Source organism: Amycolatopsis sp. NPDC043887, assembly GCF_056435665.1.
In genome coordinates, this window is sequence record NZ_JBWKEB010000025.1 from 1 (window position 1) to 103,056 (window position 103,056).

At 68.4% G+C, this 103,056-nt stretch carries 101 protein-coding genes; 50 read left to right on the forward strand and 51 right to left on the reverse strand.

What is annotated here, in order from left to right; translation table 11 throughout:
• A partial coding sequence (locus tag AC069H_RS39415; protein ID WP_478235715.1) for a UvrB/UvrC motif-containing protein occupies positions 1–195 on the forward strand: 195 nt, incomplete at its 5' end.
• Positions 196–267: 72 nt separating this feature from the next.
• Here the strand turns inward: AC069H_RS39415 and AC069H_RS39420 are convergent.
• From AC069H_RS39420 to AC069H_RS39440, 5 genes are all read right to left on the reverse strand, one after another.
• Positions 268–1,677 carry a S28 family serine protease gene (locus AC069H_RS39420; RefSeq protein ID WP_478235716.1) on the reverse strand — a complete coding sequence of 470 codons (1,410 nt, stop codon included), beginning with the start codon at positions 1,675–1,677 and terminating at the stop codon, positions 268–270.
• 90 nt (positions 1,678–1,767) lie between these two features.
• Entirely contained in the window at positions 1,768–2,538 is a 771-nt protein-coding gene (locus tag AC069H_RS39425) for an enoyl-CoA hydratase/isomerase family protein (protein WP_478235717.1), read from the reverse strand.
• Positions 2,539–2,720: 182 nt separating this feature from the next.
• Positions 2,721–3,143 (reverse strand): hypothetical protein, encoded by a 423-nt coding sequence (locus AC069H_RS39430; protein ID WP_340688297.1) that lies wholly within the window; start codon positions 3,141–3,143, stop codon positions 2,721–2,723.
• 257 nt (positions 3,144–3,400) lie between these two features.
• A complete protein-coding gene (locus AC069H_RS39435) occupies positions 3,401–4,360 on the reverse strand; it encodes an ABC transporter permease (protein WP_016335466.1) in 960 nt (319 codons plus the stop codon).
• Positions 4,353–7,262, reverse strand: a complete 2,910-nt coding sequence (locus AC069H_RS39440) for an alpha/beta fold hydrolase (protein ID WP_478235718.1) — start codon at positions 7,260–7,262, stop codon at positions 4,353–4,355. The genes AC069H_RS39435 and AC069H_RS39440 overlap by 8 nt, the downstream gene beginning before the upstream one ends.
• Positions 7,263–7,580: 318 nt before the next feature.
• On the opposite strand from AC069H_RS39440, the gene AC069H_RS39445 reads away from it, so the two are divergent.
• A complete protein-coding gene (locus AC069H_RS39445; protein ID WP_478229330.1) occupies positions 7,581–8,555 on the forward strand; it encodes a TerC family protein in 975 nt (324 codons plus the stop codon).
• A gap of 30 nt (positions 8,556–8,585) precedes the next feature.
• Positions 8,586–10,547 carry a S9 family peptidase gene (locus tag AC069H_RS39450; protein WP_478235719.1) on the forward strand — a complete coding sequence of 654 codons (1,962 nt, stop codon included), beginning with the start codon at positions 8,586–8,588 and terminating at the stop codon, positions 10,545–10,547.
• 78 nt (positions 10,548–10,625) lie between these two features.
• Here AC069H_RS39450 and AC069H_RS39455 read toward each other — a convergent pair whose 3' ends face one another.
• The 3 genes from AC069H_RS39455 to AC069H_RS39465 all read right to left on the reverse strand — a co-directional run bounded on the left by AC069H_RS39455 (position 10,626) and on the right by AC069H_RS39465 (position 13,276).
• The gene (locus AC069H_RS39455; protein WP_478235720.1) at positions 10,626–11,282 is read right to left on the reverse strand and encodes an RES family NAD+ phosphorylase; all 657 of its coding nucleotides are present in this window, start codon (positions 11,280–11,282) and stop codon (positions 10,626–10,628) included.
• A 97-nt stretch (positions 11,283–11,379) separates the two neighbouring features.
• Positions 11,380–11,961 (reverse strand): DNA-binding protein, encoded by a 582-nt coding sequence (locus tag AC069H_RS39460; RefSeq protein WP_340688302.1) that lies wholly within the window; start codon positions 11,959–11,961, stop codon positions 11,380–11,382.
• Positions 11,962–12,295: 334 nt separating this feature from the next.
• Entirely contained in the window at positions 12,296–13,276 is a 981-nt protein-coding gene (locus AC069H_RS39465) for a LacI family DNA-binding transcriptional regulator (protein WP_125682291.1), read from the reverse strand.
• 114 nt (positions 13,277–13,390) lie between these two features.
• On the opposite strand from AC069H_RS39465, the gene AC069H_RS39470 reads away from it, so the two are divergent.
• Positions 13,391–14,914 (forward strand): FGGY-family carbohydrate kinase, encoded by a 1,524-nt coding sequence (locus AC069H_RS39470; protein ID WP_478229333.1) that lies wholly within the window; start codon positions 13,391–13,393, stop codon positions 14,912–14,914.
• Here AC069H_RS39470 and AC069H_RS39475 read toward each other — a convergent pair.
• Complete coding sequence (locus AC069H_RS39475) at positions 14,845–15,531, reverse strand: helix-turn-helix domain-containing protein (protein WP_478235721.1); 687 nt, start codon at positions 15,529–15,531, stop codon at positions 14,845–14,847. The two genes, AC069H_RS39470 and AC069H_RS39475, sit on opposite strands and share 70 nt — an antisense overlap.
• Before the next feature lie 30 nt (positions 15,532–15,561).
• Here AC069H_RS39475 and AC069H_RS39480 point away from each other — a divergent pair, with 30 nt between their 5' ends.
• The 3 genes from AC069H_RS39480 (at position 15,562) to AC069H_RS39490 (ending at position 17,442) form a co-directional block, all read left to right on the forward strand.
• A complete protein-coding gene (locus AC069H_RS39480) occupies positions 15,562–15,966 on the forward strand; it encodes an NUDIX hydrolase (RefSeq protein WP_478229335.1) in 405 nt (134 codons plus the stop codon).
• A gap of 201 nt (positions 15,967–16,167) precedes the next feature.
• On the forward strand, positions 16,168–16,653 hold the full coding sequence (locus tag AC069H_RS39485; RefSeq protein WP_478229336.1) for an MmpS family transport accessory protein: 486 nt from the start codon (positions 16,168–16,170) through the stop codon (positions 16,651–16,653).
• Positions 16,654–16,674: 21 nt separating this feature from the next.
• Entirely contained in the window at positions 16,675–17,442 is a 768-nt protein-coding gene (locus AC069H_RS39490) for an ABC transporter permease (RefSeq protein ID WP_478229337.1), read from the forward strand.
• Here the strand turns inward: AC069H_RS39490 and AC069H_RS39495 are convergent.
• The 10 genes from AC069H_RS39495 to AC069H_RS39540 all read right to left on the reverse strand — a co-directional run bounded on the left by AC069H_RS39495 (position 17,405) and on the right by AC069H_RS39540 (position 27,353).
• Positions 17,405–18,091, reverse strand: a complete 687-nt coding sequence (locus AC069H_RS39495) for a histidine phosphatase family protein (RefSeq protein ID WP_478235722.1) — start codon at positions 18,089–18,091, stop codon at positions 17,405–17,407. The two genes, AC069H_RS39490 and AC069H_RS39495, sit on opposite strands and share 38 nt — an antisense overlap.
• A 181-nt stretch (positions 18,092–18,272) precedes the next feature.
• Positions 18,273–20,141: a Na+/H+ antiporter gene (locus AC069H_RS39500; protein ID WP_478235769.1), complete on the reverse strand. Its 1,869-nt coding sequence runs from the start codon at positions 20,139–20,141 to the stop codon at positions 18,273–18,275.
• A gap of 40 nt (positions 20,142–20,181) precedes the next feature.
• Complete coding sequence (locus tag AC069H_RS39505; RefSeq protein ID WP_478235723.1) at positions 20,182–20,577, reverse strand: VOC family protein; 396 nt, start codon at positions 20,575–20,577, stop codon at positions 20,182–20,184.
• Between the two features lie 5 nt (positions 20,578–20,582).
• Positions 20,583–20,987 (reverse strand): helix-turn-helix transcriptional regulator, encoded by a 405-nt coding sequence (locus AC069H_RS39510; RefSeq protein ID WP_198941864.1) that lies wholly within the window; start codon positions 20,985–20,987, stop codon positions 20,583–20,585.
• A 115-nt stretch (positions 20,988–21,102) separates the two neighbouring features.
• Complete coding sequence (locus AC069H_RS39515; protein ID WP_478235724.1) at positions 21,103–24,195, reverse strand: glycosyl hydrolase 2 galactose-binding domain-containing protein; 3,093 nt, start codon at positions 24,193–24,195, stop codon at positions 21,103–21,105.
• 120 nt (positions 24,196–24,315) lie between these two features.
• Complete coding sequence (locus AC069H_RS39520) at positions 24,316–25,554, reverse strand: hypothetical protein (RefSeq protein ID WP_478235725.1); 1,239 nt, start codon at positions 25,552–25,554, stop codon at positions 24,316–24,318.
• Positions 25,555–25,612: 58 nt separating this feature from the next.
• Complete coding sequence (locus AC069H_RS39525) at positions 25,613–25,999, reverse strand: YchJ family protein (RefSeq protein WP_478235726.1); 387 nt, start codon at positions 25,997–25,999, stop codon at positions 25,613–25,615.
• Between the two features lie 13 nt (positions 26,000–26,012).
• A complete protein-coding gene (locus tag AC069H_RS39530) occupies positions 26,013–26,390 on the reverse strand; it encodes a DUF1801 domain-containing protein (RefSeq protein ID WP_478235727.1) in 378 nt (125 codons plus the stop codon).
• Between the two features lie 70 nt (positions 26,391–26,460).
• The gene (locus AC069H_RS39535; protein WP_478235728.1) at positions 26,461–26,664 is read right to left on the reverse strand and encodes a helix-hairpin-helix domain-containing protein; all 204 of its coding nucleotides are present in this window, start codon (positions 26,662–26,664) and stop codon (positions 26,461–26,463) included.
• Between the two features lie 59 nt (positions 26,665–26,723).
• The gene (locus AC069H_RS39540) at positions 26,724–27,353 is read right to left on the reverse strand and encodes a hypothetical protein (RefSeq protein ID WP_478235729.1); all 630 of its coding nucleotides are present in this window, start codon (positions 27,351–27,353) and stop codon (positions 26,724–26,726) included.
• Between the two features lie 102 nt (positions 27,354–27,455).
• Here AC069H_RS39540 and AC069H_RS39545 point away from each other — a divergent pair, with 102 nt between their 5' ends.
• Together AC069H_RS39545 and AC069H_RS39550 are read left to right on the forward strand one after the other, a co-directional pair.
• Positions 27,456–27,764, forward strand: a complete 309-nt coding sequence (locus AC069H_RS39545) for a hypothetical protein (RefSeq protein WP_478235730.1) — start codon at positions 27,456–27,458, stop codon at positions 27,762–27,764.
• A 458-nt stretch (positions 27,765–28,222) separates the two neighbouring features.
• On the forward strand, positions 28,223–29,020 hold the full coding sequence (locus AC069H_RS39550) for a DUF1684 domain-containing protein (RefSeq protein ID WP_478235731.1): 798 nt from the start codon (positions 28,223–28,225) through the stop codon (positions 29,018–29,020).
• On the opposite strand, the gene AC069H_RS39555 is transcribed toward AC069H_RS39550, so the two are convergent.
• From AC069H_RS39555 to AC069H_RS39585, 7 genes are all read right to left on the reverse strand, one after another.
• Entirely contained in the window at positions 29,002–29,997 is a 996-nt protein-coding gene (locus tag AC069H_RS39555; protein ID WP_478235732.1) for a BtrH N-terminal domain-containing protein, read from the reverse strand. The genes AC069H_RS39550 and AC069H_RS39555 overlap by 19 nt on opposite strands.
• On the reverse strand, positions 29,994–30,797 hold the full coding sequence (locus AC069H_RS39560; protein ID WP_478235733.1) for a MerR family transcriptional regulator: 804 nt from the start codon (positions 30,795–30,797) through the stop codon (positions 29,994–29,996). Before AC069H_RS39560 ends, AC069H_RS39555 begins: the two co-directional genes overlap by 4 nt.
• 45 nt (positions 30,798–30,842) lie before the next feature.
• Positions 30,843–33,749, reverse strand: a complete 2,907-nt coding sequence (locus tag AC069H_RS39565; protein WP_478235734.1) for an alpha-L-fucosidase — start codon at positions 33,747–33,749, stop codon at positions 30,843–30,845.
• A gap of 159 nt (positions 33,750–33,908) precedes the next feature.
• On the reverse strand, positions 33,909–34,595 hold the full coding sequence (locus AC069H_RS39570) for a hypothetical protein (RefSeq protein ID WP_007028085.1): 687 nt from the start codon (positions 34,593–34,595) through the stop codon (positions 33,909–33,911).
• A gap of 36 nt (positions 34,596–34,631) precedes the next feature.
• Complete coding sequence (locus AC069H_RS39575) at positions 34,632–35,351, reverse strand: HEAT repeat domain-containing protein (RefSeq protein ID WP_478235735.1); 720 nt, start codon at positions 35,349–35,351, stop codon at positions 34,632–34,634.
• Positions 35,352–35,540: 189 nt separating this feature from the next.
• Positions 35,541–36,026, reverse strand: coding sequence for an AMIN-like domain-containing (lipo)protein (locus tag AC069H_RS39580; RefSeq protein ID WP_478235736.1), 486 nt, complete (start codon positions 36,024–36,026; stop codon positions 35,541–35,543).
• A gap of 77 nt (positions 36,027–36,103) precedes the next feature.
• Positions 36,104–37,168, reverse strand: a complete 1,065-nt coding sequence (locus AC069H_RS39585; RefSeq protein WP_478235737.1) for a DUF6734 family protein — start codon at positions 37,166–37,168, stop codon at positions 36,104–36,106.
• Positions 37,169–37,268: 100 nt separating this feature from the next.
• On the opposite strand from AC069H_RS39585, the gene AC069H_RS39590 reads away from it, so the two are divergent.
• Together AC069H_RS39590 and AC069H_RS39595 are read left to right on the forward strand one after the other, a co-directional pair.
• Positions 37,269–37,886 (forward strand): hypothetical protein, encoded by a 618-nt coding sequence (locus AC069H_RS39590; protein WP_478229354.1) that lies wholly within the window; start codon positions 37,269–37,271, stop codon positions 37,884–37,886.
• An 18-nt stretch (positions 37,887–37,904) separates the two neighbouring features.
• On the forward strand, positions 37,905–38,234 hold the full coding sequence (locus AC069H_RS39595) for a hypothetical protein (protein ID WP_478235738.1): 330 nt from the start codon (positions 37,905–37,907) through the stop codon (positions 38,232–38,234).
• A gap of 16 nt (positions 38,235–38,250) precedes the next feature.
• Here the strand turns inward: AC069H_RS39595 and AC069H_RS39600 are convergent, their stop codons facing one another.
• Complete coding sequence (locus tag AC069H_RS39600; protein WP_478235739.1) at positions 38,251–39,327, reverse strand: beta family protein; 1,077 nt, start codon at positions 39,325–39,327, stop codon at positions 38,251–38,253.
• 547 nt (positions 39,328–39,874) lie between these two features.
• Here AC069H_RS39600 and AC069H_RS39605 point away from each other — a divergent pair.
• Both AC069H_RS39605 and AC069H_RS39610 read left to right on the forward strand, forming a co-directional pair.
• Positions 39,875–40,093 (forward strand): hypothetical protein, encoded by a 219-nt coding sequence (locus AC069H_RS39605; protein ID WP_478235740.1) that lies wholly within the window; start codon positions 39,875–39,877, stop codon positions 40,091–40,093.
• A gap of 302 nt (positions 40,094–40,395) precedes the next feature.
• Positions 40,396–41,616: a hypothetical protein gene (locus AC069H_RS39610; protein WP_478235741.1), complete on the forward strand. Its 1,221-nt coding sequence runs from the start codon at positions 40,396–40,398 to the stop codon at positions 41,614–41,616.
• A gap of 59 nt (positions 41,617–41,675) precedes the next feature.
• Here the strand turns inward: AC069H_RS39610 and AC069H_RS39615 are convergent, their stop codons facing one another.
• Positions 41,676–42,353, reverse strand: a complete 678-nt coding sequence (locus tag AC069H_RS39615; RefSeq protein ID WP_478235742.1) for an MBL fold metallo-hydrolase — start codon at positions 42,351–42,353, stop codon at positions 41,676–41,678.
• Positions 42,354–42,460: 107 nt separating this feature from the next.
• Here AC069H_RS39615 and AC069H_RS39620 point away from each other — a divergent pair, with 107 nt between their 5' ends.
• Both AC069H_RS39620 and uvrA read left to right on the forward strand, forming a co-directional pair.
• Entirely contained in the window at positions 42,461–43,684 is a 1,224-nt protein-coding gene (locus AC069H_RS39620) for an acyltransferase family protein (protein ID WP_478235743.1), read from the forward strand.
• Positions 43,685–43,761: 77 nt separating this feature from the next.
• A complete protein-coding gene (gene uvrA / locus AC069H_RS39625; RefSeq protein ID WP_478229361.1) occupies positions 43,762–46,617 on the forward strand; it encodes an excinuclease ABC subunit UvrA in 2,856 nt (951 codons plus the stop codon).
• Positions 46,618–46,642: 25 nt separating this feature from the next.
• On the opposite strand, the gene AC069H_RS39630 is transcribed toward uvrA, so the two are convergent.
• Complete coding sequence (locus tag AC069H_RS39630; protein WP_478235744.1) at positions 46,643–47,284, reverse strand: fibronectin type III domain-containing protein; 642 nt, start codon at positions 47,282–47,284, stop codon at positions 46,643–46,645.
• Positions 47,285–47,544: 260 nt separating this feature from the next.
• On the opposite strand from AC069H_RS39630, the gene AC069H_RS39635 reads away from it, so the two are divergent.
• Genes AC069H_RS39635 through AC069H_RS39650 form a run of 4 tightly spaced genes read left to right on the forward strand, consistent with a single transcriptional unit; the run spans position 47,545 to position 49,987 of the window.
• Positions 47,545–48,096, forward strand: coding sequence for a sigma-70 family RNA polymerase sigma factor (locus tag AC069H_RS39635; protein WP_478235770.1), 552 nt, complete (start codon positions 47,545–47,547; stop codon positions 48,094–48,096).
• Positions 48,093–48,803, forward strand: coding sequence for an anti-sigma factor family protein (locus AC069H_RS39640; protein WP_478229363.1), 711 nt, complete (start codon positions 48,093–48,095; stop codon positions 48,801–48,803). The genes AC069H_RS39635 and AC069H_RS39640 overlap by 4 nt, the downstream gene beginning before the upstream one ends.
• Positions 48,800–49,273: an SRPBCC family protein gene (locus tag AC069H_RS39645; protein WP_478229364.1), complete on the forward strand. Its 474-nt coding sequence runs from the start codon at positions 48,800–48,802 to the stop codon at positions 49,271–49,273. Before AC069H_RS39640 ends, AC069H_RS39645 begins: the two co-directional genes overlap by 4 nt.
• Positions 49,274–49,282: 9 nt before the next feature.
• Entirely contained in the window at positions 49,283–49,987 is a 705-nt protein-coding gene (locus tag AC069H_RS39650) for a carbon-nitrogen hydrolase family protein (protein ID WP_478229365.1), read from the forward strand.
• On the opposite strand, the gene AC069H_RS39655 is transcribed toward AC069H_RS39650, so the two are convergent.
• Positions 49,966–51,375, reverse strand: coding sequence for an MFS transporter (locus tag AC069H_RS39655; protein WP_478229366.1), 1,410 nt, complete (start codon positions 51,373–51,375; stop codon positions 49,966–49,968). The genes AC069H_RS39650 and AC069H_RS39655 overlap by 22 nt on opposite strands.
• 104 nt (positions 51,376–51,479) lie before the next feature.
• On the opposite strand from AC069H_RS39655, the gene AC069H_RS39660 reads away from it, so the two are divergent.
• A complete protein-coding gene (locus AC069H_RS39660) occupies positions 51,480–51,881 on the forward strand; it encodes a winged helix-turn-helix transcriptional regulator (protein ID WP_478235745.1) in 402 nt (133 codons plus the stop codon).
• Here the strand turns inward: AC069H_RS39660 and AC069H_RS39665 are convergent.
• Both AC069H_RS39665 and AC069H_RS39670 read right to left on the reverse strand, forming a co-directional pair.
• Positions 51,871–52,452 carry a DUF6000 family protein gene (locus AC069H_RS39665; protein WP_478229367.1) on the reverse strand — a complete coding sequence of 194 codons (582 nt, stop codon included), beginning with the start codon at positions 52,450–52,452 and terminating at the stop codon, positions 51,871–51,873. The genes AC069H_RS39660 and AC069H_RS39665 overlap by 11 nt on opposite strands.
• Positions 52,453–52,533: 81 nt before the next feature.
• A complete protein-coding gene (locus AC069H_RS39670; RefSeq protein WP_478235771.1) occupies positions 52,534–53,856 on the reverse strand; it encodes a cation:dicarboxylate symporter family transporter in 1,323 nt (440 codons plus the stop codon).
• Between the two features lie 204 nt (positions 53,857–54,060).
• Between AC069H_RS39670 and AC069H_RS39675 the strand changes: the two genes are divergently transcribed.
• The 6 genes from AC069H_RS39675 (at position 54,061) to AC069H_RS39700 (ending at position 58,159) form a co-directional block, all read left to right on the forward strand.
• Positions 54,061–55,665: an ATP-binding protein gene (locus tag AC069H_RS39675; RefSeq protein ID WP_478235746.1), complete on the forward strand. Its 1,605-nt coding sequence runs from the start codon at positions 54,061–54,063 to the stop codon at positions 55,663–55,665.
• Positions 55,662–56,330, forward strand: a complete 669-nt coding sequence (locus tag AC069H_RS39680) for a response regulator (protein ID WP_478235747.1) — start codon at positions 55,662–55,664, stop codon at positions 56,328–56,330. Before AC069H_RS39675 ends, AC069H_RS39680 begins: the two co-directional genes overlap by 4 nt.
• A gap of 37 nt (positions 56,331–56,367) precedes the next feature.
• Positions 56,368–56,580 (forward strand): MerR family DNA-binding transcriptional regulator, encoded by a 213-nt coding sequence (locus AC069H_RS39685; RefSeq protein WP_478235748.1) that lies wholly within the window; start codon positions 56,368–56,370, stop codon positions 56,578–56,580.
• Positions 56,581–56,711: 131 nt separating this feature from the next.
• Positions 56,712–56,975, forward strand: a complete 264-nt coding sequence (locus AC069H_RS39690) for a hypothetical protein (RefSeq protein ID WP_478235749.1) — start codon at positions 56,712–56,714, stop codon at positions 56,973–56,975.
• A gap of 65 nt (positions 56,976–57,040) precedes the next feature.
• Positions 57,041–57,448, forward strand: coding sequence for a zinc-binding dehydrogenase (locus AC069H_RS39695; protein ID WP_478235750.1), 408 nt, complete (start codon positions 57,041–57,043; stop codon positions 57,446–57,448).
• 162 nt (positions 57,449–57,610) lie between these two features.
• Positions 57,611–58,159, forward strand: coding sequence for a snapalysin family zinc-dependent metalloprotease (locus AC069H_RS39700; RefSeq protein ID WP_340688345.1), 549 nt, complete (start codon positions 57,611–57,613; stop codon positions 58,157–58,159).
• A gap of 66 nt (positions 58,160–58,225) precedes the next feature.
• Here the strand turns inward: AC069H_RS39700 and AC069H_RS39705 are convergent, their stop codons facing one another.
• Positions 58,226–58,852: a hypothetical protein gene (locus tag AC069H_RS39705; protein ID WP_478235751.1), complete on the reverse strand. Its 627-nt coding sequence runs from the start codon at positions 58,850–58,852 to the stop codon at positions 58,226–58,228.
• A 67-nt stretch (positions 58,853–58,919) separates the two neighbouring features.
• On the opposite strand from AC069H_RS39705, the gene AC069H_RS39710 reads away from it, so the two are divergent.
• Together AC069H_RS39710 and AC069H_RS39715 are read left to right on the forward strand one after the other, a co-directional pair.
• Positions 58,920–59,996: a DUF5005 domain-containing protein gene (locus AC069H_RS39710; RefSeq protein ID WP_478235752.1), complete on the forward strand. Its 1,077-nt coding sequence runs from the start codon at positions 58,920–58,922 to the stop codon at positions 59,994–59,996.
• Entirely contained in the window at positions 59,993–60,535 is a 543-nt protein-coding gene (locus tag AC069H_RS39715; RefSeq protein WP_478229373.1) for a hypothetical protein, read from the forward strand. Before AC069H_RS39710 ends, AC069H_RS39715 begins: the two co-directional genes overlap by 4 nt.
• Here the strand turns inward: AC069H_RS39715 and AC069H_RS39720 are convergent, their stop codons facing one another.
• From AC069H_RS39720 to AC069H_RS39760, 9 genes are all read right to left on the reverse strand, one after another.
• Positions 60,536–61,117: a hypothetical protein gene (locus AC069H_RS39720; protein WP_478235753.1), complete on the reverse strand. Its 582-nt coding sequence runs from the start codon at positions 61,115–61,117 to the stop codon at positions 60,536–60,538. It lies immediately after the preceding gene.
• Between the two features lie 348 nt (positions 61,118–61,465).
• Positions 61,466–62,878 (reverse strand): beta-N-acetylhexosaminidase, encoded by a 1,413-nt coding sequence (locus AC069H_RS39725; protein ID WP_478235754.1) that lies wholly within the window; start codon positions 62,876–62,878, stop codon positions 61,466–61,468.
• Position 62,879: 1 nt separating this feature from the next.
• Complete coding sequence (locus AC069H_RS39730; RefSeq protein ID WP_016335410.1) at positions 62,880–63,746, reverse strand: carbohydrate ABC transporter permease; 867 nt, start codon at positions 63,744–63,746, stop codon at positions 62,880–62,882.
• Positions 63,737–64,696, reverse strand: coding sequence for a carbohydrate ABC transporter permease (locus AC069H_RS39735; protein WP_016335409.1), 960 nt, complete (start codon positions 64,694–64,696; stop codon positions 63,737–63,739). Before AC069H_RS39735 ends, AC069H_RS39730 begins: the two co-directional genes overlap by 10 nt.
• The gene (locus AC069H_RS39740; protein WP_478235755.1) at positions 64,697–65,980 is read right to left on the reverse strand and encodes an extracellular solute-binding protein; all 1,284 of its coding nucleotides are present in this window, start codon (positions 65,978–65,980) and stop codon (positions 64,697–64,699) included.
• Between the two features lie 12 nt (positions 65,981–65,992).
• Positions 65,993–67,123 (reverse strand): lactonase family protein, encoded by a 1,131-nt coding sequence (locus tag AC069H_RS39745; RefSeq protein WP_478235756.1) that lies wholly within the window; start codon positions 67,121–67,123, stop codon positions 65,993–65,995.
• Positions 67,124–67,150: 27 nt separating this feature from the next.
• Positions 67,151–68,539, reverse strand: a complete 1,389-nt coding sequence (locus AC069H_RS39750) for a GntP family permease (protein WP_478235757.1) — start codon at positions 68,537–68,539, stop codon at positions 67,151–67,153.
• Positions 68,536–70,131, reverse strand: a complete 1,596-nt coding sequence (locus tag AC069H_RS39755) for an N-acyl-D-amino-acid deacylase family protein (RefSeq protein ID WP_478235758.1) — start codon at positions 70,129–70,131, stop codon at positions 68,536–68,538. The genes AC069H_RS39750 and AC069H_RS39755 overlap by 4 nt, the downstream gene beginning before the upstream one ends.
• Positions 70,132–70,341: 210 nt before the next feature.
• Positions 70,342–71,646 (reverse strand): amino acid deaminase, encoded by a 1,305-nt coding sequence (locus AC069H_RS39760; RefSeq protein WP_478235759.1) that lies wholly within the window; start codon positions 71,644–71,646, stop codon positions 70,342–70,344.
• Between the two features lie 269 nt (positions 71,647–71,915).
• Between AC069H_RS39760 and AC069H_RS39765 the strand changes: the two genes are divergently transcribed.
• The 3 genes from AC069H_RS39765 to AC069H_RS39775 are packed head-to-tail and all read left to right on the forward strand — an operon-like array spanning position 71,916 to position 74,034.
• Positions 71,916–72,893, forward strand: a complete 978-nt coding sequence (locus AC069H_RS39765; protein WP_478235772.1) for a sugar kinase — start codon at positions 71,916–71,918, stop codon at positions 72,891–72,893.
• A complete protein-coding gene (locus tag AC069H_RS39770; protein WP_340688357.1) occupies positions 72,890–73,654 on the forward strand; it encodes an IclR family transcriptional regulator in 765 nt (254 codons plus the stop codon). The genes AC069H_RS39765 and AC069H_RS39770 overlap by 4 nt, the downstream gene beginning before the upstream one ends.
• A complete protein-coding gene (locus AC069H_RS39775) occupies positions 73,651–74,034 on the forward strand; it encodes a RidA family protein (protein WP_034321592.1) in 384 nt (127 codons plus the stop codon). Before AC069H_RS39770 ends, AC069H_RS39775 begins: the two co-directional genes overlap by 4 nt.
• A 228-nt stretch (positions 74,035–74,262) precedes the next feature.
• On the opposite strand, the gene AC069H_RS39780 is transcribed toward AC069H_RS39775, so the two are convergent.
• The 3 genes from AC069H_RS39780 to AC069H_RS39790 form a co-directional block, all read right to left on the reverse strand.
• Positions 74,263–75,258, reverse strand: coding sequence for a 1-aminocyclopropane-1-carboxylate deaminase (locus AC069H_RS39780; protein ID WP_478229382.1), 996 nt, complete (start codon positions 75,256–75,258; stop codon positions 74,263–74,265).
• Positions 75,255–75,893 carry a GntR family transcriptional regulator gene (locus AC069H_RS39785; protein WP_425342058.1) on the reverse strand — a complete coding sequence of 213 codons (639 nt, stop codon included), beginning with the start codon at positions 75,891–75,893 and terminating at the stop codon, positions 75,255–75,257. Before AC069H_RS39785 ends, AC069H_RS39780 begins: the two co-directional genes overlap by 4 nt.
• Positions 75,894–76,023: 130 nt before the next feature.
• Positions 76,024–76,383: a DUF1844 domain-containing protein gene (locus AC069H_RS39790; RefSeq protein WP_005163289.1), complete on the reverse strand. Its 360-nt coding sequence runs from the start codon at positions 76,381–76,383 to the stop codon at positions 76,024–76,026.
• A 268-nt stretch (positions 76,384–76,651) separates the two neighbouring features.
• Here AC069H_RS39790 and infC point away from each other — a divergent pair, with 268 nt between their 5' ends.
• The 7 genes from infC to AC069H_RS39825 all read left to right on the forward strand — a co-directional run bounded on the left by infC (position 76,652) and on the right by AC069H_RS39825 (position 86,092).
• Positions 76,652–77,227, forward strand: coding sequence for a translation initiation factor IF-3 (infC, locus tag AC069H_RS39795; protein WP_125789870.1), 576 nt, complete (start codon positions 76,652–76,654; stop codon positions 77,225–77,227).
• Between the two features lie 70 nt (positions 77,228–77,297).
• Positions 77,298–77,492, forward strand: a complete 195-nt coding sequence (gene rpmI, locus AC069H_RS39800; RefSeq protein WP_007028043.1) for a 50S ribosomal protein L35 — start codon at positions 77,298–77,300, stop codon at positions 77,490–77,492.
• Between the two features lie 63 nt (positions 77,493–77,555).
• Positions 77,556–77,933: a 50S ribosomal protein L20 gene (rplT, locus tag AC069H_RS39805; protein WP_005163284.1), complete on the forward strand. Its 378-nt coding sequence runs from the start codon at positions 77,556–77,558 to the stop codon at positions 77,931–77,933.
• The gene (locus tag AC069H_RS39810; RefSeq protein WP_478235773.1) at positions 77,930–78,763 is read left to right on the forward strand and encodes a TrmH family RNA methyltransferase; all 834 of its coding nucleotides are present in this window, start codon (positions 77,930–77,932) and stop codon (positions 78,761–78,763) included. Before rplT ends, AC069H_RS39810 begins: the two co-directional genes overlap by 4 nt.
• A 236-nt stretch (positions 78,764–78,999) precedes the next feature.
• Entirely contained in the window at positions 79,000–80,064 is a 1,065-nt protein-coding gene (gene pheS / locus AC069H_RS39815) for a phenylalanine--tRNA ligase subunit alpha (protein WP_034321604.1), read from the forward strand.
• The gene (pheT, locus tag AC069H_RS39820) at positions 80,065–82,632 is read left to right on the forward strand and encodes a phenylalanine--tRNA ligase subunit beta (RefSeq protein ID WP_478235760.1); all 2,568 of its coding nucleotides are present in this window, start codon (positions 80,065–80,067) and stop codon (positions 82,630–82,632) included.
• Between the two features lie 88 nt (positions 82,633–82,720).
• Complete coding sequence (locus tag AC069H_RS39825; protein WP_478235761.1) at positions 82,721–86,092, forward strand: tetratricopeptide repeat protein; 3,372 nt, start codon at positions 82,721–82,723, stop codon at positions 86,090–86,092.
• Here the strand turns inward: AC069H_RS39825 and AC069H_RS39830 are convergent.
• Positions 86,073–86,765 (reverse strand): DNA alkylation repair protein, encoded by a 693-nt coding sequence (locus tag AC069H_RS39830; protein ID WP_340688364.1) that lies wholly within the window; start codon positions 86,763–86,765, stop codon positions 86,073–86,075. The genes AC069H_RS39825 and AC069H_RS39830 overlap by 20 nt on opposite strands.
• 196 nt (positions 86,766–86,961) lie before the next feature.
• Between AC069H_RS39830 and AC069H_RS39835 the strand changes: the two genes are divergently transcribed.
• Positions 86,962–88,548, forward strand: coding sequence for an alpha/beta hydrolase (locus AC069H_RS39835; protein ID WP_478235762.1), 1,587 nt, complete (start codon positions 86,962–86,964; stop codon positions 88,546–88,548).
• 299 nt (positions 88,549–88,847) lie between these two features.
• Here the strand turns inward: AC069H_RS39835 and AC069H_RS39840 are convergent, their stop codons facing one another.
• Positions 88,848–89,396 (reverse strand): DUF6294 family protein, encoded by a 549-nt coding sequence (locus AC069H_RS39840; protein WP_478235763.1) that lies wholly within the window; start codon positions 89,394–89,396, stop codon positions 88,848–88,850.
• 138 nt (positions 89,397–89,534) lie between these two features.
• Here AC069H_RS39840 and AC069H_RS39845 point away from each other — a divergent pair, with 138 nt between their 5' ends.
• Positions 89,535–90,029 carry a helix-turn-helix domain containing protein gene (locus AC069H_RS39845; RefSeq protein ID WP_478229387.1) on the forward strand — a complete coding sequence of 165 codons (495 nt, stop codon included), beginning with the start codon at positions 89,535–89,537 and terminating at the stop codon, positions 90,027–90,029.
• Positions 90,030–90,071: 42 nt separating this feature from the next.
• On the opposite strand, the gene AC069H_RS39850 is transcribed toward AC069H_RS39845, so the two are convergent.
• Entirely contained in the window at positions 90,072–91,037 is a 966-nt protein-coding gene (locus tag AC069H_RS39850; protein ID WP_478235764.1) for a helix-turn-helix transcriptional regulator, read from the reverse strand.
• Positions 91,038–91,295: 258 nt separating this feature from the next.
• On the opposite strand from AC069H_RS39850, the gene argC reads away from it, so the two are divergent.
• The 8 genes from argC to argH are packed head-to-tail and all read left to right on the forward strand — an operon-like array spanning position 91,296 to position 98,847.
• Positions 91,296–92,324, forward strand: a complete 1,029-nt coding sequence (gene argC / locus AC069H_RS39855; protein ID WP_478235765.1) for an N-acetyl-gamma-glutamyl-phosphate reductase — start codon at positions 91,296–91,298, stop codon at positions 92,322–92,324.
• Entirely contained in the window at positions 92,321–93,481 is a 1,161-nt protein-coding gene (gene argJ, locus AC069H_RS39860; protein WP_478229390.1) for a bifunctional glutamate N-acetyltransferase/amino-acid acetyltransferase ArgJ, read from the forward strand. Before argC ends, argJ begins: the two co-directional genes overlap by 4 nt.
• Positions 93,478–94,398, forward strand: a complete 921-nt coding sequence (argB, locus tag AC069H_RS39865; RefSeq protein WP_340688371.1) for an acetylglutamate kinase — start codon at positions 93,478–93,480, stop codon at positions 94,396–94,398. Before argJ ends, argB begins: the two co-directional genes overlap by 4 nt.
• Positions 94,395–95,600, forward strand: coding sequence for an acetylornithine transaminase (locus AC069H_RS39870; protein WP_478235766.1), 1,206 nt, complete (start codon positions 94,395–94,397; stop codon positions 95,598–95,600). Before argB ends, AC069H_RS39870 begins: the two co-directional genes overlap by 4 nt.
• Positions 95,601–95,616: 16 nt before the next feature.
• Positions 95,617–96,543 carry an ornithine carbamoyltransferase gene (gene argF, locus AC069H_RS39875; protein WP_478229392.1) on the forward strand — a complete coding sequence of 309 codons (927 nt, stop codon included), beginning with the start codon at positions 95,617–95,619 and terminating at the stop codon, positions 96,541–96,543.
• Positions 96,540–97,061 (forward strand): arginine repressor, encoded by a 522-nt coding sequence (locus tag AC069H_RS39880; RefSeq protein WP_340688373.1) that lies wholly within the window; start codon positions 96,540–96,542, stop codon positions 97,059–97,061. Before argF ends, AC069H_RS39880 begins: the two co-directional genes overlap by 4 nt.
• A complete protein-coding gene (locus AC069H_RS39885; RefSeq protein WP_125682416.1) occupies positions 97,051–97,404 on the forward strand; it encodes an adenine nucleotide alpha hydrolase family protein in 354 nt (117 codons plus the stop codon). The genes AC069H_RS39880 and AC069H_RS39885 overlap by 11 nt, the downstream gene beginning before the upstream one ends.
• Before the next feature lie 27 nt (positions 97,405–97,431).
• Entirely contained in the window at positions 97,432–98,847 is a 1,416-nt protein-coding gene (gene argH / locus AC069H_RS39890; RefSeq protein ID WP_478229394.1) for an argininosuccinate lyase, read from the forward strand.
• Positions 98,848–98,906: 59 nt separating this feature from the next.
• Here argH and AC069H_RS39895 read toward each other — a convergent pair whose 3' ends face one another.
• Genes AC069H_RS39895 through AC069H_RS39905 form a run of 3 tightly spaced genes read right to left on the reverse strand, consistent with a single transcriptional unit; the run spans position 98,907 to position 100,788 of the window.
• Positions 98,907–99,545, reverse strand: coding sequence for a TetR/AcrR family transcriptional regulator (locus tag AC069H_RS39895; RefSeq protein ID WP_478235767.1), 639 nt, complete (start codon positions 99,543–99,545; stop codon positions 98,907–98,909).
• A complete protein-coding gene (locus AC069H_RS39900) occupies positions 99,545–100,216 on the reverse strand; it encodes a DUF4166 domain-containing protein (RefSeq protein WP_478235768.1) in 672 nt (223 codons plus the stop codon). The genes AC069H_RS39895 and AC069H_RS39900 overlap by 1 nt, the downstream gene beginning before the upstream one ends.
• Positions 100,213–100,788, reverse strand: a complete 576-nt coding sequence (locus AC069H_RS39905; RefSeq protein ID WP_478229397.1) for an SRPBCC family protein — start codon at positions 100,786–100,788, stop codon at positions 100,213–100,215. Before AC069H_RS39905 ends, AC069H_RS39900 begins: the two co-directional genes overlap by 4 nt.
• A 121-nt stretch (positions 100,789–100,909) precedes the next feature.
• Between AC069H_RS39905 and AC069H_RS39910 the strand changes: the two genes are divergently transcribed.
• Positions 100,910–101,545, forward strand: coding sequence for a DNA-3-methyladenine glycosylase (locus AC069H_RS39910; RefSeq protein ID WP_478229398.1), 636 nt, complete (start codon positions 100,910–100,912; stop codon positions 101,543–101,545).
• 32 nt (positions 101,546–101,577) lie between these two features.
• Positions 101,578–102,852: a tyrosine--tRNA ligase gene (gene tyrS / locus AC069H_RS39915; RefSeq protein WP_125682428.1), complete on the forward strand. Its 1,275-nt coding sequence runs from the start codon at positions 101,578–101,580 to the stop codon at positions 102,850–102,852.
• Positions 102,853–103,056: the final 204 nt, after the last annotated feature.

Genomic DNA, 103,056 nt, shown 5'->3' on the forward strand with positions numbered 1-103,056 from the left:
AGCTCCGGGATGCTCGCCGACAAGGACGTCGCCGGGATGCCGCGCGCCGAGCTGGCGGATCTCATCCAGCAGATGACGGACCAGATGATGCAGGCCGCGCGCGACCTGCAGTTCGAGCTGGCCGCCCGGCTGCGGGACGAGGTCGCGGACCTCAAGAAGGAGCTCCGGGGCATGGACGCGGCCGGCATCAAATAGCCGCATTTCGTCCTCTGGATGCGATCCTTGCGCCTGCAAGTACCGCAACCAGAGGACGAAACGCGTGAGGGGTCAGAGGCGACGGCGCTCCAGCATGGTCAGGTCGGCATCGAAGTCCGGGAACCCGGCGGGCACCGAACGCGTGCTGACGCCCGGCGAGACCGGAGGCAGACCGGCCCACCGCCGCACGGTGTTCGTCGCTTCGGCGGCCTGGGCCGCGGGAAGCTGCGAGATCCGGGCGCCGTGGTTCCCGCCCGGCACCGTGTAGCTGTAGGAGTCCTTCGTGCCGAAGCCGAGCTTGAACGGCTCCGCACTCCACGGGTCGTTCCCGCCGTAGACGAACATCAGCCGCTTCCCCTGAGACTTCACCCAGAAGTCGATGTCCGGCATCGCCAGGTGGTCGAACCGCGGGATGTCGACCGATTCCGGCACGAACGTCCGCGACACGTTGGAGCCCGGGTAGCGCAGCAGATCCCGCAGATATCCTTCGTAGGATTCGGGGGCGCCGAGCTGGTAGGCCGCCTGGAAGTAGTACGGGACGTAGACCTCGAGGTTCTGGTCGGAGTAGGTGTTCAGGCTTTCGACGCGTTCGAACCAGGCGTAGATCTCCGCCGCCGGAGCACCCGCCTTCGGGATCGTCGCGCAGTCGGACTGCCTCTGGTACTGCCAGAAGGCGAAGTACGAGTCGATCACGGAGATCTCCAGTGACACGTCCGCCGAGCCGACGGTCTTGAACGTGTAGCCGTTCTTGGCCGCGTCGGCGGCGGCGAGCGCCGCGAACTCGGGGCGCCGGGTCAGCACGTCACGCTGGATCGCCTTCAGCGCCGACCGGCAGGCCGGATCGTCGCCGACGTTCGCCAGGAACCGGTTGTAGCGGTCGTGCGCGTTGATGACGTCGTTGGGCGCGACGTACGGGATCGTCGCGTCGACGTCGTCCGGGAAAAACCTACGGAAGTAGGTCGCCGTCATGCCGCCCTTGCTGCCGCCGGTCGCGAGCCACTTGCCCGGATAGATCCGCTTGAACGCCTCGACCGCGCGGTGCTGATCGGCGGCCGCCTGCCAGATCGTCAGCTGCTTGCCCCAGTCCGGACGGTCCGGCCGGGAGGGAGTGAAGAACCGGTACTCCATGGACAGCTGGTTGCCGTCGACGATCTGTGTCGGCTCCGAGCGATTGGGCGCTTGCGAGACGTTGTACCCGCTCGTGTACACCACGGTCGGCGACCGGAATTCCTTGTGCAGCAACGTGAACCGCTGCTGGAAGGTGCCGCGGTCCGGCCTGCGGTGGTCGACCGGCTGGGTGTAGCTGAGTTTGAAGAACCGGTACCCGGTCGGCGCCGGATTCTCCGAGACGACGGTCAGCCCGGGTATCCGCCCGAGCGCGTCCTCGATGTCTCCGGGTGCCGCCTGCGCCGCCGGGGTCAGCCCGGCCAGTGCGAGAACGGTGATCGCCAGAACCGGCCACGCGGCCGTGAGCTTCCGCATCCATGCCCTCCCCATCGGGACCTGTTGAGCGGTCGGATACTCACAGAGTCCCCGCCGGTGGGCAATCGCCTATCCGGTCGAGCCCGAAGATCAGGCCCGGCCGCTGAGCACCCGGTCGACGTAGGCCTTGATGGCCGCGAGGGCTTCGGGGGAGCTCCACAGATCGAGGACGTGGGCGTCGTCGCCGGTGCGGTGTTCGGCGATGCGCTCGTGGAACGGCCGGTGCAGCTGCGCCTTCGTGTGCGCGTACGCGGCCGCCGGGATCTCGGCGAGCTTCCTGGCCACCTCCACCGCCCGCTCGACGACGTTCCCGGGCGCGGTCACCTCGTTCACCAGGCCGAGCCGGAGCGCGTCCGCGGGCAGGTGGGTCTCGCCGAGGAACGTGAGTTCGGCGAGGACGTCGGCGCCGAACCCGGACCGCAGGATCTCCAGCGCCGCCAACGGGAACGGCACGCCGACGAGCAGCTCGGTGATCCCGATCCGGCCGGGGCCGTCGGCGAGGACGCGGCGGTCGCAGGCGGCGGCGAGCACCGCCCCGCCGGCGATCGCGTGCCCGTTGACGGCCGCGATCACCGGGCCGGGGAAACCGAAGACCGAGAGGAACGCGTCCGACAGCGCCGGCAGGAAGTCCTCGAGATAGTCCGCGCCGCCGTCGTGAACACGCCGCAGGTCGACACCCGCCGAGAAGATGCCGCCGGTCCCGGTCAGCACGACACCGCGATGGCCGCCGAGCTGGACGTCTTCGAGCCGGACGACCAGTTCCTGGCAGAACTCGGTGTCGAGGGTGTTCGCCTTGCCGTGCTGAAGGGTGACGACGGCGATCCCGCCTTCGTCGTCCACGCGGATCGAGGAGGTGGCCATGGCCTCGACCGTACCCGAGCCCGCGAGGATCTACAGTGGACCGCTGATCGCGCTTTCGGGTTGCCGCAGCCGGGCCGCGGCGTGGAGTTGTCCACTCACCCAGCCAGATCAGCGGTCCGCCTCCGCGAACCCGAGCCTCCGGCCGAAACTTAGCCGGAGAACCTCAGCCGGGGAGCCACCGCTCAGTCCCGGAGGCGCACGGTGACCGTCGGGCTGAAGGACCGCTTGCGGTTCCAGCCGGTTTCGGCGCCGATGCTGAGCTGGATGGCGCGGTCGGCGGGCGCCCAGTAGCCGGTGCGCACGAAGTAGGCGTCCATCGAACACAGCCTTGCACAGGACTTGCGGTTGCAGATCGTTTCCCAGCCCCACTGCCTGCCGCTCTCCTCGACGCCGTTGCGCCGGACGAAAAGATGCGGATTGCCGATTTCGCGGCAGTAGGCGCTGCCCTCGGAGATGTAGAGGACCCCGTCGATCTTGTAGAACCGATTGTTGTCGAGAAGCGTTACCTGGCCCGAGACGGCGAATCCGACCCGGCCGCCCTTGCCTGCGGTCATGGTCCAATCAAGAGAGAATTCTTGGACCGGGGTCTCGACTGACTGGGTCATGGTGACATCCCCGCTTTCCGCTCGCGTCGGCACCTTTCCACTGAAGATAAGGATTTCCCGGAGGCCTCCGAAGATGAATGCGAGGTTTTCACCCAATGAGTCGATGATCCGAAAATCAATGTTCTCATGCGCATGAAACACCGATTACCGGCGCTAATGGGTGAAGGTCGCCACGGCCAGTGAAAACCGGGGCCCACCAGGGAAGAGGATTTCGTCTTCCCGGTGGACCCCGGTGATTTTCCGGTACGGAAACGCTCTCAGCTGGTGATGTCCTTCGTCGCGAACCGGCGGCCCGCCAGAAGGAAGAACACCGTGCCGTACAACGCCGCGGACAGCATGCCGTTGGCCATGTTCGTCCAGTCGATGTCGGTCGAGATCAGGTCCATCCACGAGAAGGCGAAATGCGTCGGAAGGTAGTCGCGCAGCCCTTCCAGCGCGGTGATCTGGTCGAGGATCTGCGAGACGATCGCGACGATCACCGCCCCGCCGACGGCGCCCAGCGGGGCATCGGTGGCGACCGAGAGCAGCATCGCCAGACCGGCCACCCACGCCAGCTGCAGGATGATGTAGATCGTCGCGAGCCCCATGGCGATGAGACTGTCGCCGAACGACACCGCGTCCCCGGTCGGGCTGATGGCGTCGCCCGCGCCGTACCAGATGACGCCGACCACCAGCGAAACCAGCGGTAACAGGATCAGCGCGACCGCGGACAGGATGCCCGAGACGATCGCCTTCTGCCGCAGCACCCGATGCCGGGGGACCGGCATCGCGAGCAGGTACTTCAGGCTCGACCAGGACGCCTCGCTCGCGATCGTGTCGCCGTAGAACAACGCCACGATCATCGGGAGCAGGAACGTCCCGGAGACGAACAGCGCGAGCACCACGAAGTTCGGCGCGCTCGCGGTGGCCAGGTCGACGAAGCCGCCGCTGCGGCGGTTCGGGTTGGCCTGCCCGATCTCGAACGCGATCACCAGGATGAACGGCAGCAGCGCGACGAACCCCAGCATCAGCTGGGTCCGCCGCCGTTTGAGCTGCCGCTTCAGTTCGACGCCGAGCCGCAGTGTCCGGTCGGCGCGGTACCCCGCCACCGCCCCGTCGGGGCCGACCTCGGTCGGTTCGTGCGACGCGACCTCGGTCAGCTCCAGCAGGGCCGCCGGATCGGTGTGCACGCCGTGATCCGCCCGGGTCGCCGGGCCGGAACCATTGGTCTTACTCACCCTTCGAGTCCTCTCCGACCAGCTGCAGGAACGCGTCTTCCAGACGGCGCCGCGGCCCGGCCTGCTCGACCGCGACCCCGGCCCGCACCAGGACGGCGACCGCCTCGGCGCGTGCGAGACCGTCGAGATCCGCGTGGACCAGTTCGCCGTCGACATCGACGCCGGAAACGCCGCCGACCTTCCGCAGCGCTTCGGCCGCTTCGGCGGGCTTGTCGACGCGGAACGTCGCCTCGCCGCTGGACGCGGCCAGTTCGCCGACCTCACCCGAGGCGACCAGCATGCCGCGGTGCATCACGACCACGTGCGTACAGGTCTGCTCGACCTCGGCCAGCAGGTGGCTCGAGACCACCACGGTGCGCCCGGTCGCCGCGTAGCGCTGGAGCACCTCACGCATCTGGTGGATCTGTGGCGGGTCGAGCCCGTTGGTCGGTTCGTCGAGCACCATCAGCTCCGGCAGGCCGAGCATCGCCTGCGCGATCGCGAGCCGTTGCCGCATGCCCTGGCTGTAGGTGCGGACCCGCCGGTTCACCGCGTCGCCGAGCCCCGCGATCTCCAGTGCCTCGGCGAAATGCGCCTTGTCCCTCGGGCGGCCCGTGCTCGCCCAGTACAGCTCCAGATTCTCCTTGCCGGACAGATGCGGCAGGAAGCCGGAACCCTCCACAAAGGACCCGATCCGGGACAGCACCGGCGCGCCGGGCGCGATCAGGTGGCCGAATACGCGGATGGTGCCCGCGGTCGGCGTGATGAGCCCCATCAGCATGCGCAGGGTCGTCGTCTTGCCCGCGCCGTTCGGCCCGAGCAGGCCGAGCACCTGGCCGGGTTCGACGCGGAACGACAGATCCTTCACCGCGACGAACCCGCCCGCGTAGGCCTTGCGCAGACCTTCGATCACGAGCGGCGTCCTCGCCAGGCTCTCGTCGACGTCGTGGGCACGGCGGCGGCGGAACGCGGCGATCACGGTGATCGCGATCCCCGCGAGCAGCGTTCCGGCGATCCCGAGCAACTGCGCGGTGGGCGCGCCCGCGCCGACCGAGTCGCCGGGAACGACCGGCACACCGAGCCGTCCGCCGTCCGCCAGCCCGATGCGGAACACGGCGGGCTCGACCGGCGTCGCGAACGCCTGGTCCGTCGTGCCGACGACCAGCCGAAGCGTGTGCCCGGCCTCCAAGGGACGCACGATGCCCGGCAGGGTCACCGTCACCTCGACCGGGCTGCCGTCGGCAGGAAGGCCCGAGACGCGGAAGGGCGCGACGGCGTTGGCCGGAAGTGTCCGGACACCTTCCGAGTTGACGTCGTAGAGCTTCGCGAACAGGACGGCTTCCTTCTGGGGAGCCGCGGCGGAAGGATCGGCCGAGACCTGCAGCCGGACCGTCGACGAACCGGCCGCGATCGTCTGCGCGTCGAGCGGCGGTGTCGCGAACTGCGCGGCCTGCCCCGGCGGGTCCAGGCTGAACAGGCCGGAAAGCCGGGACGAACCCGCCACCGCCCCGTTCAAGCCGGGGATCCCGCTCACCGCGGCGGGATTGCCGCCGGCGGGCCGCACGACCGGCTGGGCCGGGCCCGCCAGGGTGAACTGCCGCCGCTCGGTGGCGTCCCCGGTCGCTCCCGGGTACGCCGGTGCGGTGACCGTCCGGACCGAGGGGGCGCCGTTGGCCCGCAGCGTGCCCTGGATGTCGTAGCTGAACCCGGTACCGGGATCGGTGCCCTGCCCGGTGAGGGAGAACTTGAGGAAGTCGGCGATCTGCGCGCGCAGTTTCTGCCCGGGCTTCCCGCCGTCGTGGCCGCCGGTGTACCAGATCGTGCGGACCTTGCCACCCGCCGCGGTGATCTGCCGGGCGGTCGCGTCGGACTGGTCCAACCCGAACAGCGTGTCACTTTCGCCCTGTACCAGCAGGGTCGGCACGGTGATCTTGTCCGTCACGGACGCGGGGGACACCCGGCGGAGCAGGTCGACGGTCTTCTGGCTCGCCTTCCCCGTGGTGGCGAGCTCGGTGTAGGCCTGGCAGACCTCGGCGGTGAACCGTCCACAAGGGTCGGCCGGGCCGGACGGTGGCCGCTGCCCGTTCTGGCCGCCGAGCGGCAGCGACTGCGCCGCGGCCCCCGCCGCGCCCGTGCCCTGTGCCGCACCGGATTCGCTCGTCTCGTCACCGGCTTCGGGCGCGTCGTTGGCGGGGGAGCCGCTCTGCGCCGCGCCGGAACCGGCGGAGAAGAAGATGCCCGCCCACGACTTCTTGAAGACGCCGTCCGCGGTGAACGCGCCGGCGGCCGGGGTCGTGGCGTTCGGCGCGGCCGGAGCGGCGGCGTTCGGGAAGAGGCCTTGCGCGAGATCGTTGTAGGTGATCACCGGCGCGATCGCGTCGACCCGCTTGTCGGTCCCGGCGAGCAGCAGGGAAAGCGCGCCGCCGTACGAAGCGCCGGACACGGCCACCTTCGGGTCGCCGTTCTCGCTGAGGACCTCGGGCCGGGCGGCCAGACCGTCGATCAGCTTCTTGGCGTCGGCGACCTCCCGGTCGGGGTCGTTCAGCGCGATCTTCCCGGTGCTGCGGCCGAAACCGCGCGCGGACCAGGTAAGCACGACGAAACCCTTGTCGGCGAGTTCGCGGGCTTCGGTGGCGACACTGTTCTTGTCACCGCCGAAACCGTGGGCGAGCAGGACGGCCGGAGCCGGGGTCTGTTCGGGCAGATACGTGGTCGTGTCGATCTTCACGACCTCGGACGAGCCCGGGGTTTCGGGCAGGTCGAAGGTCGCGTCCTGGGTTCTGACCGCGGACGGGGCGGGTTCGCCGTTCGTCCACACGACGGCCGCGGCGGCCAGGACCACCACGACCGCGGCGAGCGCGGTGAGTTTCGCGCCTCGCGTGCGAGGGAGCGGGATTCGGGGCACGGAATGACCGTATTTCACCGAAGCTGAGAACCGCTTCCCCGGCACACACGGACCACACAAGCGTGCCGTTAAGCCGCCACCGGAACGGGTACTCAAGGAGCGAGAAGAGGTGGGTGTGACGGGAGTTACGCCATCATCTTGGTGACAAGGGCAACCTTAACTGGCGTCATGCGTACAGACAGGTCAGACTGGACCAGCTGTGAGGGGAGTATTCCTTCGCGGCGGTGTCGTCAGCACGGTGGTCTTCGCAGGCCCCCGGCACCGTCGGCCGGTTTCGCACCGGCGGAAGAGACCTCCGGTTAGTTGCTGCTGTGCACTTTCCGGAGGGTTGGTTACATGTCTGTTCCCCTGTGGCTATGGATCGCCACGGTCGGCGGTCTGCTCGCGCTGATCGCACTCGACCTGGTCATCGTCGATCGCAAGCCGCATGAGGTCACCACCGGCGAAGCCGCCAGGTGGGTCATCTTCTACATCGCCGTGGCCGTCGCGTTCGGCGTCGGCGTCTGGGTGTTCGCCGGACATGACCCGGGGGTCCAGTTCTTCACCGGGTACATCACCGAGTACTCGCTGAGCGTCGACAACCTGTTCATCTTCATGATCATCATGACGTCGTTCAAGGTGCCCGCGATCCACCAGCACCGGGTGCTGCTGATCGGCATCCTGCTCGCGCTCGCCATGCGAAGCGTGTTCATCGCCGTGGGCGCCGCGCTGATCGCGCAGTTCGTCTGGGTCTTCTTCCTCTTCGGCGCCGTCCTCATCTGGACCGCGATCAGCATGGTCCGCAACAAGGACGAAGAAGAGGAATACGAGGAGAACGCGCTCACCCGCTGGGTGCGCAAGCTCTTCCCCGTCACCGACGAGTGGCACGGCCACAAGTCCTTCGTGAAGAAGGACGGCAAGCGCTGGATCACCCCGATGTTCCTGGTGATCGTCGCGATCGGCAGCGCGGACCTGCTGTTCGCGGTCGACTCGATCCCCGCGATCTTCGGTATCACGCAGGAGGCCTTCCTGGTCTTCACCGCCAACGCGTTCGCGCTGATGGGCCTGCGCCAGCTGTACTTCCTGCTCGGTGGCCTGGTCACCAAGCTGGTGTACCTGTCCTACGGTCTCGCGGTGATCCTCGCCTTCATCGGCGCCAAGCTGTTCCTGCACGCGCTGCACGAGTACCACGTCGTCCCGGACTGGCTGGACATCAACAACTGGGTCTCCCTGGGCGTCATCGTCGTGGTCCTGACCGTGACGACGGTGGCCAGCCTCGCGAAGGCGAAGAAGCTGGAAGCCGCTGAGCAGGAGTCTTCAATCAGTAGTTAGAGCTGCTAAGGATCGGGTACCGTCGGGGCCGTGCGTCCCGTTGACATCGAAGCCCTGACGGTCCCCGGCATCCTCGCGCTGCACGGCGACCTGCTGCTCACCGCGGTGAGCAGGCCTGATCTGAAGACGAACAGCTACCGCGGAGCCCTGCGCAGAGTCGATCCGGGTGGCGGCGGAGAACGGGCCTGGACCCACGGGACCAAGGACTCCGCCCCCGCCATCTCGCCGGACGGCCGATGGGTCGCGTTCCTCCGGGCGGGAGAGGGCTCCGGGCGTGCGGCCAAGCCGCAGGTGCACGTGATGCCCGCGGCCGGTGGCGACGCGAAGCGGATCACCGGCCTGCCCCTCGGCGCGGGTGCCCCGGTCTGGGCACCCGATTCCCGCCGGATCGCCTTCGTCGCCCGTGTGCCCGAGCCGGGCCGCTACGGCAGCGAGAACGCGGACGGCGAAACGCCGGAGCCGGGCGAAGAAGCGCCGCGGCACATCACGAACCTCTTCTACCGCGTCGACGACGTGGGTTTCCTCAACGACCGTCCACAGCGTCTGTTCATCGTGGACGCCGTCGCCGCGTTGGACGAGGAGCCGCCTGCCGAGCTCACGCCGCTGACCGACGACCGGGCCGACGTCGACCATCCCTCGTGGACGGTCGACGGCGAGCAGGTCCTGTTCACCGGCCCGCGTGACTGGGCCGCCGAGGACACCGTCCGTACGGATGTCTACGCCGTGCCCGCGGGCGGTGGCGAACCCCGGCTTCTGGTCCGGACCATGGGCACAGCGGACCGGCCGGTCGTCGCCCCTGACGGCTCGATCCTGTTCTACGGCAACGAATTCCCCGGTCTGGAGGACGTCGCCCGCAACACCGGGCTCTGGCGGGCGCCGTGGCCCTCCGGTGACGAGCCCTCGTCCCCGCGCCGGCTGACCGACGTCGAAACGGTGGATTGCGACAACGCCGCGGGGCCTCCGGTCGTCGTCGGCGACGAGGTCCTCGTCGTGGTCAGCACCCGAGGTGCCGCCGAGCTACGTGCCGTTCCGCTCGACGCCGAACTGGCCGAGCTGAAGTCTCTGCGCCACCTGGCGGGTGAGCGCACCGCGGTGAAGTCGTTCGCCGTCGACGGCGAACGGATCGTCGCGGTGATCGGGACTCCCGAGAGCTCCGGCGACGTCGTCCTGCTTTCGGACGGTGAACCGCGCGTGCTCACCGACTACTCGAAGGCGTTGCGGGACAACGGGATCCTGCCGCTGGAGGAACTGAACGCGACCGCCCCGGACGGCTACCCGGTCCACGGCTGGGTCGTCCGGCCCGAAGGAGACGGGCCGCATCCCGTGGTCCTGATGGTCCACGGTGGACCGTTCGCGGCGTACGAATGGAAGGTCTTCGACGAGGCGCAGGTGCTCGCCGCCGCGGGCTACGCCGTCGTTCTCGGCAACCCGCGCGGTTCCGCCGGCTACGGCGAAAGCCACGGCCGGAGCATCGTCCACGGCCTCGGCACCGTGGACGCGGACGATCTGCTGGCACTGCTGGACGAAGCGCTCAAGCTGCCGAATCTGGACGGTGACCGGGTCGGCGTGATGGGCGGCTCGTACGGCGGTTTCATGACCAGCTGGCTCGCCGCGCACCACGGCGGCCGGTTCCGCGCCGCGTGGAGCGAGCGCGCGGTCAACGCCTGGGACTCGTTCGTCGGCAGTTCCGACATCGGCTGGTTCTTCGCCGGGGGCTACGCCGGCGACGACATCGAAGAGCAGCGCAAGCGCAGCCCGCTGACTTACGCGGGGAAGATCGACATCCCGTTCATGGTCGCGCACTCCGAGCAGGACTGGCGTTGCCCGCTGGAGCAGGCGCAGCGGATGTACGTGGCACTGCGGCAGAACGGCGTCGCGGCCGAATTCCTGCTGTTCCCCGGCGAGGGACACGAACTCACGCGTTCCGGGCTGCCGCGGCATCGGGTGCAGCGGTTCGACGCCGTGCTGGAGTGGTGGGGCCGTCACCTCTGATCTTCGGTCCCTGGACTGCAATGAAGGGGCCTTTCATAGCAAAATTTGCTATGAAAGGCCCCTTCATTGCACGAGAGGTCAGCTGAGAAGCGTGTAGTTCAGCTCTTCGCACACCCGGCCGAGCGGCACGTCGAGCCCCGGATGGTCCAGCGGGAGCAGCACGTCCGGCGCGACCGGCAGCGAATCCCCGGCGGGCGGGTCCCACAGCGCGAGCGCGGGGCCGCCGGAGTCCATGGACGACCGGTACCAGACGCCGTCAAGGTCACCGAAGGCGGCGCGGATGGCGCGGGCCCAAGCCTGGGTGATCTTCTTCGGGCCGCTGGAGATCTCCTGCGAGGCGCCGACCCTGGTCGGCCACAGGCCGGCGAGGTCCAGCAGCCGCAACGTGCGGGTCGGCCGGACGACGACCAGACGCGGGCCGCGGGACTTGCGGTCGACCGTCGACGTGGTCTGGAAGACCTCCGCGATGCTGGTGCGCACGGTGAGACCGAAGTACAGGACGCCGTTCCCGGGGTCGGTGACCGGACGGCCGCCGCGACCGGAGGTCTGCGGGTCGAACCGGCCGTGCGGGAGCGGGCCGGTGTAGCGGAACGAATTCCACTGCTGGGGGTGGTTGCCGTGCGCGGTGAAGATCCTGACCAGCCTGGTGCCGGGGTGCACCGTCACCACGTCGTTGGTGCGGTGCAGCTCCTTGACCAGGACAGAGCGTGCGGGCGGCAGGGGGAGCCGGGCCATACCTCGGGAGTCGTCCGTCCTTGTCGGGTGATCTTGCTCGGTGGGGTCAGCCTACGGCCTACCCCCGACTGAAATTTTCCGTCGTCGGGCAAGGATCTCAGAACGGCGAGCCGAGTGTGGCCACCAGTCTCGCGACGTGCTCGGGGTCGCCGCCGGAGAGGAGCCATTGGCGCGGGGTGGCGGGGTGCTCGTTGATCACCAGATCGGCCTGCGGAGTGCTCATGAACGCGGCGACGACGAGCGCGGGCTGATCTTCGGGGACGGCGCGCAGCACGACCTCCAGGCCGGGCAGCACCCCCGAACCGGCGAACTGCCAGGCGGGCAGTCGCCAGCCCTGGTCCTTCCAGCCGGTGAGCCTGCCCTCCTTCAGGCGGTGCCGGATCCTGCTGTCGTCCACGCCCAGTGCCTTCGCCGCTTCCAGCACGCTCAGCGCGGAATCGGCGAGTACGGCGTGCGCGGCGACCGTGCGGGCGCGGAAGTCCGGCTCGTCCTCGCCCCGGGGGGAGAGGTCCAGGCCGACGTCGGTGAGCGCGGCCCGCTGGTCCGCCGAGAAATAGTGCGACGGATCGGGGTTCGGTGGAGTCAGTCTCCGCGCCGCGTCCTCGACGAGGTTCAGGAACTCGTTGGCGTCGACCTTCAGGCCCGCCTTGGCGAGAACGTTCTCGAGCGCTATGGACATAGCGCCTAGGGTAACGCGTCTGTGCGGGTTCGTGCGGTCTCATCTCGGTTTCGTGGGGGAATTCACCAGAGATGAACACAGAGTGCACGGAATCAAACACGCGCAGTAGGCAATGTCGCCATAGTCTGCCCGGATCGGGCGAGCTTGTCCAGGAGTTCGGCTTGACAGGTGGTAAACGGGAACTTACCTTCCGAAAGGTAAACGATTTCTTCCCACCGCTTCGGAGAACCCGGCTGGTGTGGGCCGGCTTGGGGGAACAAGGGGGTGGGGCGTTCCTGGGCGGCCGGTGCGAACCGGTCGCCCAGGCACGTCGTGCACCTGGGATCTCCGGGCGTCAGTCGCGCCGTGAACTCCGGCGCACGATCAGTTTCGCCTGCAGCGTGGTCGTGGTGGCCTTGCGCGTGCTGTCGCCGATCCGGGCGAGCAGCAGCTCGGCGGCGACCCTGCCCACCTCGTTCGCGGGCTGGGCGACCACCGTCAGCGGCGGGTCGATCAGCGTCGTCCACGGCGCGTCGTCGAACGACACGATCCCCACGTCCTGTCCCGATCGCAGACCGCGTGCGGCCAGTGCTTCCAGGACGCCGATCGTCATCGTGCTGTTGCCGACCAGCAGCGCGTCCGGCGGCTCGGGCTCATCGAGCAGGCTGAGCGCGGCGAGCCTGCCGCCCTCGGCGCGGAACTCGGCCCGCCGGGTGAGCGCGTTCTCCTCTCCGACGGCATCGGTGTAACCGGCCAGCCGGTCTTCGGCCGTGCGCACCCCAGGCGGCCCGCTGACGCAGGCGACCCGCCGGTATCCACCATCGAGCAGGTGCCGGGTGGCGTCGCGGGCGGCGAGCCGGGTGTCGACCAGCACCTGGTCGCCGGTGTTCTTCAGCAGTGGCCGGTCGACGGCGACCACGGGAGTGCCGCGTTCGGTCAGCCGGTCGACGTTGGTGGCCCGGCCAGTGGGGGAGAGCACCACGCCGGCGACCCGCTCCTGGAGGGCGACGTCTATATAGCGCCGCTCCTTCTCCTCGTTGTCGTCGGCGTTGCACAGCACCACCGAATAGCCCGCCGTCTGCGCGATGTCCTCGACGCCGCGGGCGATCGCGGTGAAGAAGGGGTTCTCCACGTCGGAGATGATGAGCGCGAGTACCGCGGTCTCCTGACGGCGCAGATTCCTCGCGAGCCCGTTCGGGTGATATCCCAATTCGGCCGCGGCGGCCTGCACCCGTGCCGCGAGCACCGGGTCCACAGTGGACTTCCCGTTGAGCGTTCTCGACACGGTCGCCGTCGAAACCCCGGCCTTCGCCGCCACGTCGTTGATGGTGGCCACCGTGACCTCCCCTTCCGCAGGTGTGTTGACACCCTCGCACGGGAAGAATAGCTTGACCGACAATCGTTACCATCCGCTGATCGCGCTACTCGCGCGGAGGAGTTCGGAGGCGTCGTGCGGGAACCGGGCCTGGTGCTCGGCATCGACATCGGCACCTCCAGTTCCAAAGCCGTCCTCGTCGATTCCCGGGGCACCGTGGTGGCGCGGGCAGCTCGGCCGCACGAAACATCCCGCCCGCATCCCGGCTGGTTCGAGCACGACGCGGAAACCGTGTGGTGGCAGGACTTCGTGGCGTTGGTGAGGGAACTTTCGGCGGGCGCCGGGGATCATCCCATCATCGGAGTGTCGGTCAGCGGGATCGGGCCGGTGTTGTTGCCGGCCGACGCTTCCGGGAAGCCCTTGCGCCCGGCGATCCTTTACGGTGTCGACACCCGCGCCTATGACGAAATCCGGGAATTGAACCGCGAATTCGGCGAAGAATCCATTGTGGAACGCGGCGGGAGCGCACTCGGCTCACAGGCCGTCGGGCCGAAATGGCGCTGGCTGGCCAAAAACGAGCCGGACGTATTCGAGCGGGCGAAGCTCTTCTTGATGGCGAGTTCGTTCCTCGTGCTGCGCTTGACCGGTGAATACGTCCTCGACCATCATTCGGCGAGCCAATGCGATCCGATGTACGACCTGCGCGAGGCTCGTTGGGCGGCGGACCGGGCCGCCGCGATCGCCCCCGGCGTCGAGCTGCCGAGGCTCGCGTGGCCGACCGAGGTCGCCGGTTCGGTCACCGCCGAGGCAGCCGCGGAAACCGGCCTGCCGCAAGGGATCCCGGTCACAGCGGGGACGGTGGACGCCTGGGCCGAGGCGACCAGCGTCGGGGTCACCGCGCCCGGGGACACCATGCTCATGTACGGCACCACGATGTTCCTGATCCAGATGCTCGCCGATCCCCGCCCCGGGCAGGGGCTGTGGACGACGCGTGGTGCCTTCCCCGGCAGCTACTCGCTCGCCGCGGGGATGGCCACCTCCGGCGCGATCACCGATTGGCTGCGGGATCTCGTCGGCGGCGAGTTCGGGGAACTGGCCGCGGCGGCGGCCGGGGTCCCCGCCGGCAGCCGCGGTCTGCTGATGCTGCCGTACTTCGCGGGAGAACGGACACCTGTGCCGGACCCGGACGCGAGGGGGGTCATCGCCGGGCTCACCACGTCCCACGATCGTGCCGATCTGTACCGCGCGGCCCTGGAAGCCGCCGCGTACGGCGTTCGGCACAACCTCGAAGCCATGCGAGAGGCCGGTGGGGGCACCGGCCGGTTCGTCGCCGTCGGTGGCGGGACACAGGGCGGGGTGTGGACGCGGATCGTCAGCGACGTCGCGCGGATCGACCAGGAGATCCCCGCGGAAACCATCGGTGCCGCGTTCGGAGACGCCGTTCTCGCCTCGGTCGCGCTGGGCTGGGAACCGGATATCGAAGCCTGGAACCCCGTCGCCGAGATCGTCCGCCCCGGCGCGGACGCCGAGGTCTACGACGAGTTCTACCCGCGTTACCGTGACCTGTACCGGTCCACTGTGGACATCGCTCACTTCCTGGCACGGAAGAACTCACTCGCTTTCAGCCCGGAGAGCTCCCGGCAGTCCCGGCTCAGGTGAGCCTGATCGGCGTACCCTGCCGAAAACGCCAGCGAGGCGAGATCCGGCGCCGTTCCCGCGAGGCCGATGGCGCGCTGGAACCGGGTGACCCGCAGGTACGTGGCGGGGCCGTAGCCGACCGCGAGGGTGAACCGCCTCCGCAACTGCCGCTCGCCGGTGGTGAACCTCTCCAGCGCGGCCGAGACCCGGGGCGCACCGCTGTCCAGTCTGGCGATGAGCTCCGAAATCTCCCGGTCGGCTCGTCCGGTTCCGCGCCGCACGGCGACGGCGGTCAGCGAAGCGGCACCTGAGAGCACCCGTTCGGCCAGTAGTTCGCCTTCCCTGCCCCACATGTCGCCGAGGGGGACACGCTGATCGCGTAGCTCGTCGGCACCCAGGCCCAGGATGTCACCCGCTCTGCCGGGGGCGAACCGCACGCCCTTTGCCCGTTCGCCGGTCTCCCAGATCCAGGCCGCGGTGTCCGGCCCGGCGACGAAGACCTCGCCGCCGCTCTCCACCAGGTCCACGCAGCCGTCGGGCACGATCCGCTTCGGTGCCGTGCCCGTGTCCTCCCACAGGCAGCGCACCATGCCTGCCAGCTCGCCGGGCGCCGTCGTCTCCCGATACACGGTTGCCATGATGCCCCTGACCTACGACAGAATCAGGCCGTGTCCGAAGCAGAGATCGATTCACTGGCCTGGATCCACGTCCGCGACCGCCGTCTGCTGTCGGTGCGGACCAAGGGCAAGGCCAAGTTCTACCTTCCCGGGGGCAAACGTGAGCCGGGCGAGGGCGACGTCGCCGGACTGTGCCGGGAGATCAAGGAGGAGCTCGGCATCGAGCTCGACCCGCAGAGCTTTCGCTTCTTCGCGGTGCTGAACGAGCAGGCCGACGGTTTCGCGGACGGCCGACGCGTCCGCATGACCTGTTACACCGCCGGCCATCGCGGAGAGCCCGCGCCGGGCCGCGAGATCGCGGAGTCCGCCTGGCTGTCGTCTGCCGACGCGCATCTCTGCCCGCCGGCGGGGCGGCGGATGCTCGGGCTGCTCGCCGAGGCGGGTCTCGTCGATTAGGCTGAGATCACTCAAAGTGAGCTGTTCGGCTCACTGTGCTTACGCCGATCGCCTCATAACCAGGGATTCTCCACTCAGTGGGACACCCAAAAGGGTGAATATCGGGTTTCTTCCCGATAACGGCTAACGCGGAGTCACCTTCGTGCGAGAAGTAGACGACGCGCTCGACGGAAGCGCGCTCGGACGAGAGAAGACCTCTCCATGGGTGTTCCCACCGCGACCCCTCCGGCATCGGCGCCGGTGCAGGGTGCCCCCGGCAGGCTGAAGCCGCTGGGGACCGTCGTGGTCGTGCTGGGTGTGATGGCCGTCGCCGTCACCCTGACCAGCTACGTGCTTCCGAAGGCGTCGAGGCCTGTGCAGAGCCCGCCCGTGCCACAGGTCGAACAGGCCGTGGCTGCCGTGCGCACCGTGATCCACTCCGTCGTCTACGAGCTTTCCGGCGCGGAGGGCGCCCAGAACGTCACCTACGTTGCGCAGGGTTCGGAACTCATGCAGAAGACCGAAGTGACGGCGCCGTGGAGCACCACCTTCGAGCGCAGGAGCGAGGAAGGCCGCGACGAGTTCTACAGCCTGTCCGCGCAGGGGTCGGGCAGCGGCGCGCTGCGGTGCCGGATTGTCGTCGACGGCGTGGTCGTCAGCGACCGCACCGCCCCCGCCGCGGGCGCGCCGGTCACCTGTACCTCCTGACCCTGCGGCAGGATCATCCGCGTGACGGATGGTGCGATCGCGTTCGGCCCGGTGCTCGCCGTGGTCCTGGCCGTGCTCGCGATCTTCGGCGCGGCGGTGGTGCAGTTCGGGCGGTTGGGGCAGGGCAAGGCGGTGCTGTTCGCGGCCGGACGCGCCGTCGTGCAACTCGCCGCCGTGTCGCTGGTCATCGTCGGGATCCTGAAATCAGGCTGGCTGACCGGCGGTTTCGTCCTGCTGATGTTCACGATCGCGGCGGTCACCTCCGCACGCCGGATCGGCGTGGCGAAGGATCTGGCGTGGGTCGCGCTCGCCATCGCCTCCGGCGTGGTGCCGGTGCTGACCCTGGTGCTCGCGACCGGGGTGGTCCCGTGGCGGCCCATCGCGATCGTGCCGATCGCCGGCATCGTCATCGGTGGCGCGATGTCCGCGACCTCTCAGGCGGCCAGGCGGGCCCTCGGCGAACTCGTGTCACGGCACGGCGAGTACGAAGCCGCGTTGGCGCTGGGATTCCTGCGCCGCCCGGCCGCGCTGGAGATCTGCCGCCCCTCGGCGGGACACGCGCTGATCCCCGCCCTCGACCAGACCCGGACGGTCGGCCTGGTGACCTTGCCCGGCGCCTACGTCGGTGTCCTCCTCGGTGGCGCCGGGCCAGTGCAGGCCGGGGTGACCCAGGTGCTCGTGCTCATCGGGTTGCTGGCCGCCGAAGCGGTCGCGGTCCTGGTCGTCGTGCACCTGGTCGCGGCGGGCCGGATCAGCCGAAAGGCGACTGAAGATGCGACGTGTCGTTGAACCGCCGCACCATCCAGTCTTCGCCCGACACCACCAGATGCGAGATCGAGCCGTTGTCCACGCCCAGGAACGCGAACCGGTTCTTCGCGCCGCTCGCCTGCGCGAAGACCTCTCCGATGACGCCGCCATGGGTGAACACGGCGATCCTCCGGTCCGGGTTGGCCGCCGCGAGCCTGCCGATGGCCGCCCTGATCCGGCCGCCGAACGACTCCATCGTCTCCGCGCCGGGAATCACGTCCCAGCGCTGTTCACGCCACAGCTGCTCGACGATCGGGTGACCTTCGTAGGTGTAACGCCGGAAAAGCCCGTTCTCCCAGTCGCCGAGGTGGATCTCCCTCAGCTCCGGCTCGACCTCCGGCGTGAGCCCGAGCTTCGCCGCCAAGGGCGCCGCGGTCTGCGGCGTCCGGCGCAGTGTCGTCACGTACAGCGCGGAGATCCGCTCGTCCGCGAGACGGCGCCCCACCCGCTCGGCGTGGTCCCTGCCCTCCGGCGCGAGATCCGGATCGGCCTGCCCGTCGACGAGGTCGAACGGCGCGCTGCCCTTCGCGGGCGCCGATTCACCGTGGCGGACAAGGAAGATCTCGGTCGCGCCCGGCGGAGGTGAGAACCGGTGCTGGCGGTATTCGACTTCCTGCGCAGGGGTGCTCATGCTTCGGACGATACCCAGGTCGTGTCCGGTGAGTCTTGTCCGCGGTCTTCGCGCCCAGGTGGTCCCTGACGGCACGGGCGGATGCGGCCGAATACGACCCGGTACGAGGCCGATCCGCCCGCACCGCCAGGAACCACTTTGATCACTAAGCCCATCGGACAAGACTCACCGGACACGACCTCTAGCCCAGCTGTTTGTCCACGAAACACCAGCGCCAGGTCTCGCCGGGTTCGTGGCTGCGCATCACCGGGTGCAGGGTGTCGTGGAAGTGCTCGGTCGCGTGCTTGCCCGGTGAGGAGTCGCAACAGGCGACGTTCCCGCATTTGACGCATTCGCGCAGGTGCACCCAGGTCATCCCGTTCTCGACGCAGACGGCGCACAAGTCCGGGGCGCTGGGTTCGATCGCGTGCCACTCCTTGGTCAGATGTTTGCACGATCCCGCCGTCGCGGCGGGGGTGCGCAGTTCCCGATCGGAGTCCGGCACGGTCTCCTCCTCCCTGTCCAGCATGGATTCCTCGATGTCGAGGCGTTCGAGGATCCGGCGCAGGACGTCATCATCGGCCATCCCGGAGTCGCGCGCCTCCAGGAACTTCTCCCGTTCGACTTCGAGCAGCCGCAGCCGCAGGCGGCGGTACGCGTCGCTCGGCGTTTCGGTCAGCGCGCTCTGCCTGCCCAGTTCCTCCCACGCCGAGTCCGAGCGGTGCTGGAGCCGGCTGCGCAGGCGTTCGACGATGTCGTCCGGGTCCTCGGGAGTCCGGATCTTCTCCAGTTCTTCGAGCGCGGCCCTGGTCATGTCGTGGAGCACGGCCGCCTCCTGGAGCGCGTCCTCGGCCGGGTCGGGCGGCGGCAGTTTCAGGCGGCGCACCAGCACCGGCAGCGTCGTCCCGTGCAGCAGCAGCGTTCCCGCCACCACGACGAACGCGACCAGGACCAGCACGGCCCGCTGCGGGGTGTCCGCGGGCAGCACGAACGCGGCCGCGAGCGTGACGACACCGCGCATGCCCGCCCACGCGATCACGGCCGAGTACCGCCACGGCCAGGCGTGCCGGCGGAATACCCGCCGCGCCAGGCCGATACCCGCCATCCAGACGATCCGGGTGACGATGGTCGCGGCCAGGGTGGCGGCGCAGATCAGCACCAGTTCCAGCGCGGTCAGCCCGCTGTCGCCGACCTTGGTCATGATCCGGCGGACCTGGAGCCCGATCAGCAGGAAGACGATGTTCTCCAGCAGGAACTGGATGGTCTGCCAGTTCAGCCTGCTGGCCAGCCGGGAGCGGCCCGAAAGCATGCTCGGCGCCTTGTGCCCGAGGATCAGCCCCGCGACGACAACGGCGATCACGCCGGAACCGTGGATCGCTTCGGCGGCCAGATAGGCGACGAACGGGACCACCAGCGAAAGCGCGGTGTCGGTGACCGGGTCTTCGAGGCGGGTGCGGATCAGCGCGGCGAGCGCGCCGACGGCGAACCCGATCACCAGCCCGCCGCCCGCGGCCAGCAGGAAGTCGCCACCGACCTGCAGCAGGCTCACCGAGCCCGCGATGGCCGCGATGGCGGTCCGCAACGCGACCAGCGCGGCCGCGTCGTTGAACAGGCTTTCGCCCTCCAGCAGCCTGGTCAGCTTGCGCGGCATCCCGACCTTGCGGGCGACGGCGGTGGCCGCGACCGCGTCGGGCGGCGCGACCACCGCGCCGATCGCGAGCCCGGCGGCCAGCGGCAGACCGGGGATCACCAGCCACGCCACGACCCCGACCGCGATCGTGGTGAAGATGACGAGCCCCACCGACAACAGCAGGATCGGCCCGCGGTTGCGGCGGAAATCGATGAGCGACGTGCGGATCGCGGTGGCGTACAGCAACGGGGGAAGCAGCCCCAGCAGCACGACCTCCGGGTCCAGCTCGTATTCCGGGACGCCCGGCACGTACGAGGCGGCGACCCCGACGGCGATCAGGCACAGGGGTGCCGACCAGTCGAGTTTCCGCGCCGCGGCGGTGACCAGGAGGACGGCCACCACCAGTGCCACTAGTTCTACCGCGATCTCCACGCCGCTCATCATCACCCGGGAGCGTCAGAGCGCGCGCACCGAGGCCGGGCTACCGCTCCTCGAACCGCACCAGATTGCCCGCCGGGTCGCGGAAAGAGCAGTCGAAGGCGCCGTAGGACTGTTTCATCGGTTCTTGGACGACGTCCGCTCCCGCCGCCTGGATCCGGTCGAAGGTGGCGATCAGGTCCGGGGTGGAAAGCACGATTATCCCGTGGACGCCCTTGGCCATCAGTTCGGCGATCGTGGCGCGTTCCTCGTCGGTGATCTCCGGATCGGCGGCGGGCGGGCGGAGCACGAGCGACGTCTCCGGCTGCCCCGGCGGGCCGACCGTGGCCTGGCGCGGGCCTTGGGCACGCACCTCGAAGCCCAGGATGTCGCGATAGAAGGAAAGTGAAGCCTCGAGATCGTCTGCCGGGAGGTAGGACGCCTGAATCGAGAGAGTCATACGACTCAAGGTAGGTCGGCGCGCGGCGGCGTCGCTTCTCGATTCCTGATCGGTCGCATGACCTGTTTGACGACGCAGCCGGGCATGCCCCGGCCGTCCTCCGCCGCCTGTTTGCGGTACGCGCTCGGCGAGATGCCGACCAGTTCGGAGAACCGCGTGCTGAACGTGCCCAGCGACGAGAAACCGACGTCGAAGCAGACCTCGGTGACCGACATGTCCCCGCGCCGCAGCAGCATCATGGCCCGCTCGATCCGGCGGGTCATCAGGTAGCTGTACGGCGATTCGCCGTACGCGGCGCGGAACTCGCGGCTGAGGTGCCCGGCGGAGACGTGCACGCCGCGGGCCAGCGCCTCGACGTCCAAGGGCTGCGCGTAGTCGCGATCGATCCGGTCGCGGACACGGCGCAGCATCGCCAGGTCCCGCAGGCGCGGGTCGGGTTTGCCGGTCACCCGGAAAGCGTAACCCACGCCCCGACGGGAGAGGCCCCCTCGCCGGGTGGCGAAGGGGCCTCGGGCGACTCCCGGTCTAGAGGGTGATCTTGTCGATGTTGGGACCGCCGTTCGCCGTGGTGGCGACCGCCTTGATCTTGTTCGCACCCGCCGCCAGTGTCACCTTGACGGTTCTGGTCGTCCAGTTCGGCCAGGCCCCGGTGCCGCCGAAGCCGACACCGGAAGCGCTGATCGAGCCGTTGACCGAGAAGTCCAGCGGCCGGTTCGCCGTCGTCCCGTTCGCGTAGCGGACGACCACGTCGTAGGTGCCCGCCGCCGGGACGTCGACCGTCCATTCGACCGAGCTGCCCGCGACGTTGTCGTAGTTGACGAAGCCGGTGCCGGTGAACCCGGCGTGGTTCGACTCCACCGCGCCCCGGTCGATCGTGGCGTCCTCGGCCTGGTAGTCGACCGGGGTACTGGGGCCGGAGCCGTCGGAGGGAACGGTCTGCGTGCCGGTGTTCCAGCCCGAGACGCGGACCGAAGGCTTGGAGCCCTTGAGATCGGCGGTGCGGTACTTCGCGGTCAGCGTGGTCGTTTCACCCGGCCACAGGCTGACCGCGTTGTCGTTCCACTCCACCGGAAGTACCGGCTTGCCCGCGGCGTCCACGACCTTCGAGTCGACGTAGAACGCCGGGAGCTTGCCGCCCGAGGTGTTCTTCAGCGTCACGGTGGTCGTGGTGGTGCCGTCGGCGCCGGCGACCGACTTCGCCGTCGCGCTGACCGCGGACTGCCCGAGGTTCTTCAGGCCGGACAGGTCGGCGTAACCCGACTGAGGCGTGTAGTACCAGTCGCTGCCACCCCAGTTCAGCGTGTCGGCCTTGGTGGAGAGCCAGTACACGTTCCGGCTGACCTCCTTGCCGGACGAGTCGGTGAGCACCAGCTTCGCCAGGTACGTCGTCGACAGTCCGCTCACCGCCGGGACGGTGACCGCGGTGGCCTTGGCGCCCAGCGCGCCGACCGACAGCCCGGTCTTGGTGTTGCTGTACTTCTCCGTGCCGTCGAGGTTGTACAGCTTCGTGGTCGCCGTCAGCCCGCTCGCCGCGTTCGACGTCTGGTTGATCACCACGACCGACCGATTGTCGTGCGAGTACTGGATGTGCAGCGGCTCGTTGGCCTTCTTCGCCCCGTAGTAGGCGCCGTTCTGGTCCATGTAGGCGTCGAACAGCTGCCAGTGCAGCGAGGTCCACGGACTGTTGAGCATCCAGTAGATCAACCCGGTCGACGGGTTGGTCGAATCGGTGTAGTTGCGCGAGTGCGATTCGAACTCCGCGCGGACGTTCTCGTACTGCGCGAGCTGCGCCTTCCGTACGAAGTCGGTCAGATCCGCCGGCGCGCCGTAGCGCTTGGTGAGCGCGTTGGCGAACAGCTTCAGGTTCGCGAACGTCGTCGACGAAGAACGGTGGTACTGGGGTGCCGACGGGTCCTTCCACATCGTTTCCAGTTCACTGGCCGACATCATCCGCTTCAACGTGTCCATCGTCGGGATGTCGACGCCCGCGCTGGTCTCGGAGTTGAAACTCCACGCGCCGCCACGGTCCTTCTGCGACTTGTCGTACCAATAGACGGGCGGGACGTAGTCGTACGGGCCGTTCATCTTCATGCCGGAAGCGCCCGTGATCGGGGATGGCCTCTTCGACGCAGACGGGATCACCGGGAGGGCGAAGTCGGCGGCCTTCATCGCGTCGAGGTAGCCCTGCTCGATCCGCCGGTCCGGCGCGAAGTCACTGCCGATGTGGAAGGAGATGACGCTCGGGTGGTCACGCAGGCGCTCGGCCTCGGAGAACATCGACGCCTTGGCGATCGGGTAGTCCGACTCGACCCACGGCTCGCCCTTCTCCTCGCCGTTGACGTGCCCTTCCCATTTGTCGCAGCATTCCCAGCCGGGCATGGTCAGCACGCCGAGGTCGTCGGCGAGGTCGAAGAACTCGTCCGGCTCGATGTGGCCTTCCAGCCGGACCGTGTTGAGTCCGAGGTTCAGCACGTACTTGAGCTTGTCGGCCGCCGCGGTCTCGTTCCAGCGCAGGAACAGGTCCGGCGTGTAGCCGCCACCCCTGATCAGCAGCGGTTTGCCGTTGACGCTGTACTGCCGCCCGCCGCTGGAGTTCAGCGGCGCCTTGACGTCGCGGACACCGAACTTCGACTTGGAGGTGTCCGACGGCGTTCCGCCGGCACTCGCGGTCAGGTCGAGTTCGTACCGGTGCTGGCCGCCCATCCCGGCGGGCCACCAGAGGTCGGGTTTGTCGAGGCCGACCACGCCGAAGGTGACCGTCTTGCGTTCCTTGGCGGCCAGCGAGACCGTCTGGGTGATCGGCTTGCCCGCGACGGTGCCGGCGACGGTGGCCTGCACCGCGTTCGCCGAGTCGTTGCGGACGTCGGCCTTCACCGTCAGGTCGGCGCGGTCCAGCGAGGAGTTCAGTTTCTGGACGACGTGGGCGCTGCGCAGCGCGACCGGGCCGCTGCGGCGGACGAGGACGTCGCGCACGATGCCCATGTTCTGGTCCGGCGGGGTCTGCGCCCAGTCGATCCAGCCCATCGAGAGGTCGTTATCGGGGTCGTTGGGGTAGACCTTGAACGCGACGCTGTTGACGCCTTGGCGCACGTGCGCGGTGATGTCGAGGTCGTGGCGGGTGTAGGCGCCGTTGACCTGGTCCTTCGTCGCGATCCTGGTGCCGTTGACCCAGACGTCGGCCTTGGAGAGCACGCCGCTGAAGTCGAGGTACGTGCGCTTCGAGGTGTCGTCGACGTTCAGATCCGTGCGGTACCACCACGGCACCGAGAACTGCGCGGTCGGGACGTTCTTCATGTTCGTCGAGTAGAACGGGTCGGCGTACTCGCCGTTCTGCAGCAATCCGGCGTAGACCGTCGAGCGCGACGACACCGGGTACCAGCCGGCTGTGGGGAAGCCCGGCTTCGACACCGCCGAGTCGTCGCTGACCTGTGCCGAAGACTGGATCACGTAGCCGGGGATCGGGGTGGCGTTGCCCGCGGCGGCGCCGACGGACAGGGGGACGGCCACTTCCGCTCCGGTGGCGGCGGGGGCGGTGGTCACCCCGCAGACCGCGGCGGCCAGCGCGGTGACGGTCATGGCCAGTAACGGGATCCGGGTTCTCTTCTGCCGAAAACTCACGAGCGCGCCTCCTCGGGCACACGGCGGACCTTGGCGAAATCGTTAAGAAAGTTCCCTAACAATATTGGGGGAGATAGTAGCCGCCACGTCACGCGGAGAACAGACCTTGCACCGGGTTCGTCAGCGATGGAAGCTCCGCCGGACGGCGGCCGCGCGCAGGCAGAGCAGGAGCGGAAGGGACGCGTCGTCACGCAATCTCGACGGCAGTGAGGGCGCGTCGGCCAGGTCCACCCCGTCGGAAAGGTCCTTGCCTAGCGCCGCGAGGTCGACGTCGAGCATGGTCGTGCCCGCGCTGTACAGCTTCTCGGCGCCGCGCGTACGACGCGTCAGCAGGGTGGCGCTGTCCACGGAAAGCTCGGTGATCCCCAGGAACTCCGGCTTCGCGCCGCGCTCCATCCAGCGCGCGAACCCGGTCAGTCTGGTGGAGGTGATTTCGCCGGGCAGGAGGCCGGTCTCCTCGCGGAGTTCCCGCTCCATCCCGGCGATCACCGCGGTGCGCAGCATCCGGCGGCGTCCGCCGTCGGGGGTGTCGAGATCCTGGGGTTCCAGCGAGCCGCTGCCCGACGGCGCGAGCAACAGCGCGCTCGCGGAGTTCCGGCCGGACTGGCGCACCACGACCAGTTTGCCGTCGGAGGTGAACGCGATGGTCGAGACGCCGACCAGATCGGCCAGTTCGCTGCTCGCCAGCGTGCGCAGGCTGCCCGATGAGTCGGCGAGTTCCTCGCGGCGGAGGTCGTACTCCTCGCCGGTGTCGGTCTTGGTGATCCGCAGCGTCGAAAGTTCGTTGGAGCACACGGCGTCGAAGAACCGCGCTCGATGCAGCCGGATCGGGGCAGGCGTGGCGCCCGCGGCGGGGAGCGGTTCGCCGCGCATACCGACGATGGCGCCGTTGAACAGCAACCGCCCCTTCGCGCGCAGGGGGAGAACGTGCGGCGCGGTCGCCTTGAGCTTGGGCGGCAGGCGGTACGGCTCCTCGGCGACGACGATCCGAAAGTTCCCCGCTGTCAGTGCTGCGTCGATCGCGTCGCTGACCAGCGCCGTTCCTCGCGCGGGCACGGAGAGGTACGCCGCTCCCGGGTAGGCGGGCGGGGGCGGCAGTTCGGCGGTGGGGAAGGGGGCGGCGATCGCGCTGAACTCGAACCCGGCCCATCGTGCCCGCAGCAGCCGGAGATCCCTGACGAACGTGGTGGTGCCCAAAGCCAGTGCCAGTACCGAAAGCGCGATGCCGAAGGCGCTGGGCAGTATTGTCGCCACACCCAGGACGACGCCGACCCCGGACGCCGCGACCGGCCACTCACGAGCGGCCGAGTAGGCGAAGTGGTCGGCCTTCGCCCTCGCCCGGCGGGTCAGTTTTCCCATCGCCACCTTGTCTATCACGGCAGGGGCGGGTGATTCGCCGGGTTGGCGGAAGTGGGACTCAGCCGACGGGAGCCACGTAGATCCACTGCCCGTCGACGCGGACGAAGTGGCTGTTCTCGTGCATGCTGTCCGCCCGGCGATCCTGCCGGTAGTGGGCACGGAACTCCACGGTGCCCTCGTTCTCCAGCAGTCCGCCGCCGGTCTTGCCGAGGATCTCCAGGAACGTCCAGCGTTGCCCGGGATCGAGCTCGAGATCGGCGGGCCTGGTCTTCGGGTGCCAGGTCTTCGTGAGGTATTCGGTGTCGCCGACGGCGAACGCGCTGAACCGCGACCGCATCAGGAGTTCGGCGGTCGGCGCGGTCGCGGCTCCCCGGTGGAAGCGGCCGCAGCACGCGCCATAGGGCTCGCCAAGGCCGCAGGGGCAACGGGACTCGTCGGTGATCACGCCGCCGATTGTGTCACCGCGCCGCCGCGGTGGTTTCGAGGTCTCGCGCCTGCTTGAGCCAAGCGGTGAACAGGGCGGCGTCGATGTCTTCGACGGAGCGCAGCTTGACGTGCGCCATCTCCCGCGCGCTCGCCTCCAGCCTGCCGGACTCGTCGTCGACGAGCTGCCCCTTCCACAGGGCGAAGGTGACGTACGACGAGTAAGCCTTCATCAGGCAGACGAGGTTCTTTCCGACGGCTTCGCCGGCGCTCCACGTCGGGGAGGCGTGGTACATCGCCTCGATGGAACCCGGCAGGGCGGCGTTGACGATCGGGCGCAACGCGCTGGCGACTTCGCGCAGGTTCTCGGGCAGAGCGGCGATGTAGTCGCCGACGTTCGCGAACTTGGCCATGACTCGTACTCCTTCGGTCGGTGTGGTGTACAGCCAACCACCGAAGTTCAAAGTTGTCAAGACAAAAAAATTAGTCGGTGAGTCTGAATGTCTGACCTCGTGTTTCCAGCGCCTCGCGGATGATGCGGAGCGCTTTGGGGCCGACGCCGTGCAGGCTCGCGAGCTCGGCTTCGGTGACGCGGGTGAAGTGCTCCAGCCGCGTGTAACCGGCCGCGGTGAAGGCGCGTGTCGCCGGGTTGCCGATGCCGGGCGGCAGGTCGGTCTGATCGTTCATGGGTGTCCTCTGCGGTCGTGTCCGGCCTGGCGCCTCCATTGTGGACCGCTGGTGCGGGTTCAAGGTGCGGGGAACTCGACGGCGACGTCGACGGCGGTCTCCAGCGTCGCTTCGCTCGGTCGTCCTGAAGCTGGGGCGGATTCGGCGATCACGACCAGCTTCTTGGCCAGACGGGAGTCGTAGTTCTTGCCGGTGAAGCGGCTTCCGGGCGGTGCCTCGCCGAAGAGCACGACGTTGCCGGTGCCGTCCTTGTCGACGAGCCGTTTCAGGTCGCTTGCCTCGCTCGACTTCGGCATCTTCACCCACGCGACGGACACGGTGATGGTGTTCCCGGCGCCGTCGTCGACAGTGACCATCATGCGATCGAGATCCACGCAAGGATGGCGCAGGAAGAAGCGCTGGACTTCGCCGAAAGAATGCGGCCCGCAGGTGAGTTCCCGCTTGGCGGTCTTCTTCAGCTGGCGCCAGCCCAGGCGTTGCCATGTTTCGGAATGGCGGCCCTTCTGCGCGGATTTCTTGCTGGAGCTTTTGCCTTTGAGGGCTTGGCTCGCGGCGGAATCCAGGGAGGCGGCAGTGCCTCCGCCAATGCCGTTGGTGGCGGCAACGACCACTCCTGCCGTGGCCATCGCGCCCGCACCGTACTTGTATTTGATCCAACGGCCGTCCGGGCCACGTGGTTGATTCACCATGTTGCGCTCCGTCCCCTCCCAAGTCCGGAACGGCCGATCTTGCTCCGGGTTTTGCGGAATAATCGAGAGCTCTTGCGTTAATACGCTCGAACGGCGCAGTCGATGTTCGGGTTTCCGCCGGTACTGAACAGTTTCAGGGACGATAAAGGGTTCGTCGCCAGTGGGCGCTCCGCTGAGGAATACCTGCTGAAGCGCGGCTTGCTCGGGCGGCTGTCGACGGGTGCGGTCATCGCGTCGTGCATCTGGTTGAGCTGGTGGGACGCCGTGACTGGGTACGTGAAGGCCCGGTTCATGTACCCAGGGGCAAGGAAGTGGGCCTTCATGTACTTCAACCGGAGCGAGATCGCGGTGTTCTCCGCGGAGCATGGCGAGGGTGCCTACCTCGTCCAGCCGCTGAGGTTATCGCGTTGAAGGGAAGAATCGGCAGGTAGTGAAGGGCTCCTTCACTACCCTCAGGGTAGGCAAGGAGGCCTTCACGGACCGTTGGTTGCTCACGAGACTCAGGTGGCGCATTGACCTCTTGAATCCGCTTTGGAATGCCGCAATAAATCGAACAAGCGTTCGTAATTTGAGCGACGAGCGAAACGCGTCAGCAACACTGAAGTGTGATGTTGCCTCGCGCGGCGACCACGCAAAGAAAGGGATGACACAATTAGTCGACTAAATGCGTCCGGAATACGAAGTGAGTGGTCGCGCCCCTCGCGAAAGGCCGTCGCTTCCGGGGCGACCGGGAAGGGTTCCTCGACGCCGGGACGCGGCGAAGTCCACCGAGGATCACCAGGGCCAGCCCACATACCGGGACAGGAAATATCGTCGCCGCCGGCCCGTTGACCCGGGGAAACGAGCAAGGTCACGGAAGGGGATCGGCGATGAGCACAAGCCTGGACACAGTCACGCGGGACTGGCAGAGCTGGAAGACCCAGCGCGAGCGCGATCTCGCCGATCCGCTCGGCTGGCTCGCCCTGGTGTCCCTTGATTGGCTCGAGGACAAGCCGCGCGCGTACGAGGGGCTGCCCGGCCTGTGGTGGCAGGACGCCGACGCGGCGTACCTCGAACCTCAGGGCGCGGATCTCTCGCACGACGGCGAGCGGATCACCGGTGTCCGCCGCTTCGAGCTGATCAACAGCGGTGCGACCACCAGGGTCGTCGCCGGCGACATCGAGATCGAGGTGGCGCGCCGCGGCGGGTACCTGATCCGGACGCACGACCCGAAGGCGCCGGTGCTGAACGCTTTCCGCGGTGTCCCGGCGTACGAGCCCGACGCGGCCTGGGTGCTGTCCGGGACTTTCGAGCCCTTCGACGAGCCGCGGCCGACCACGGTCGGTGCGGTCGTCGAAGGGCTCAGCCACGTCTACGTCTCGCCGGGCATCGTGCGTTTCGAGTACGACGGCGTGGAGCACGCGCTCACCGCGTTCAACGGCAAGAAGGACGGCCTGCTCATCCTGTTCACCGATGCCACGAGCGGCGTCACCACCTACGCGGCGAACCGGTCGCTCGCGGTGCCGCCTCCCGCGGACGACGGGTCGGTAGTCCTCGATTTCACCCGCGCGACGAATCTGCCCTGCGCGTTCACCGATTTCGCCACGTGCCCGTTGCCGCCGGCGGGCAACGACCTGCCGTTCGCGGTGGAAGCGGGGGAGAAGCTGCCCTACGAGCGGCAGGGCTGAACGGTCGCGAGCGCCGTCATCGCCTCCTGTTCGCGCCGGGCCAGCTCGGACAGGAGGGCGGACGCGTCGTTCAGCCTTCCGGCATCGCCGGTTTTTCCTGCCTGTGCGAACAAGTCCGCGACCTCTGTCCATAGTGGAGTGATTTCCCGGTATTTCTCATACGCGGTGAGGAGACCGGCATCGTCGACGATGGCCGCGCCTTCTGCGAGGAAGTCACGGTAGATCCGGCGGAAGAGTGCCCCGCCGGTCCCTGCCCGCTCCATCAGGACGGCGGCCTGCGGAAGGTCGCGCGCCGGATCAGTGCTGCGCTCCAGCCATTTCCGCACCTGGACAGCGGCCTTGCCGATCCCGCGATATCCGAGGTTCGAGATGGGCGGATTGAGGAACCCCGCCGCGTTGGCCCGGACGGCCGTGCGGATGGCGTCGGCGAGCGGAACCAGTGGCTCGTCCGCACCGATGGTGAACGAGCGGTTCTTCGCCGTCATCGGGCCCTTCTCCCCGCGGGCGCGTTCGAGGCTCTCCAGTGATGTCGATACGGAGCCGCCCTGCTGTGCCGTGTCGACAAGGAAAGCGTGCTCGTCGTCATAGCCGTACAAGGCGGCGAAGTGCCCTCCGAAGTGGACTTTCGACGTGAAGTACTCCAGGTGGTACGAGTCGAGTTGCAGACCGACCGGCACACCGGCGTCGATCTCCTCGGCCACGTTCCGCCACGCCGTGCGCGCCGAGGTCGTTTCCTTGACCCGCAAGGACAGCCCGAGCCGGTCGGTCAGCTTCCGCGTGATCTCGACGGGCTTGCTGCGCCCGCCGAGGAACGGGAACGGCAGGTTCTTCCCGTCCCAGTAGAGGAAGCCCAGGCCTTCGCCGAGTCCGAACAGCATCGGCTCGGACAGCTCGATCCCGGCGTGCCGCAGGATGACATGGAGCGTGCTGGTCTCGCAGTGCTCCCCGCCCGCGGACGCGATTCCCTCGATGATCACGAGGTCACCGGCCAGGCGATCTCGGTGCGGTAGGCCTCGGGTGCGACTCCCGGCCCGGGCGCCACCAGGTACAACTCTTCGGCGGGACCTGCCGGGACGCGATCGCGTTCGGCGATCCAGCGGCCGAGCGATCGGTACGCGGTCTCGACGTCTTCGTAGCCACCTTCGTGGATCGTCGCCACGAGCGGTCCACCGGGAAGCTCGGCGGAGCCGATCGCCCCGTCGTCCCGCACCGGCCCGCCGACCGGGACGAACAGTTCGACGGTCAGCTCATCGGGATCGTCGGTGACGTAACGGGCCCCGGGCGGTCCGGACGGTGTGACCCCTTGCGCGCCCAGGGCCGCGAACAGCCGGGCGTAGGCGGGGCCGATCAGTTCGGCCAGACCGCTCAACGGCGTCCGGATCGACAGGCGGGCGATCGGTCGCGGTGCGCGCACGCGTTCGTAGACGTGCAGCCACCGTGTCGGTTCGGCGAGCATGGAGTCGAGTCCGTCGGTGATCGCCGCGAGTTCGGCGGCCCGTGCCGCCACCCGGTCGTGATGCCGTTTGATCGCGGCCTTCACCTCGTCCGGGTCGCCCGCGTCCATGATCGCGGCGACCTCCGCCAGCGGCACCTCCAGTTCCCGCAGCCGCCGGATCAGGCCGGCGCGCGCGAACTGTTCGAGCGAGTACCGGCGGTACCCGGTGCCAGGATCGACGCTGGCGGGTACCAGCAGCCCGATCCGGTCGTAGTTCCGCAGCGCGCGGACCGACAGCCTGGTGGCGTGCGCGAACACGCCTATCGGCATCAGGGTCGTCATGGGACCAGCCTGAACCCTATCCCGGGGAGAGGGTCAAGCCGGTACTCACTCCAGTGACAGCCGATCGAGATCCGGGGCGGACGCGTGGTCGTTGTGGAGTTTGATCGTGTTCGCCCCCGCCGTCAGCTCGACCGGCAACGACGCCGTGAGCTGGGTGTTGTTGCCGGCGCCGTCGACCTTCACCTCGATCGGCGTGCCGCCGTTGACCGTGACGAAGTACGAGCGCGGCCCGTTGACGGTGAAGTCGATGTGGAGGGTGTAGCGCCTGGTCTCGGGCACGGTGACGTCGTCGAACCGCACGAACGAACTCGGGTCGCCACCGATGTTGCGGACCTTCTGCCCGCCCGAGCACACCCCGCAGTTCGTGACGCCCGCGTCGCCGACGTCGTTCGCCGAGTCTTCGGCCTCCCGCATGAAGACCCGGTCCGCCGGTCGTGGGCTCACCCGGACCGGCTTGCTCACCGTTTTCGCCCGGCCGAGCAGGTCGAACGACGCGGTGACCGGGATGTCGGCCGCGGTGACACCTTCGGGGGAGACCAGGGTCCAGGAGGCTTCGAGCTCGTTCCCGACCCGCATCGACGCTGTGCTCGCCGGAGCACCCTGCAAGGTCCAGCCCACCGGGACGACGGGTGCGAGGCCGACCTGCTTGATCGTGTCGTCGGCGTCGAGCCGCAGCTTCGCGGTCACCTGAAGGGACTGCCGTCCCGGCGCGAGCCATTGGATGCCGCCCGGTTCGACGGTCAGCGTCGTTTTCGGCGTGTAGGACGACGGTGGCAGGAGGGCGATCGCGATCCGGTCAAGGCCCGGCCCCGAGGAGGCGTCGCTGAACACCTTGACGGTGTTGGCGCCGGCGTTCAGTTCGACGGGGATCGCCGTCGAAGTCACGACTCCCGGCGTTCCGGCGTCGATCACGGTCCCGACGGGGGTGCCGCCGTTGACACTCACCGCCACCGACGTCGCGGGACCGCCCACGGTGTCGAGCTGGAGCCGGTGGCTTCCGGCTTCGGCGGCCGTCACGTTCGGATAAGTGACCGAGTTGCGCGGGCCGCCACCGAGCCCGGTGACCTGGAACGATCCGGAGCAGGATGAGCAATGGCGGAGCCTGGCACGGCCGTCGTGGTCGTTGCGGAAGGACTCCGCCTCCAGTGGGACCTGTGCGCCCAGCGCCGAACTCGGGTAGCCGTACGCCACCTTGATCTCGTCGATCGCCAACTGCTTGTAGAAGGGTTTCGCCTGAGGCCCGGACCAGGTGTTCAGCACCTCGAGTTTGACGAACCGGGCCTGCCGTTCGCCGAAATCGATGAACTGCACACCACGGGCGCTCGGCATCGCGCCGGTGCGGACCGGTTTGCCCCAGTTCCGCCCGTCGTCGCTGACGTAGACGCGATAGTCCTTGATCCGCGACGAGTCCTCCGGCCTGCCGAACGACTCGCGCGCGTGCGTCGGCGACATCTCACGCTGATTCACCGCGAGATAGGTGGCGGTCCGTCTCCTGCCGAGGTCCAAGGTCAGCGAGACCGGCTGCTTGCCGTCGGCGTCCCAATGGTTCTCGAAGCTCCCGTCGACCAGGTTCGACGCCGGATGCCCGGCGCGCGAGGACGAAGCGGTCGCCTTGATCGTGTGGGAGTCGTGGAAGTACCGCTGCCCGGCCGTTTCCACCTTGAACACCGTGTCGTAGGTGTCCCAGTCCTTGATGTCCACAATGCTCAGATAACCCCCGGATTGGCTGAAGCGCAGCGACTTCCCCGTGCGCAGGTCGGACACGCCGGTCACCTTGTATCCGTTGTCGCGTAAGCGGAGCAGGTCGGTGCGCGGCCGCGTCACCACGTGGAGGTACTGCGTTCCCGCGCCGGGCTCGACGGTGATGACGCCGTGCGCACCGTCGTTCCAGAACCCGGGCTGCATCCCGCCGTACATGTACCCGCCGCCCTCCTTGCCCTGCAAGGAGGACCTGATCGGGGGCACCCAGCTCGCCATGAAATTGTTGTACGCCTCCTGTTGCGGCGGGAACTTCCCGTTCACCATCGGGGTTTCGGCCATCAACGACTTCATCGACGAACCCGCGTTGGTGATGTAGCGCCCGGTGGACAGCCGGAAGTCGACGGCCTGATCGGTGCCGTCGTACCACCAGCCGCCGTTGGTCGGCAGCTTGTAGTCGGCCTCGGTGAGCCTCGGCATGGGGGTGAAGGCGGCCTGCGGATAGTCGTACGGCGGTGTGATGCCGGTCTTCTGCTCGTTGCTGACGGTGTCCATGATCGGGGTGTCCTCGTTGTTGTTGCTCAGCAACCAGGACGGCCGTTTCTCGCGGATCTGTTCGTAAAGCTTGTTCTTCTCCCAGTAGTCGTTGTCGTTGTCGATCCAGAACCCGGCGAGGTCCGCGTAGCGGTCCATGACCTCGTGGAAGAGGTCGTAGCTGTACTCGCCGAAGCCCGGGCGGGTCGTCAGGTCGACTTGCTTGCCCTTGTAGGCGGAGTACGCGGCGGAATCCAGTGACTCGACACCGGTCTCCTTGTGCCACTGGGGATCGTCGGTCATGTAGAGGATCGTCCGGACGCCCTTCGCGTTGCCCGCCTTGACGAGCTCGCCGAGGAGGTCGCGGCGCGTGGAGCAGCTGCCCGGGATCGCCGACGGCCACGGGCGCGCGTAGCCCAGCCTGCTGTGGAAGGTGGCGAGCACGATGTAGGAGGCGCCCAGCTTGCGAGCCTCGTCCACCCAGTAGTCCGCGCTCCAGCCGCCGTCGGTGACGGCGCGTTCCCAAGCGGCGCAATCAGTGTGGCGTGGTGCGGTGAACATGCCCCAATGGAGGAAAAGTCCGGCGGTGGCTTCGCGGAGCCACTTCTGCCGGGGATGGTGCACCTCCGCGCTCGCGGTCGTCGTGGTGAGCAGGCTCGTCAGCAGGGCGAGAACTATGGCGAGCCAGGCGATGCGATGCGCTCGAACTCTCATGACCATCCGCTCTCATCCAAGGCGTGGGGTTCCCGAGAGATCCGATGATTGTCGCAGAAATGTCGATGGTCAAGCCCCGATGAGTGGGACACTCATCAAGTCATCGGAGGTATTTCGCGACTAAGCCCTCTCGTCTGCAGTACGAGAGGGCCTGTCGGTCGTGACTCAGATGTTGAAGCCCGGATGAGTCGCGAAGGCGTTGTCGATCACGAGGTTCCCGCGCTGGCGGGCGCGTTCACGCAAGGCCGACGTCGTGCGGGCGCCCTGGGCGTAGAACCACCACAGGTAGAGCGCGCCGTACATCCAGGCGCCCTCGTAGCCCCAGGTGGAGTCGGCGCCGCTCTTGCCGGCGCCGAACACCGAACCCGCCGGGAAGTTCGCGTTGTGCGGCTTCCCGCCCTGGTGCCGCGATTCGTGGATCAACGTCTCGGCGCGTCCGGGAACGTCCTTGGAGTACCAGAAACCGAGGTACAGCTCGATCCGGTCGTCGACGAACGCCCCTTTGAACGAGCGCGCGATGGCGCTGCCGTCGCCGCAGAGCGAGCGGAGGTCGTCGCAGTTGTCGCGGACGTACCGGCGCGCCCAGTTCAGCATCGCCCCGGAATAGGCGTCGTTCTGGTAGTCCTGTGCCGAATAGGTCAGCAGGTAGCACGCGTTGAACGTCCGGGCGAGCGGCTTGTCGGTGTTGCACGCGTCTTCCCAGCCGAAGCCGTCGTCCCAGTAGTCCTTGTTGCCCGCGAAACCGTAGGTGTTCCAGAAATAGTCGATGTAGGTCTGATTGCAGATCGAGGCTCCGTAGAAATTGTCCCCGGTCACGTTCTTGTCGGGCACGGTGTAGCTGCAAGTGGCCATCGGTGATCACCTGTCTGTAGAAGGAATGGATGGGGTTCAGGAGCGCGGGGGCTCCGGCGGTGGCACGTCGTCGGCCCGCGAGTCCTTCACGTACCGGCCGCCGACGGCCTGGGGGACACCGCGGACGTCGACCCGCCGGATGTTCAGCAGGCGCTCGTCCTCGGTGCCGCTGAGTTCCTCGCGCACCCGCGCGGTGAGCTCCGTGTCCCCGGTCGCGGCGATGGCCTGGACCGCCGCGCGCCGGACCGTGAACACCTCGTGCCGGACCTGCCGCAGCAGGAGCTCCTTTGCCGCGCTGTCACCGGCGGATGCCAAGCGCGCCAACGCTTCCACGGCGGTGGTGCGGATGATCACCTCTTCGCCGACGGTGCTGATCCCGTGCGCGGGATCGTCGGAACGCTCCGGCGGGATCGGCTGGCGCAGCACGTTCTCCAGTACCGAAACGGCGGCGGTGTGCCTCAGATCGGTGAGCAGTTGGACCAGGCCCCAACGCTCCAGGTACTGCTCCTCGGACAAGGCGTCGTACTGCGCTCCGAGCGCCGGGACGACGTCGTCCGCGCGTTCGCGAAGCCGGTCGAGGCTCCGCTGGTAATTGCGCTCGGCGTCCTCGCCGGACGCGGCCATGGTTTCGGCGGCCTGGGTGACCAGTTCGCCGATTTCGCTGTTCGAGAAGCTTCCGAGGCCCGAACTACCCGGGCCCGCTTCGAGATTGTCGCCACCCGGGCCCAAGGACGGGGTGTCGGGATTGCGTGGCATGAGGTTCTCCTTCGCAGCGGCGGTGATGCTGACGGAAGGAAGGAACGCGTGCCGGCGCGGCAGATACCTGATTTTCCGAAAATTCGCCCGTTGGGGCGGAACGTGATTTTCACCGCGGGAATCCGAAAAGGATTTTGCTCACCGAAACGGGATGGTCGTCGAAAAGCCTTCACGGATTCCCGCTCGTGCTCAATGGCGGACGTCGATGACGACGCGGTTCGGCGAAGTCAGGGTGAACGCGGTGACCGGCGTCCTCGACCGGACGCCGAGACCGATGGACAAGGTGCCTTCGTAGTCGCCGGTGACCGCGACCGCCATGACGTTGCGCAGATTCCGGGTCCGGAATTTCCGCGGTCCGGGATAGGTGGGATTCCCGGCGTCGTCGTGCGCGGCCGCCGGGGTCGCGGTGACCGCGATGAAGAATTCCCCGGTCAGCCAGACGATCTCGCCGGAACCATCGGCGATCAACTCGTCGACGAGGTCGTACCGGACGGCGGGAGCCGGACCGGCGCTCAGGTCGAGTACGACCCGGTCGAAGCCGGGGTTCTGGCCGGTGCGGATCCCGGTCATGGCTGGGATCTGTCGCGCCGCCGCGGAAACCGGTGTGACCGCGGCGATGGCGCCGGTCACCATCACGACGGTGGCGGCGAGTGCGCGTCGTAGGGTGATGGTCATGGCGATGACCTCCTGCCGGAGAGTTGGTTCAGGAAAGACGCCCCAGATCCCGATCGGTTGTATTCTTCGCACTATCGTTACTGATCGCCGAATACGCGTCGAACGATCTCGAGGTCGGCGGGAAAATGGTTTCTCACGCGCTCCGCGAGCCAGGCCAGGTAACGGAGATCGCTTTTCGCGGAAGCGATGAGATGGGTGAATTTCCGGTCATCGTCCCGGTAGCTGTCGTGCTGCGAGTCGAAGACGCACTGCACGTCCGTGGTGCCGCCGCCCCAGCAGAGTGCGCCGAGAAGGTATTGCTCGACAACGAGGTTGTAGTCCTCGAGCGGCGCGAGCCGTTGCCAGGCCGTCTGGTTCTCGGCCGACTCCACCATGCGGATGGCGAGATCGGCGTAGCGGCGGAGGAAGGGAATCGCCGTGCCGCCGACGACTCCGGTGCACAGTGCGGCGTCCCCGGTGTAGCCGCTGAATTCCTTCGGCAGGAAACCGCCGGTGCTCCGGATCGCCGCGGCGACGGCCGAGGGCCGGTAGTAGCCGGCATCACGAACCGGTGCGTGCTCTGGATTCTGTGCGACGACCTCTCCGTCCAGCCCCTTCGCCGGAAATCCGGGCCAGAGGAACACGTCGTTGTCGATGTGCAGGAACGGCTCATGCTGCTCGCGGTACGCGTGCAACTTCCCGAGCGCCCACCATGACGGGTCCTGCCCGGCGAGTCCGTTCAGCGTCAGGGAGATGTCGTCGAAGGGCAGCCGCAGCCGGTCGGCAAGCAGTTCGTGACCCCAGTCGTCGGTCACCAACGCCGTCGTGGGGAAGAGGCGGGACGCGAGCCGGAGTGACAGGATCCAGGACAACGCGTGGAAGAAGTCGCTGGGCCAATGCCTTCCGCGCCGGCGCCGGTACGGGACGCTCCAGAACGACCAGACCGCCCGGCGGATCGGTCGCGCGGTCCTGTCACCTGGACGGACCACGCGGACCGGCGGATGACGCCAACCCGGCTCGCCGATCTCGCCGTATCCGCTGTGCCGGGGGATTCCGGGCGCGAGCAACCGGCCGCCGATGGCGACCGCGGTGCCGGGGTCGTATCCGTAGTACGGCATCGCGCTGTGGTTCGGCTCCGGAAGATCGAACGTTACGACGGCCATTTGTCGAACCCGCCGGATGTGGTGTACTAGTACACCTTGGGTGCGACGACCGGTGAAAGCCCTTCGCCGGTTCTGATCTTTCACGGTCAGGAGGAGTCTCTTGTCGTCAAGCGCGGGGGCACCGAGCCGATTCTCGGAGCGTCAGGCGTTCGCCTGTCAGCCGGTGTTCCTGGAACGCCTGCTCGTGAGCGTGGAAATGCGGCATGGAAGGGCGTATCGCCGGTTGGCGGTGCGAACTGTCGTCGCCTGCGAGAACGGCGTCGACGGCTACGCGGCGCGGGCTCCAGCCGGGTGGACCGAGCCGGTTCCCGTCAAAGCGATCTTCGGCTGCCGCGTCGAGACGTCGGCGGATGCTGTGGACCTGCGCTTCCCGAAGCCGCTCCGTAAAGGAGAGCGGCACGAATTCGTCTCCCTCGTATGCGACGACGATCTGGACGGAGAGAGACGGTGGATCAACGTCGACGTCGACCATCACGGGATCGCACCAGGTGTCGTCGACGGTGAAGGCAAGGTCAAGGGAGGGCTCAACGTCAGCATCACGTTCGACGACCACGTTCCCGAAGCCTGCTGGTGGTACGCGGAACAGACCCAGTGCGAGCGCGTGATCCGGCCGCCGGCCGGCGATCGGCGTCTGCTCGAAATCCGGCGTGGCGTCGTGGAGCACACGTTCGCGGGGCCTTGCCGGCCGCGTGAGCAGTACGGCATCGCTTTTCGCTGATGGTGCAGGGGAGTGAACATGGCCGATGACGTGGGCTTGGAGTCGCTGCTCGACTACGCGCGAGAGGACAGGGTCGGGCTCTCTGTCGTGGCCGCCGTGGCGGGAGCGAAGGTGGGCGAAGGCGCGACCTTCGCGGAGAGAACCGCGGCGTTGCTCTTGGTAGTGGGCGCCTTGATGGACCGAGGCGCGGTCCCCGGCGACCTGGTGGGCGCGGATCACGACTTCGTGGCGTGGCCAGGGTCGAAGGACGCCGTTCTGTCGCGGCTGGCGTGCGAGGTCAAGGCGTTGGGGGAGCTTCCGGCGACAGGGGAGCTTTGCTGGATCCATGATCCGGCCACCACGGGGTAACGTTGCTCGAGTCGAGTCAGAGGTCGGCGGCAGACCTTCGTGCCACATGTTCGATGTGGTGGGAGGTGGCCATGGCGACCCAGCGAGAGACTGAGCCGGCGGTTCTCCCACCGGTGCGCCGGCATCGTGTCAGTTCATTGTCTCCCCATGAGTAGCCCGGTCCGGCGAAGTCGTTTCTTTCGACAAGCTCCTCGACCAGATCTGTGAATCGCTCGGCGGGATCGTCGCCCTCTTCGACTTTGCGGCGCAGCAGTACGGACTTGCCCGGCACGGTGTAGCAGAGGTACGGATTAGGGGTTCTCGGGTTGCCGTCGGACCTCGGCGGCAGTGGATGCGTCACGCCATAGTCGCCGTAGTTGACCCCGTTCGCACTGGCGTGGTCTGCCTCGTTCCAGAAGGTGACTTCTGGGCGATCGCGTTCGGTCGTCACGTAGGTGGTTCGCTGGGCTGGGATGGATCCGGCCAGAAGCGTGGTCGTGGCAGGGCCGAGCAGATCTGACAACGCCGAGGCCGTTTCGGCTGCCGCGATGGCTTGGCCTGGGCGGACGGTCTCGACGAAGCCAGCGTCGAGAATCGTATGGATGCGCCCCGGTCGCGTGCCCGTCGACCTCATGATCGAGTCGATCCGTCCGAGGACTTCGTGTAGTGGCCTGCCCGAGTGAGGAAGCCGGATGACGATGTCGCGATCCTGATGTTCGAGCAGAAGACGTACTCTGCGTAACTCGTACTCCGAGGCGTCGAGAGAGACGACGGGAATCAAGTAGGCGACGTCAGGTGCGAAGAGCCCGAGCTCGGCCTGGGCCGCGAACTCGATGGCATGGTCGAGGAACTCGAACACCCCTCCCGGCTGCTGTGCGAGCGGGCTGCCGGCTGCCAGCCAGGTGGTGTCGATCCACAAGGGGCGGCCGTAGGACGCGGCCCGTACGGCTGCTCGGACGAGCACTGGGAGGATCCTGCCTCCGGTCGGAGCCACGGAATCGAGCAGTTCGACCATCACACGTACCTGTGTGTCCTGAGGGGAGCGCAGGCTGCTCAGAGCGTTCAATTCTCCGACCTTGGCCTTGACCGCGACCAGCGGACGAACAGGATGCATCCGCCTTCCTCCCTGTGGGCGGCGACATTGTCCGAACTTTCTCAGTATCAAGCAATGTCGTGTTCGAGGCCGTCCTCCGAGTAGGTGGCAGATATTGCGCTCTGTGAGTGATCAGGTTCGTTACGTGAAGTAGTTCGGCGGTGCAGCTCATCGAGCTACGCTTGGCACACCCCGCAGCTGTAATGGATGCCGTCGAGGCTGGCGAGACTTACCACCTCACGCGTAACGGTGTTGAGGGTAGCTGAACTGCGGCCAATACCGAGGCAGCTCAGCTGCGGCGGGAAGCTGATGAGTTCTTCGGTACCGAAGATCGAGTGGACTATGGCGACGCCTGGGATCGGTTTCGTCACTGATCGTCCTGAGACAGGCGTACTCGACACCTGTACCTACATCGACTTCGGTCTGCTCCTCCCCATAGCACTCGCAAGCTCCCGGAGCTGACTGCTGTCACCGTGGCTGATTTGCATCAGGCGGTTACGACGGGCGAAGGACGCCGCCCGACGGCATGTACGGAAATGCTCGGTGCCGCCATCGTCGATTCACCCCGTTGCCGCTCGATGGCGTCGCGGATCGGGCGCACGGCGTCGCCGCAGCCCATGGTGATCAGCACGTCCGAGGATTCGACGGCATCGGCGGTGAGCGCCTTGGAATCTCGGCGGAGATGCCGGTGCCGACCTCGCGCATGGCCTCCACAGCCGGGTTGATCTGGTCGGCGGGCAGAGCCGGCCGAGCGAGCCTGAACCCGGTCGCCCGCGAGGCGGGGTGAGGAATGCGGCGGCCAGCTGGGAGCGGTCAGCGTTGTGGACGCAGGCAAACAGCACCGACGGCACTTGGCCACTTGGCGCCAGGTGACACTTTGTGCCTCTTGTGGCCCCTGTGCTCGTGTTCCGAACGTGCTGCAGTGAGGGGTGGCCGTGTCACGCCTTTCCCGTGAGGAGGAATAACGTGAGGAAACCTCAACGATGGGGAGCAGTGGCGCTGCTTCCGCGACGTCGTGCATGGGGGCTGCGGGCCTTCGGTATCGGGGCCGCAGCGGTGGTGGCGGCAGGGTTGGTTGTCAGTGTTCCGGTGCGGGCTGTCGCTGCCACCACGGTCACCGACCTGGGCACCCTGCCCGGCGGTCGCTCCAGTGCCGCTGTCGAGAGCAATGCCGAGGGTGCGGTCAACGGCCAGCCACCCTCTGCGTCCTACCCCAGGCGCGCGGTGCGGTGGGATCCGGCGGACCGGATCACCGAGCTGGGCACCCTCGGCGGCGGCGAGAGCCGTGCTCGTGCGATCAATGATGACGGCACGATCGTCGGCTGGGCGCGCACGGCCAGAGGCGACAACCACGCGGTGCGGTGGGACCCGGCGGGCCGGATCACCGATCTGGGCACCCGGCCCGGCGGTCGCTCCAGTGTCGCTGTTGGGATCAACGACGCCGGCACGATCATCGGCGAGGCGTCCGCGGGCGGCGGCCATTCTCACGCGGTGCGGTGGGACCCGGCGGGCCGGATCACCGATCTGGGCACCTTGCCCGGCCGTCCCGAGGGCACTGCTGTCGCGGTCAACGCCGATGGCATGATCGTCGGCACGGCGACCGTGGCCAAGGGCGAGCCCCGCGCGGTGCGCTGGGACGCGGCGGGCCGGATCACCGATCTGGGCACCCTGCCCGGTTACACCGGCAGCACACCTGTCGGGATCAACGCCGACGGCACCGTCGTCGGCACGGCGACCGTGGCCAAACTCCAGCCCCGTGCGGTGCGCTGGGACCCGGCGGGCCGGATCACCGACCTGGGCAGCCTGCCCGGCGGCCGCTTCAGCCATGCCACCGGAATCAACGACGACGGCACGATCATCGGCCAGGCGTCCGCGGGCGGCGGCCATACCCACGCGGTGCGGTGGGACTCAGCGGGCCGGATCACCGACCTGGGTGCCTTGCCGCCTCGCCATCCCGAGAGCAGTGCTGTCGGGATCAACGCTGACGGCGTGATCATCGGCAGGACTTCAGAAGCCACTGGCGAGTCCCGCGCGGCGCGGTGGGACCAGATGGGCCGGATCACCGACCTGGGCACTCTCAGCGGCGGCGAGAGCACCGCTTACGCGATCAATGACGACGGCACGATCATCGGCCAGGCGGAGCTGCGGAGCGGCTATTCCCGCGCGGTGCGGTGGGACTCGGCGGGCCGGATCACCGACCTGGGCACCCTGCCCGGCCACAACGACAGCAGCACTGTCGGGATCAACGCCCACGGCACGATCATCGGATGGTCGGACAGGTTCAACAGCCGGCAGCACGCTGTGCGATAGCACAATGCGCCTACACCCGCTAGGCACAACCCCTGGCCTCGCCGACATAACCTGTTGCCTCACCAGCCTCGGGAGCGCCATTCGTCGATGTGCGGTTTCTGCTCGCCCAAAGTCGAGTCGTCGCCGTGTCCCGGGTAGAACCAGGTGTCGTCGGGCAGAACGTCGAACAAGCGGGACTTCACGTCATTGATCAAAGAGGTGAAGTCCTCCGGCGAGTTCGTCTTCCCGACGCCGCCGGGGAACAGCGAGTCGCCGGTGAACAGGTGCGGGTGCCCGTTCGGGTCGCGGTACAGCAGCGCGATGGAGCCGGGGGTGTGGCCGCGCAGGTGGATCACGTCGAGGGTGATCCGTCCGACCTTGATCGTGTCGCCGTGTTCGACGAGGAAGTCCGGCGGGATCGGCAGCGGTCCGGCGTCCAGCGGGTGGGCGGCGGTGTTCGCGCCGTTCGCGCCGGCGACGGCGCCGAGGGCCTGCCAGTGGTCCTGGTGCTGGTGGGTGGTCACGACGGTCTTCAGCGCGGGGCGGTCGGGGCCGTGGCCGATGAGGTCGGAGATCCGCTCCGGGTCGTTCGCGGCGTCGATCAGCAGCGCTTCGTTCTCGGCGCGGCAGACGAGCAGATACGCGTTGTTGTCCATCGGGCCGACCGACAGCTTGGTGATGGTGAGCGCGTCCAGGGTGCGACGGGCGGCGTCGCCGCCGGGGTCGACATGCCCGGTGTAGGTCTCGACGATGTTCACACCGCACACGGTAGTCGTTCGCCTGCAATCGGTTCCACCCGCACAGGCGGCGCACAGGTGCAGGACGTAGGCTCGCGTCGCCCCGCCAGCCGAACCACAGGACGCTCGTGCCCGACGCCTCGCCACGCGCCTCGCGCAAGATCAGCTGGGACGTCCTTCGCGTTGTCGCAGTCTTCGCGGTCATGCTCGGGCACGTCACCCATCAGGGGGCGCTTCTGCATCCCGAACTGGTGGGGTACCCCTTTCGGGTAACCGCTCAGTTCGGCGCGGCCATCCTCCTGGTGATTTCCGCCTTCTTCGTGTGCGCGAGCCTGCGCAAGGGGAGGCCAGGGCGATGGCTGTGGAACCGGGTCGCGCGGCTGGTGCCCGCGTACCTGGTCGCGGTGGTCGTCACCTATGTCGTCGCCCGGTACGCGACGATCCGGTTCAGCGGCTTGCCGTTCCCGCCGGGTCTGTCCGGATTCCTGTTCGGCGTCCCGCAGGGCCCGCCGTCCGATCCGTCGCCCTGGTACGTCCCCACCGGCGCCGATCTGCTCGCCAACCTGGGCATGGTCCAGGAATGGGGCTGGCGGTACGAGCTCTTCTACTATCTCGACGGCGCCTATTGGACGCTGCCGGTCCAGGTCGTCGCCTTCACCGCCGCCGCTCTTCTGTGGCCGCGCCGGTGGCGCACCCACCGGCTCACCGTGGGGCTGCTCTGGGCGCTGATCCTGGTTCCCCTGTTCCTCCGGTTCGTCGTGTTCGACCCGGTTTCCACGCCGAAGCTCGTGGAGACCTTCTACTACGGCCTGGGCCTGCACCGGGTGCACGTCTTCGCCATCGGGATCGCGATCTGGCTGTGGGCGAAACGGAGCCTGGCGCACTGGCATCTCGCGCTGTTCGTGCTCGCCGCCTGCGCGGCGCAGGACCTGCAGGTCTTCCCGTTCCACCAGGCCCTGCCGAATGATCCGGAGCGCTGGCCGTCGGCCATCGGGTTCGCGATCATGCTGCTGCTGGTGTGCCTGGCCGCGCGCGGACCGGACTGGCGGTTCCCCGGTCTCGCCAGGATCGCCCCGGCTGTCACCTGGCTCGCGGGCATCTCGTATGGTCTCTATCTGGTGCACCAGGAACTCGGTTACATCCTGGCCCGTGCCCTGCTGAACGCCGGTGTCCCCGGCTGGCTGCGGCTCCCCCTCGTGCTGGCCGCCGCCGTTTTCGGGGGCTGGGCGATCACCGCCGGTGTGGAACGGCCGGTCCACCGGTGGCTCACCGCTCGCCGGGATCGCCGCGAAAAGCTGGGAAAATCGCAGGTCAAAGACTCGGAACCGGTTTCTGTCGGTGGTGCCTCGTAGCATGGAAGCGGCCGCCCGTGCAGCTATCGACCGGGACGGCGACCGCAGCTGAGAATGAAACCTGAAGGGACCCTGGCGTGGCTGATCGCCTCGTTGTTCGCGGCGCCCGCGAGCACAACCTCCGCGGTGTGGATCTCGACCTGCCCCGCGACAGCCTGATCGTGTTCACCGGTCTGTCCGGGTCCGGGAAGTCGAGCCTCGCCTTCGACACCATCTTCGCCGAAGGGCAGCGCCGCTACGTCGAGTCGCTGTCGGCGTACGCGCGCCAGTTCCTCGGCCAGATGGACAAGCCGGACGTCGACTTCATCGAGGGCCTTTCGCCCGCGGTGTCGATCGACCAGAAGTCCACCTCGCGCAACCCGCGTTCGACCGTCGGCACCATCACCGAGGTCTACGACTACCTGCGCCTGCTCTACGCCCGCGCCGGCAAGGCGCACTGCCCGCAGTGCGGCGAGGCGATCAGCAAGCAGACCCCGCAGCAGATCGTCGACCAGGTGCTCGCGATGGAGGAGGGCACCCGCTTCCAGGTGCTCGCGCCGGTCGTGCGCGGCCGCAAGGGCGAGTACCTCGACCTCTTCGAGAACCTGCAGCAGCAGGGCTACGCACGGGTCGTGGTCGACGGGACGATCCACCCGCTCACCGACCCGCCGAAGCTGAAGAAGCAGGAAAAGCACCAGATCGCCGTCATCATCGACAGGCTCTCGGTGAAGACCAGCTCGCGGCAGCGGCTCACCGACTCCGTCGAGACGGCGCTCCGGCTGGCCGACGGTCTGATCGAGCTCGAGTTCGTCGACCTGCCGGAGAACGACCCGCATCGCGTGCGCGGCTTCTCCGAGAACCTGGCCTGCCCGAACGGCCACCCGCTCGCGATCGAAGACCTCGAGCCGCGGTCGTTCTCCTTCAACGCTCCCTACGGCGCCTGCCCTGACTGCACCGGTATCGGCGTCCGCAAGGAGGTCGACCCGGAACTCGTGGTCCCGGACGACGAGATGTCCCTCGGCGAGGGTGCCATCGCGCCGTGGGCGGGCGGCCAGAGCGCGGACTACTTCATCCGCTTGCTCGAGTCGCTTGCGGAGACCATCGGCTTCCGGATGGACACGCCGTGGCGCAAGCTGCCGGCGAAGGTGCAGAAGGCCGTTCTGCACGGCGTCGACGAGCAGGTCCACGTCCGCTACAAGAACCGCTACGGCCGCCAGCGTTCGTACTACGCGAGCTTCGAGGGCGTCATCCCGTTCCTCGAGCGGCGCCAGGAGCAGACCGAGTCCGAGTACATGCGCGAGCGGTACGAGGGCTACATGCGCGAGGTGCCGTGCCCGGCCTGTCAGGGCACGCGGCTCAAGCCGGAGATCCTCGCCGTCACCCTCGAGCACAAGACGCAGGGCGACCGGTCGATCGCCGAGGTCTGCGCCCTCTCGATCGCGGAGGCGTCGCAGTTCCTCGACGAACTGGAGCTCGGCAAGCGCGAGCAGGTGATCGCCGGCGCGGTGCTCAAGGAGATCCAGGCGCGGCTGCGCTTCCTGCTCGACGTCGGCCTCAACTATCTCTCGCTCGACCGCGCTTCCGGGACCCTGTCCGGTGGCGAGGCGCAGCGCATCCGGCTCGCCACGCAGATCGGTTCCGGTCTGGTCGGCGTGCTGTATGTGCTGGACGAGCCGTCGATCGGGCTGCACCAGCGCGACAACCACCGCCTGATCGAGACGCTGGTCCGCCTGCGGGACCTCGGCAACACGCTGATCGTCGTCGAGCACGACGAGGACACCATCCGCTCCAGCGACTGGGTGGTCGACATCGGCCCGGGCGCCGGTGAGCACGGTGGCCACATCGTCCACAGTGGACCGTACAAGAAGATCCTGCGGAACAAGGAATCGATCACCGGCGCGTACCTGTCGGGCCGCACCAAGATCGAGGTGCCGGCGATCCGGCGCCCGATCGACAAGAAGCGGCAGCTGACCGTCGTCGGCGCGCGCGAGCACAACCTGCGCGGTCTCGACGTGTCGTTCCCGCTCGGCTGCCTCGTGTCGGTCACCGGTGTCTCGGGTTCCGGGAAGTCCACGCTGGTCAACGACATCCTCGCGACCGTGCTGGCGAACAAGCTCAACGGTGCCCGCCAGGTCCCCGGCCGCCACACCCGCGTGAACGGGCTGGCGAACGTGGACAAGCTGGTCCGCGTCGACCAGTCTCCGATCGGCCGCACCCCGCGGTCCAACCCGGCGACGTATACCGGCGTGTGGGACCACGTGCGCAAGCTGTTCGCCGCGACCACCGAGGCGAAGGTGCGGGGCTACCAGCAGGGCCGGTTCTCGTTCAACGTCAAGGGCGGCCGGTGCGAGGCCTGCGCCGGTGACGGCACGATCAAGATCGAGATGAACTTCCTGCCGGACGTCTACGTCCCGTGTGAGGTCTGCAAGGGCGATCGGTACAACCGCGAGACGCTCGAAGTGCACTACAAGGGCAAGACCGTCTCCGACGTGCTGAACATGCCGATCGAGGAGGCGGCCGAGTTCTTCGAGCCGATCAAGGCGATCCACCGGCATCTGGCGACCCTCGTCGACGTCGGCCTCGGCTACGTCCGGCTCGGGCAGCCCGCGCCGACGCTGTCGGGCGGTGAGGCGCAGCGCGTCAAGCTCGCCAGCGAACTGCAGAAGCGGTCCACCGGCAAGACGGTCTACATCCTCGACGAGCCGACCACGGGTCTGCACTTCGAGGACATCAGCAAGCTGATCGGCGTGATCAACGGGCTGGTGGACAAGGGCAACACGGTGATCGTCATCGAGCACAACCTCGACGTCATCAAGACCTCGGACTGGATCATCGACATGGGTCCCGAGGGTGGTTCCGGCGGGGGCACCGTGATCGCGGAGGGCACGCCGGAGCACGTCGCTTCGGTGGAGGAGAGTTACACCGGACAGTTCCTCAAGACCGTTCTTGCGTGAGGGCTCGTGAGTGGTAAGGACGGTTCTAACCGTCCTTACCACTCACGAGGTCCAGCACCGGCGAAGCGGGCCCGTAGTAGAAGGCGCGCAGCCGGTACGAGGCGCCCTCTTCGCCCGGCATGGTGGCGAGCCCGGCCGACGTCGTCCCCGGATCGGAGACCTCGATCGGCACGAAGTCGGCGGCGCCGGGTTTCTTGATCTCCACAAGGAAACCGTCTTCGTCGCTGGAGCGATCGGCCCAGCTGAACCGCACCATCTCCTCCGGCGCGGGCTCGGCCCGGAACGACGCCGGAGCGGCAGAGCGGTCGCCTGCCCGCAGGGACACGGCGGGTCCGACCGCGGCCGGAGTGGCAGGCCCGGAAACCGTGACGGCGTTCGAAACGGCGCCGTAGAACGGCCGGATCCGGTAGTAGAACCGCGTTTCCGGCATCAGGTCCGGATGCCGGTAGGACGTCCGCCTCGGCGGCACGAACTGCAGGATCGTGTATTCGCCGTGCGGATCGGTGGTGTACTCGACGATCCGCCCCGCGGCGGCCGGATCGTCGTCGGGCCAGCTCAGGTCGACGTTCACCGGATCGCTCAGTGTCGCGGTGAAACCGGGCTCCTCGCCGCATCCCGACACGAAAGCGAACACCAGCAGCAGAACGGCCACGAGTTTCCTGGGCACGCCCAGACCCTCCCGGGAATCAGGCGGCGGCGGAATCCGGAGGCGTCAGCATACGAGCGCGTCCGATGATCGACAAGCCCCCGGTTGAACCGCATCCCCGTGCCGTCCGTGTGGGAGGCAAGAGGAGGCGGCCATGGAGAACCGAGGAGAGGCCGGTGCCGATGCACAGTTCGATCGCGGCGCGCGCCGAACGATCCACTCTGGCCCTGCGGGTTGCAGTACTGTCCTCGCCGACCCAGAAGACCGTCGGGAGGACGCGAGTGGCGATCGGAGGCCGGCGGCCCATGAAGGCCAAAGGCGAGGACTTGGTCCGGCACTTGTACGCCGAACACGGGCGAAGCCTGCTGGCGTACGCGACGAGGCTGACCGGGGACCGCGCGGCCGCGGAGGACGTCGTGCAGGAGACCCTGGTCCGGGCCTGGAAGCACGCCGAAGACCTGGAGAACGACGCGAAGGGATCGGTGCGGGGCTGGCTGCTCACGGTGGCCCGCAACATCATCACCGACCGCGCGCGGGCCAGGGCGGCGCGGCCACCGGAAGTGGCGGAGCCGGAGGAAGGCGTGCCCACCCCGGCGGTGGAGCGGGATCACGCGCAGAGCGTCGTGGACTCCATGGCCGTGCTGGGGGCGATGGACGGCCTTTCCACGGAACATCGTGAGGTACTGGTGGAGATCTACTACCGGGGCCGGACGGTGGCCGAAGCGGCGAGATCCCTGGGCGTGGCCCCGGGTACCGTTAAGTCGAGATCTTATTACGCGTTACGGGCGCTCAGAGCCGTGATGGCGGGACCCGGGAAGGAGGTGGCGCGATGAGCGCGGTCGGACACGACCAGGGCCAGCTCGCCGCCTACGTCCTCGGCGGGCTCACCCCGGCGGAAGCGGCGACGTTCGAGACGCATCTGGCGAACTGCCCCACGTGCCGGCGTGAGGTGCGCGAGCTGTCGGAACTGCGGTATCACCTCGACGAGGTGCCGCCGGAGGCGTTCCTCGAAGGACCTCCCGACGGGGGAGATCTGCTGCTGCAGCGCACGCTGCGTCAGGTTCGCGAAGAAGAAAGCACCCAGGAACGCAGGCCGCGGCGGCTCCTCGCCGTGGCCGGTGCGGCCGTGCTGGTCGTGGTGGCGCTCGGCGCGGGCGTGCTGGTCGGACGGCAGACGTCGCCCGAACCGTCGACGGTGGCTCTGCCGGTGCCGACGGCGACCGCCCCGGTGCCCGGCACCCGCGATCTCGCGGCGACCGACCGGGACACGGGCGTGCAGCTGGCGGTGCGGGTGGTTCCGGCCGCGGGCTGGGTGCGGCTGCATGCCAAGGCCACCGGCGTCCGCGAAGGCGAGAAGTGCGCGCTCGTCGTGGTGACCAAGAGCGGAGAACGGGTCAACGCCGGCAGCTGGCTCGTTTCGGAGAAAGGGCAGCGCGAGGGCACCGGTGTCGACGGTTCCGCGTTGGTCGCCCCTGGCGACGTGGCCTCGGTCGACGTCGTGACCACGGACGGCCGGAACCTGGTGTCGGCGCGGGTATGACCGATTCACTCGCGGGTCGCGGAGGCGGTTGGTACCGCTTCCGCGACACGTGGGTGCTCCCTGCCTCGCCCAAGACGGTTTTCGACGCCGTCGTCGACCTGGCCGCGTATCCGCTGTGGTGGCGCGATGTCCGGTCGGTCAGCCAGGTCGACGAGGACACCGCCGAACTCGTCTGCCGGTCCAGGCTGCCGTACGCGCTGACCGTCCGGATGCGCCGGGACCGGCAGGACGAGCGCGAGGGCCGGGTGCGGGTCCTGCTCAGCGGCGATCTCGAAGGGATGCTGGCCGGCGCGCTGATGGCGGTGGGCAGCGGCACCAGACTGGAGATCACGCAGGAGGTCGAGGCGCGGAAGCCGTTGCTGCGCAAGCTCGATCGGATCGCGCGGCCGGTGTTCCGGATCAACCACGCGCTCATGATGCGGCGGGGGCAAAACGGATTACGGGGATATCTGGGAGCGGCCGCAGGTTAGGCTCCCGCCATGCGTGTCGCCACCGTGCAGCCGTACACCGTCCCCGCGGATCTTTCCGCGAACATCGCCGAACACGCGAGACTTCTCCGGATCGCGGACGCCGATCTCTGCGTCTTCCCCGAACTTTCCTTGACCGGCTTGGAGTTCGAGGCGCTCGCCGCCGATCCGGGACTCTGGCTGTCCTCGGACGATCCCCGCCTCGAACCGCTCCGGGAGGCGTGCCGGGCCAGTGGTGTCCATGCCGTCATCGGCCTTCCGCTCGTGGAGGACGGACGGCGGTTCATCGGTTCGCTCGTCCTCGGCCCGGCCGGGGAAACCGTTGCCACCTATGCGAAACGCACCCTGCACGGCAGCGAGGAAGAACTGTTCGAACCAGGCGCGCGGCAGGTGATCATCGAGGTCGGTGGCAGGCGTCTCGGCCTCGCGATCTGCCTCGACGCGGCGAACCCGGACCATGCGCGGGAGCTTGCCGAGGCGGGCGCCGAGGTCTACGTCCTCAGCGCGCTCTTCAGTGAGGGCCAGGAACAGCGGCTGCTCGACCAGGTCGGCGTCGCGGCCGGGTATGGGATGTGGGTCGTGCTCTCCCAGTTTTCCGGCAAGACCGGCGGGATGGCCGCGTTCGGTGGCAGCGGGGTCTGGAAACCCGGAGGCGCCGCCGAGGTACGCCTCGGCGGCGAGGTCTCCGAGTGGGCCTACGCGACGATTGCTTCCTGAACTTTCCGGGTGCGAAGGAACACCATCGCGGAGAAGACGGCGAGAGCGAGCAGTCCGGCGCTCAACGCGTACGCCGTCCGGTAGCCACTGGTGAGCGCCTCGGGAATCGCGGTGCCCCCGGCCAGGAGCGAGCCGGTGCGGGACGCGGCGGCGGTCGCGAGCACGGCGGTCCCGATGGCCGCGCCGATCTGCTGCGTGGTGTTGATCAGCCCTGAAGCGACCCCGGTGTCTGCGGGGGCGACGCCGGACATCGCCTGTCCCATCAGCGCCGGCATCGCCGCGCCGAACCCGATGCCCATCAGGACGAGCGCGGGCAGGACGTCCGTCGCGTAGTCGCCGTCCGCCTCGACGGTGGCGAGGAAGCCGAGCGCCAGCGTGACCAGGGAAAGCCCGGTGACGAGTACCGTTCGTGCCCCGAAGCGGTGGTTCAGCCGCTCGGCGAAGACCAGGGACATCACCGCGATCGAGAGCGGGGCGGGCAGGAAGGCGAACCCGGTGCTCAGCGCGTCGAGCCGGAGTACGCGCTGCAGGTAGAGCGCGGTGATGAACTGGAAGCCGAACAGCCCGGCGACCATCAGCACCATAACCGTGTTCGCCCCGGACACCGCGCGGAGGCGGAAGATCCGCAGCGGCAGCAGCGGTTGACGGGCCTTCGCTTGCCGGAGCACGAATCCGGCGAGAAGCAGCAGCGACACCGCGAGCAACCCGAGCGTGCGGGCGTCGGCCCAGGTGTACTCCTCGGCCTTGACGATCGTGTAGACCAGGAGCATCAGCCCGCTGGTGACCAGTCCAGCGCCGGTGACGTCGGTGCCGCCGCGCAGCCCGGGGCCCGTGTCGTCGGCGAGCAGCCGGACGGCCAGCGCGATCGCGATCGCGCCGATCGGCAGGTTGACGAAGAACGTCCAATGCCAGTCGAGCAGCTGGGTGAGCGTTCCGCCCGCGATGAGCCCGATCGACGATCCGGCGGCCTGGGTGAAGCTGTAGACGCCGATGGCCTTCGCCCGTGCCCGCGGTTCCGGGTAGAGCGTGGTGATCATGCCGAGCACGACGGCCGACGCCAGCGCGCCGCCCGCGCCCTGCAGAAAACGGAACACGATGAGCTGCGCCTGGTCCTGCGCGATTCCGCACAGCAGGGAGGCGAGCGTGAACAGGCCGAGCCCGGCGAGGAAGACCCGTTTCCGGCCGATCAGGTCGCCCAGTCTGCCGGACAACAGGAGCAGCCCGGCGAACGCGATCAGGTAGGCGTTGACCACCCAGGCGAGGGTGGACGGCGTGAAGCCGAGGTCGTTCTGGATCGCGGGCAGCGCGACGGCGACGATCGAGCCGTCGAGGACGACCATCAGCGAGACGGCGCAAAGGACGGCGAGGGCGAGAGCGCGCTGTGGCATGAAGAATCCCATTCGGAAGAGTTCCCCAGGTGATGCTTTGGTGCATCACTTGTAACAGCGCCCATCTTGTGTGACTCTGTTCCTCGCCGGAAGGAGGCACTTTCATGTCCCAGGGGAACACCGATGTGACCGCGCAGGCCACGGTCGTCGATCCGGAAAAACTCGAGGTGTGCACCGTGCTCGAGGTGATCAACCGGATCAGCGGCAAGTGGGCGATCGGCATCCTGCTGGAGGCCACGCGCGGTCCCGTGCGGTTCACCGAACTCGAGCGGTCGGTGGAGGGGATCAGCAGGCGGATGCTCACGCTGACGTTGCGGAACCTCGAACGTGACGGCCTGCTCGTGCGCACCGTGTACCCCACGGTGCCGCCGAAGGTGGAATACGAGGCCACGCCGATGGCGAAAGAACTCTATGCGTCGCTGAGCGGCTTGCTGAGCTGGGCCGAGCGCCACCGCGACTCGATCGCCGCGTCCCGCGTGGTCTACGACGAGAAGGTCAGCGCCTGACGCCTGCCGCGTGCACGGCGCGCTGGACGTGCGAGCACAACAGGTCGAAGTACATCCTCTGGAACGGCAGGTCCGTGCTGTTCTTCACGGACCAGCTTTCCCAGAGCCCGCCCGGCCGCAGATAGCGTGACGTGTACGCGGTCGTGAGGTCGGCGTCGATGTGGTGCAGGGCCGCGAGCGCCCACTCCTGGTCGTAGCGCAGATCCGGCCGCGCGAGGTAATGGTCCAGATAGGACACGAGGATCTCGGCGTCGGCGATCGTGCCGAACCGGGCGAGCGCGAAACAGTAGCCCTGCCCGGCGAAGACCAGTCCGCTCTCCAGCAGCAGCTCCCGGATACGCCCGCGCCAGGCGGTGCGGCGGGCGACGCCGATCAGCCAGGCCGCCGTGATCCGCGGCCTCCAGTCGGCCGCGAGCAGGTCGCCGAGTTCGTCGTCGGTGATGCTCCGCGCGTCCTCGACCAGGTCGCGCAGGAAAACCTCGCGTTCGGGGTCGCTCATCATCCCGGCGAAGTTGCCGTGCAGCAGCTTGGAGTACCGCGAGACCACGTAACGGTCGATGGCGTCCGGCATACCGGTGAGTTTCCCAGAAACGAAGAACCGCGGTGCGAGGACGGGGGACCCTCGCACCGCGGTTTCGGTTCTTGCCGTGCGCTAAACGCGTGCCACGGCCTTCTCCCTGTCTCCGTCACTGTCCTCGTGGGGATCCGAGGCGTGATCGTCGATCAGGGTGGCTTCGTCGAACGGGGCCTGGCCGCTGAAGACCAGGTTGGCCTGGTCGCGGTCGAATTCCTTGGTCCACGTGCCGACCAGGACAGTCGCGACGGCGTTGCCCGCGAAGTTGGTCAGCGCGCGGGCCTCGGACATGAACCGGTCGATGCCGAGGATGAATCCGACGCCGTCGACCAGTTCCGGCCGGTGCGACTGGAGTCCGCCGGCGAGGGTGGCGATCCCGGCGCCGCTCACGCCCGCCGCGCCCTTCGACGCGATGATCATGAACAGCAGCAACGAGATCTGTTCGCCGACGCCCAGCGGCTGGTCCTGCGCGCTGGCGATGAACAGCGTCGCCATGGTCAGGTAGATGGCCGTGCCGTCGAGGTTGAACGAGTACCCGGTGGGCACGGTGATGCCGACGACCGGCTTGCTGACCCCGAGGTGCTCCATCTTCGCGATCAGGCGAGGCAGGGCCGATTCGGACGACGAGGTCGACAGGATCAGCAGGAATTCGCGGCCGAGATAGCGCAGCAGGGTGAAGATGTTGATCCGCGCGCCGAGCCACAGCACCGAGCCGAGCACGCCGAACACGAAGACCAGGCAGGTCAAGTAGAAGCCGATCATGATGACGGCGAGGCTGCGCAGCGCGCCCCAGCCGGTTTCCCCGACCACCGCGGCGATCGCGCCGAACGCGCCCACCGGGGCCGCCCACATGATCATCGCGAGGATCCGGAACACCAGCCGCTGGATGTGCTCGATACCGCGGCGGATCGGTTCGCCCTTGGTGCCCAGCTTCTGGACGGCGAACCCGGCGAGCAGCGCGACCAGCAGCGTCTGCAGCACCTGGCCTTCGGTGAAGGCGGAACCGAAGCTGGTGGGGATGATGCCCATCAGGAAGTCGACGGTGCCTTCGCCGCCCTCGGCCTGTTTGTGCGCCTTCGCCGCGGCGGCGGGGTCGAGGTGCAGGCCCTCACCCGGGTGCAGGAGGTTGCCGACGACGAGGCCGATCGCGAGCGCGAACGTCGACATCATCAGGAAGTAGCCGAGCGACAGCAGCCCGACCTTGCCGACCTTCGCGGCCTTCGCCACCGATCCGATGCCGAGCACGATGGTGCAGAAGATGATGGGGGAGATCATCATCTTGATCAGGTTGACGAAGCCCGTGCCGAGCGGTTTGAGTTCCTTGGCCAGACCCGGCGCGGCGAACCCGACGATGACGCCGAGGACCACCGCCGCGATCACGGCCAGGTACAGGTAATGCATCTTGTCGCGACGTCGTGGCGCCGCTTCCGGCGTTGTAGGCACCTTTGCCTCCAGCTCAGGGGTCTCCGTGGGATCGCCGGTCACTATCACCCGGCCAGGTGAGCTGGGTCACGGTTGTGTTCATTGAGTTCGCGCGAGCGGTTTCCGGGGAATTCCGGCCGGGCGCGCTGAGCGGCCCCGGGAGCGGTGTGCTGGTATGAGCGGGTGCCCTCGACGACGCGGATCCGGACCAGGCGCGGCAGCCTCGCCCGCCAGCTGCTGATTCTGCAGCTCGTCGTGCTCTTCGTGCTCGTCGCGGCGGGGGTGGCCTTCGCCTATCTCGATTCGGTGCGGGCCACCGAAGACCGGGCGCGGGACAAGGTGACCGCGGTCGCCGAGTCGGTGGCGGACGCGCCGGGCGTGCTGGCCGCACTGTCCACATCGGAGCCCACCGCGACGTTGCAGCCGTTCGCGCAGAGTGTCCGAGCGGACACGCAGGTGGATTTCGTGACCATCATGGACAAGAACGGGATCCGCTACACGCATCCGAATCCGGACCTGATCGGGCAGCCGTTCATCGGCAACATCGGCGAGGCGCAACGCGGCGGCCGGGTGCTCGAGACCTACGCCGGCTCGCTCGGGCCGTCCGAACGCGTCGTGGTGCCGGTGCACGGTGCCGCCGGACAGGTCGTCGCGCTGGTGTCGGTCGGCATCACCGTCGAAGCGATCGACGCCGAACTGCGGGAACGCCTGTGGCCGCTGATCGGGGTCGCGGTGGCGGTACTGGTGGTCGGCGGGATCGGCAGCTACCTGGTCAGCGCCCGGCTCCGGCGGCAGACCAGGGGGATCGCGCCCGAGGAACTGAGCAACCTGTTCGAGTACCACGAAGCCGTCCTGCATTCCGTGCGCGAGGGGCTGCTGCTCGTCGGCGGTGACGGGCGGGTGGTGCTGTGCAACGACGGAGCCCGCGCGCTGCTGGGTGTCACCGACGATCCGGTGGGCCGCGAACTGTCCTCATTGGACATTCCCGAAGATCTCGTCGAAGCGTTCACCTCGGGGGAGGAGCGCACCGACGAGCTCCATCTCACCGAGGCCAGGGTGCTCGTCGTCAGCACGTCGCCGGTGCGCTCGCGCGGTAAGGCGATGGGCACCGTGGTGATCCTGCGCGACCACACGGAACTCCAGGCGCTGACCGGGGAACTGACCACCGTGCGCGGCCTGGCCGAGGCGCTGCGGTCGCAGGCGCACGAGGCGGCGAACCGGCTCCACACCGTCGTTTCGCTGGTCGAGATCGGCCGCCCCGAACAGGCCGTCGAGTTCGCGACCGAAGAACTCGCGCTGGCGCAGGAACTCACCGACCGCGTGGTCGGCGCGGTCGCCGAACCGGTGCTCGCGGCGCTGCTGCTCGGCAAGGCGGCGGAGGCGAGCGAGCGCGGCGTCGAGTTCACGATCACGCCCGACACCGTCATGGAGGACGCGGACACCGGCGTCCCGCCGCGGGATCTGGTGACCATCCTCGGCAACCTGATCGACAACGGCATCGACGCGGCGGCGGGGAACGCCGGCGAAGGCGGGCGGCCCGGCGTCGAGGTCACCGTGCGGTCCGACGCCGAGGGGCTGCTGCTGCGGGTCGCCGACACCGGCCCCGGCGTGGAAGACGTCGAGGACGTCTTCCGGCGCGGCTGGTCCACCAAACCGGAGGACGGCCACGGGCTCGGACTGGCACTGGTGGGTCAGGCGGTGCGACGGCACAGTGGGACGATCGACGTCGGCCGCGACGAGGGCGCGGTGTTCACCGTGTGTTTGCCGCCGAAGGAGCCGACACGATGATCAAGGTGCTGGTCGTCGAGGACGAACCGGTGGCCGCCGACGCGCACCGCGTGTACGTCGAGCGGATGCCCGGCTTCACCGTGTCCGGCGTCGTCCACTCCGGCGGAGACGCCCTGCGGTTCTGCGAACGCGAACCGGTCGATCTGGTGCTGCTGGACTTCTATCTCCCGGACACGCACGGTCTCGCCGTCTGCCGGTCGCTGCGCGCGGCCGGGCTCCCGATCGACGTCATCGCGGTGACCTCGGCGCGGGATCTGGCGCTGGTGAAGGCCGCCGTGTCGGTCGGCGTGGTGCAGTACCTGCTGAAACCGTTCACTTTCGCCTCGCTGCGGGAGAAACTCGAGCGCTACGCCGAGTTCCACGGCGCATCGGGTGAGGTGACCGGGCAGGCCGAGATCGACCGCGCGCTCGGCACCCTGCGCACCACCGAGCGGCAAGTCCTGCCGAAGGGGATGAGCGCGCAGACCCTGGATGCGATCACCGAAGTCCTCGCCTCGGCCGCGGACGGCCTCTCCGCCGGAGCGGCCGCGACCGCGATCGGCGCCTCCCGCGTCACCGCACGCCGTTACCTCGAATACCTCGCCGACAACGGCCTCGCCCAGCGTGAGCCCCGCTACGGCCAGGTCGGCCGCCCCGAGGTCTGGTACAAACCGAAAACCGTATAACGGCCTATACGTCGACTCGCGGGCTACCTTGGGCATCGTGAAGATCGGCGAACTCGCGCGGAAGACCGGGGTCAGTGTCCGGGCGCTGCGCTATTACGAGGAAGAGGGCTTGATCAGCCCAGGCGGGAAGGCAACGGCTACCGCGACTTCTGCGAAGGCTCGGTCGAGGCGGTCCTGCGGATCCGCGAAGTCCTCCCGTACCTCGACGGACGAGGGGAAGTCCGGCCGAAGGAGCCGTGCGAGTACATGATCGGCGAGGTCGCGCGGCAGTGGGAAGTGCTCGATCGCCGGATCGCGCTCATGACCAGCGATCGCGACGCCCTCGACGCGTACCTCCGCGACTTGACCCGCACGCAAATGTGAGGGATTTAGCGTGCGGACATGACTTCGATGCGCGCGCTGCGACAGAGCTCCTCGAACGGTCCCGAAGACCTTCATTTGATCACCGACGCACCCGTTCCGGTGCCGGGACCAGGCGAGATCCTGCTGAAGGTCACCGCCGCGGGGGAGGGGGTGACCGCGCCTGTCATCGGCGACCACGTCGTCGGGACCGGTGTCGGGGCCTTCGCCGAGTACATGGTCATGTCCGCGGCCGCGCGGTCCCGGTACCCGAAGGCTGGTCGGACGACCAGGCGATCGGGCTGATCCTGAACTGGGTCACGGCGCTCGCCGCGCTCAAGTCGCTGGGCAGGCTGGCCGCCGGTGAGACCGTGCGGGTGGACGCGGCGGCAGGCGGGGTCGGTCAGGCCGCGGTCCGGCTGGCCAAGCATTACGGGGCGACCGTCATCGGTGCCGCGTCGCCGGACAAGCACGACTCGGTCCGGGTGCTGGGCGCCGACCGCGCGGTCGGTTACGGCGAGGAGACGGGGGAGGTGGATCTCGTGCTCGAATCGGTCGGCGGGACCACGTTCGCCGCCGGTCTCGCCGCCGCCAAGCGGGTCACCGGACGCGTCGTGGTCTACGGTGTCGCCGGGGGCGAGGTCGCGATCACGAACCGGGACTTGAACTTCCGGCATCAGATCCACGTGATCGGACTGCATCTCGGCGTCCTGATCGAGCACGCGCTCGCGAACCTCGAAGCGCGAGCGACTTCGGGCAAGCTCGTGCTGCGGCCCTGAACGAGGGTGGCCGAACATAGTCGTATGCGAACACGTGCATGTCAATAGAGCGAAAGTGTTGGTAAATCACCAGCTGGTAGAAGCGACGAAAGTTGGTGCCAAGCCTCGGCCGGGACTCCTAAATTCACGAACCATTCCGTTGTCCTCACAAGGAGTGGGTCCATGGCAAGGAAGTTCTTCGTCTCCGCGTCGGTGAGCTTGGCGCTGCTGGCCGTCCCGGTCACCGCCGGTCAGGCCACGGCGGCGGTTCAGCCTGCTCAGCAGACCGCGGCGGCGACCACGGTCTACTACGACGCCTCGGGAGCGCCCAGCTTCCGCGCCGCCATCCAGGCGGGCGTGGCGAACTGGAACAACTCGGTGTCGAACGTGAAGCTGCAGGAGAGCTCGTCGGGCGCCACCCTGCGCTACACCGAAGGCAACGACCCCTCGGGTTCGTACGCCGAGACCGACGGCCACGGCCGCGGCACGATCTTCATCGACTACACGCAGGCGCGGGAGTACGACCAGACGCGGATCGCCGCGCACGAGACCGGCCACGCGCTCGGCCTGCCGGACAACTACCAGGGTCCGTGCTCCGAGCTGATGTCCGGCGGCGGCCCCGGCCCGTCCTGCACCAACGCGAAGCCGAACGCCCAGGAGGTCTCGCGGGTGAACTCGCTGTGGGCCAACGGGCTCGTCGCGGCGGGCGCCATGCAGCGCATCTACAACTGACGCTCGTAAGTCCGTGAAGGCCTCCTTCCCTACGCTCAAGGTAGGGAAGGAGGCCTTCACGGACGTCTAGCCCTGGAACTCGTAGGCGCCCGCATCGACCCGCGCGCCGGCGAAGACCGGGTTGCCGTCGACGTCGTCGTTGCCGCCCGGCGTCACGACGGTCATGTGGTCGTTGTCGACGAGGTCGTTCTGCGTGACCTCGGTGCCCTCGGCCGACGGCGCGATGTACACGCCCGCGCCGGCGCCCGTGATCAGGTTCGACAGCACCTTGTTGCGGTCACTGGACACCTTCACCCCGGCCCAGGAGCAGCGTCCCGCGTCGGCCGCGACGCCGATCTGCAGGTCCTTCACCACGGTGTCGTTCCCGGGAAGATCGACACACGCCTCGGCGTTGCCCTTGACGACCGGCCGCGCCCCGGTGCCATACGCGCCGATCGTGACACCCGAACCCTTGACGGTGAGGCCGCCGGACCAGGCACCTCCGCGACGCAACAGAACGGTGTCGCCCGCCGCGAACGTGGTGGCGGAGACTTTCGCCAGTGACTTCCACGGGGTCTGCTGCGAAGTGCCGCTCGCGGTGTCATTACCGGAGACCTGGTCGACGTAGTAGGTCTTCGAGGCGGCTTCGGCCGTCGTGAACCCGGTGCACGCGACGGCGGCGAGCAAGGCCACGGAAAGCAGTTTCCAGGACATCCCGCGGACGGTAATCACCTGGCGCACAAGGGTCGTACAAAATCCTCGGCGCCTCTAGCATGAGCCGATGCGCCGGGCGTCGAGGATTCTCGTACCGGCCGCGTTGCTGTTCAGCGCCGTGGTGGCGAGCAGCGGGATCGCGTCCGCGCCGCCGCCGGTGGCTCCCGTCGCCGGTCTGAACGAGCTCTGGAACGACTACGGCGACCAGGGCGGCCACTGGACCGGCGGGGATCGCACGGTGTCGGTGCCGCTGCCCGACGGCCGTACCGCGTGGCTGTTCTCGGACACGTTCCTCGGCACGGTGAACCCCGACCACAGCCGCCCCCGGGACAGCCCGATCGCCCGCAACACCCTGGTCGTCCAGCGTCCGGACGGCACGCTGGGGGAGACGCTGCACGGCGGAACCGCGGACGAGCCGGAGGCATTGATCGGGCTCGCGGGTTCGGGTGAGCACTACTGGGTCGGCGACGGAGTCGTCGAGGGCGATGTCCTGCGGGTGCTCTACAACCGGTACGAGACAACGGGGCCAGGCGGCCTCGATTTCCGGAGCACCGGGACGTCGCTGGCCACGTTCCGGTTGCCCGCGCTGACGCCGTCCGAGCTGCTGGTGATCCCGGTGAGCGAGAAGGTCGCGTGGGGATCGGAGCTGCTCGAAGACGGCGGGTACACCTACCTCTACGGTGCCGAACAAGGCCATCTCCGGCTCGCCAGGGTGCCCGTCGGGAACCTTCGCGGACCTTGGCAGTTCTGGACCGGCGCCGGTTGGTCGTCCCACGAGGAGCACTCGGTCCGGATGCTGTCCGGGATCGGGACGGCGTTCTCGGTGACCCGTGTCGGCGGCGAATACGTGCTGATCACCATGGACACCAGCCCCGGCTTCAGCCCGGTGATGCTCGCCTACACCGCGAGTTCGCCGACCGGCCCGTTCGGCGATCCCGTCGTTCTCCACCGGGCACCCGAAGCCGGCGACCGGCGCATCGTCTACGACGCGACAGCGCATCCGCAGCTGAGCCGTCCCGGGAAGCTCACGGTGTCGTACAACGTGAACAGCCTCGACCACGGCGACAACTTCGAGGACGCGCGGATCTACCGGCCGCGGTTCGTCGAGGTCGCCTGGCCGCCGGTACTACGCTTCATCGGGTGATCGAGATACTCGACGATCTGGACGTCCTCACCCGGCCGGATGTCGATCCGCGCGGCCTGAGCCTCGCCGGTGTCCGTTATGGGGCGAAGGCCGCCGATACCGTCGCCCGCGACAGCGTCATCGAGGTCACGCTCTCGCCGATCGTCCACCGCGTGATCGCCGGAAGCGGCCGGGCCACGGAGTACTACGGCGCGGAGGGGGAGCCCCTCTCGCGTGAAGAGGTGGTCGAGAGCGTCGTCGAAACCGAGGGAATCGTTCACTTTTCCGGCAAGTTCAGCTGCCGGATCGTCGACGGGATGGTCTCCGGGTTCGCGTTGTACGGCGCCGGGCGTGGTCTCCTCGCCCACTTCGGGTACCTGCGCTCCCGTGACGAGTTCCTCGAAGTGTTCGGCACGCCCGATCTCGCCGAGGAGAGCTTTGATTGTGGCGAGCTGATGGGATACCGGCATCGCTACCGGGCTGCCGAGAAGCAGGTCTTCTGGGACAGCTGGGACGAGCACGTGGGCTGGTTGAACATCGGCGACTTCGATTCTCGCTGATCACTCGAGCGCGCGGCCTCCTGGCGCTTCGATGGTCAGGGGAACCGACGTGTCACCGGTGAGCTGGTTCAGCCGGGACATGGTCCGGTCCAGTTGCTCCGCCAGCCGCGGGATCGTGCTCGACGGGAGATAGGCCTCCGCGCCGGCGTCGAGAAGACGGCGTACCGGGCCCTCATACTTGACCCCGAGCTCAGCGTCTTCGATCTCCGTGATCACGATCCGCGCCTTCGGGTACAGCGCACGGAAGTTGCCGATCAACTGCGGGCTGCCCGGCGGGACCAGCAGGACGTCGACGCTCGGGGGAGCCGAGCGCAAGTCCAGGACGAGGTAGCCGGGGCCGAGCCGCTCGGACAGCGAATCCCTGGCCGCCGCCGACAGCTTCATAGCGGTCGCCACGACCGTGATGCCGTCGGAGTCCGCCGAACGCACCGGTTCTTCGCGGACAGCGCCGGAAATCGTTCCGATCGTCTCGCCGTTCCGCGTGATGAGCACGTCCTCGCCAGGGCGGAGGGTGTCGATGAGTGCTACGAGTTCTTCAGGAAGCTGGGTGGCGTCGACCCACCGTGCGGACTGATCACTCATCACCCCATGATGGCCCGCTTCCCTGCACCTGCCGCAAGGAAGGGGACCTCATACACTTCGGGTGCGCGGACCGTGTGGATTTCGGGACGTCAGATGCCCCGAAATCCACACGGTCACCGAGAGGACCGGCGTGCCCCGACCGGAATGCCGCGGCCGTGAGTGGCGATCCGGGGTCAGGGCCAAGAGCGCCTCAAGTACCTACTGGATTTGGCTGGGCTTATCGTTGGGTCAGGTGCACCAGCGACCACAGCAGGCACAGCGGCCGCGCGTGAAGGCCCCCTTCCCCTTGGGTCAGCCGAAGGGGAAGGGGGCCTTCACGCGCTTAATGCGGGCGCCGAGCCCACGTGCTTACCGCTGCCGCGGCCGCCCCGGAACTCCAGGCCGCGTCTGCCAGGGATGCGGCCCGTCGAGCGGCCGGTACTCGACGCCCAGCGCGTCCAGTCGCGGCAGGTGGTGGTCCCGCAAACGCGGCAGGAACTCCGCGTAGTCCCGCCCGTCCGGATCGCTCCACGCCACCTCCGCGAAGGCGCACAGGCGCGGGAAGGTGACGTAATCCACCCGCCGCGCGGTGTCGAGATGCTCCGACCACACCTGCGCCTGCGCGCCGAGGATCGACTTCCCCTCGGGAAAATCGGCGGGCACCGGCTCGTAGCCGTAGAAGCTCTCCAGCGTGCTCAGGTACCCGACGGGGATCGGTTCATCGGGGTGGTCGGACTGCCGGTGGTCCAGGTACACGTGCTCCTCGGGGCACATGACGACGTCGTGGCCCGCGGCCGCCGCGCGGGCACCGGCCGCCTCGCTCTGCCACGAGCCGATGACCATCGGCGGAAGGTCGCCCGCTTCGAGCACTTCGTCCCAGCCGAGCGGACGACGCCCCCGATCGACCAGGTGCCGCGCGATCTCACGGACGAACCGGCCGTGTTCCTCGGTCGCGCCGGGTACTTCGTCACCGCCGAGCGCGATGACCTCGGACGGGAAGATCTCCAGCACGTGGTCGAAGACCCGCTTGAAGAAGTCCACAGTGGACTTCTCCGTGTTCAGCAGCGACGTGCTGATACCCCAGCTCGTCCACACCTCCCACGGCTCGCCGGTTTCCGGGCCGAGCTCGGGGTACGCGGTGATCGCGGCCCTGGCGTGGCCGGGGATGTCGACCTCCGGGACCACCGTCACCGAACGCGCCGCGGCGTACGCGACGATCTCGCGGAGATCGTCGGCCGAGTAGAACCCGCCGTGCGGACGCCCGTCCCGTTCCGGACCGTCGTGCCGCCCGACCATGGACGACTTCCGCCAGCCGCCGACCTCGGTCAGCCTGGGGGACTCGGGGATCTCGATCCGCCAGCCCTGATCGTCGGTCAGGTGCAGGTTGAGCACGTTGAGCTTGTGCGCGGCGATCAGGTCGATGAACCGCAGCACCTCGGCCTTGGTCCGGAAGTGCCTTGCCACGTCCAGTAAACAGCCGCGCCAGCCGAACCGCGGGTGGTCGGTGACCACGCCGCACGGAATAGTCTGCTGTCCACTGTGGATCGACGCGGCCCGGAACGCGTCCGGTCCGATCAGCTGCCGAAGGGTCTGACGGCCGTAGAACTCGCCTGCCGCGTCAGCCGCGTGCAGTGTCACGCCGGACGGATCGATCTCCAGCCGATAGCCCTCGGCGGGCAGCAGATCGTCACAGCGCACGTCCACTTCGGACGGTACTGGGCAGTGTCCCGGCAAGGGTTCCACCGAGACGGGACGGGGGAGCAAGGTTTCGAAGCCAGGCATGTCAGCCCTTCACCGCGCCGCCCATGACGGACACGAGTCGTCGTTGCACGAGAATGAAGAACACCAGCACCGGGATGGTCATCAACGTCGAACCCGCCATCACCGCGCCCCAGTCGGTGTCCTCCGGTTTGAAGAACACCAGGATCGCCAGCGGGAGCGTCTGGTTCTCGGTGTTGGAGATGATGAACGTCTTCGCGAACAGGAAGTCGTTCCAGGCGTGGATGAACGCCAGTACGCTGATCGCCACCAGGCCGGGCGCCACCAGCGGGAAGAGGATCTGCCAGGTGAACCGCATCCTGCTCGCTCCGTCGATCTTCGACGCTTCTTCCAGCTCCTGCGGCACCGCGGCGACGAAGCCGCGCAGCATCCAGATCGCGAACGGCAGGCTGAACGCCAGGTGCACCAGGATCAGCGAGCCGAGGTGGTTGGTGCCGAACGCCGGCGCGACGTCGCCGACCGACCGCATCAGGAAGAACAGCGGGATGGTCAGCGCCTCCACCGGCACCATCTGCGCCACCAGCACCATCACCAGCAGCACGGTCCTGCCCTTGAAGTTGAACCGCGTCAGCGCGACCGCCGAGAGGAACGAGAGCAGCAGCGACAACGCCACCACCACGACGGCCACGATCACGCTGTTCAGGAAGAACATCGCGAAACCCTCGCCGCTGAGCACCCGTTCGAAATGCTCCAGGGTCGGCGTGAGCGTCCAGGGCCGGGGGTTCTCCGCCTGGATCTGCCCGGTGGGCTTGAACGCCGAAAGCACCATCCAGTACACCGGGAACGCGACCATCCCGGCGATCACCACGCAGACGATCTCGGCGATCAGCCTGCCGGGCCTGCGCACCCGGCGGCCCGTCGTCACACCCATCCCGCGCTCCGGCGTTGCGACCGGACGTACAACCCGGTGATGGACAGCAGCAGCAAGGTCATCACGACTCCGAGCGCCGCGCCGAGACCGTATTCCTGTCCGGCGAAGGCCTGTTGATAGGCGAAGACGTTGAGCACGAGGTTGCGCCCGGCCACGCCGCCGCCGTTGGTCATCACGTAGATCTGGGTGAAGATCTTGAAGTCCCAGATGATCGACTGGATGGTGGCGATGGTCAGCAGCGGCCGCACCATCGGCAGCGTGATCGACCACGTGGTGCGCCAGGTCGACGCGCCGTCGAGGTACGCGGCCTCGATGACCTCCTCCGGCACCCCCTTGAGCCCCGCGTACATCGTCACCATGACGAACGGGAACGAGCACCAGATGACCTCGGCCGCCACCAGCCCGAACGTGCTGTAGGTGTCGAACGTCCAGGAGTGGTTCGCCATCCCGGTGAACCCGATGCCCGAGAGCACCTCGTTCACCAGGCCGAAGTCCGCGTCGAACAGGAACAGCCAGACGTACGATCCCGCCATCGCCGGCGTCGCCCACGCGGCGAGCGCCGCCAGGAACAGCGGGACCCGCGCCCACGCGCGGACCCGGGTCGCCAGCACGGCGAGTCCCGTCCCGAGCGCGAGACTGCCGACGACGCAGACCGCCGTGAAGCCGAGGGTCTTGGCCAGCACCTCCCAGAACTGAAGGTTCTCCAGCAATTCGACGTAGTTGCCGAAGCCGAGGAACACCAGCGGGGCGTTGCCGACCGCCTGCGGCTGGCCGTAGTCGTAGAACGAGATCAGGACGAGCTGGTAGATCGGGTACACCAGCATCGCCAGCAGCAGGATGCCACCGGGCGCCAGGTAGAGCAGGGCCGCCCGCCCGTCCCGGCGACGGCGGGGTGACCGCCGTGCCGGGACGGCCGGAGCCGTGGTGCGGGGGATTTCTTTCGTGACCACTTAGCCGAACGCCTTGTTCATCTCGGCGGCCGCGGCGGCCAGCGCGGCCGCGGGGTCCTTGCCGCCGGTCGCGATCTGCTGGATCGCGGTGGGCAGGACGTTCTGGGCGTCGATCTTCGACCACGCCGCGGTGGCGGGGACGAACTTCGTGCCCGCGGTGAGCGTGTCGACGAACGGCTTGACCGACGGGTCGCTCGCGGCGACCTTCTGCTGGACGCTGCCGAGGGTGGGCAGGTTGCCCATGGCGACGTACATCTTCTCCTGGTACTTCGCGCCACCGAGGAGTTGGGTGAACTCGACCGCGAGGCTCTTTCGCTTGGTCGCGTTGAACACGCCGAGCAGGTTGCCGCCCGCGAACGCCGGGGCGATCTTGCCCGCCTCGGTGCCCGGGATCGGGATGATCGCGTACTTGCCCTTCACCTGGCCGGCCTCGACGGCCTTGCGGTTGAAGTCACCGCCGATGGACATCCCGGCCTTGCCGCCGGCGAACGCCGTGATGCTCTGCGTTCCGGTGAGGTTGGCGCACTGCTCGGGCGGGCAGATGTCCGCCTTCAGCAGGTTCGCGTACGCCGCGACCCCGGCCTTGGCCTGCTCGGAGTCCACAGTGGACTTCCACTTGCCGCCGTCCTGCTTGGCGATCTCGCCGCCGTGCGCCCACAGGAACGGCAGCATCGCGTAGGTGTACTTGCCGCCGACGGAGATGCCGTACAGCTCCGGCTTCCTGGCGCGGATCGTCTTCGCGGTCTCGGTCAGCTCCGCCAGCGTCGCCGGCGGCTTGAGGCCGAGTTCGGCGAAGAGATCCGTGCGGTAGTACAACGCGCGGATGCCGGTGAACCACGGAAGCCCGTAGGTCTTGCCGCCGGACTTCGCGGTCTCCAGTACCGCGGGCAGGATGTCGGCCCCTTCCTTCCACGACGAGAGATCGCCGGTCAGGTCGGCCAGCGCGCCGGTGGCGGCGTAGCTGGACACGTCGGTGTTGCCGAACTCGGCGACGTCCGGCGCGCTCGCCGGATCGTTGAAGGCGCCCGAGAACTTGTCCGCACGGCCCTCCACCGGAATCCACTGGACGTCGACCTCGACGCCCGAATGCGCCGCCTTGAACTCGGTGATCGCCTCCTTGACCGCCGCCTCCTTGGGCGCGCGGTTGGCCTCGTCGAACAGCCAGACGCGGATCGTGCCGGTCTTCTCGTCACCGCCGCTCGCGGCGGGGGTGTTCTGGGCCGGCGCGCAGCCCGCCACGAGGCCGACGGTCGCGAGGCCCGCGATGAGGACGCGAGTTCTCATGGGTTCTTCTCCTTAGGCGAATAAGACGGAATTGACCTGGGGGAGCGCCAGTTTCCCGGCGACGGCCCCCGGAAGACCGGTACCGGGATCGCGCGGCAGCCAGCTGAGCGTGCCGGACTTGTCGCTCGAGACGTAGAACCAGCGCTCGGTCGGGTCGAGCGTGAGGTGCCGGGGATAGATGCCGCCGACGGCCGTGTTGCGCAACAGTTTCAAGGACTTCCCGTCCTCGCCGACGCCGAACGACGCGATCGTGTCCGAGCCGCGCACCGACGCGTAGACGAACCGGCCGTCCTTCGACGTGATGATCTCGCCCGGGTACTGCTTGCCGGGCGTGATCGGCGGGACCGCCGCGACCACCTGTCCGGCGGACAGTTTCCCGGTGGCCGGGTCCCACGCCGCGACGGTCACCTCGGCTCGCAGCTCGCCGAGGATGTACGCGTACTTGCCGTTCGGGTGGAACGCCAGATGCCGCGGCCCGGCGCCGGACGGGAGCTTCAGCTGCTGGTTCAGCGTCAGTTTCCCGGTCGTGGTGTCGAGTTGGTAGACGTAGACCGAATCCGCGCCGAGGTCGACCGCGAGCACCCACCTGCCGGTCGGATCGTTGACCACCTGGTGCGCGTGCGCCTGACGTTCGGCGCCCTTGTGCTGGGCCAGATCGACGACGTCGCCGAGCTTCCCGCCCGCGAGGATCGGGAGGACGACGACGCTGCCGCTGCTGTAGTTCGCGGCCAGCACGTACTTCTGGCTCGAGTGGACGCTCAGATGGGTCGGGTGCTGGCCCTTGGCCGACGTCTTGTTGAGCAGCTTGGGTTTCGCCGGATCGGCAAGGCTGAACGACGAGATCTGGCCGTTCTCGTCCTCATTTGTCACGTAGAGCGTCTTGCGGTCGGCGCTGATGTCGAACCAGGAGGCGTTGCTGACTCCCGGAATCGTCCGGTCGATGACGAGCGCGTTGCTCGCCGCGTCCCGGTGAGCGACATCGAGCCCGTGCCCGGAACTGGTGTAGCTGCTGACGTAGATGGCCCCGGTTCCCTTCGGTCCGCAGGATTGTTCGGAGGCGTTCGCGAGGTGGGAACCGAGAACGGTGGTGAGTCCAGCCGCTCCGACGGCGCCGAGGAAGGTGCGTCGATCCAGTCCGGTCATCGTGATCTCTCCCAGTCGTCAGGTGGTTTAAACCACTGCCATGAGCAATGCTGCCACGCCGAAACCGGAAACGGAAAGGACGGTTTCCAGGACGGTCCAGGTTTTCAGGGTCTCTGGCACGGTCATGTTGAAGTACCGCGAGATGATCCAGAAACCGCCGTCGTTCACGTGCGAGGCGATGATCGAACCCGCCGAAATCGCGACGACCAGCAGCGCGAGCTGTATCTGCGAATAGCCCAGCGTCGCCACCGTCGGTGCGACGATGCCGCTCGTGGTCACGATCGCGACCGTCGCCGAACCCTGCGCGATGCGCATTCCGCAACTGATCACGTACGCCGCCAGGATGACCGGGAGACCGGCGTTGTCGAGGGAACCCGCGACGGCCTTGCCGATCCCCGTCGCGGCCAGCACGGCGCCGAAGAACGCGCCCGCGCCGACCACGAGCAGGATCATCGCGACCGGGCGCAGCGACTTCGCCGAAAGCTCGCTCAAATCCTTGCCCGTCAAGCCTCGGCGCAGGCCCAGCAGCCACGACGCCAGCAGTACCGAAATCGTCAGCGCGACCGCCGGGGTGCCGACGAACGCGGCGACACCGGCGAGCGCGGAGTTCTTGGGAAGCCAGATGCTGCCGAACGTCCCGGCGAGGATCAGGACCAGCGGGACGGCGATGATCGCCAGCACCAGTCCCAGCGACGGCGGATTCGCTTCCTTCTCGCCTTCTTCCTCGGCGACCAGGAATTCCGCGGGAACCCGCACGTCGACGCGCTTGCCGATCCACGTCGAATACAGCACACCACCGACCAGGAACGCGGGGATACCGCACACCAGGCCCATCAGGATGATCCAGCCGAGTTCCACGTGCAGCAGACCGGCCGCGGCCACCGGGCCGGGGTGCGGCGGGAGGAACGCGTGCGTGATCGAAAGTCCGGCGAGCAACGGCAGCGCGTACAGCACGAGCGAGCGGCCACCCTGTTTGGCGGCGACGTAGACCAGCGGCGCCAGCACGAAGATACCGATGTCGAAGAAGACCGGGATACCGAAGACGAAGCCCGCGAGACCCATCGCCAGCGGGGCCCGCTTCTCACCGATGGCCCGCAGCAGCGCGCCGGTGAGCACCTTCGCCCCGCCCGATCGCTCCAAAATGGACCCGAGGATGGTGCCGAGTCCGATGATCGCGGCGATATGGCCGAGGATCCCGCCGAAACCCTTTTCCAGCAGGGAATCCGACGCCTTCTGCGCGGAGCCGACGATCTGGACGACCGGCAGGCCCGCGGCCAGCGCGGTCAGCAGGCCGACCACGATCAGCGCGATGAAGGGCTCGAGTTTGACTTTGATGATGAGGAACAACAACACCGCGATGGAGACGGCGGCGAGGGTCAGGAGACCTCCCGTCGTGTGTTGGAGCCAGTCGATCATCGGGCACTCCCGGGGTTCCGCAGTGAATGACCGGCGAGGGCGCCGGTCGGTTGACCATCGTCGATGGCGGCGACACCGTTGACGAAGACATAGGGGATACCGGCGGCCTGCTGCCGCGGCTCGTCGAACGTGGCGGTGTCGGCGACGGTTTCCGGGTCGAACAGCACGAGGTCCGCGGCGTAGCCGGCGCGGACGAGACCCCGGTCGGTCAGCCGCAGGCGGTCCGCCGCGCGGCCGGTGAGGTGGGCGACGCATTCGGCGAGGTCGAGGACGCCGAGTTCGCGGACGTAGCGCGCGAGGTAACGCGGGAACGTGCCCCAGGCGCGGGGATGCGGCCGCGCGCCGACGAGCAGCCCGTCGCTGCCGCCGGTGTGCGTGCGGTGGCGCATGATCGCCTGGACGTTCTCCTCGTGCCCGACGTGCATCAGGCAGGACGTCCCGAGCTTCTCCGAGATCAGGACGTCGAAGTACAGCTCCGCGGCCGGCCTGCCTGCTCGCTGCGCCGACGCGGCGACGGAATGCCCGACGAGGTGGGCGTTCTCGTCCCGGCGGACACCGTTGATCTCGATGGCCTCCCAGTCGATCGGCACCCCGTGGGCGCCGTCGGATCCGGTCTCCTCGATCTCGGCGCGGATCCGCTCGCGGGTGTCCACATCGGACAGCCGGGCCAGCGTGGCGTCGAGCCCGCCTTCGGTGGCCCAGCTGGGCAACAGCGCGGAAAGATACGTGGCGCCGGGAAGGTAGGGATAGGTGTCGAGGGTGATGTCGCAGCCGTCGTCGAGCGCCCGGTCGAGCAGCTCCAGCAGATCCGGCGCCTTGCCCTTGTTCACGGAGAAGTTCATCGTGGCGTGCGCGAGGTGCAGCGGGCAGCCCGAACGGCGGGAGACGTCGACCATCTCGCCGAACGCCTCGAGCGCGCCCTTGCCGTAGCTGCGATGGTGCGGGCTGTAGAAGCCACCGCGCTCGCCGACGACCTGGCACAGCTCGACGAGTTCTTCGGTGGTCGCGTACATGCCCGGCGTGTAGGTGAGCCCGGACGACATGCCCATCGCGCCCTCGGCCAGCCCGGTCGCGATGAGTTCCTTCATCGCGTTCATCTCGGCTTCGGACGCGGGCCGGTCCTCCCAGCCGACGGTGAGCATGCGGACGGTGCCCTGCGGCACGAGGTAGGCCGCGTTGACCGCGACCCCCGTGTCGAGGCGGTCGAGGTACTCGCCGACGGAACGCCAGTTCCAGTCGAAGCCCGCTGGATCGTCGTTCCAGCCGGCGAGCTGCTGGCGCAGCGCCGCGAGGACGTCGTCGTTCACCGGCGCGTAGGAGAGCCCGTCCTGCCCGAGCACCTCGGTCGTGACGCCCTGGGAGAGCTTCGCGAGGTGATCCGGATTGGCGAGCAGCTGAAGGTCGGAATGCGAATGCATGTCGATGAACCCGGGCGCGAGCACGAGTCCTTCGGCGTCGATGGTGCGGCGGCCCGCGAGCGAGCCGGGTTCGGCGACACTGGCGATCCGGCCGTCGGTGATGCCCACGTCGTGCCTGGTGAGCGGATCCCCGGTGCCGTCGGCGACCAGTGCGGAGCGGACAACGATGTCCATGGCGATTCTTCCTCTGCGGCGGTGGAGGACGGATCAGAAATTGTTGACGTAGCTGAAGATCGACCTGTATAGGTGACCGAACGTGTGAACCCGCCCCGGCCGAAGGCCCCGCTATCGCGGTGGTAGGGCGCCTTATCCGCGTCCATGACGTGGGTGACCAGGCGGCGCCCTGCCGACGTCGATCGCGGTCGCGGGTTCACCAGCGGACACTCAGAAATGGGTGCGGACGAAATCGAGCACGGTCTCGCCGTCGGGGCCGACGACCGGGATCAGGGGCCATTTGTCGAAAACGGTGCACGGATGCGACAGGCCGAGGGCGATCCAGTCGCCGACCTCGACCGGCGACGACGCGGGCAGGGTGAGAAAGGCGTGCTGGTCGTTCATCTTCTGGATGGAATGACCTTCGAGCGCGGACGGTGGTCCGTCGCCCTTGCGGATCAGGCGCGGCTCGGGCATGCCCTCGTCGAACGAGGCGTCCCGTTTGCCGATGGTCAGCAGCGCGAGTTCGTCCGTCGGCTTCGACGTGACCTGCGCCCAGGCGCGCAGCGCGGGACGGAACGAGGCGACGCCGTCGATGCGCGGCTGCTCGCCCAACGGCGAGATCACCCGGTAGAAGCCGTCGTCGTGGGTCACATAGGCGCCGCTGCGCAGGATCGGCAGGACGTCCAGGCCGCCCCAGTCCTTGGTGAGCTCGTCGGCGACGCGGTCGAAGTACGCGCTGCCGCCGCCGGTGACGATGATCCGGCCGGCCTCGTCGAGCAGGCCCTTGGCGTGGAAGGCGAAGACGAGTTCCCGCAGACCATCCACATAGGAGCTGATCAGCTGGAGCGACTTTTCGTCGGTGTGGTGGGAAAGCGCGCCTTCGTAGCCGCCGGATCCGCGCAACCGCAGAGCCGGGCTCGCGTGCGCGGCTTCGGCGACGGCGAGAGCGGTCTCGGTGTCGCGGACACCCGTGCGGCCGCCCTCGGCGCCGAGTTCGACCAGGACGTCCACCTTGCGGCGAGCGCCGCGCAGGGCTTCGGTCATCAGCTCGACACCGCGGACCGAGTCGACCCAGCAGACGAACTCGAAGTCGTCGTCGGCGTCGAGTTCGGCGGCGAGCCACTTCAGGCCCGAGGGGTCGAGCAGCTGGTTCGCCAGCAGGATCCGGGAAACGCCGAATGCGCGGTAGATCCTGAGGTGGCCGGCGTTCGCGCAGGTGATGCCCCACGAGCCGTGCTTCAGCTGCCGCTCGAACAGTTGCGGCGCCATCGTCGTCTTGCCGTGCGGGGCCAGCGCGACCCCACGTTCGGCGCACCAGCCCGCCATCGTGCGGAGGTTGTGTTCGACGGCCTCTTCGTCGAGAACGACGAACGGGCCGAGAAAGCCGTCGTCGAACAGCTTGGCGCCGCGGGCGGCGGCCTCGCCGATCGTGAGACCGGACAGCGAGGGCGCGACCGAGCGGAAGCGCCAGTCGACGCGCTCCTCCCGGACGGCCGCGACCGCGGCGGAATCGATGGTGCCGGCTTCGAACATGAGGTTCACCTCGGTTGCGTATGTTGCAACGGACGTTGCGCATATTGCGTGGAATAGGTGTAGCATCCGGTCCGCTAGAGGTCAACGGGGTGACGACGAGGAGACGCGGAAGTGACAGGTGAGCCTTGGCCGCCCGGGAATCTTTTGATCTTTTGGGGTCGCGCCCTTTCTGCCGGAGGCCCCGTCATCGCGATGGCAGGGCGCTTACCGATCGCGAGGCGATGCGATTCCGTGACGTGCGCCCTGGCAGCGGGATGGCGGTCGGCGCGATGAAGAGCACTGACGTGTTGTGCATCGGGGAGTCGATGGCCTTGTTCGTGCCGGCCGAACCCGGGCCGCCCGACGAGGTACGTAAGTGGGTGCGAAGCATCGGAGGCGCCGAATCGAACGTCGCCTGCCACCTCCCGGCGCTGGGTTTCACCAGCGCGTGGGTGAGTGCCGTCGGCGACGATCCGTTCGGCCGCGCGCTGGTGCGTGAGATCGGCGAAGCGGGGGTGGACGTCAGCGGGGTCGTGGTCGACCGGACACGCCCGACCGGGCTCTACATCAAGGAAAGCGGTGCTGACGGCAGCCCCGTGCGCTATTACCGCAAGGGCTCGGCCGCGTCCGGAATGGACGCCGGATTGCTGGGGAAACTCGATCTCGACCGGGTGCGCGTGATCCACCTGTCCGGGATCACGCCCGCCCTGTCGGACGGCTGCCTCGACCTGGTGCGGGCGCTGATGGAACGACCGCGTGGCGACACGCTGGTGTCGTTCGACGTGAACTTCCGGCCCGCGCTGTGGACCGGGCGCGACCCGTCGGTGCTGGCCGGGCTGGCCGCTTGCGCCGACATCGTGCTGGCCGGCGAGGACGAGGCCGAGCGAGTGTGGGGGACCGGTGACCCGGAACGGCTGCGCGCCGCGGTGCCGGGGCCGAAGACGCTGGTCGTCAAGCATGGGGCACGCGGCGTGACCTTGATCGACGGCGACGAAGCACCGCTGTTCTCGCCCGCGCTCCAGGTCGACGTCGTGGAACCGGTCGGCGCCGGTGATGCCTTCGCGGCCGGATTCCTCGCCGCGACCCTGCGCGGCGACGACCCCGCGACCCGGCTGCGGCGCGGTCATCTGCAGGCCGCTGCCACCCTGCTGACCCACGACGACGTGGGCCGGCCGCTGCCCGCGTCCGTCGTCGAAACGCTCCTCGGGGCGGATGAGGCAGCATGGGCGGCGGCCAAGCTGACGGACAAGGGAGTGGTGGGCGGATGAGCCAGAGCCTGGACAGGGCGCTCACGCTGCTGAGCGGGCTCGCCCGTGAGCCGAAGACACTGGACCAGCTCGCCGAGGAGATCGGCGTGCACAAGTCGACCGTGCTGCGCCTGCTGCGCACCCTGGAGGCGCACCACTTCGTACGCCGGGAGGGACAGCGGTACTACCGGCTGGGCAGTGCGCTCTTCGACCTCGCACAACAGGCGCTGGAGGATCGCGACGTCCGCCGCACCGCGCAATCCGCGCTCGCCGGGCTCAACGCGCGCACCGGGCACACCGTGCACCTCGCGTCCTATGAGGACGGAGAGGTCGTCTACATCGACAAGTTCGAGGGCAGGCATTCGGTGCGGATGTACTCCCGCATCGGGAAACGCGCGCCCCTGCACTGCACCGCCGTCGGCAAGGTGCTCGTCGCGGCGATGACGCCGGAGAAGCAGGCGGACGTGGTGTCGAGGATCGACTTCTTCGTCCGGACGCCGAACACGATCACCACCCCCGAGGCCTACATGAAGGAACTCGCGCTCGTCGCCGACCGCGGCTACGCGGTGGACAACGCCGAGCACGAGGACTTCATCCACTGCGTCGCCGCGCCGGTCCGCGGTCCGGGCGGCGTGGTGCTCGCCGCCGCGTCCGTGTCGGTGCCGAAGGTACTGCTGGACTACGACGGCCTGATGGGGCTCGTGCCCGAGCTGATCGCCGCCGCCGAAGAAGCTTCCGTCCACAGTGGATGGACGGGGAACCGAAAGGGGAAGTTGGAATGAGCAAGACCGCGATCAGCACGGAGAACGCGCCGAAGCCGGTGGCCGCGTTCTCGCAGGCGGTCCGCAAGGGCAACATCCTGCAGGTGGCCGGCCAGGTCGCCTTCGACCCGGCCACCGGCGCCATCGTCGGCGAGACCGTCGGTGAGCAGACCGAGCAGACCTTCAAGAACATCGAGGCGGTGCTCGAGGCCGCCGGTTCGAGCCTGGCCGACGCGATGATGGTGCGCGTGTACCTGACCGACGTCGACCACTTCGGCGCGTTCAACGAGGTCTACAACAAGCTGATCGGCGAAGCGCCGCACCCGGCCCGCACCACCGTGTACGTCGGCCTGCCCGCCGGGCTGCTGGTGGAGATCGACGTCCTGGCCGTGACGGACTGACCCCGCGCCTCGTGAGTGGTAAGGACGGTTCTAACCGTCGTTACCACTCACGAGGGGACCTGGGCCAGCCTGAACGTGCCGTTGCCGGCGTTCTGGTGTCCGTGAAGGCCTCCTTCCCTACCTTGAGCGTAGGGAAGGAGGCCTTCACGGACCCGCGATCGACCGGCAGTCACCTCCGGTAGGTACGCAAGACATCGTTGGTTCTAACCGTCCTTACCACTCACGAGGTCACAGGACGCTCGTGTAGCCGTTCAGCGCGGGCTGCCCGCCCAGATGCGCGAAGAGCACATTCGACTCCCGCGCGATCTCCCCGCGCGAGACGAGATCGATCAGCCCCGCCATGGACTTGCCCTCGTACACCGGATCCGTGAGCACTCCCTCCAACCGGGCCAGCGTCCGGATCGCGTCCAGTGTGGACTCGTCCGGGAGGCCGTAGATCCCGGCGTGGTAGCGCTCGTCCAGCTCGACCTCCTCGATCTCGCCGGCACCGATCAGTTCCGCGGTCGCCCTGGCGATGCGAGTGATCTGATCGCGTGTCTCGGCCGGTTTCGCCGACCCGTCGATGCCGAGGATCCGGCGCGGCTTACCGGAAAGCGCGGCCCCGGCGACCATCCCGGCCTGCGTGCTGCCGGTCACCGAGCAGACGATCACCGTGTCGAAGAAGACGCCGAGTTCCGCCTCCTGCGCTTCGAGTTCGACGATCCACTTCGCGAAACCGAGCCCGCCGAGACGGTGGTCCGAGCCGCCGGCCGGGATCGCGTACGGCTTCCCGCCGCCGGCTTCGATTTCCTTGACCGCGTTCTCCCAGCTCTCTTTGAAGCCGACGCCGAACCCTGCCTCGACCATCCGGATGTCCGCGCCGAGGATGCGCGAGAGCTGGATGTTGCCGACTTTGTCGTACATCGGGTCGTTCCAGTCGACCCAGCTCTCCTGCACCAGCACGGCCTTGAGCCCGGCCCGCGCGGCGGCCGCGGCGACCTGGCGGGTGTGGTTCGACTGCACGCCGCCGATCGAGATCAGCGTGTCCGCGCCCGAGGCCAGCGCGTCGGCGACCAGGTATTCGAGCTTCCGGGTCTTGTTGCCGCCGAACGCGATCCCGGAGTTGACGTCCTCGCGTTTCGCCCAGACCTTCGCCCCGCCGAGATGAGCGGTGAGCCGCTCCAGCGGATGGACGGGGGAGGGGCCGAACAGCAGTGGGTAGCGCGGGAAATCGGCGAGGGTCATGGCGTCTCCAGAAGGTCTTCGAGTTCGGTCCAGATGGTGGCGGTGATCGCGCAGGCCGCGTCGACGTCGCCCGCTTCGATGGCGTCGGCCAGTTCCGCGTGGCGCTGGACCGACCGGTGGGCGGGCAGGGAACCGAAGCGGGCGTACTCGAGACGTCGCAGCAGGGGTGTGTAGCGAGCCAGCGTCGCGGCGATCGCCCGGTTGCGCGCGGCGGCCACCGGGACGTCGTGGAGTTCGTCGTCGGCGGCGATCGCGGCCGCGATGTCCCCGGCGGCGATCGCGTCGGCGAACCGGGCGTTGGCCACGCGCATCGCCGCGACCTCCACCGGTCCCATCCGGGGTGCACCCGCCCGGACGGCGAACTCGTGCAGCGCCCGGACGAGCTCCAGTGCGTCACGGACGTCGTCGGGAACGAACCCCGCGACGCGCGTGTAGCTCTGTGGCTTCGACTCGACGAGACCGTCCTCGACGAGCCGCAGCAGCGCTTGGCGCACCGGGGCCCGGGAAAGCCCCAGCTGATCGGCGAGGTCGCCGTCGCGCAGGTTCGTCCCCGGCGGCAGCGTCCCGTCGATGATCGCCCGCCGGATGCTCTCGTAGGCCTCGTCCCGGAGGAGGGACCTCGGTACTTTCGCCAACCCACTCACATCTGAAATGTTAGTTGGCATCGGCCGGTTCGGAAAGGGGGCCGATGCCATGAAAGGTCCTTTCCTTGCGAATTTCGCAAGGAAAGGACCTTTCATGGCACGCCAGAGGGGGCGGGAAGACCTAGTAGACCGGCCCCGTGTACTTCTCACCGGGTCCCTGACCGGGAGCGTCGGGCACGGCCGAAGCTTCGCGGAACGCCTTCTGCAGCGACTGCAGGCCGTCGCGCAACGGGCCCGCGTGCAGGCCGAGGTACTCTGCCGAAGCGGTGACCAGCCCGGCGAGGGCGGTGATCAGGCGGCGGGCCTCGTCGAGGTCGCGGTGCGGTGAGCTGGCCGGGTCCTCGTCCGCGAGGCCGAGGCGTTCGGCGCCGGCGGAGAGCAGCATGACGGCCGCCCTGCTGATCACCTCGACGCTCGGGATGTCCTCCAGGTCGCGGACGTCCGGGGAATACGGGGGCTGCTGAACGGGTTCATCTGACACGTCTGGTACCCTTCCACGAGCGACCAGCCCTCGAGCGATCGGGGGTGGCAAGTGGAGCCCCGCTCCCACCCGTGTCACCGCCGCAACACCAGGTGTCCGGGTCCGGTCTCGCCAAGACGATTTCGGGCGTCGAGGCGGTGTGTTCGGTTCTGGAGATCGAACACGATCGGAAAGAGTGGGCCCCGCGTACCGCACGGTACCGGGGCCTTAGGTATGTGGGCACCAGGTCGAAACGGTAGAAGAATTTACCTCGAACCAGGGAGGCCCCATCAGCGCCGAGACACGCATCAACGACCGAATCCGGGTACCGGAGGTCCGCCTCGTCGGGCCGGCCGGTGAACAGGTCGGCATCGTCCGGATCGAAGATGCGCTGCGGCTGGCACAGGAGAACGATCTCGATCTCGTCGAGGTCGCCCCGCAGGCACGCCCGCCCGTATGCAAGCTCATGGACTTCGGCAAGTTCAAGTACGAGAGCGCGCAGAAGGCCCGCGAGTCCCGCCGCAACCAGCAGCTCACCGTCATCAAAGAGCAGAAGCTGCGGCCGAAGATCGACCAGCACGACTACGAGACCAAGAAGGGTCACGTGTCGCGCTTCCTTGCGGCAGGCAACAAGGTCAAGGTCACGATCATGTTCCGCGGTCGCGAGCAGTCCCGGCCGGAACTCGGGTTCCGCCTGCTGCAGAAGCTCGCCGACGAGGTGACCGAGCTCGGCTTCGTCGAGTCGTCGCCGAAGCAGGACGGTCGCAACATGATCATGGTGTTGGCCCCGCACAAGAACGTGAAGCCGCAGAAGGCCGCGAAGGCAGCCAAGGACGAGTCGTCCGAGCCGCCCGCCGACGCGTAGCGCCGACCAGCACATGTCAGCGGCACACCGGGCAACACCGGTGTGCCGCCGCACGGAAGAGGACAACGTAATGCCGAAGATGAAGACGCACAGCGGGACGTCCAAGCGTGTCCGCGTCACGGGTTCGGGCAAGCTGCGCCGCCAGAAGGCCGGCCGCCGCCACCTGATGGAGAAGAAGTCCAACAGGCTCACCCGTCGCCTCGAAGGCACGACCGAGATCGCCAAGAACGACGTCGGCCGCGTCAAGCGCCTTCTCGGCCGCTGACACCCCGCACTTTTGTAAACGCCGGGCGCGCCAGCGCGCCCCCAGATCGACAGGATGGACCCAGTGGCACGCGTCAAGAGGGCTGTCAACGCCCAGAAGAAGCGTCGCGCGACTCTCGAGCTCGCCAGCGGCTACCGCGGCCAGCGTTCGCGGCTGTACCGCAAGGCGAAGGAGCAGACGCTTCACTCGCTGAACTACGCCTACCGGGACCGTCGTGCCCGCAAGGGTGACTTCCGCCAGCTGTGGATCACCCGGATCAACGCGGCGGCCCGCGCCAACGGCGTGACCTACAACCGGTTCATCCAGGGCCTCAAGGCCGCTGGTGTCGAGGTCGACCGCAAGATCCTCGCGGACCTCGCGGTCAACGACGCCGCCGCGTTCACCGCGCTGGCCGAGCTGGCCAAGGCGAACGTGAACACCGAAGAGAAGAAGTCGGCCTGACCGGCGACAGCGCTCTTCACCGACCCGGGGCTGCCCCGTTCACCGAACGGACGCCCCGGGTCGTTGCTGCGCGCAAGCTCACCCGCCGGGCCGAGCGCGAGAAGACCGGCCGGTTCCTGGCCGAAGGCGCGAACGCGGTCGAAGCCGCGCTCGAACACGGCGGCACGGTGTACGAGCTGTTCGTGACCGAACGCGCCGCCGCGCAGCACGAGCGCCTGCTCATCGCCGCGCGTGAGGCGGGTGTCCCCGTCTCGCCGATCACCGATCGCGCGGCAGACGGGTTGTCCGAGACCGTGACACCGCAAGGCATCGTCGCGGTCTGCGCGCTCGTCGACCGTCCACAAGAGACCGTCCTGAAGCCGGGCGCGAACCTCGTCGTCGTTCTCGTCGATGTCGCGGACCCCGGCAACGCGGGCACCGTGATCCGGGTCGCGGACGCCGCCGGCGCCGACGCGGTCGTCCTCGCCGGGGACAGCGTCGACCCGCACAACGGCAAATGCGTCCGCGCGGCCGCCGGCAGCCTGTTCCACCCCGCCATCACGCGGATCCGGGACGTCGACGCGGCCTTGAAGGCCTGCTCCGTCGCCGGACTCCGCACCGTCGGCGCGCACGGCTACGCCGACACCGAGCTCGACCAGGTGACCTTCGACGAGCCCACCGCGTGGGTCTTCGGTAACGAGGCGCACGGACTGCCACGGGCGGTCCTGAAGACGGTCGATCTCGCGGTGAAGATCCCGATGTACGGCCGGGCGGAGAGCCTCAACCTCGCGACGGCCGCCGCGATCTGCGTGTACACGAATGCGATGGCTTCGCGGGCCGCCACCACGTAGAGTCGCGGGCGTCACGCCGTCGCATCACGACACCAAGGGAGCTCTCATGGAACGCAGTGTTCGTTCCAGCACCTTGTTTACGGCGTAGGGCGCGGATCTCGCACGTCCGAGTGACGGTGTGCCCAGCCCGAGGGTGATCGGGGGCCGACGTTCGCTGTCCCATAGAATTCAGCAGCTGCTAAACCCATGTGTGCGCTCGCGTGCACCGGACCAGTCCCAGCGGACGCCGAGGAGTTATGTCCGAAGCCAACGACAAGCAGGACCCCCAGGCGGGAACGCTCGCGCCGGAAACGTTGACGGCCGCCGTCAAACAGGCCGAGACCGATTTCGCGGCCGCGGCGGATCTCGACGCGCTGGCCGCGGTCAAACCCGCCCACCTCGGGGACCAGTCTCCGCTGCTGCTCGCCCGCCGCGAGATCGGCGCCCTGCCGAAGCAGGAGAAGGCCGAGGCCGGCAAGCGGGTCAACGAAGCGCGCCAGGGCATCCAGGCCGCGTTCGACGCGCGCCGAGCCGTGCTCCAAGCAGAACGTGACGAAAAGGTGCTCCGTGAGGAGGCCGTCGACGTCACGCTCCCGTGGGACCGCGTGCCCCGGGGCGCCCGGCACCCGATCGCGACCCTGTCGGATCGGATCGCCGACGCGTTCATCGCGATGGGCTACGAGATCGCCGAAGGCCCGGAACTCGAAGCCGAGTGGTTCAACTTCGACGCGCTGAACTTCGGCAAGGACCACCCCGCGCGCCAGCTGCAGGACACGTTCTACCTCGGCGAGGAGGACTCCGGCCTGGTGCTGCGGACGCACACCTCGCCGGTGCAGGCCCGCACGCTGCTGCACCGTGACCTGCCCGTGTACGTCGTCTGCCCCGGCCGCACCTACCGGACCGACGAGCTCGACGCCACGCACACCCCGGTGTTCTCGCAGGTCGAAGGGCTCGCGGTGGACAAGGGCCTGACGATGGCGCACCTCAAGGGCACCCTCGACGCCTTCGCCCGCGCGATGTTCGGCGGTACCTCGAAGACCCGCCTGCGCCCGCACTTCTTCCCGTTCACCGAGCCGTCGGCCGAGGTCGACGTCTGGTTCGAGGAGAAGAAGGGCGGACCCGGCTGGGTCGAGTGGGGTGGCTGCGGCATGGTCAACCCCAACGTCCTGCGTGCCTGCGGCGTCGATCCCGAGGTCTACTCGGGCTTCGCCTTCGGCATGGGTATCGAGCGCACCCTGCAGTTCCGCAACGGAATCCCGGACATGCGCGACATGGTGGAGGGCGACATCAGGTTCACCCTGCCCTTCGGAACGGAGGCCTGAGTGAAGGTCCCAGCCAGCTGGCTGACCGAACACCTCGACGTCGACGAGGAGGTCACGGCCCAGGATCTGGCCGACGCCTTCGTGCGCATCGGCATCGAGGTCGACGACGTCCGGAAACTCGAACCGGTCACCGGCCCGCTCGTGGTCGGCCGCGTCGCCGAGATCGAGGAACTCACCGAGTTCAAGAAGCCGGTCCGCTTCTGCCGGGTCGATGTCGGCGAATCGGGTGACGACACCGACAAGCCTGTCGAGAACCTCGACGATGACGAGGACGACGACGAAGGTCCTTTCGAGGACGACGGCCCCACGGGGATCAAGACCCGCGGGATCATCTGTGGCGCCTCGAACTTCGCCGAGGGCGACCTGGTCGTCGTCGCGCTGCCCGGCACCGTGCTGCCCGGTGGTTTCGAGATCGGCGCGCGCAAGACCTACGGCCGCCTCAGCGACGGCATGATTTGCTCCGCGAGCGAACTCGGCATCGGTGACGACCACTCCGGCATCCTGGTGCTGCCGCCGAGCACGGCCAGCCCCGGCGAGGACGCGAACAAGCTGCTCGGCCTCGAAGACACCGTCCTCGAGGTGACGCCGACCCCGGACCGCGGGTACACCCTGTCGGTCCGCGGCCTGGCTCGCGAGCTGTCGAACGCGCTCGACGTCCCCTTCGGCGACCCGGCGTCCATCGAGGTCCCCGAGGCCGAGAGCGATGTCTGGCCGGTGCACCTCGAAGACACCGAGGGCTGCAAGCGGTTCGTGCTGCGCCGGGTCAAGAACCTCGACGCGACCGCGCCGACGCCGTGGTGGATGCGCCGCCGCCTGATGCTGTCGGGTATCCGCTCGATCTCGCTCGCGGTCGACGTGACCAACTACGTCATGCTCGAACTCGGGCACCCGCTGCACGCGTACGACACCGGGTCGGTCAAGGGCGACCTGGTGGTGCGAAAGGGCAAGCCGGGCGAGAAGCTGACCACTTTGGACGATGTCGAGCGTGCGATCGACACTGACGACGTGGTGATCGCGGACGACACAGGGATCATCGGGCTCGCCGGCACGATGGGCGGCGCGTCGACCGAGATCACGCCGGAGAGCACCGACGTGCTGCTCGAGGCGGCGCACTGGGATCCGTCGTCGATCAGCCGGACGGCCCGCCGTCACAAGCTGTTCTCCGAGGCGGCCAAGCGGTTCGAGCGCTACACCGACCCGCAGCTGTGCGCGGTGGCCGTCGAGCTCGCCGCACGCCTGCTGCGTCAGTACGGCGAAGGCTCGATCCTGCCCGGCCGCACCGACGAGGGCGGCGTCGAGCCGAACCCGCCGGTGACCATGCCGATCAGCCTGCCCGACCAGGTGGCCGGCGTGCGTTACGAGCGCGGCGTCACGGTCAAACGGCTCTCGCAGATCGGCTGCAAGGTCAACGTGGGCACGGCCGAGGACGGCACCGCGCTGGTGACCGCCGTCCCGCCGAGCTGGCGCGGTGACCTGGTGCAGCCCGCCGACCTCGTCGAGGAGGTGCTCCGGCTGGAGGGCTACGACAGCATCCCGTCGGTGCTTCCCGACGCCCCGGCGGGCCGTGGCCTCACCGACACGCAGCGCCGCCGTCGCTCGGTCGCGCGTGCGCTTGCGGAGAACGGCTACGTCGAGGTGCTGCCCTTCCCGTTCATCTCGGACTCGGTCTGGGACGCGTTCGGGCTGCCCGAGGACGACGTCCGCCGCAGCACCGTGAAGGTCCGCAACCCGCTGGAGGCGGACAAGGACCGGATGGCGAGCACCTTGCTGCCTGGGCTGCTGGATACCTTGCAGCGCAACATCTCCCGTGGTTTCAAGGATGTCTCGCTGTTCCACATCGGACAGGTCGTGCTGCCCGGGCCGAACCCGATCCCGATGCCTTCGCTCGGGGTGGACCGGCGCCCGACCGACGAGGAGCTCGCGGTGCTGGAGGCGGCGGTCCCGCCGCAGCCGCTGCACGTCGCCGTCGTGCTCGCGGGCCAGCGTGCCCGTGCCGGCTGGTGGGGTGCGGGCGAGCAGGCGAACTGGGCCGACGCGGTGCAGGCCGCCCGGCTGGTGGCGCAGGCCGCCGGTGTCGAGCTGACCACGGCCGCGGCGGACCAGCCGCCGTGGCACCCCGGCCGCTGCGCGCAGCTGCGGGTGGGGCAGTGGCCCGTCGGCTACGCCGGCGAGCTGCACCCGAAGGTCGTCGAGGCGCTCGGGCTGCCGCCGCGCACCGTCGCGATGGAACTCGACCTGGACGCGATCCCGATCCCGGACGGCCGTCCGGCGCCGCGGATCTCGGCGTACCCGCCGGTGCTGCTCGACGTCGCCCTCGTCGCCGAGACCAGCGTCCCGTCGGCCGACCTGGCCGAGGCGCTGCGTGAAGGCGCGGGCGAACTGCTCGAGGACATCACGCTGTTCGACTCGTACCAGGGTGAGCAGCTGGGCGAGGGCAAGCGTTCGGTGGCGTACAAGCTGCGGTTCCGTGCCGCGGACCGCACGCTGACCGTCGACGAGGCCACCAAGGCCCGCGACGCCGCTGTCGCGGTCGCGGGTGAACGCTTCGGCGCGAGCCTGCGGGCCTGACCCGAAAGTCCCGTGAAGGCCCCCTTCCCTCGGCTCAGCCGAGGGAAGGGGGCCTTCACGCGCTTCAGGTGTGGCAAAGTGAGGACTTGTGTCACGTCCAGACGGTCGGTCCAGTATCCAAGACATCGCCCGCGCCCGGCTGAGCGACGGTTTCGTCGGCAGGGTCGGGGAACGTGAGGACTTCCGGAGCAATCTGGGGCTGCCCGGAAGCGACCGGCGCCGCCGGTATCTGTACTCGGTGCACGGTCTCGCCGGGGTCGGCAAGTCCTTCCTGCTCGACCAGCTTCGCGGTATCGCCGAGGAAACCCGCGCCGCCGTCGGCTTCGCGGACGACCGGCAACAGGATCTGCCCGCGACACTGGTCAAACTGGCGAAGGACCTCGCTCGCGCCGGGCACGAGATGCGCCGGTTCGAGAAACGCCACGAGTCCTACCTCAAGGCCAGGGAACGGCTCCACAACGATCCGCAGGCTCCGGCGGCAGGCCGCGAGCTCGTGACGAAGACCGTGGTCAAGGCCGGCCTCGGCGTGGCGAAGACCCTGCCCGGCGGAAGCATCGCCGCCGACGCGATCGACGCGGACGCGACGGCGAAACAGCTGGAGCAGTTGCAGGTCTACCTCGCGGCGAAGTTCAAGCGGAAGGCCGATGTCCAGCTGCTCCTGGAACCGGCGGAAGAGCTGACCAAACCGTTCGTCGAAGATCTCTGGCGTATTCCGGAGACCCGGCAGATCGCGCTGTTCTTCGACACCTTCGAACGGACGGCGCCGGTACTGGAGACCTGGCTGCTCGACCTGTTCGGAGGACTGTACGGCGATCTCCCGCAGAACCTGGTGTTCACGGTCGCGGGCCAGTTCCCGCTGGACGAGGCGAAATGGAACCGGCACGCGCCGCTGGTGCGCGAGATCGAACTCCGGCCGTTCACCGAGCCGGAGGCGCGCCGCCTGCTCGCCGAGCACGGGATCACCGACGAAAAGGTCGTCGAGATCGTGCTGCGGCTGACCGACGGCCTGCCCGTTCTCGTCGCCATGCTGGCTCGCGGGAACCCCGCCGAAGCGGACGCGGTCGGCGATCCCAGCGACGACGCGGTCAAGCGGTTCCTGCACTGGGTTCCCGAAAAGGCCAGAAAGGACATCGCCGCCACGGCGTCGTTGCCCCGCTTCCTGGACGAGGACGTCATCGGCGTGCTGACCGGGAAGGAAAGCGCGGGGGAGATCTTCCGCTGGCTGCGGGAACTGCCGTTCGTCGGGCGCCGTGAGCTCCCGGTGCGCTATCACCCGGTGGTCCGCGGCCCGATGGTGCGCATGGAACGCGGCCGTTCACCCGGCGAGTTCGCCGAACGTCACCGCAGGCTCAGCGAGTACTACGAAGGCCGGTGCGCCGAACTCGGCTTCAGCCGCCACCGCGATGCGTGGAACGACGAGCGCTGGCAGAAGCGAAAGCTCGAACAGACCTACCACCGGCTCTGCGGCGACCCGGCCGAGGCGCTGCCGGACGCGCTGCTCGGCGCCGCCGAGATGATCACCACCGGCACCGCTTCCGCCCGCGTTTGGGCGCGCATGATGGAGCAGGCGGGTGCCGACGCGGACGCGCCAGCGGTCCTGGGCTGGGGGCAGCGCCTGGCCGCCGCGGTCGGCGACGGTGAGATCCCGGTGCTCGACCTGCTCGCCGGTGCGGGCGAACTCGACGCGGCCCGGCTTTCCACCGTGCTCCGGCGCCGCGCGTGGGCCTACGAAGGGCAAGACGACGTCGCCGCGGCGAAGCGGGACTTCGACCGGGCTGTCGATCTGAACCCCGCCGATCCCTATGCGTGGAGCGATCGGGGCAACCTGTTCCGCAACGAGGGCGACTGGGAACGGGCGCAGTCGGATCTGGACAGGGCGATCGAGCTCGATCCCACCTACGCCTACTCGTGGCGTGGTCGCGGTTCGGCCAGGGCAGAGCTCGGCGACCTCGAGGGTGCGATGGCCGACCTCGACGAGGCCGTCCGTCTCCAGCCCGATCACCGGTGGGCCTACACCATCCGGAGCGAGGTGCACTTCAAGCGCGGCGACGTCCGGAAGGCGATCGACGAGATCGACATCGCGATCTGGCTCGATCCCGACTACGCCTGGGCCGTCCACTACCGGGCCACGCTGTTCGCGGAGCTCGGCGACAAGGAAGAGGCGCTCGCCGGCCACCGCGCGGCCGTCGCCCTCCGCCCGAAGGACGTGTTCTACCTGACCGAGCTCGCGTCGTTCCTCGATCAGACCGGAGACGTCGACGCCGCGTCGGCGACTTTCGACGCGATCGTCGCGGCGGACCCGGACAGTGCCAGTGCCCATGCGATCCGGGCGGCGTTCCACCACCGTGGCAAGCGGCACCGGCTCGCCATCGACGGCTTCACCACCGCGCTCCGGATCGACCCGGACTACGAGTGGGCGTACTACATGCGGGGCCAGGCGCACGACGGCCTGGAGGACCGCGTGGCAGCGCTCGCCGACTACGAGCGCGCCATCGAACTGGCCCCCGAAGACGCCGAGAATCACCTCCAGCGAGGAATAGTGCTCAGCCGCCTGGGAAGGAATGGCGAAGCGCTGGAGGCTTTGAGCCGCGCGATCGAACTCGAACCCGGTAACGTGCCGGCGTACGCTCGGCGCGCGATGACGCACCGGAGGTCCGGCGATCATCCGGCCGCTCTCGCCGACATCGACGTCGCGGTCGCGGCGAGCCCGGAGATGGCCTTCTTCCACACCACCCGGGGGGACATCCTCAGAGGTCTCGACCGGCACGAGGAAGCCCGCGCCGCGTTGGACGAGGGGGTCCGGCTGGGACAGGACGAGGGATACGCCTTCTATCGGCGTGCCCACCACCGCCTCCTCTTCGGCGAGTTCGAGGGCGCTTTGTCCGATGTGGACAGCGCGCTGGCCGCCGGTGACGACGAGACCGGCGCCCTGCGCGCGGACATCCACCGTCAGGCGGGTGAGTACGGCGAAGCCATCCGGGAGCTGCGCGAACTGGTCGTCTCGGATCCCGATGACGCCGATCACCGCGAGAACCTCGGGGAGGCTTTGCTGTTCGCGGGGGAGACGGACGAGGCGATGGAGATCCTGCGTCCGCTAGCGCCGGAGTCCGTGTGGGCTCGCAATCTCCTCGCGATCGCCTGGCTGAAGGCTGGAAGAACTGAGGAAGCTCACCAGTCCTTCGCCGCCGGCCTCGACGAAGCAGTCAAGCGGAACGCGGCAGAAGACCTCGGCTGGGAGGACCGGGTTCAGCCGCTCTTCTATCTCCTCGCCCTCGGACGTCACGCCGACGCGACACGTGAACTCAGGGCATTGCTGGAGAAGGAACCGCCCCGCGAGACGCGACTCATCCTGCTCCGCGACCTGAAAGACCTTCGAGAGCTGATGCCCGAACTCGGCGGAGAGATCGAGGAACTCATCGCCCTCGTTCCCCGGCCGGTGCTCACTCGCCCAGGTGCTTGAGCGCCTCCTTCCTGGACAGCGTGGACAGCGCCGGATGCGCGGTGACGAAGGCGCGCACCCAGTCCGGCTCGGTCTTCGCGTACTCGCGCAGGGCCCAGCCGATCCCTTTGCGCAGGAAGAAGTCCTTGTCGTCGATGTTGGCTTCGACCGAGCGGGTGAGCAGGTCGGTGTCCGTTCCGCCCTTGGCGCCGATCTGGCAGATGACCGACGTGCGGCGACGCCACCTGTCCTCGTCGTAGGCCCAGGTCAGCATCAGCGTGGTCACCGTATCCGGCTCCGCCCGCAGGATCGGCCCGACCCGGCGGATCGCGACTTCGTCCACGTAGTCCCACCAGGCGCCCGTCACGATCATCTCCTCGTACAGGCCGAGCAGATCGCCGTCCTGCCAGCGGGCGTAGGCACGGTGACCGGACAGGGCGATCGCCGCATAGCGCTCTTCACGGAATTCCGCTTCACGCCACAAGGTGAGAACCGCCGTCGAGAAACTCACTCGATCGGGTAGCGGATGTTCGGCGTAAACCCGCTTCAGCAAGGCCGTCCGAGGCGGGGACGCCACCCCGAGGAACGGCATCTCCGACTTCATGTACGCCCGCATCGACGGAGCCTTTTCCGGATCGGCCAGTCCGGCCAAACCGTTGCGAACCGCCGAAACCAGGCTTTTCACCTCGTCCACGCGTTCTCCTTTCCCCAGTGGGCGCCGCGAGCGTACGACAGGGGACCGACAAGACGGATATGCCCGGATCGGACCCCGTTCTCAGACCGGATACCGACTAAAGAGGGATGGCGGTCAACGTGTCGGTCAGCGAGATTGAAGCCGGTTCTCGGTAGCTTCGGCCCGACCGGGTCGAACGCGGACGAAAAGGAACACAGTGAAGAAATTCGTTGCCGCCCTGGCGGTCGCGGGGATCGGCGTCGGCACCATGGCGCTCGCTCCCTCCGCCACGGCCGCCTCGGCGTCGGACTTCGATCCGAAGCCCATCTCCTGGGGAGCCTGTACCCGCCCGAGCCTGGTCAAGGCCGGCGCGGAATGCGGTTTCCTCGAGGTCCCGTTGGACTACGCGAAGCCCGGCGGGGAGAAGATCTCGATCGCCGTCTCGCGCGTGAAGCACAAGGCCGCCAAGTCGCAGGGGGTCATGCTGGTCAACCCGGGCGGACCCGGCGGCTCCGGCCTCGGCCTCTCGACCCTCGGCAGGGCCGTCCCCAAGAAGGCCGGTGAGGAGTACGACTGGATCGGCTTCGACCCGCGCGGCGTGGGAGAGAGCAAGCCGTCCCTGACCTGCGACGGGAACTACGCCTCCTACAACCGCCCGCAGTACGTGCCGACCACGCGCGCCATCGAGACCGCGTGGCGTGAGAAGGCGAAGGGCTACGCGAAGGCGTGCGCCAAGAACGGCGCGATACTCGACCACATCAAGACCATCGATGTGGCGAAGGACGTCGACAGCCTGCGCAAGGCGCTGGGCGAGAAGCAGATCAACTACTACGGCTTCTCCTACGGCACCTACCTCGGGCAGGTCTACAGCACACTGTTCCCGCAGAACGTGCGGCGGATGGTGTTCGACGGCACCGTCGACCCCCGCGACGTCTGGTACAAGGCGAACCTGAACCAGGACATCGCCTTCGACAAGAACATCAAGATCTACTTCGGCTGGCTCGCGAAGTACGACGACGTCTACCACCTCGGCAAGACCGCGGCCGCGGTCGAGAAGCTGTGGTACGCCGAGCAGAAGAAGCTGTACGACAAGCCCGCGGGCGGCGTCATCGGCGGGTCCGAGTGGACGGACATCTTCCTGCAGGCGGGCTACTACGTGTTCGGCTGGGAAGACATCGCGAACGCGTTCGCCGGCTGGGTGCACAAGGGTGACTGGCAGACCCTGAAGGGCCTGTACGACGACTCCAACCCGCCGGGCCAGGACAACGGCTACGCGGTGTACGCGGCCGTGCAGTGCACCGACGTGGCGTGGCCGCAGAGTTGGCCCCGCTGGAAGTTCGACAACTGGGTCACGCACTTCCGGGCGCCGTTCGAAACCTGGGGCAACGCCTGGTTCAACGCGCCGTGCCTCGACTGGCCCGCCAAACCGGGCAAGCCGGTGGAGATCGACGGGAGCAAGGTCCCCGGCATCCTGCTGGTCAACGAGGAGAACGACGCCGCGACGCCGTACCCCGGCAGCCTCGAGGTCCGCAAGCGCTACCCGAACTCCAGCCTGATCAGCGCTCCGGGCGGCACGACGCACTCGGGCTCACTGTCCGGTGTGTCCTGTGTGGACGACAAGATCGCGGACTACCTGCTGACCGGAAAGCTGCCGGTGCGCAAGCCGGGCAACGGTTCGGACGTGCAGTGCTCCCCGGTCCCGGCGCCGGTTCCCGCCGGTGCTTCCGCGGCCGCCAAGTCCGACCTTCCGTCCTCGGTCACCGAAGTGAAGAAGGAGGCGCTGGCTCAGGCGCTGCCTTTCTGAGTTTCTCGCTGGAAACGCCCCGGTCCGGATTTCCTGGACCGGGGCGTTTTCTGTGACGAGAAGGTCGAACGCTTCGTGTCGCGTTCGTGGGCGGGCCGGTGTCGCGAAAGCCACTTTGGGGACGTCTGGTGTCTCGAAAGTGGCTTTCGCGACATGGCCGTTGAGGTTGGGGCGTTTGGTCGCTTCAGGGTGTGGGTGGCGGATCGGGAGCCGGTCAGGTTTCCAATGCCGCATTGGAAGCGCTCAGTGTCCCCAATGCGACATTGGGGACACTGAGCTGCGGCCCCGGCGTGTGTCCGCTAGCAGTGGCTCGTCATCCGCATGCTGTGGATGCGGTCGAAGAACGCGGCGTCGAACGACCCCTCGGCGAACCACCAGTGCCACACGTTCTTGACGGTGCCCTTGACGAACTTGGTGTCACCGCCGTGATGGATGGGCCCGAGGACGATGCCGTTGCTGTCCAGGGTGTTCACCCACATCAGCCACGCGTCGTTGCTGTCGCTGCTGACGATCGTCGCTTCGAACGAAGCGCTGCCGTTGCGTCTGAGCGTCCATTTCGCGTTGTCCATCGTGCAGTCGCCTGCCTGGATGCGACCCCAGGTGAACCAGCAGGAATCCGCTCCGGTGCAGGTGGCCTGCGCGGTGGCGGACGCCGCCGTCCCGGCCGAGGCGGGCGTGACGAAGACGGCCCCGATCGTGAACACGAGCATTGTCACGAAAAGCGCCATCCGGCGTGCTTTGGTTTTCATGTTTCCTCCCCGAAAATCGTCGATCCGTGCCGGCCGGTCATCCGTCGTGAAAGAACCGGTGAGCAACGCTAAATCGCGGGTGAGCGCGGTCTGGATCACTTAGGTGCGGCAACAGGGGTGGCCGATAGTGCGTGAGCGGCACCCTCGCGGTCCGGAAAGCGATGAAAGTTCCGGTCACGCACCGAGTCCCCTCACCGCGCCGGAAAACTGTCGGCGCCGCCCGTTAGCGTCTCCGGCATGACCATCGTCGAAGAGCACCGGACCGAGATCCGCGTGCAGGACACCGTTTATCGCATCGAGGTCGCCGCCCGTGAGGGTGGCGGCGCGGCCGGGGAAGACCGCTGGGTGACCGTCATGGTCGGCGGAGCCGGACCGCAAGAAGAGCCTGTCGCCGAAGGCAGGCTCGATATGGACGCCGAAGCCGTACCGGCCTTGGCGACCGTCCTTTCCGACACCCTCCTGGCGTTCGCCGGGCGGGGCAACGCCAGGAACGGCCGCCGAAGATCGGCGGACCGCCCCGCCCAGCAGGGCTCGCCGTGGTCCGACGAGCTGGACGCGGAACTGGAAAGCCGTTGGCTGGCCGGGGAAAGCGTCGAGGAGATCGCACGGCGGTTCGAGCGGACACCGGGCGGGATCCGGGCCCGGTTGCCCAGGGTCGGTTGCGACCCGGAGCGCAGGGGCGCGTATCTCCCGATCCCGCCGAGCAGGCGAGAGGGAGGTGAACCCGGCTGAACCAGTGCGGTCGCGAGGGCGGGCAAGTCCTCGCGACCGCCGTCAGTCCACTGTGGACTTCGTTCCGCGCCGAGCCCTGGCCGCCATCTCCCTGAGATGATCGATCAGTTCCGGCGGTTCGTGCACGGTGAATTCGCAGCCGAGCCCGAGGATGCGGAACGCGAGCCAGTCCAGGGTGTCCGTGCCCGCGTGGAAAACGCAGCTCTCGTCGTCGATCGGTTCCAGCTCGCCGGATCCCTCGCCGATCGCGGGGGAGACCTGGCCGATCGGCGCGTGCAGGGTCACGCGTGCGCTGTAGGTGGGAAGGAGGCTGTACATCTTGTCGGTGACATAGGCCGCCACATCCTTCGCGGGTGGCTGTCTCGGCGTCGCCCGGCCACCGGTCGCCCGCGGTTCCGAGATCCGGTCCGCGCGGAAGATCCGCCAGTCGTCCCGGTCGAGGTCGTAGCCGAGCAGGTACCACCGGCGTCCGGCGGAGACGAGCCGATGCGGTTCCACATGCCGCCGGGATTCGGTTCCGTCGCCGGTGCGATAGGTGAACCGGGTCCGTTCGGTGTTGGCGATCGCGCCCGCGAAGACCGTGAGGTGTTCCGGGTCCACCGCGGACCCGGCGCCGGGGATCGGCACGGTCGCGGCGCCCAGCGCGCCGACCCGATACCGCAGCCGCGACGGCAGCACCTGCTCGAGTTTGGCCAGCGCCCGCACCGAAGACTCCTCGATTCCCGAGATCGCCTGCCCGGCGGCACTCCGGAGACCGACCGCGATCGCGACGGCCTCCTCGTCGTCGAGCAGCAGCGGCGGCATCGCCGTACCGGCGGCCAGCCGGTAACCGCCTTCGGAACCTCGCGACGCTTCGACGGGGTAACCGAGCTCACGCAAGCGGTCGATGTCGCGCCGGATGGTCCGCGGACTGACCTCCAGCCGGTCGGCGAGCTCGCTGCCAGGCCACTCGCGTGGGGTTTGCAGGAGTGACAGCAGGCTCAGCAGCCGGGCGGGCGTGTCGGTCATGCGGTCAAGGATGCCCGTACTAAGTGGTCACCATCGGAAGTCCTCCGGGGGTATTCGACGGCCCAGCTTCCCGCTGGACGCACGGCCGCGAGGCCCGAGTACAACCCGGTACGAGGACCTCGCGGCCGCACGCCCAGCGGAAACCTGGATCCGCCGAATACCCCCGGAGGACTTCCGATGGCAACCACTGAGTCCCGAATCGGGTGAGCCACACGACTTTGTTTGATTGAACTTGCATGGGAGTGCATAATCATGCGTATGACGGTGAAGATCGCGGTGGCCGGAGCCAGCGGGTACGCGGGAGGCGAACTCCTGCGCCTGCTGCTGACCCATCCCGAAGTCCAGATCGGCGCGCTCACCGCGGCCAGCTCCGCGGGGACGCCGCTCATCCAGCACCAGCCGCACCTCGCGCCCTTGGCGGACCGTGTCCTGCTGGAGACGACCCCGGAGACCCTGGCCGGGCACGACGTCGTCTTCCTCGCCCTGCCACACGGCCATTCCGGCGCCATCGCCGCGCGGCTGGTCCCGGACGTCCTGGTGATCGACCTCGGCGCGGACCATCGCCTCTCGGACGCGGCAGACTGGCAGCGCTGGTACGGCGGCGACCACGCGGGGCAATGGCCGTACGGGCTCCCCGAACTCCCCGGTGCCCGCGAGCGCCTCGCCGGGACCAAACGCATCGCGGTCCCCGGCTGCTTCCCGACCGGCGGTTCGATCGCGCTCGCCCCGGCGCTCGCCGCGGGCCTGGTCGAGCCGGAGGTCAACGTCGTCGCCGTCACCGGGACCTCGGGCGCGGGCAAGAGCCTGAAGCCGAACCTCCTCGGTTCGGAGGTGATGGGTTCGGCCGCCGCGTACGGCGTCGGCGGTGCCCACCGCCACACCCCCGAATTCGCGCAGAACCTTTCCGCGGTCTCGGGTGAGCGGGTCAAGGTGTCCTTCACTCCCGTGCTGGCCCCGATGCCGCGCGGGATCCTCACCACCGCGAGCGCTCCGCTGAAGACCGACCTGGACGCCGATGGCGCCCGCGAGGTCTACGAAAAGGCGTACGCCACCGAGCCGTTCGTCCAGCTGCTGCCCGCGGGCCAGTGGCCGTCCTCGGCTTCGGTCGTCGGCTCGAACAACGTCCAGCTGCAGGTCACCGTCGACGCCGACACCCGGCGCCTGATCGTGGTCGCGGCCATCGACAACCTGACCAAGGGCACCGCGGGAGGTGCCGTCCAGTCGATGAACATCGCACTGGGCCTCCCGGAAACCACCGGACTACCGACCGTAGGAGTCGCTCCGTGACCGTCACCCAGCCGAAGGGATTCCGTGCCGCGGGCGTCGCCGCCGGAATCAAGGCCGAGGGCAAGCTCGACCTCACGCTCGTCGTCAACGACGGGCCGCTGCAGGTCGCGGCCGGCGTGTTCACGCGCAACGTGATCAAGGCCGCGCCCGTCCTGTGGTCGCAAGAGGTGCTCAAGCAGCAGCGTCTCAAGGCCGTCGTCCTCAACTCCGGCGGCGCGAACGCCGCCACCGGCCCCGGCGGTTTCCAGGACACCCACAAGACCGCGGAGAAGGTCGCCGAACTCCTCGAAGCGGGCGCGATCGAGGTCGCGGTCTGCTCGACCGGGCTGATCGGCGAACGGCTGCCGATGGACGCGCTGCTTTCCGGCGTGGACACCGCCTTCGCCGGCCTCGGCACCGGTACCGACGCCGATCTCGCCGCCGCCACCGCGATCATGACCACCGACACCAAGCCGAAGCAGGCCGCCGCGAAGCACGACAGCGGCTGGAGCGTCGGCGGGTTCGCCAAGGGGGCGGGCATGCTCGCCCCGAACCTCGCGACGATGCTCTCCGTCCTCACCACCGACGCGGTCGTCACGCCGGAAGTCCTGGACAAGGCCCTGCGCGCCGCCACCGGCGTGACCTTCGACAGGCTCGATGTCGACGGCGGTACTTCCACCAACGACACGGTGCTCGTCCTCGCGTCCGGCGCCAGCGGCGTCGAGCCGACCGAGGCCGAACTGACCGAGCTCCTCACCGCGGTCAGTCTCGACCTCGTGCTGCAGCTGCGCGCGGACTCCGAAGGCGCGACCAAGTACGTCGACGTCACGGTCACCGGTGCGGCGAACGAGGCCGACGCCATCGCCGTCGGCCGCACGATCGCGGAGGACAACCTGGTCAAGACCGCGCTGTTCGGTTCGGACCCGAACTGGGGCCGCATCGCCATGGCGCTGGGCCGGGTACCCGCGAAGATCGACCCGGAGAAGGTCGCCATCGCGATCAACGGCGTCACCCTGTTCGCCGACGGCACGCCCGCGGCGGACCGCTCCGAGGCCGACCTCTCGGGCCGGGACATCCAGATCGTCGTCGACCTCGGTCTCGGCGAAAACGGGGCGACGATCTACACGACCGACCTCTCGCACGCGTACGTCGAAGAGAACAGCGCGTACTCGTCATGAGCCCTTCCGAATCCACCGTCCCCGCGGACGAGCGGCTCGCGACCGCCGCCGAGAAGGCTTCGATCCTCATCGAGGCCCTGCCCTGGCTGCAGCGATTCCACGGCGCCACCGTCGTGGTCAAGTACGGCGGCAACGCCATGATCGACGAGAGCCTCAAGCAGGCCTTCGCCGAGGACATGGTCTTCCTGCGCATGGCCGGCCTGCGTCCGGTGGTGGTGCACGGCGGCGGCCCGCAGATCACCGCGATGCTCAACCGGCTCGGCGTCGAGGGCGAGTTCAAGGGCGGCCTGCGTGTCACCACGCCCGAGACGATGGACATCGTCCGCATGGTGCTGACCGGTCAGGTCAGCCGCGAACTGGTCGGCCTGATCAACGCGCACGGCCCGTACGCGGTCGGCATCTCCGGTGAGGACGCGCGGCTGTTCACCGCCGAGCGCAAACAGGCCACTGTGGACGGTGTACCGGTCGACATCGGGCTCGTCGGCGAGGTTTCCGAGGTCAACCCGGACGCGGTGCTCGACATCGTCAACGCGGGCCGGATCCCGGTGGTGTCCACCGTGGCCCCGGACGTCGACGGCATCGTGCACAACATCAACGCCGACACCGCCGCCGGTGCGCTGGCCGCCGCTCTCGGCGCGGAGAAACTCGTCGTGCTCACCGACGTCGAGGGCCTGTACGCCAACTGGCCGGACCGCGGTTCGCTGGTCGACCGGATCCGCGTGGACCGTCTCGAAACCCTGCTGCCCGGCCTCGCCAGCGGCATGATCCCGAAGATGGAGGCCTGCGTGCGCGCCATCCGCGGCGGCGTCCGTCGTGCGCACGTGATCGACGGCCGCATCGCCCATTCGGTCCTGCTGGAGGTCTTCACCTCCCGCGGCATCGGTACCATGGTCTTCCCCGAAACGGAGCTTCCGTGACCACGTACAAGTCCAATGTAGACGGCCAGGAGCACTGGAAGTCGTCCCTCATGGACAACTACGGCACCCCGGCGCTGGCCCTGGTCCGCGGCGAGGGGGCGAAGGTCTGGGACGCCGACGGCAAACCGTACGTCGACCTGCTGGGCGGGATCGCGGTCAACGCGCTCGGCCACGCGCACCCCGCCGTGGTCGCCGCGGTCACCGAACAGGTCGCGAAACTCGGGCACACCTCGAACCTCTACGTGAATCCGGTCGCCGTCGAACTGGCCGAAACCCTCCTGGACGTCGCCGGCCTGTCCGGCAACGCGAAGGTGCTGTTCGTCAACTCCGGCGCGGAGGCCAACGAAGCCGCGCTGAAGATCAGCAGGCTCACCGGCCGGACCAAGATCGTCGCCTGCGAGGGGGCCTTCCATGGGCGCACCATGGGCGCGCTCTCGCTGACCGGTCAGCCGTCGAAGCGGGACGCGTTCGCGCCGCTGGTCCCGGGCGTCACCCACGTTCCCTACGGTGACGTCGACGCGCTTCGCGCCGCGGTGGACACCGAAACCGCGGCGGTGTTCCTCGAGCCGATCCTCGGGGAGGCAGGCGTCGTCCCGGCGCCGGACGGCTACCTCCAGGCGGCGCGGGAGATCACCAAGGCGACCGGGACCCTGCTGGTCCTCGACGAGGTACAGACCGGCATCGGCCGCACCGGCGCGTGGTTCGCCTTCCAGCACACCGGCATCGTCCCGGACGTCGTCACGCTGGCCAAGGGACTCGGCGGCGGGCTGCCGATCGGCGCGGTCATCGGCGTCGGCGAGGCAGGCGAGCTGATGAAGCCAGGTCAGCACGGGACCACCTTCGGCGGCAACCCGATCTGCTGCGCCGCCGGGCTCGCCGTGCTCAGGACCATCGCCAAGGACAACCTGAACGATCACGTTTCCGCACTGGGCAAGGACATCGCGTCCCGTGTGGAGGAGCTCGGCCACCCGCTGGTGTCCCGGGTCCGCGGTGCGGGGCTGCTGCTCGGCATCGCGTTACGCGAACCGGTCTCGGCGACGGTCGCCAAGGCCGCGCAGGACGCGGGATACCTGGTCAACCCGATCGCACCCGACACCATTCGGCTGGCACCGCCGCTCATCCTGAGCGCCGAAGAGGCCGCGGGATTCCTCGAAGCCCTTCCCGGGGCGCTCGATTCCACCACCACCACCACCACCACCTAGGACAGAGACGAAACGCATGCTCCGCAACTTCCTTCGTGACGACGATCTCAGCCCCGCCGAACAGGCCGAGATCCTGGATCTCGCCGACCAGCTGAAGGCCGAGCCGCTCAGCTCCCGCGCGCTGGAGGGCAAGTCCGTCGCGGCGATCTTCGAGAAGAACTCCACCCGGACCCGGTTCTCCTTCGAGGTGGGCATCGCCCAGCTCGGCGGGAACCCGGTCATCGTCGACGGCCGCTCCATGCAGCTAGGCCGCGAAGAGACCATCGAGGACACCTCACGGGTGCTCTCGCGGTATCTGGACGCGATCGTGTGGCGGACGTTCGCCCAGAAGCGCATCGACGCGATGGCGTCGGCGGCGAGCATCCCGGTGATCAACGCGCTCACCGACGAGTTCCACCCGTGCCAGGTGCTCACCGACCTGATGACCATCCGCGAGCGCAAGGGCAAGCTCGCCGGGCTCACCCTGGTGTACCTCGGCGACGGCGCCAACAACATGGCGCATTCGCTGCTGCTGGGCGGGACCACGGCCGGGATGCACGTCCGCGTCGTCTCGCCGGAGGGCTTCCAGCCGGATCAGCAGGTCATGCTCGACGCGAAGCACCGGTCGTCGGAGACCGGCGGCAGCACCACGGTCTTCACCGATCCGTACGCCGCGGTCGAAGGCGCGGACGTCGTCGTCACCGACACCTGGACCTCCATGGGCCAGGAGAACGACGGTCTCGACCGCGTCGGCCCGTTCCGCGAGCTGCAGGTCAACGCCGCGCTGATGCGCCGCGCCGCGGACGAGGCGATCGTGCTGCACTGCCTGCCCGCGCACCGCGGCTGGGAGATCACCGACGAGGTCATCGACGGACCGGCCAGCGCGGTCTGGGACGAGGCCGAAAACCGTCTCCACGCCCAAAAGGCGCTGCTGGTGTGGCTGATGGACGAGAAGCGACGATGACCGGCAGCAGGGTCACCCGGCAGGCACGGATCACCGAACTCGTGTCCACGATGGCCATCCGCAGCCAGACGGAGCTCGCGAAGCTCCTGGCGGCGGAAGGTATCGAAGTCACGCAGGCGACGCTTTCGCGGGACCTCGACGAACTGGGCGCGGTCAAGCTCCGGGGTGCGGATTCCGGCGCGCCGGTGTATGTCATTCCCGAGGACGGCAGCCCGGTACGCGGGGTGCAGGGTGGCACGTCGAGGCTTTCGCGGTTGCTCGCCGAACTGCTCGTTTCGGCGGACTCGTCGGGCAACCTGACGGTGCTGCGCACCCCGCCGGGCGCGGCGCAGTTCCTGGCCAGCGCCATCGACAGGGCGGCGCTGGAGGAGGTCGTCGGTTCCATCGCCGGCGATGACACGGTCGCGGTGATCGCGAGGGAACCGTTGTCCGGCAAAGACCTGGCCGAGCGCTTCATGGCGCTGGCCCGACGGTCGTCCACAGTGGACGGCGGTGAGGAGACCGAAGGTGACGCCTGACGGGTTCGCCTTCCCGGACGACCCGGAGAAGCTGGTCATCACCTTCGACGAGGGTGTGCCGGTGGCCATCGACGGGGAGACCGTGACGCTGCTGGAAGCCTTCCAGCAGCTGAACCGCCGTGTCGGCGCCTTCGGGCTCAGAGGACGCGAGATCTACGAGGGACCGGCCGCGGTAGCGCTGGTCACCGCGCACGAGGAACTGCAAAAGGTCAGTACCGGGCGGGTGTCCGGCGAGGTGCGGCTGGTCCTGCACCGCGGCAACGCGGTCGTGAACTCCGCGCGCGACGAGCGCGCGCTGTACGACTTCACCACAGGCGCTACCTTCGACCGGTCAGTCGCCTGAAGAGAACCAAGGAATCCGAGGAGTGTTGTGAGCGGGAATGAGCAGCCGGTGCAGCTGTGGGGCGGCCGGTTCGCCAGCGGGCCGGCGGAGGCGATGGCGGCGCTGAGCGCGTCGACCCATTTCGACTGGCGGCTGGCGCCGTACGACATCGCCGGGTCGCGGGCCCACGCGAGAGTGCTGCGGAAGGCGGGGCTGCTCACCGACGACGAGCTGACCGGCATGCTCGCCGCGCTGGACACCCTCGCGCAGGACGTCGAGTCGGGCGCGTTCACCCCGACCGTCGCCGACGAAGACGTCCACACCGCGCTCGAACGCGGTCTGCTGGAGCGGGCGGGCACCGAACTCGGTGGCAAGCTGCGGGCGGGCCGTTCGCGCAACGACCAGGTCGCGACGCTGTTCCGGATGTGGCTGCGGGACGCCGCCCGGCGGGTGGTCGCCGGCACGCTCGGCGTCGTGGACGCGCTGGTTTCGCAGGCGAAGAGGCACCCGGACGCGATCCTTCCCGGACGCACGCATCTGCAGCACGCCCAGCCAGTCCTGCTGGCGCACCACCTGCTCGCGCACGGTCAGTCGCTGCTGCGCGACGTCACCCGGCTGCGTGACTGGGACGCTCGCACCGCCGAGTCGCCCTATGGCTCCGGCGCGCTCGCGGGTTCCTCGCTCGGTCTCGACCCGGAGGCAGTCGCCGAGGAGCTGGGCTTCGTCACCAGCGTCGAGAACTCCATCGACGGCACGGCCTCGCGGGACTTCGTCGCCGAGTTCGCCTTCGACGTCGCGATGCTCGCGGTCAACCTGTCCAGGATCGCCGAAGAGGTGATCATCTGGAACACCGCCGAATTCGGCTACGTCACCCTCGACGACGCCTGGGCGACCGGCAGTTCGATCATGCCGCAGAAGAAGAATCCGGACGTCGCCGAGCTGACCCGCGGCAAGGCCGGGCGGCTCATCGGCAACCTGACCGGCCTGCTCGCGACGCTCAAGGCGCAGCCGCTCGCGTACAACCGTGACCTGCAGGAGGACAAGGAGCCGGTCTTCGACTCCGTCGAGCAGCTGGAACTGCTGTTCCCGGCGATCGCGGGCATGCTCGAGACGCTGACCTTCCACACCGACCGGCTCGCCGAACTGGCGCCCGCCGGGTTCACCCTCGCCACGGACATCGCCGAATGGCTGGTGCGCCAGGGCGTTCCGTTCCGTGTCGCGCACGAAGCGGCGGGGGAGAGCGTCCGCGTCGCCGAGGCCCGTGGTGTCGGCCTGGACGAACTGACCGACGAAGAGTTCGAGAAGATCAACCCGGCACTGACGCCCGCCGTGCGCGAGGTGCTGACCGTCGAGGGCTCGGTGAGCTCACGCAACGCCCGCGGCGGTACCGCCCCGGAGCGGGTCGCCGAGCAGCGGGACCGGCTCGTCGCGCGGGTCGCCGAACACCGCGCCTGGCTGAGCTGACCTCTCGCGTGAAAGCCCCCTCACTCGGCTCAGCCGCGTGAAGGGGGCCTTCACGCGCTTCAAGATCGCTTCGCGGTCTTCCGGAGCTTCGCGCGCACCGCGCGGGTGGCGACCGGTCCGAGCCCTTCGAGGACGTCGACCAGGACAGCCAGCTGTCCCAGCGCGCTCAACGCCTGCTCGGCGCCGTCCGGATCGACCGACTCGAACAGTGTGAGACCGAGGAACCCGGCGGAGACGGCGTGAGCGAGTCCTTCGGTTTCCACCAGTTCGAGCACCGGCGAACCGGCCAGCACGCGGTCCAGGGTCCCTTGGACTTCGCGGACCCATTTGTCCAGCGCCTGCCGCGTCGCCTCGGCCAGCCGTCCGCCGCCCTGCGCGCCGGCGAGTGCCTGGGCGAGGACCGTCATGTTCCCCTCGGCGCGTTCCTCCGCGTGGATGACCCGGCCCAGGTCCAGCAGTTCGCCGAGCGTGGTCACTTCGGCGAACCGGTCACGGAAGTGGGCGACGCGGCTTTCGGTCGCCGTCACGCAGGCCTGCGCGATCAGCTCCTCGACACTGCCGAAGTGGTAGAAGATCAGCGCCTGGTTGGTACCCGCCGCGGTGGCGACGGTCCTGGCCGAAACGGCGGTGATCCCGTTGGTGCGGATCGTCTCCAGCGCTCCGTCGATCAACCGCTGTTTCGTGCTGGGCCCGTTCATCAGTCCAGGACCTTCTCACGCAGGGGCTTCACCGCGCCGCTCACCCCCGGCCGCAGATCGACGAACCGTGCCTCGAAAGCGCCCCGGTAGCCGAACAGCGGCCCGAACCGCCGGTTCGTCACCTGGATCTCGATGCGGAAGAGTCCGCTCTCCGCGTCGAACCACTCGTCGACCTCGGCCACACCGACGACGGATCGCGGCACCACACACCGAAGCGGGCCCTCGCGGATCCGGAACTCCTCCGACCGGATGCGGAAGCCACCGTCCGGTCGCACCGTCAGGTCGAGATCGACGGCGAGGTGCTGATGCGTCCCCAAGTAGTCGACGATCTTCCCGCGCTCGGTGCTGTAGATCATCTGAGCGTCGAACCGGCGTCGCCGTTCCGGCAGTTCGAAGGTGCGTACGAACGACACCGTCTCCCTGCCGAGCGAGTCGACGTACGGATAGTTCTCGATGGTGAAGGGGACGTTGCGGCCACGTTCCGGGAACAGGATGTGCCTCGACGCGCCGAGCCGGAGGAACGGCGTGGTGAACGCGGCGCCGCGCCAGATCTCGTCCATCACGCCGACGCCGATCATCCCGACGCCGTTCTCCGTGCTCAGCGACAGCCGTTCACGCATTCGCGGATGCAACGACTCGAAGTCGGTGCCCAGCGCTTCTCGGAAGATCATGCCTGCTCCAGGGTGTCGAGGATGCGGGGCGTGACGCCGTCCTTGCCCGGCCGCGGGCTCCGGCGGCAGCGCCCCGCCGAGGGCGAGAGCAACGGGAGCTGTTCCGGCGGCCCGCCCGTCTCGAGCCACAGACGGAGCCTGTCGAACGACCAGGCCGTCATCCAGCCGAAGAGCGGCCGGAACAGCAGATCGGCGAACCTGCCGAAGACACCCCATCGAGTGGTGTAGTCGAAGCCGGTGACGAACCGGACACCGCCGTCGACCGGGGTGTAGCGCCAGTAGCCCGAACCGGACCTGATGAGCGACAGTGGGTCCGCGGAGGCGAACCGCAACGCGGACGTCCGGCCGCCGTCCGGCCGCGTGCTCTCCCCGGCGTGTGTCCCGGTCCCGCTGACGACGAACCCCAGGAACTCGGTCGTGTACCGAAACCGTCCCGGCGAGCCCGCGACCGGTTCGATCCGCGCGAAGCGGAGATCCCACCGTGCGTGCAGACGCGGATCCTGCGTGTACCGCCACAGCGTGTCCAGGTCCGTCCGGATCACCGTTTCGACGTAAAGCGCTCTTCGGCTCATGGAGCCCCCTCCAGTATTGAGCGTCCGCTCAAACCACTGTAAAGCATGTTTGAGCGACCGCTCAATACTCGGTCCGGTTAAGGTCGGCCTGGGAGAACGCGACGTAAGGGGAGTGCGGCACGTGGAAACCGGCAGACAGTTCACCCGGCGCGAGCTGGCGCTGGATCCGGTGGAGCTGTCCACACTCCTGCTCGGCGCGGTGATCGAAGCGACCGGTCCCGACGGCACGGTCGCCGTCCGCCTGGTGGAGGTCGAGGCCTACCGAGGGCTCGACGACCCCGCGTCGCACTGTTATCGCGGCAAGACGCCGCGCAACGCGGTCATGTGGGGACCGGCGGGGCACTTGTACGTGTACTTCGTCTACGGCATGCACTTCTGCGCGAACGTCGTCGGCACCGAAGACGGGCAGCCGGGCGCCGTGCTGCTGCGTGCCGGGGAGGTGGTGTCGGGTGCGGATATCGCCAGGGCGCGCAGGCCGTCGGCACGCGGCAACGGCGAACTCGCGAAAGGCCCGGCCATCCTCACCTCGGTGCTCGGCATCGACCGTGCCGAGAACGGCGTCGACCTGACCGACCCGGCGTCACCCGTCCGGCTGTTCTCCGGAGAGCGCGTTCCCGGAGCGGACATCCGTACCGGGCCGCGCGTCGGTGTCGCGATGGCGATGGACACGCCGTGGCGGTTCTGGATCGACGGATCGCCCGCGGTCTCCACCTACCGCCGTGGCGGCAAGCGACGGGCGGCCGCCCCCGGCCGATAGTCGGTTGACCTGGTGCGGGAGGATCTACAGGCGTGAGCGAGCACATCCTTGACGAGTTGACCTGGCGCGGCCTGATCGCGCAATCCACCGACATCGACGCACTGCGGCGAGACCTCGACCAAGGACCTCTCACGCTCTATTGCGGATTCGACCCGACCGCGCCCAGCCTGCACGCCGGCAACCTGGTCCCGCTGCTGATGCTCTCGCGCTTCCAGCGCGCCGGCCACCGGCCGATCGTGCTGGCTGGTGTCGCGACCGGGATGATCGGCGACCCGCGCGACACTGGTGAGCGCACGCTCAACACGCTGGACACCGTCGCCGAGTGGGCGGACCGGATCCGCGGGCAGCTGGAGCGCTTCGTCGACTTCGACGACTCGCCGACCGGCGCGGTCATCGAGAACAACCTGAACTGGACCGGCAAGCAGACCGTGGTCGAGTTCCTGCGCGACGTCGGCAAGCACTTCCCGGTCAACATGATGCTGAACCGCGAGACGGTGAAGCGCCGCCTCGAGGCCGACGGCATGTCCTACACCGAGTTCAGCTACCTGCTGCTGCAGTCGCAGGACTACCTGCATCTGTACCGCGAGTACGGCTGCAAGCTGCAGATCGGCGGCTCCGACCAGTGGGGCAACCTCGTCGGCGGCGTCGACCTGATCCGCCGGACGGACGGTGGCCACACGCACGCGCTGACCGCGCCGCTGGTCACCGACACCGAAGGACGCAAGTTCGGCAAATCCACCGGCGGCGGCAGTGTGTGGCTCGACCCGGAGATGACCTCGCCGTACGCCTGGTTCCAGTACTTCGTGAACGTCGCCGACGCCGACGTCATCCGCTACCTGCGGATGTTCTCCTTCCTCGGGCAGGAGGAGATCGCGGCCCTGGCCGAGGACACCGAGCAGCGTCCCCACCTGCGGTCCGCGCAGCGGAAGCTGGCGGAGGACTTCACGACCCTGGTGCACGGTGAAGAGGCGACCCGCCAGGTCATCGCCGCGAGCCAGGCGCTGTTCGGCAGGGGAGAGCTGCGTGAGCTCGACTCGGCGACTCTCGACGCCGCGATGGCCGAGGTGCCCAACGGCAAGGTCGACCCGAACGGCGAGTCGACCATCGTCGACCTGCTGATCGCCGCCGGGCTCGTCGACAGCAAGGGCGCCGCGCGCCGCACCGTCAAGGAAGGCGGCGCGTACGTCAACAACACGAAGATCGCCGACGAGGAGTGGAAGCCGTCCGCGGACGACGCTCTGCACGGCCGCTGGCTCGTGGTCCGCAAGGGCAAGCGCAACGTCGCCGGCGTGCGCGTCGGGGGCTGATCGCGGCCCCGGCCCGAAACAGGGCCGCTGACCTGCGGAAACGCAGTTAAGGTACCCCCCTGTTTCGGGCCCTTCCGGGGCGTGTAAAGTTCTCCAAGTCGCCAGGGAAACCGGGTGGCCGACCGGGACACGAACCAAGCTCTCGCTCAGTGCGATTGAGTGGGTGTCTCACCAAAAACTGCTAGGAATGACTGCTTCGGATAA

Coding starts and splice junctions, on each gene's coding strand:
- AC069H_RS39645 (WP_478229364.1), top strand. CDS start 48,800: ATGACCGATTCACTCGCGGGTCGCGGAGGCGGTTGGTACCGCTTCCGC.
- rpmI (WP_007028043.1), top strand. CDS start 77,298: ATGCCGAAGATGAAGACGCACAGCGGGACGTCCAAGCGTGTCCGCGTC.
- AC069H_RS39430 (WP_340688297.1), bottom strand. CDS start 3,143: ATGACCCAGTCAGTCGAGACCCCGGTCCAAGAATTCTCTCTTGATTGG.
- AC069H_RS39730 (WP_016335410.1), bottom strand. CDS start 63,746: ATGGGTGTGACGACGGGCCGCCGGGTGCGCAGGCCCGGCAGGCTGATC.
- AC069H_RS39670 (WP_478235771.1), bottom strand. CDS start 53,856: ATGCATTACCTGTACCTGGCCGTGATCGCGGCGGTGGTCCTCGGCGTC.
- AC069H_RS39420 (WP_478235716.1), bottom strand. CDS start 1,677: ATGCGGAAGCTCACGGCCGCGTGGCCGGTTCTGGCGATCACCGTTCTC.
- AC069H_RS39575 (WP_478235735.1), bottom strand. CDS start 35,351: ATGCCACGCAATCCCGACACCCCGTCCTTGGGCCCGGGTGGCGACAAT.
- AC069H_RS39650 (WP_478229365.1), top strand. CDS start 49,283: ATGCGTGTCGCCACCGTGCAGCCGTACACCGTCCCCGCGGATCTTTCC.
- AC069H_RS39705 (WP_478235751.1), bottom strand. CDS start 58,852: ATGTCCTGGAAACTGCTTTCCGTGGCCTTGCTCGCCGCCGTCGCGTGC.
- argF (WP_478229392.1), top strand. CDS start 95,617: ATGCTCCGCAACTTCCTTCGTGACGACGATCTCAGCCCCGCCGAACAG.
- argC (WP_478235765.1), top strand. CDS start 91,296: ATGACGGTGAAGATCGCGGTGGCCGGAGCCAGCGGGTACGCGGGAGGC.
- AC069H_RS39845 (WP_478229387.1), top strand. CDS start 89,535: ATGACCATCGTCGAAGAGCACCGGACCGAGATCCGCGTGCAGGACACC.
- AC069H_RS39510 (WP_198941864.1), bottom strand. CDS start 20,987: ATGCTGCGCCGTGTCCGCGACCGGATCGATCGCGACTACGCGCAGCCC.
- AC069H_RS39445 (WP_478229330.1), top strand. CDS start 7,581: ATGTCTGTTCCCCTGTGGCTATGGATCGCCACGGTCGGCGGTCTGCTC.
- AC069H_RS39520 (WP_478235725.1), bottom strand. CDS start 25,554: ATGGGAAAACTGACCCGCCGGGCGAGGGCGAAGGCCGACCACTTCGCC.
- AC069H_RS39780 (WP_478229382.1), bottom strand. CDS start 75,258: ATGACCCTCGCCGATTTCCCGCGCTACCCACTGCTGTTCGGCCCCTCC.
- AC069H_RS39550 (WP_478235731.1), top strand. CDS start 28,223: ATGAGCACAAGCCTGGACACAGTCACGCGGGACTGGCAGAGCTGGAAG.
- AC069H_RS39690 (WP_478235749.1), top strand. CDS start 56,712: ATGACTTCGATGCGCGCGCTGCGACAGAGCTCCTCGAACGGTCCCGAA.
- AC069H_RS39895 (WP_478235767.1), bottom strand. CDS start 99,545: ATGAACGGGCCCAGCACGAAACAGCGGTTGATCGACGGAGCGCTGGAG.
- AC069H_RS39700 (WP_340688345.1), top strand. CDS start 57,611: ATGGCAAGGAAGTTCTTCGTCTCCGCGTCGGTGAGCTTGGCGCTGCTG.
- AC069H_RS39560 (WP_478235733.1), bottom strand. CDS start 30,797: ATGACGACCCTGATGCCGATAGGCGTGTTCGCGCACGCCACCAGGCTG.
- AC069H_RS39505 (WP_478235723.1), bottom strand. CDS start 20,577: ATGACTCTCTCGATTCAGGCGTCCTACCTCCCGGCAGACGATCTCGAG.
- argB (WP_340688371.1), top strand. CDS start 93,478: ATGAGCCCTTCCGAATCCACCGTCCCCGCGGACGAGCGGCTCGCGACC.
- AC069H_RS39745 (WP_478235756.1), bottom strand. CDS start 67,123: ATGACCGGACTGGATCGACGCACCTTCCTCGGCGCCGTCGGAGCGGCT.
- pheS (WP_034321604.1), top strand. CDS start 79,000: ATGTCCGAAGCCAACGACAAGCAGGACCCCCAGGCGGGAACGCTCGCG.
- AC069H_RS39765 (WP_478235772.1), top strand. CDS start 71,916: ATGAAGAGCACTGACGTGTTGTGCATCGGGGAGTCGATGGCCTTGTTC.
- AC069H_RS39565 (WP_478235734.1), bottom strand. CDS start 33,749: ATGGTCATGAGAGTTCGAGCGCATCGCATCGCCTGGCTCGCCATAGTT.
- AC069H_RS39750 (WP_478235757.1), bottom strand. CDS start 68,539: ATGATCGACTGGCTCCAACACACGACGGGAGGTCTCCTGACCCTCGCC.
- AC069H_RS39740 (WP_478235755.1), bottom strand. CDS start 65,980: ATGAGAACTCGCGTCCTCATCGCGGGCCTCGCGACCGTCGGCCTCGTG.
- AC069H_RS39880 (WP_340688373.1), top strand. CDS start 96,540: ATGACCGGCAGCAGGGTCACCCGGCAGGCACGGATCACCGAACTCGTG.
- AC069H_RS39900 (WP_478235768.1), bottom strand. CDS start 100,216: ATGATCTTCCGAGAAGCGCTGGGCACCGACTTCGAGTCGTTGCATCCG.
- AC069H_RS39760 (WP_478235759.1), bottom strand. CDS start 71,646: ATGTTCGAAGCCGGCACCATCGATTCCGCCGCGGTCGCGGCCGTCCGG.
- AC069H_RS39475 (WP_478235721.1), bottom strand. CDS start 15,531: ATGGCAACCGTGTATCGGGAGACGACGGCGCCCGGCGAGCTGGCAGGC.
- AC069H_RS39530 (WP_478235727.1), bottom strand. CDS start 26,390: ATGGCCAAGTTCGCGAACGTCGGCGACTACATCGCCGCTCTGCCCGAG.
- AC069H_RS39570 (WP_007028085.1), bottom strand. CDS start 34,595: ATGGCCACTTGCAGCTACACCGTGCCCGACAAGAACGTGACCGGGGAC.
- AC069H_RS39485 (WP_478229336.1), top strand. CDS start 16,168: ATGGGTGTTCCCACCGCGACCCCTCCGGCATCGGCGCCGGTGCAGGGT.
- AC069H_RS39665 (WP_478229367.1), bottom strand. CDS start 52,452: ATGCCGGACGCCATCGACCGTTACGTGGTCTCGCGGTACTCCAAGCTG.
- AC069H_RS39545 (WP_478235730.1), top strand. CDS start 27,456: ATGTTCGGGTTTCCGCCGGTACTGAACAGTTTCAGGGACGATAAAGGG.
- AC069H_RS39595 (WP_478235738.1), top strand. CDS start 37,905: ATGGCCGATGACGTGGGCTTGGAGTCGCTGCTCGACTACGCGCGAGAG.
- AC069H_RS39775 (WP_034321592.1), top strand. CDS start 73,651: ATGAGCAAGACCGCGATCAGCACGGAGAACGCGCCGAAGCCGGTGGCC.
- AC069H_RS39660 (WP_478235745.1), top strand. CDS start 51,480: ATGTCCCAGGGGAACACCGATGTGACCGCGCAGGCCACGGTCGTCGAT.
- AC069H_RS39725 (WP_478235754.1), bottom strand. CDS start 62,878: ATGCCTGGCTTCGAAACCTTGCTCCCCCGTCCCGTCTCGGTGGAACCC.
- AC069H_RS39905 (WP_478229397.1), bottom strand. CDS start 100,788: ATGAGCCGAAGAGCGCTTTACGTCGAAACGGTGATCCGGACGGACCTG.
- AC069H_RS39850 (WP_478235764.1), bottom strand. CDS start 91,037: ATGACCGACACGCCCGCCCGGCTGCTGAGCCTGCTGTCACTCCTGCAA.
- AC069H_RS39500 (WP_478235769.1), bottom strand. CDS start 20,141: ATGAGCGGCGTGGAGATCGCGGTAGAACTAGTGGCACTGGTGGTGGCC.
- AC069H_RS39655 (WP_478229366.1), bottom strand. CDS start 51,375: ATGCCACAGCGCGCTCTCGCCCTCGCCGTCCTTTGCGCCGTCTCGCTG.
- AC069H_RS39425 (WP_478235717.1), bottom strand. CDS start 2,538: ATGGCCACCTCCTCGATCCGCGTGGACGACGAAGGCGGGATCGCCGTC.
- AC069H_RS39600 (WP_478235739.1), bottom strand. CDS start 39,327: ATGCATCCTGTTCGTCCGCTGGTCGCGGTCAAGGCCAAGGTCGGAGAA.
- AC069H_RS39455 (WP_478235720.1), bottom strand. CDS start 11,282: ATGGCCCGGCTCCCCCTGCCGCCCGCACGCTCTGTCCTGGTCAAGGAG.
- AC069H_RS39755 (WP_478235758.1), bottom strand. CDS start 70,131: ATGGACATCGTTGTCCGCTCCGCACTGGTCGCCGACGGCACCGGGGAT.
- AC069H_RS39535 (WP_478235728.1), bottom strand. CDS start 26,664: ATGAACGATCAGACCGACCTGCCGCCCGGCATCGGCAACCCGGCGACA.
- AC069H_RS39460 (WP_340688302.1), bottom strand. CDS start 11,961: ATGTCCATAGCGCTCGAGAACGTTCTCGCCAAGGCGGGCCTGAAGGTC.
- AC069H_RS39770 (WP_340688357.1), top strand. CDS start 72,890: ATGAGCCAGAGCCTGGACAGGGCGCTCACGCTGCTGAGCGGGCTCGCC.
- AC069H_RS39640 (WP_478229363.1), top strand. CDS start 48,093: ATGAGCGCGGTCGGACACGACCAGGGCCAGCTCGCCGCCTACGTCCTC.
- AC069H_RS39585 (WP_478235737.1), bottom strand. CDS start 37,168: ATGGCCGTCGTAACGTTCGATCTTCCGGAGCCGAACCACAGCGCGATG.
- AC069H_RS39680 (WP_478235747.1), top strand. CDS start 55,662: ATGATCAAGGTGCTGGTCGTCGAGGACGAACCGGTGGCCGCCGACGCG.
- AC069H_RS39580 (WP_478235736.1), bottom strand. CDS start 36,026: ATGACCATCACCCTACGACGCGCACTCGCCGCCACCGTCGTGATGGTG.
- AC069H_RS39495 (WP_478235722.1), bottom strand. CDS start 18,091: ATGAGCACCCCTGCGCAGGAAGTCGAATACCGCCAGCACCGGTTCTCA.
- AC069H_RS39540 (WP_478235729.1), bottom strand. CDS start 27,353: ATGGTGAATCAACCACGTGGCCCGGACGGCCGTTGGATCAAATACAAG.
- AC069H_RS39720 (WP_478235753.1), bottom strand. CDS start 61,117: ATGAGTGATCAGTCCGCACGGTGGGTCGACGCCACCCAGCTTCCTGAA.
- AC069H_RS39710 (WP_478235752.1), top strand. CDS start 58,920: ATGCGCCGGGCGTCGAGGATTCTCGTACCGGCCGCGTTGCTGTTCAGC.